The organism is Streptomyces sp. NBC_01445 (genome assembly GCF_035918235.1).
Taxonomy (GTDB): domain Bacteria; phylum Actinomycetota; class Actinomycetes; order Streptomycetales; family Streptomycetaceae; genus Streptomyces.
Window position 1 is genome coordinate 4929426 of record NZ_CP109485.1, and the last position, 114756, is coordinate 5044181.

Here is a 114756-nt window from a genome sequence, read left to right on the forward strand (position 1 = left end):
AGAGGGTCGAGGCCATCGCGCTCACGCTGCTCGAACGCGCCCTGCCCCCTCGGCCCCCGACGCCGCGCGTCGGGGCGACGCCCCCACGATCCTGCGCCACCTCCTGCTGCGCAGCGGCGTCCTGCGCAGCCCCGCCCCGCAGGTGGTCGCCTTCGCGCACCGGACGTTCCTCGACCACCTCGGCGCGCGCTACACGGTCGAGGAGGGCCACCTCGACGTCCTGCTCGGCCACGCCGGCGACACCCAGCGGGAGGACGTCGTGCGCATGGCGGTGGCCCACACCCGCACTCGCGAGCGGACGACGGTCCTACGTACGCGCACGAGGTGCGCCTCATCTCCTCCGAGGACGCGGCACCGGCCGCCCACGAGGTGTACGCCGACCACTTCCCTCAGGCCGACGTCACCGCCCACCGATGGGGTGGCTGACCCGTGGGCGCACGACAAAGGGGCTCCCCCAGGACCAAAGTCCTGGGGGAGCCCCTTGTCTCAGCGCATCCCCGAAGGGTTACGCCTCCTTGTTCAGATTCGGCCCGGCTCCGCCGGCCGCCTGCTCGATCGGCGGGACGTCCGGCAGCGTGGCCTTCTCCTCGCCGCGGAAGGTGAACGTCTTGGCGTCACCCTCGCCCTCCGTGTCGACGACCACGATGTGGCCCGGACGCAGCTCGCCGAAGAGGATCTTCTCGGAGAGCGAGTCCTCGACCTCGCGCTGGATCGTGCGACGCAGCGGACGCGCGCCGAGCACGGGGTCGTAACCCTTCTTGGCCAGGAGCTCCTTCGCGGACTGGCTGAGCTCGATGCCCATGTCCCGGTCCTTGAGGCGCTCGTCGACCTTGCCGATCATCAGGTCGACGATCTGGAGGATGTCGTCCTGGGTCAGCTGCGGGAAGACGACGACGTCGTCCACACGGTTGAGGAACTCGGGGCGGAAGTGCTGCTTGAGCTCGTCCGAGACCTTGTTCTTCATCCGCTCGTAGTTGGACTTCGTGTCACCCGTGGCCGCGAAGCCCAGGTTGAAGCCCTTCGAGATGTCCCGCGTGCCGAGGTTGGTCGTCATGATGATGACCGTGTTCTTGAAGTCCACGACCCGGCCCTGGGAGTCGGTCAGGCGACCGTCCTCCAGGATCTGGAGGAGCGAGTTGAAGATGTCCGGGTGGGCCTTCTCGACCTCGTCGAAGAGAACCACCGAGAACGGCTTGCGCCGCACCTTCTCCGTCAGCTGGCCGCCCTCTTCGTAGCCCACGTAACCGGGGGGCGAACCGAAGAGACGCGAGACCGTGTGCTTCTCGCTGAACTCCGACATGTCGAGGGAGATCAGCGCGTCCTCGTCACCGAAGAGGAACTCGGCGAGCGCCTTGGACAGCTCGGTCTTACCGACACCGGACGGGCCGGCGAAGATGAACGAGCCACCGGGGCGCTTCGGGTCCTTCAGACCGGCACGCGTACGGCGGATCGCCTTCGAGAGCGCCTTGACGGCGTCCTTCTGGCCGATGACGCGCTTGTGGAGCTCGTCCTCCATGCGCAGCAGACGCGAGGACTCCTCCTCGGTCAGCTTGAAGACGGGAATGCCGGTCGCGGTCGCGAGGACCTCGGCGATCAGATCGCCGTCGACCTCGGCGACGACGTCCATGTCGCCGGCCTTCCACTCCTTCTCGCGCTTGGCCTTCCCGGCGAGCAGCTGCTTCTCCTTGTCGCGGAGCGAAGCTGCCTTCTCGAAGTCCTGGGAGTCGATGGCCGACTCCTTGTCGCGGCGCACGCCCGCGATCTTCTCGTCGAACTCGCGGAGGTCCGGCGGCGCGGTCATCCGGCGGATGCGCATCCGGGAACCGGCCTCGTCGATCAGGTCGATCGCCTTGTCCGGCAGGAAGCGGTCAGAGATGTACCGGTCGGCCAGCGTCGCCGCCTGGACGAGGGCCTCGTCCGTGATGGAGACGCGGTGGTGTGCCTCGTAGCGGTCGCGCAGACCCTTGAGGATCTCGATCGTGTGCGGCAGCGACGGCTCCGCGACCTGGATGGGCTGGAAGCGGCGCTCGAGAGCGGCGTCCTTCTCCAGGTGCTTGCGGTACTCGTCGAGCGTGGTCGCACCGATGGTCTGCAGTTCACCGCGGGCCAGCATCGGCTTCAGGATCGAAGCGGCGTCGATGGCGCCCTCGGCGGCACCCGCACCGACCAGCGTGTGCAGCTCGTCGATGAACAGGATGATGTCGCCGCGGGTGCGGATCTCCTTGAGGACCTTCTTCAGGCGCTCCTCGAAGTCACCGCGGTAGCGGGAACCGGCGACCAGCGCGCCCAGGTCGAGGGTGTAGAGGTGCTTGTCCTTGAGGGTCTCGGGCACCTCGCCCTTGACGATGGCCTGCGCGAGGCCCTCGACGACGGCGGTCTTGCCGACGCCGGGCTCGCCGATGAGGACCGGGTTGTTCTTCGTGCGGCGGGACAGCACCTGCATGACCCGCTCGATCTCCTTCTCGCGCCCGATGACCGGGTCGAGCTTGGATTCGCGGGCGGCCTGCGTGAGGTTCCGGCCGAACTGGTCGAGGACCAGGGACGTGGAGGGGGTGCCCTCGGCAGGACCGCCACTGGCGCCGGCGGTCTCCTTGCCCTGGTAGCCGGAGAGCAGCTGGATGACCTGCTGCCGCACCCGGTTGAGATCGGCGCCCAGCTTGACCAGGACCTGGGCGGCGACGCCCTCGCCCTCGCGGATCAGGCCGAGCAGGATGTGCTCCGTGCCGATGTAGTTGTGGCCCAGCTGAAGGGCCTCGCGGAGCGACAGCTCCAGGACCTTCTTGGCACGGGGGGTGAAGGGGATGTGTCCGGACGGGGCCTGCTGGCCCTGGCCGATGATCTCCTCCACCTGCTGGCGGACCGCCTCGAGCGAAATCCCGAGGCTCTCCAGGGCCTTAGCGGCGACACCCTCACCCTCGTGGATCAGGCCCAGGAGGATGTGCTCGGTGCCGATGTAGTTGTGGTTGAGCATCCGGGCTTCTTCCTGAGCCAGGACGACAACCCGCCGCGCGCGGTCGGTGAACCTCTCGAACATCGTTAATCGCTCCTCAGAGCGGTCAGGCAGTAAGGGGACGCTCCCCTCCCTGTCCTTCCGCAGCTTAGTCCCGCAAGCGGGGACCGCTCATTCCAACTGCCGACACCCGTCGATGGCCTCCTGACCCGAACGCCGACAACTGCTCCAACACCGATGGTGCGAGACGATGTTCCCGCAGGCCAGGCAGTTACCCCCACCATCAGTACGCCGATGGCGAACGCAAGACGGCCCGAACCCACGTGTCGCCCCTCCTCACTAGGGATGTCTTACCCGCTAGCAGTGACAGTCCATGCGGCGCGCCCCGGTTCCCTCCGCTACGGGCGAACACCCTTGCGCCGCCGAACGCCTCCGCGCGCCCCCATTTGAGAAACTCTGTGCACTCATCCGACAACGCTGCGTAACTCGCGAGGGTTCCCGACGGTTGCTCCGGACATGGTCTCCATCGTGCCCACCGTGCCCCTGCCCCGTCGGTCGCTCGACGGGGGCGACCCGGTGCGGGAGTGGTACGAGAACGCGCTCGGCTGGGCCACCGCGCCGGGCCCCGAGGGCCTTCAGCTGCTGACGGGGCTGCGCTTCGACGTACTGGAGTTGCCCGCAGAGGCGGGACGTGCCGTGCTGCGGCGGCTGGACCCCGGGTGTCCGGTGGCCCTGCAAGGGGAGACGATGCGCCTGCTGGTGGCCGCGGGCAGCGCGGAGGAGCTGCCGGGGCTGCTCGACTGGCTGGAGTGGGGGGCACTGCCCCTCGATCTCACCGTGTCCGGTGTGGGCGGGCGGATCGACGCGCCCGCGCCCCCGGGAGTGCCGGACCCGCAGGAGGCCGCGGTCTGGGTGCGGCCCCCCGAGCCCGGATGCGACGTCGAGCCGACACTTCCGGCCCTGACGGCGCTTTCGGCCGTAGGGGGCGGTGGGGGCGCCCCCGGTCTCGTACGGCTGGTGGAAACGGCGGCGACTCAGTGCCACCGGATCCGGCTGCGACGTGCCTGCGCTCAGCCGTTGGCCTTCTCGTAGGCCTCACGGATGGACGCGGGGACACGGCCGCGGTCGTTGACCTCGTAACCGTTCTCCTTGGCCCAGGCACGGATCTGCGCCGTGTCCTGGCCGCCGGCGGCCACCGCGGCGCGCGCCTTGCCGCGTCCGCCGGCGGAACGGCCTCCGGTGCGACGACCACCCTTGAGGTACGGCTCAAGAAGTCCGCGGAGCTTGTCCGCGTTGGCGGTGGTGAGGTCGATCTCGTAAGTCTTGCCGTCCAACGCGAACGTCACGGTCTCGTCCGCCTCGCCACCGTCGAGGTCGTCGACAAGAAGGACCTGAACCTTCTGTGCCACCGGATTTCCTTTCATCGATATCTGTAGGGCCGGACTCCACGACCTCAGTCGTTGATTCGCCGTCCCCTTGTTATATGCAGTACGCAGTACGTCGGAAAGCAAACCGCTTTTGCTGGAAAAACACAAACCCCTGGGAGAGATCCAGGAGAGATCAAGCGCCGCGAGAAGCCCGGAAAGATGCGCGTTTCGGACATAGGGCACCTGGGCAGGCAGCTGCTGAGTAATACCGAGGGGGGCGATCACAGATGCAGAAGCATCCGGCTGTTGCCCAAGGTGTTCGGTTTCACTCGTTCGAGACCGAGGAACTCCGCGACACCCTCGTCATAGGAACGCAAGAGCTCGCTGTAGACATCGGTGTCGATGGTATCGACGGGTGCCTCTCCGATCTCCACGAAGCCGTGGTTCGCGAAGAACTCCACTTCGAAGGTGAGACAGAAAACCCGGCGAACACCGATCCAGCGCGCGGTCTGAAGCAACTTCTGGAGCAGCTGATGACCTACGCCCGCGCCCCTGACCACCGGATTCACGGCGAGGGTGCGGACTTCCGCGAGGTCTTCCCACATGACGTGCAGGGCGCCGCAGCCGACGACCTCCGCGTTGTCGTCACGTTCCGCGACCCAGAACTCCTGGATGTCCTCGTAAAGCGTCACGGTGGCTTTGTCGAGCAGGATCCCCTCGCGGCTGTACGCGTCGAGGAGTCGGCGCACGGACGGCACATCGGCCGTCCTCGCCCTGCGCACGGTGACTGCTTTTGCGGTGACTTCGGGGAGCTGTGCTGGCATGAGCGGACGCTATCGCCCGGCGTCCGGGTCCGGTTCCTCGGGTCCTTCAGTGCCTTCGGGTCCTTGAGGCCCCTCTGGCCCTTCAGATGCTTCAGGCCCTTCGGAGTCTTCAGATGCTTCGGGCTCTTGAGTCGTGAGGGTCTGCGCCTGGGGCCCCTGCACCATGCGCACCGCATCGCTCAGTGCTTGGCGTTGTTCCGGCGACATCATGCCGAAGAAGGCGACGAGAGCCGCCGCTGGGTTGTCACTCTGGGACCATGCGTCGTTCATCAGCGCGGCAGAGTAGGCGGCGCGAGTGGAGACGGCCTCATATCGATAGGCCCGGCCTTCCGCTTCGCGGCGCACCCAGCCCTTCTGGTGGAGATTGTCCAAAACGGTCATGACCGTGGTGTAGGCGATGGAACGGTCCTGCTGGAGGTCTTCCAGGACTTCGCGAACCGTCACGGGGCGGTTCCACTCCCACACCCGTGTCATCACTGCGTCTTCGAGTTCTCCCAATGGGCGTGGCACGAGCAGCACACTAGTGGCAGAAGTCGGGAATAGGGCGCCGGACGTGGCAAACGGCGCCTAATAACGGCAAAAAGGGCGCCCGGTGGGGCGCCCTTCTCAGATGTCGCTCGGCTGCGGGCCGGCCTGGCGCGCCGCCTCGGCGCGGGCGATCGCCGCGTCGACGGCCGCGTCTTCCTTGGCCTTCCTGTCGCCGCCCTGGGACTTCACGATCGTCACGATGAGACCGACGAAGAAGACGGCCATCACTACGGGGGGCACGAGCGCGGAGACGTAGTCCATGCCCCCAGAGTAGCTATCCGACAGCGAGCTCCTGCGGCGGGGCCGCGGGGGGCGCGGGGCGGCGCTTGGGCGGGAAGACCTCGGCCGGGGTGGGCATGGGGCGCGGCGGGGCCGGGGGGTTCGCCGGGGGCCTGGGGTCGGATGCCGGCTTCCCGGCGGCGGCGAGACCCCCGGGCAGGGCGAGCAGCCGGGTGCGGGAGGCCGGTACGCGGGGCTGCAGGACGCGCACTTCCCCGCGCACGGACGCCCGGCCCTCGAGCCTGGCCCGCACGTCGCGCTCGGTGAGCGTGCGGCAGCGTTCGAGGAGGGTGGCGGCGGAGGGGTTGCCGCGCAGGGCGCGCAGGGAGGCGAGGTCGTCGGCGCCGGGCTGGTAGCCCGCCGCGAGCGACTCGTCGAGCAGCTCCAGGTAGCCGGTGGCGGTGCCGGGCAGGGCGGCCCGGTAGCGGGCGAGGTCGGCCAGCAGGAAGGCGCGGATACGGGCGCCTTCGTCGGCTGCCTCGTCGACCGACTCGGCGAGCCGGAGGCAGTCCTGGATGTCCTCGGCGGAGACAGGACTCGGGTGAAGGGCAAGGGCAAGGGCGCGTCGGAGCACACGCAGCTCTTCAGCGCCGAACGCCATGCCGCCGCGGTTTCCGTAGGGCGTGGGCATGGGCCGACGATACGCAGCACAACGGACAAAATCCGTTTAACCGCCAATTTACGGCGTGGCTCCGGGTGCGGTCAGTCGACCCTGTGACACCCAGGTCACTCGGCCCGGCGCCGCGACATGGCGAACACGATCGCGCCCACGCCGAGCGCCGCGGCGGCGGCCGCCGCCAGCCACGGCAGGAACCCGGCACCCGTCGCCGCCATGGACCCGGACGTGCCCGAGGTCCCCGAGCCACCCGACGTCACGGAGACCGTGGCGGAAGCGGAGGGCGAGGGGGTCGCGGTGCCGCCCGAGGCCGACGGAGACGGCGACGGGGAGGAGGACGCCTCACCGACGGTGATCGCCGCCTCGTCGTTCGACTGGTCCGGGTCGTTCAGGACGATCCCGTCGCCGGGGCGCACGGTGACCGTGCCACGGGCGGCGCCGGCGGCGAGGTCCTTCTCGTAACTGACCTGGAAGCGGTACATCTGGCCGTCGCCGCTCTCCTCGGAGACGGTGTCCGGGCAGAGGTAGCGGCGGTGACCCGGCTCGAAGGGCGAGGTCTTGCCGCCGGTGTACGTGTAGCAGTCGCCGCTCGCCTGGTCGTCGGGCTCCTCGTCGACGCGCACGCTCTTGGCGACGACGCCCTTGGGGAGCGTCACCTCGGCGTAGGCCACGGGCTTGCTGTCGGGGTGGGCGACCACGGCGGGGCCCGCGTTGCGCAGGCCGAAGGCGAGCGGGTGGGTGGAGCCCTTCTTGCCGGGGACGAGGACGGCGCCGACCGCGAGGAAGTCCGCGGCGTTGTCGGCGTCGTACGTCACCCGGTGACTGTCGGCGAAGTCCGTGCCCGTGGCGGGGCTCAGGGTGAGCGCGGCGCCCTTGCCGGGGGTGCCGCCGGTGTCCGTACCGGAGGAGGCCGGGACGGCCTCGGCGGTGATGTCGGTCCAGGTGTGGAAGGCGTTCTTGCCGAGGGACCCTTCGAGCGGGTTGGAGAATCCAACCGTGGCACCCGGGGCGATCGCCGTCTTGAACACGCAGGTCACGTCGGCGTCGTCCCTGCCGAAGTCGCCCGGCAGGTAGAGGCAGTTGCTGTGCTTCCCCGCGAAGGTGACCCCCGGGCTGCCCGTGAGGCGGACAGTGATCTGTTCGGTGGGCAGGTCGCCGGTGTTGCGCAGGACCACGGGGTAGCCGACGGACTGGCCGGGCGTCAGGCCGGACCTGGCGGGCAGTGCGGAGACCTGGATCTTCGGGGAGCCGATGACGACCTTGGAGGTCTCGGTGTCGGGGGTCGCCTTGTCCGCCGTGACCTCGTAGCGCAGCGTTCCGGTGTCGCCGGGCTTCGTGCCGGCGACCGCGCTGAGCGTGAAGGGCTCGAACGGGCCGTGCAGATTGCCGTTGTCCAGGCAGGTGACGACGGCGCCGACCGCCGTGCACTGGTCGTTCTTGGCCTTGATCGTGGCGATGCCCTTGAGGCCGCTCGCGTCGATCACGAACTTGGCGTTCTCCGGCAGCGGGAGGCCTTCCACGCCGTCGTCGGCGAAGCTGTAGCCCGCGTCGGGCGCGATGGCCGTGCCCGACGCCGGGACGGCTATCTGCGCGGGTGCGGTGACGACCGCGTAGGACTGCGTGGGGGGCGTGGGGCCGTCAGCGGCCCGGGCCGTGGCACTCGTGAGGCCGACCCCGGTCAGCGCGATCGCCGCCGTCGCAGCCGCCAACTGTCTGCCCTTACGCCACATTTCGCCCCACGTCCCTCGCATGCCGACTCGTGCCCCGTCTCTGCGGAGACGAGCGAAGCGTACGAACGGTTGCACCCTTCGCGCACGCCTTGTCGAAAGTCCGTGCGCGAAGGGGCAGTTGGGGCGCAGCCGAAGGGGTGCGTCGCCGAAAGAGGCGTCAGGAGCGGGAGACGTTCCGCTCGTAGACCAGGCGCAGGCCGATCAGGGTGAGCCACGGCTCGTGCTCGTCGATCACCGCGGCCTCACCGAGCACCATGGGCGCAAGACCCCCGGTGGCGATGACGGTCACGTCGTCCGGGTCGTCGGCGAGTTCGCGCGCCATGCGGGTCACGACGCCGTCGACCTGGCCCGCGAAGCCGTACAGGATGCCGGACTGCATGGCCTCGACGGTGTTCTTGCCGATGACGCTGCGCGGACGGGCGATCTCGATCTTGCGGAGCTGGGCGCCCCTGACGCCCAGCGCCTCCACGGAGATCTCGATACCGGGGGCGATGACGCCGCCGGCGTACTCCCCGCGCGCGGAGACCGCGTCGAAGGTGGTCGCCGTGCCGAAGTCGACGACGATGGCGGGCCCCCCGTAGAGCTCGACCGCCGCCACCGCGTTGATGATGCGGTCGGCGCCGACCTCCTTGGGGTTGTCCATGAGGATCGGGACGCCGGTCTTGATGCCGGGTTCGACCAGGACGGCGGGGACGTCGCCGTAGTAGCGGCGGGTGACCTCGCGCAGTTCGTGCAGGACCGAGGGGACGGTCGAGCAGATGGCGATGCCGTCGATGCCGTCGCCGAGCTCGTCGCCGAGCAGCGGGTGCATGCCCATCAGGCCCTGGAGGAGCACGGCGAGTTCGTCGGCGGTGCGGCGGGCGTCGGTGGAGATGCGCCAGTGCTCGACGATCTCCTCCCCGTCGAACAGGCCGAGAACGGTGTGCGTGTTGCCTACGTCGATGGTGAGCAGCATGGCGACTACTCCGCCGCGCGCAGGTCGAGGCCGATGTCCAGGATCGGCGACGAGTGGGTCAGCGCGCCCACCGCGAGGAAGTCGACGCCCGTCGCGGCGTACTCGCGCGCGTTCGCCAGGGTCAGCCGGCCCGAGGACTCCAGGAGGGCGCGGCCGGCGACGATCGCGACGGCCTCCTGGGTCTCGGCCGGCGTGAAGTTGTCCAGGAGGATCAGGTCGGCGCCCGCCTCCACGACCTCGCGCAGCTGGTCCAGGGTGTCGACCTCGACCTCGACGGCGAGGCCCGGGAAGGACTCCCGTACGGCCTTGAAGGCCTGTGCGACGCCGCCGGCGGCGACCACGTGGTTGTCCTTGACCAGGGCCGCGTCCGAGAGCGACATGCGGTGGTTGACGCCGCCGCCCATGCGGACGGCGAACTTCTCCAGGGAGCGCAGGCCGGGCGTCGTCTTGCGGGTGTCGCGGACCTTCGCCGTGGTCCCCTCCAGCGCGTCCGCCCACGCGCGCGTGGCGGTCGCGATGCCGGACAGGCGGCACAGGATGTTGAGGGCGCTGCGCTCGGCGGTCAGCAGGTCGCGGGTGCGGGTGGTGACGCTGAGGAGCTTCTGCCCGGCGGTGATCCGGTCGCCGTCCTCTGCGTGCCGCTCGACCTCGAACTCGTCGGTGCAGACCACGGAGAGCACGGCCTCGGCGACGCGCAGGCCCGCCACGACGCCGTCCTCACGGGCGGTGAAGTCGGCAGTGGCGACGGCGTCCTCGGGGATGGTGGCGACCGTGGTGACGTCCACGCCGCCGTCCAGGTCCTCGGCGATGGCCATGTGCGCGATGTCCTCGACCTCCACGGGGTCGAGCCCCGCGTCGGCCAGGAGCTGGGCGAGGGCGGGGTCGAGGCCGCACTCCATCATGTCGGCGTCGGCTCCGCCGCAGCCGCAGCCGTCGCCGCAGCCGCCGCTCTCGGCGAGGGGGAGGTCGGGGGTGCTCACGTCTCTCACTGCTCCTGCTGGTGTGTACGGCACTCGGGGCGGGTCGGGGGGAATTCTGCGGTGGGCGTGGTGTGCGCGGCCAGCGTCCGGTCGGGATTCAGCCGTACGACGATGTGGCGGCGCCATGCCGCGTCATCGCGGTCGGCGTGGTCCTCGCGCCAATGGCAGCCGCGGGTCTCCTCGCGGCGGCGGGCCGCGGCGACGAGGACGCGGGCGACGCACAGGAGGTTGGTGGCCTCCCAGGTGTCGACGCCGGGCTCCGCGGTCTTGCCGTTCTCCGCGAGGGCGCCCGCCGCCTCGGCGTGGATGCGGCCGAGTCCCGCGGCGGCCTCGGCGAGGGAGTCGGCGGAGCGCAGCACGCCCGCGCCCTGCGTCATGACGCGCTGGATGGCGAACCGTGCCTCGGGCGGCATCAGGGGGTGGGTCGGGATCTCCGGGTGCGGCACAGGGGCCGGCACGCGCGCGTGGAGGCCGTTTTCCCGGTGGCTCGCGGCGATGTCGTCCGCGATGCGCTCGGCGTAGACCAGGCCCTCCAGGAGGGAGTTGGAGGCGAGCCGGTTCGCGCCGTGGACGCCGGTGCAGGCAACCTCTCCGCACGCGTACAGGCCGGGGACCGTCGTGCGGCCCTGGAGGTCCGTGCGGACGCCTCCGGAGGCGTAGTGGGCGGCGGGGGCCACGGGGATGGGCTCGGTGACCGGGTCGATGCCGTGGGCGCGGCAGGCGGCGAGGATCGTGGGGAACCGGTTCTCCCACATCTCGGCGCCGAAGTGCCGGGCGTCCAGGTACATGTGCTCGGCGCCCTGCTCCTGCATGCGGCGCGTGATGCCCTTGGCGACGATGTCGCGGGGCGCGAGCTCGGCCAGTTCGTGCTGGCCGACCATGAAGCGCACCCCGTCGGCGTCGACGAGGTGGGCGCCCTCGCCGCGTACGGCCTCGGAGACCAGAGGCTGCTGGCCCTCCGCGTCCGCGCCGAGGAAGAGCACCGTCGGGTGGAACTGCACGAATTCGAGGTCGGACACCTCGGCGCCCGCGCGCAGAGCGAGCGCGACACCGTCGCCGGTGGAGACGTGCGGGTTGGTGGTGGCCGAGAAGACCTGGCCCATGCCGCCCGTCGCGAGGACCACGGCGGGGGCGAGCGCCGCGCCGACGCCGTCGTGCTGGCCCTCCCCCATGACGTGCAGGGAGACACCCGCCGTGCGGCCGTCGGCGTCCGTGAGGAGGTCGAGGACCAGGGCGTTCTCCACGGTCCTGATGCCCCGCGCGCGCACCGCCTCGACGAGGGCGCGGGAGATCTCGGCGCCGGTGGCGTCGCCGCCCGCGTGCGCGATGCGGCGGCGGTGGTGGCCGCCCTCGCGGGTGAGCGCGAGGTCGCCGTCGGCCGACTCGTCGAAGTGCGCGCCGGTCGCGATGAGGCGGCGTACGGCGTCGGGGCCCTCCGTGACGAGGGTGCGGACCGCTTCCTCGTCGCACAGGCCCACGCCCGCGACGAGCGTGTCCTCGAGATGCTGCTCGGGGGTGTCACCGTCGCCGAGCGCCGCGGCGACGCCGCCCTGTGCCCAGCGCGTGGAGCCGTCGTCGAGACGGGCCTTGGTGACGACGACGGTCCGCAGTCCGGCCGCCTGGCAGCGCAGGGCCGCGGTGAGACCGGCGACGCCGGATCCGACGATCACGACATCGGCGGTGACGGACCAGCCGGGCGCGGGCGCGTGCAGGCGTATGCCGGTCGCCGTGCCGGTGACTGTGGTCCCTGTGGCACTCATACGGGAGCTCCGAAGGTCAGGGGGATGTTGTCGATCAGCCGCGTCGAGCCGACCCTGGCGGCGACGGCGAGCACGGCCTCTCCGATGTGGCCGCGCTGCACGTCCGTGAAGTCGGCCGGGTCGACGAGAGCGAGGTAGTCCAGCGTGAGCGGCGGCCGGACGCGGGCGGCCTCGTCGAGGACCTGGCGGGCCGCGGCGCGGACGGCTTCGGGGCCGCCGGGCGAGGCCTTCGCGACGGCGTGCGCGTCGGCGGCGGCACGGGCCTCGCCTATCGCGTTCAGGGCGTCGGCACGCGCGTGCGTGGAGGGCGCTTCGTGGGCACGCGCGCGCAGGGCCTCCTGGGCGGCGTGCCGGTCGCGGCCGGCGAAGAGCGCCTGGGAGAGGGCGACCGCGGTGCGCCGCTCGTCGGCGGAGAGGTAGCGGTTGCGGCTGGAGAGGGCCAGGCCGTCGTGCTCGCGCACGGTGGGCACGCCGACGATCTCCACGGCGAAGTTCAGGTCGCGCACCATGCGGCGGATCAGAGCGAGCTGCTGAGCGTCCTTCTGCCCGAACAGCGCGATGTCGGCCGCGGTCAGGTGGAGCAGCTTGGCGACGACGGTGAGCATGCCGTCGAAGTGGCCGGGCCGCGAGGCGCCTTCGAGGCGCTCCCCCATAGGGCCGGCGGTGACGCGGACCTGGGGTTCGCCGCCGGGGTAGACCTCGTCCGCGGAGGGCGCGAACACGATGTCGGCGCCCGCCTGTTCGGCGATCTTGACGTCGGAGTCGAGGGTGCGCGGATAGCGGTCGAGGTCCTCGCCCGCGCCGAACTGGAGCGGGTTCACGAAGACCGTCGTCACCACTTCGCCGTCGGCGCCGGCGAGCGAGCGCGCCGTGCGGATCAGCTCGGCGTGGCCGTCGTGCAGGGCCCCCATGGTCATGACGACGGCGCGGCGGCCCGCACGCGCGCGCGTGCGGAGTTCATCGGCGGTGTGCAGCACGGTGGTCATCGCTGGTCTCCCTCGGCGCCGTCGGCCAGAACCCCCAGGAGGTCCTCGGCGAGTTCGGGCTTGAGCAGGCCGTGTGCGAGGGCACGGTCGGCGGTGGCGCGGGCCATCGCCAGATATCCGGCGACGGTCTGGGGCGCGTGCTCGCGCAGTTCGGCGACATGGGCGGCGACCGTGCCCGCGTCCCCGCGCGCGACGGGCCCGGTGAGCGCGGCGTCACCGGACCTGAGGGCGTTGTCGAGGGCCGCGCCGAGCAGCGGGCCGAGCATCCGGTCGGGGGCCTCGACGCCCGCGTCCCGCAGCAGTTCCATGGACTCGGCGACCAGCGTGACCAGGTGGTTCGCGCCGAGGGCGAGCGCCGCGTGGTACAGCGGGCGCGACTCCTCACGGATCCACTCGGGCTCGCCGCCCATCTCGATGACGAGGGCCTCCGCTGCGAGCCGCAGCTCCTCGGGCGCGGTCACGCCGAAGGAGCAGCCGGCCAGCCGCTGTACGTCTACGGGGGTGCCGGTGAACGTCATCGCGGGGTGCAGCGCGAGCGGCAGGGCGCCGGCCCGCAGTGCGGGGTCGAGCACCTTGGTGCCGTAGCGCCCAGAGGTGTGCACGATCAGCTGTCCCGGGCGTACGGAACCAGTCTCGACGAGCCCTTCCACGAGGCCGGGCAGCGCGTCGTCGGGCACCGTGAGCAGCACGAGTTCGGCGCGCGCGAGGACCTCGGCGGGCGTCACGACGGGGACGTCGGGCAGCATGAGGCCGGCCCGGCGCACGGATCCCTCGGAGACCGCGGAGACGGCGACCGGGCGGTGTCCCGCGAGGGCCAGTGAGGCCGCGAGGGCGGGGCCGACACGGCCCGCGCCGACCACTCCGACGGTCAGCCGGGCGGGGCGGTCCCTGGGGTCGGTGGGTTCGGGTCGAGGAGGTGCGTTCACAGGACGACGGCCTTCCGTTCCAGTCCGCTCGGGGTACCGGACGATTTCTCGTCATGTTAACGCGATCTGCTCCGCGGGCTCCGTCCCGTCCACAGGCTGTGGGCAACCGCACGCGCGTACGACATGATCGGTGGATGACGGAGAGCGAAGAGCGGGACAACACCGCAGAGGACGACGCGACGAAAGCGCGGGCCCGCCGCGCCGCGGCTCTGCGGGGTGCCGAGCGGATCCTCGGCGTGCACGGCCTCGACGCCACCATCGGTGAGCGTCTGACGGCCCTCACGGAGGCTGCCTGGTCCGTCGCCGACCCCGGCCAGACCAGCGATCTGTACGGCGACGGCATCGTCGCCGACCTGGAGGAGCGCGTCGCGGGGCTCCTCGGCACGGAGGCGGCGGCCTACTTCCCCACCGGCACGATGGCGCAGCAGGTCGCGCTGCGCTGCTGGGCGGGCCGTACGGGCAACCCGACGGTCGCCCTGCACCCGATGGCACACCCGGAGCGGCACGAGCGCGGTGCCTTCGGCGCCCTGAGCGGCCTGCGCACCGTCCACCCGACGAGCGAGCCGCGGCTGCCGAACGCCGACGAGGTACGCGACTTCGCCGAGCCCTTCGGCGCGCTGATGCTCGAACTGCCGCTCCGGGACGCCGGCTATGTCCTGCCCACCTGGGACGAGCTGGTCGCCGTCACCGAGGCGGCCAGGGAACGGGACGCCGTCGTGCACTTCGACGGAGCGCGCCTGTGGGAGTGCACCACCCACTTCGGGCGCTCCCTGGCCGAGATCGCCGATCTCGCCGACAGCGTGTACGTGTCGTTCTACAAGACTCTCGGCGGCCTCAGCGGAGCGGCGCTCGCCGGGCCCCGGTCGTTCGTCGAAGAGGCGAAGACCTGGCGGCACCGCTACGGCGGCCAGCTCTTCCAGCAGTTCCCCGCGGTGCTCTCGGCCCTGGTCGGCCTGGAGCGGGAGCTGCCGCGCGTGCCCGACTACGTGGCCCACGCGCGCGTGGTCGCCGAGGCGCTGCGCGAAGGGTTCGCCGAGGCCGGGGTGCCGTGGGTGCGGGTGCACCCCGAGGTACCGCACACGCATGAGTTCCAGGTCTGGCTGCCGTACAGCTCCGAGCGGCTGGACGAGGCGTCGGTGACGCAGGCCGAACAGACCCGGACGTCGCTGTTCCGGCGCTGGTGGGAGCAGGGTCCTCCGGGGCTTTCGGTCACCGAGGTCACGGTCTCCGCGCGCGGGCTCGAGTGGACCGCCGACGACGTCCGCGCGGCCGTCGCGGACTTCGTGGCACGGATCCCCCCGGAGACCGCCGACGGGGACGCCTGAGCGGCGCCGCCCTACCTGCGTCCGGTCAGGGGCCGGCCGGGTCAGCAGCCCGCCGCGCGGCGCTGCGGGTGGATCAGGCGGGCCAGGGCCGCCCGGATCCGGCCGTGCGCCGGGCGGCCGGCGATGACCGCGCGGAAGCGGCGGTAGTCGCGCAGCTCGCGGACGGTGCTCCAGTCATGGACGCCCGGCGCCGGCGGGGCGGGCTCCCCGTGCAGGGAAGCGCGGTAGACATCCAGTGCGTACTGCTGATTGACGCTCATGACGTACCCCTCGCTGGTCTTCTCATTTTCACGCCATGACCAGAAATGCGGCTATTCAGAGAGCTTTATTTGTTTTGCAGGCCTTTATTGGCACTGCTTGACATTCATTGCTCTTTGCCGCTTCGGTCCGACCTGAAGAAGACTCCGCCCGGCGGCCCCGCCGGGTCACGTCGATTGACGGGAGACGTCAATCGAGAACTCGGTTGTCAGATCCTGCGTGCACCATGGGGTCATGAGCGTGAGCATCGACATCAGCGGGCTGGCCCCGGAGCGGATCAGCGTCGTGCCCTCGCCCCTGTCCGAGCTGGGCATGGCGCTGCACGCGCTGGCCGAGCCCGCGCACCACCCGGGGCTCCAGGGCTGGACGACGGCGGTGTCCGCGCGCCTCGACCCCGGCCTCGCGGACCGGCTGTGCGAGGCGGACTTCCTGTGGCGGACGACGTTCTCGGACGTGTTCGCGCCGTTCGCCGGGATCCCGGGCCGGGCCGCCCTGCCCGGCGCCACCCTCGCCGAGGAGCTCGACCTCCTCGACAAGCTGACCGATCGTCAGTTCGTGGACGCGGCACTGGAGTTCACCTGCCAGAACAGCTACGCGCTGCGCGAGGCCAACCCGCTGGAAGACCCGGACATGCACCGCCGCGCCCTGGACCTCGCGGCCACGCGCGGCCTGCCCCAGGTCCAGTTCACCCAGCGGCTCCTGGACGACCCGCCCGCGGTGCGCGCCTGGTTCCGAAGGCTCGTGGAGGACTGCGAGGAGGCGTTCTTCGCGGACATCTGGGCCCGCATCCACCACCAGCTGGCCGCCGACGCGCGGCACAAGACCGAGCTCCTGAGGCGCAAGGGCCTGGCCGAGGCGCTGACGGCGGTGTCGTCTGTCGTCACGCTCGACGAGCCGGCGAACCTGATCACGGTCGACAAGATCACCGTGGGCCGTACGACCACGGAGGACGGCGGCCTCGTTCTCGTGCCGACCAGCCTCGGCTGGCCGCACCTCATGGTGCTGCACCGCTTCGGATGGCAGCCCGCGATCACGTATCCCGTCGGCTCACCCGGCCTCACCACACCGGCCACCGTCGAGCAGCTCACGCGCCGGATGACGGCCCTCGCGCATCCCGTACGCATGCGCCTGTGCCGCCACCTCGCCCGCGGCGCGTACACGACGAGCGAGCTCTCCGACGCGCACGGGATGACGGCGCCGGAGATATCCCGGCATCTGACCGTGCTCAAGAAGGCGGGCCTGATCACCACGCGCCGCCGGGGCCGCTATGTCCAGCACCAGCTGGATCTGACGGCCGTCGCCCGCCTGGGCAGCGACTTCATCGAGGGCGTACTGCGCTAGGGGCTGTCGTTTGGATCAGGCCCGGCGCGCACGGACCGTCAGGCTGCCCCGCCGCCGGCCCGTACGAGCCCCGTCTCGTAGGCGAGTACGACGACCTGGACGCGGTCGCGCAGGTTCAGCTTGGTGAGGATGCGGCCCACGTGCGTCTTCACCGTCGCCTCCGACAGGACGAGCCGGGCGGCGATCTCGCCGTTCGACAGGCCCTGCGCGACGAGGATCATGACCTCGCGCTCGCGCTCGGTCAGCCGGGCGAGCTCGGCGAGCTGCGGCTCCTTCCCGGAGCTGGGCAGCATCGGCGCGAAGCGGTCGAGCAGCCGCCGCGTCGTCGACGGCGCGACCACCGCGTCGCCGCTGTGCACGGCCCGGATCGCGGCGAGCAGCTCGCCGGGCGGCACGTCCTTGAGCATGAACCCCGACGCCCCGGCCTTCAGCCCCGAGAAGGCGTACTCGTCGAGGTCGAACGTCGTCAGGATGAGCACCTTCGGCGGGTTGTCCTCCATGCAGATCCGCCGGGTCGTCTCCACGCCGTCCAGCTTCGGCATGCGGACGTCCATCAGGACCACGTCGACCGCCGTTCCGCGCAGCACCTCAAGGGCCTCGACCCCGTCGCCCGCCTCGGCGACGACCTCCATGTCCGGCTGGGCGGCGAGCACCATCCGGAAACCGGTGCGCAGCAGCACCTGGTCGTCGACGAGCATCACGCGGATCGCCATGAAGGGGGTCCCTTTCGGTACGGTACGAGGTCGGGTTCGGTACGTGTGCGGCGTCAGTGGGCGGGCTTGAGCGGCAGCAGCGCGCTGATCCGGAATCCGCCGCCGGGACGCGGTCCCGCGTCGAGCGTCCCGCCGACCATACCGACGCGCTCCCGCATGCCGATGAGCCCGTGCCCGCGGCCGTCGGCGCCCCCGTCCTCGTACAGCTCGTGCGGGGCGCCCTTGCCGTCGTCCTCGACGAGCAGGCCGAGGCCGTCGTCGAAGTAGACGAGCCGGACGCTCGCGCCCGCGTTCGCGCCGCCGTGCTTACGGGTGTTGGTGAGCGCCTCCTGCACGATGCGGTACGCGGTCAGCTCCACACCGCTGGGCAGCGGGCGCGGGGTGCCCTCGACCTTGAAGTCGACGGGCAGGCCCGCGGTGCGCACCTGCTCTATCAGCTCGTCGAGCTGCTCGACGTCGGGCTGCGGCACGTACTCGCCGCTCTCCTGGTGCTCACCGGTGCGCAGCACTCCGAGGAGGCGCCGCATCTCGGCGAGCGCCTGCCGGCCAGTCCCGGAGATCGTCTCCAGGGCCTTCCTGGCCTGCTCGGGAGCGGTGTCCATGACGTACGCGGCGCCGTCCGCCTGCACCACCATCACCGACACGTTGTGCGCGACGACGTCGTGCAGTTCGCGTGCGATCCGGGCCCGCTCGGCGGCGACCGCGACCTTCGACTGGGCCTCGCGCTCCGTCTCCAGACGGGCGGCGCGCTCCTCCAGCTGCGCCAGGTAGGCGCGGCGCGTGCGGACGGAGTCACCGAGCACCCAGGCGAGGGCGAACGGCACCATCTGGAAGATGGTGATCAGCACGTTGCCCGCGCTGCTCGTCTCGTGCATCGGCCAGCGCAGCTGCGAGAGCGGCGCCGCGCACAGGCCTCCGACGAGCGCGAATCTGGACGCCCAGCGGGGGCTGTCCGCCGCCACGGTGTAGATGATCACCAGCATCGCGAAGTCGGCCGGCTGCACGCGGACGTTCGCGACGAGCTGGAAGACGCCCACGACGGCGATGAGGATCAGCATCCGCTCGGGAACACGCCTGCGCAGGGCGACGGCCAGGCTCAGCGCCAGGACGACGGGGACGCCCAGGAGGCGGGCGTCGCCCTGCATGTCCTGCTGTCCCGCGACCAGACTCATGCCGGAGACCCCGAGGAGGACGACGGCCCAGAAGCTGTCGACCCACGTCGGGTGTCGGCGGAAGAAGTCGTAGAGGCGCTGCACGTAACCCAGCGTAAAGAAGCGTGCAGTGTGCAGGGGTCAACCGGAGGTTCGATCCGAGTGCCACCGGCGTACTCCCCAAGGTGGAGGCCGCCCCCTTCTCCGCGCCTAGCCTTTCCCTGTGACGAACGAGCAGTGGGGTGCGGGGCGCGGGTGGCGCGAGGCGACGGAGGAGGCGCTGTACGGGCCCTGCGGCTTCTATCGCAGGCCCGAGGGACCCGCGGGGCATTTCCGCACTTCGGTGCATGCGTCGCCGTTGTTCGCCGGGGCCGTCGCGCGGCTTCTGTGCCGGGTGGACGAGGTGCTCGGGGCCCCGCCGGAGCTCGCCTTCGTCGACATGGGCGCGGGCCGCGGCGAGCTGGTGACGGGCGTCCTGGGGGCGCTGCCCGCCGACGTGGCGGCCCGCACGCGCGCGTACGCGGTGGAGCGGGCGGAGCGTCCCGCCGGCCTCGACCACCGCATCGAGTGGTGCGCACACCCCCCGAAGGGGGTCACCGGACTCCTCTTCGCGAACGAGTGGCTCGACAACGTCCCCCTGGACGTCGTCGAGGCCGACGCCTCCGGAGAGGCGCGCCACGTCCTCGTACACCAGGACGGGACCGAGGAGCTCGGGGAGCCCATGGGCGACGGTCCGGAGGCGGACTGGCTGGCCCGGTGGTGGCCGCTCGCCGGTGAACCGGGGCTCCGCGCGGAGATCGGCCTCCCCAGGGACACCGCCTGGGCCGCGGCCGCGGGGACGCTGGAGCGCGGCGTGGCGGTCGCCGTCGACTACGCGCACTCCCGGGATGCCCGGCCGCCCTTCGGGACGCTCACGGGCTTCCGTGAGGGCCGTGAGACCCCGCCGGTGCCGGACGGCTCGTGCGACATCACGGCCCATGTGGCGCTCGACGCGTGCGCGCTCCCGGGCGCCCTGATCCTCACGCAGCGCGCGGCCCTGCACGCTCTCGGGGTGAGCGGTGGCCGTCCTCCGCTGTCGCTCGCCGCCGGCGATCCGGCGGCCTACGTGCGGGCCCTCTCCGGAGCCGGCGAGGCCGCCGAGCTGACCGCTGCGGGCGGGCTCGGCGACTTCGGGTGGCTGGTGCAGCCGGTGGGCGTACGGGCGCGGGACCTGCTACTTGTCGATGTCGCCGACGACGAAGAACAGTGACCCGAGGATCGCCACCATGTCCGAGACGAGCGTGCCGGGCAGCAGCTCGGTGAGCGCCTGGATGTTGTTGTACGAGGCGGACCGCAGCTTGAGCCGGTACGGCGTCTTCTCGCCCTTGCTGACCAGGTAGTAGCCGTTGATCCCCAGCGGGTTCTCGGTCCACGCGTACGTGTGTCCCTCGGGCGCCTTGAGTACCTTCGGGAGGCGCTGGTTGACGGGGCCGGGCGGCAGCTCGGCGAGCCGGTCCAGGCAGGCGTCGGCGAGGTCCAGGGCGTTGTGGGTCTGCTCCAGGAGGACCTCGAAGCGGGCCAGGCAGTCGCCCTCGCTGCGCGTGACGACCTTCAGGGTGTCCTGGAGCTCCCCGTACGCGAGGTACGGCTCGTCGCGGCGCAGGTCGAAGTCGACTCCGGAGGCGCGAGCGATCGGACCGCTCACTCCGTAGGAGTGCACCGCCTCCGGGGACAGCACGCCCACGTCGCGCGTGCGGCCGCGGAAGATCTCGTTGCCGAGGACCAGGTCGTCGTACACGCCCATGCGCGAGCGGACCGAGGCGACCGCCTCACGCGCGCGGGTGGTCCAGCCGGCCGGGACGTCCTCCTTGAGGCCGCCGACGCGGTTGAACATGTAGTGCATGCGGCCGCCGGACATCTCCTCCATGACGTTCTGGAGTTCCTCGCGCTCCCGGAAGGCATAGAACACCGGGGTGATTCCGCCCAGTTCGAGCGGGTACGAACCAAGGAACATCAAATGGTTGAGGACCCGGTTCAGCTCCGCGAGCAGGGTGCGCAGCCACACCGCGCGCTCAGGGACCTCCATGCCGAGCATCCGCTCGACGGCGAGGACGACCCCGAGTTCGCTCGAGAAGGCGGAGAGCCAGTCGTGGCGGTTGGCCAGCATCACGATCTGCCGGTAGTCGCGGGCCTCGAAGAGCTTCTCCGCGCCGCGGTGCATATAGCCGATGACCGGCTCGGCCTGCTGGATGCGCTCGCCGTCGAGGACGAGGCGCAGGCGCAGCACCCCGTGCGTGGACGGGTGCTGCGGGCCGATGTTGAGCACCATGTCGGTGGTCTCGGCCGCGCCGCCGATGCCGACCGTCGTCTCCGTCGTGGGCGTCATGGGAACAGTGTCTCGTACGTAGGGTGGGTGCATGGAAACGGGGACTGAGGGGACGGCGGTTCCGAAGGCGGGAGCCGGGGCGGAGGAGCCGGTGTGGACCGGGCTTCCCAGAGGTCTGCTGAAGGTGCGCAGGCTGCTGCTCGTGCTGTGGCTGGTGCCGCTGACGGTGGCGGTGGGGGTGCTGCTCGGGGTGTTCGCCGGCGGCGTGTGGGCGGCGTTCGCGCTGCTGCCGCTCGCCGGACTGCTGTGGGGATGGCCGATGCTCGGGCGCAACTGGCGTTCGTGGCGCTACGCCGAGCGCGCCGACGACCTGCTGATCAGCCGGGGCGTCCTGTGGCGTGAGGAAACGATCGTGCCGTACGGGCGCATGCAGCTCGTCGAGGTCACGTCCGGGCCGCTCGAGCGGAAGTTCGGACTCGCGAGCCTTCAGCTGCACACGGCGGCCGCGGCAACCGACGCCACGATCCCCGGCCTGACGCCCGCCGAGGCCGAGCGCCTGCGCGACCGGCTCACCGAACTCGGCGAGGCCCGATCGGCGGGGCTGTGACGGCCCCGGACGTCCACGCGGACGTGCGGGACCAGGACGCGACCGCCGAGGCGCCGGAGCGGCGCCTGCACCCGGTCACCCCGCTGCGCCGCGCCTGGGCGCCCGTCGCGATCGTCCTCGGCTGGGCGGTCCATGACCTGAACGAGGCGCAGCGCCGGCTCGCCCAGCTCACCGCGACCACCCTCCTCATCGGCATCGCCGTACTGATCCCGGCCGCCGCCCTCTACGGGTTCCTGACCTGGTGGTTCACGCACTTCTCCGTCACGGACACCGAACTGCGCATCCGTACGGGCCTGTTGTTCCGCCGCACCGCCCACATCCGGCTCGACCGGATCCAGGCCGTGGACGTCACCCAGCCGCTGCTCGCCCGCTTCGCGGGCGTCGCCAAGCTCAAACTGGACGTCGTCGGCGCGGACAAGAAGGACGAACTCGCCTATCTCGGTGAGCGGGAGGCCCGCGAGCTGCGCGCCGAACTGCTCGCCCGCGCCGCCGGGTTCGCGCCCGAGACCGTGCGGGACGTCGGCGAGGCACCCGCCGAGCAGATCCTGCACGTGCCGCCCCGCATGCTCGCCGTCGCGCTCCTGCTCACCGGCGGGCCCTGGGCGATGCTGCTCGCCGCGTTCGTCGTGCCGACCCTGCTGTGGTTCGCCACCCACAACCTGTGGACGGTGCTCGCGGTGGCCATCCCGCTCGTGGGCGGCGCGGGCACGAACAGCGTGGGCCGCTTCATCAAGGAGTACGACTGGACGGTGGGCGAGTCGCCGGACGGCCTGCGCATCGACCACGGTCTCCTCGACCGCGACCACGAGACGGTGCCGCCGGGGCGGGTGCAGACCGTTCGGATCGTGGAGCCCCTTCTGTGGCGGCGGCGCGGCTGGGTGCGTGTGGAGCTGGCCGTGGCCGGCTCGTCGAACTCCGTGCTCGTGCCGGTCGCGCCGCGCGAGGTCGCCCAGGGCGTGGTGGAGCGGGTGCTTCCGGGGGTGACGGTGCCCGGTGCGGAGGCGTTCACCCGGCCGCCGAAGCGCTCGGCGTGGTGCATGCCGGTGTGGTGGCGGGGCAACGGGCTCGCGACGACCGACGCCGTGTTCGCGTCCCGGCACGGACTGGTGCGGCGGCGGCTCGCGCTGGTGCCGCACGCGAAGGTGCAGAGTGTGCGGCTCACACAAGGGCCCTGGGAGCGGTTCCGGGGCGTGGCCGACGTCCATGTGGACACGGGCGCCGACAAGACGGTGACGGCCCGGCTGCGGGACGCCGGGGAGGCGGCGGAACTCCTGCGCTCCCAGGCCGACCGCTCACGCACGGGACGGAAGGTGGCACGACCGGACCGCTGGATGGCTTCGTGAGGGCGACGGCATGACGATGGGGCGGGCCTCGGTGTGTGACACACCGAGGCCCGCCCCGTTCACGTCGTACGTGCTGATGTCTCCGTCGCCGGAACCACGTCCCCGCCGCCGGAACTTACGCCCGCATCGCCGATCGCAGCTCCGCGACGTCGATCTGTTCCGTCTCGTCGTGCGCGGTCAGGTCGATGACCTGGCTGACGCCCTCGCCCGTGGTCGTGGCGTCGGCCTGCTTGAACTCGGCCTCCGCGTCCGCCTTGTGGAGCGCGAGCGCCTCCTCGCCGACGACGTCCGCGAGATCCGTGTTCTGCACGGCCTCCAGGGCCGCGGGCGCCACGCCCTTCGTACCGAAGAAGTCGAATCCGCCCTCGACCAGGGGCCGCCGCACCGCCGCGGGCGGCACGACCGCCGCCGCGGCCGGGACGGTGAAGTGACCGGGGACGCCGGACGGCAGGGCGGCCACGTGCTGGTGCTCCTGTGCTCGGGCCGCCTCGGGCTTCCCCTGCGGCTCACCGCCCTCGGGTACCTCGGCCTTCGGGCCTTCGCCCCGCGGAAGGTTCGCGGCGCGCGCCATGCGGTCGAGCGCGGCGTTGGCCCGCAGATAGAGCACCGGGGACGTCACCGGGGCGCCGGCCGACGTGGCGCGCTGCGCCGGGACCAGCTCGGCGCCGGGTGCCGGGGAGACGGCCGCGGGCAGCGCACGCGCCGGGGCCGAGGCCTCTATCGCGAGCTGCCTGCGGCCCTCCAGGGCGGTGGCCCGCTCCGTCTCCGCGGTCGCGTAGCGCCGCAGCAGAGCCGCGTGCTCGTTGCGCAGGGCCGCCAGCTCCGTGCGCTTGCCGCGCAGCTTCGCCTCCATCTTGAAGCGCAGCTCACGCGACTCCTCGAGGTCGGTCTCGAGTTCGGCGACCCGTTCGTCGTGGCGCCACTCGTCGCTCGCCCGCGCCCGGTTCAGCTCGGCGACGCGCTTGCCCGCGAGCCGGTCCCAGCGGCGCATGACGACCGCGCCCACCACGGCGGCGCAGGCGGCGGCACCGGCCAGAGCGCGCAGCACGAGGGGCTCCGCGGTCAGCCAGGCGCCGGCCGCGCAGACGAGCGGGACGCCTGCGATCGCCGAGGGGGGAAGCAGCCTGTGCAGGGGTGGGGAATGGCGGTGACGTCCACGTGGCATGGCCAGAAACTTACCGCGCGTAGGCGAATCGTGGTGCCCCGGCAGCCAAAATCCCGTGGTCTTCTGTCCGGTCACTCCCATATCACCCCTGCACTCGGCGCCTTTGCCGATCAGTTCCTCCGCGGACCGTTCAGTTCTTCAGGAGGCCCTTCGACTGGAGATACTCCTTGGCCACATCGGCTTCCTTCTGGCGCTCCGCGTCGACCTTCCGGTTGAGCTCGACGAGATCGTCGGTCGTCAGCGTCTTGGTCAGCTTCCCGAGTGCGGCGGCTATCTCCTTGTCGCCCGCGTCCTTGGTGTTCACGACCGGAACGATGTTGTCCGCGTTCTGGAGCTTCTTGTCGTCCTCCAGGAGCACCAGGCCGAAGTTCTTCAGCGTGGCGTCCGTGGTGGTCGTCAGGACCAGCTGGTCCTCACCGTTCTTGACGGCCTGCTTGGCCTGCGTGGTGCCGACGCCCTTGGGGTCGATCCCGCTGATCTTGATGCCGTACGTCTTCTCGAGACCCGGGGCGCAGAAGGGCCGCTTCTCGCATTCGTCACCGGCCGCGATCTTGACCTTCTGGCCGGACTTGCCGAGGTCCGAAAGGGTCTTGAGGCTGTGCTGCTTCGCGTAATCCGCGCTCACCGCGAAGGCGTTCTGGTCGACGGCCTCTCCGGCGTCCAGCACGGTCAGTCCCTCAGGCCCGGCGAGTCCGCGCAGCGCGGTGACCGTCGCATCAAGATCACTTGAGGCGACGGGCTTGGCGTCCGCGCCGTTCTTCTTGAGATTGAGGAATTCCGCGAGCGTCGCCGCGTATTCGGGAACGACATCGATCGCGCCCTTGGCGAGCTGGGGCTCGTAGATCTCGCGGTTCTCGACGGTCTTGACCGAGGCGGAGTATCCGGCGTCGGCGAGAACCTGCTTGTAGAGCTCCGCCATCACCTTCGACTCGGTGAACCCGGCGGCGCCGACGACGACCGTGCCCTTCTTGCCGCTCCCCGCCGAGTCGGAGCCGGCCTTGTCGCTCTTGCCGCCCTCCAGGCTGCCCCCGCCGCACGCGGTGAGTCCGGTGGTGAGCGCGCCGACGGCGACCGCCGCCACGGCGATCCGTCGCGTTCTGCTGTTCATCGTTGTCCACCCAATCGAAAGCCGGAATGATCGAAAAGCCGTAACGAGATATCAAGTTGGCGTCCCGCCCGCCGGGGCGCCCGTCGGGGTTCAGCCCGCCGCGCCGCACCCGCCGGGATTCAGCGCGCCGCGCCGGAGCGGCCCTTCATCGGATTCAGAACCCGCCCCGCGCCCGCCAGGACGCCCTCCACGAGCAGCGCGAGCAACGCGACCAGGACCGCGCCGGCGACCACCTGAGGGGTGTCCTGGAGGTTGAACCCGGCCGTGATGATCCGCCCGAGCCCGCCCTTGCCCGCCATCGCGGCGAGCGTCGCCGTGGCGATCACCTGCACCGCCGCCAGCCGGATCCCGGTCATGACCATCGGGTACGCCAGCGGGAGCTCGACGCGCCGGAACACCTGCCCCCCGCTCATCCCCATCCCCCGCGCCGCCTCCACGACGGCCCGGTCGACCTCGCGCATCCCGATGTAGGCGTTGGTCAGCAGCGGCGGCACCGCGAACAGCACGAGCGCGATGAACGTCGGCAGGTCCCCGTGCCGGCCCAGCGGCGTCAGCGTGAGCAGGACGAGCACCGCGAGCGTGGGCACCGCGCGGCCCGCGTTCGAGATGTTGACCGCGAGGCCGCCGCCCTTGCCGATGTGCCCGAGCCACAGCGCGAGCGGCAGGGCGATCAGGCAGGACACGGCCAGGGTGACACCACTGAAGTACAGATGCTCGGCCAGGCGGTGCCACACCCCCTTGTCGCCCTGCCAGTTGGACCCCGTCGTCAGCCAGTCGTAGGCCCCCGATATCGCACTCATGCCGCCTGCGCCGCCTTCTCCGTACGTCGCTCCGCATCGCCGGAGCCGCCACCCGGGCGGTCCGGACTGCCGGAGCGGTCCGTGCGTCTGCGTATGCGGGACGTCCCGGACGCGACGCGGGTCCAGGGGGTCAGCCACCGCTGAATACCGAGCAGCAGCAGATCGGCGGCCACGGCGAGAAGCACGCACAGCACGGACGCCGTGAGCACCTGGGCCTTGAAGTCGCTGTCGAGCCCGTCCATGATCAGCGTGCCCAGGCCGCCGTAGTCGACGATCGCGCCGACCGTCGTCAGCGCGACCGTGGAGACCGTGGCGATCCGCACGCCCGCGAGTATCGCCGGCAGGGCCAGCGGTAGTTCGACCTCCCACAGCAGCCGGACCGGCCCGTACCCCATGCCGCGGGCCGCTTCTCTCGCCTCGTCCGGCACGGCCTGGAGGCCCGCCAGAAAGTTCCGCACCAGGATCGTCAGTGTGTAGAGGACGAGTCCGGTGATCACGAGTGAGGCGGAGAGCCCGAACAGCGGGAGCAGCAGCGAGAACATGGCCAGCGACGGGATCGTGTAGAGAACCGTCGTCAGACCGAGCACCGGGCCCGCGAAGGCACGCCGGCGCCGGGCGAGGAGGGCCAGTGGGAAGGCGATCAGCACGCCGATCACGACGGAAGCGGCCGTGATGCCGATGTGCTGGACGACCGCGTCGACCAGCTCCTGTCTGCGGGTGCGCAGGTATTCCCCGCACACCCACTCATTGGCCACCATGCAATTGGGACTGCTCACCCGCCCCGCCTCCCCCGAATCCCCGTACATATGTCTGGAAACCGCTCGCGCGAACGCCTGATTCCGACTGCCGACGACCCTAGCCCCCACCACTGACAATCGCCGAGACCCCTCGTCACGACGCAACATGGCCTTCACACAGCGGCCGCCCACAGGCGGCGGCTGCCCGGCACAATGGGGACCCATGATCCGGTTCGAGCACGTCACCAAGCGCTACGCCGACGGGACAACGGCCGTCGACGACCTGTCCTTCGAGGTGAACGAGGGGGAACTCGTCACGCTCGTCGGCCCGTCGGGCTGCGGCAAGACCACCACGATGAAGATGGTCAACCGGCTCATCGAACCGAGCGAGGGTCGGATATTCCTTGACGGCGACGACATATCCGTCATCGACCCGGTCCAACTCCGGCGCCGCATCGGCTATGTGATCCAGCAGGTCGGCCTCTTCCCGCACAAGACGGTCCTCGACAACACGGCGACCGTCCCGCACCTCCTCGGCGTCAAGCGCGCCAAGGCCCGCGAACGCGCCGCCGAACTCCTCGACCTCGTCGGCCTCGACCCGCGCACCTTCGGCGACCGCTACCCCGACCAGCTCTCCGGCGGTCAGCGCCAACGCGTGGGGGTGGCGAGGGCGTTGGCGGCGGATCCGCCCGTACTCCTGATGGACGAGCCGTTCGGCGCGGTCGACCCCGTCGTGCGCGAACACCTGCAGAACGAGTTCCTGCGCCTCCAGCAGGCCGTGCGCAAGACGGTCCTGTTCGTCACGCACGACATCGAGGAGGCCGTCCGCCTCGGCGACCGGATCGCCGTGTACGGGCAGGGCAGGATCGAGCAGTTCGACACTCCGTCGACCGTCCTGGGCGCGCCCGCGAACGAGTACGTGGCCGACTTCGTCGGCGCGGACCGCGGCCTCAAGCGCCTGTCCGTCACGCCCATCGAGGAGAGCGACCTGGAACAGCCGCCGGTCGTGCATCTCGACGACCCGCTGCCGGCGAAGCTCGACGCCCCCTGGGCGGTGGTCCTCGACGGCGACAACAACCTGCACGGCTGGATCTCCGCGGAGCACGCGCGCGTGCAGAGCGGCACGGTCCGCGAGCACGCCCGCCGCATGGAGGCGTGGCTGCCCGTCGGCGCCTCCCTCAAGCAGGCTTTCGCCACGATGCTCCAGCACGACGCGGGCTGGATCGCCGTCATCGACGAGCACAGCGAGGGTCGCTTCCTCGGCGTCCTCACCCCGGCGCGGCTGCACGAGGCGCTGCGCCGCTCCACGGCGGCGGACGCCCGGGACATCCCGCGCGCGGAGGTCGAACTGGAGACGGTGACGGGGGCCTGAGAGCGCGTGGGCCCCGAAGCCCGAGGCCCCGATGCCGTCGGCGCCCCTACGCCGTGATGCGCGCGCTCAGCCACACCAGCGCGGCCGGGATCTCGCGGCGCCAGGTGTTGAAGTTGTGGCCGCCACTGTCCAGGACGATCGACGAGATCTCGGTGGGCGGCTTCACCTCGCGGATGAACCTCATCGTGTTCCCGTAGTTGCTCTCGCCGTGCTTGCTCGTGGTGACCAGCAACGACGTGGCGGGCGGCTTCCCGTGTCCCAGGGTCCACATCAGGTCGGCGCGCCGCTCCAGCGCCTCGTCGCCGTGGAACAGGTCGCCCGTGGTGGGGTCGGTCGGCGACTTGTAGTACGCGGACAGGCCCGCCCCCGCGCCGTAGACACGGGGGTGGTGGACGGCGAGCTTCAGGGCGCAGTAGCCGCCCGTGGAGTCGCCCACGATGCCCCAGCCGCCCGGCCTCTTGTTGACTCTGTAGTGCGCCGAGATGATCCGGGGCAGGTCCCGGGCGAAGAACGTCTCCGTCTGCGGGCCGTTCGGCACGTCCACACACTCCGTGTCCCGCGGCGGCGCCACGGTCGGGCGCATCATCACCAGGATCATCGGCCGCATGGCGCCCGCCCCGGCCTGCTCGTGGGCGATGGTCGGGTAGCGCAGTCCCTTGATGAGCGCCTCGGCGGTGCCGGGGTAGCCGGTCAGGACGACCGAGGCGGGGAAAGTACGGGTCTTGTGGCGGCCCTTGAAGTACTCGGGCGGCAGATAGACGTACGCGGAGGTGGCAATGTGCGAGCGCTTCCCGACGATGTCGACCTTCTGGATCTGGCCGCCGACTCTGGGCCGTGAGCCGCCCGGCACGTTCACGACCCGCGTGCCCAGCACCTGCAGTGGTCCCCGGGTGCCGACCGCTCCGAAGTCGGCCACCACGCCCTGGCCCTGCTCCCGCCCAAGAAGGTCGTCCCACGAGGCGTAGAACGCGAACGCCTGGTTGACAGCCAGTACGGCCGAGAGGAACAGCGCGAGCTGCGTCGCGAACAGCAGACCCACCCGCCCGGCGACGGATCCCCAGGTGCGGCGCGCCAGGTGTGGCCACAGCCAGACCGTCCCGGCGAAGAGGAGCACGGCCAGAAAGACCGCAAGCGCAAGGACCTTGCTGCTCGTAAGACCCATCGTGCTGTACCCGCCTGCGCTTTCTGGCTTACTGAACCTTTTCCGCCGGTTTACCTGGCCGAGTGAACCCGCCTCCCACAAGTCCCGTCCTAGAGGGCGCAATGTGACCGGATGCCGGAATTGACGCCGGCTTCGAGCCCTCTCGCGGAACTACGGGATGCGATGCCTGTCAGGATAGATGCCGATATGTCAGGTGAGGTTCCCGGCAGAACACGGCACCTTCGCCGGATACTGCGCGGCCCCCGGCCCGAGGCCGTCCCCGTCCTGATCGCCCGCGCCTGCGTCCTCGTCGGACTCCTCGACGTCGCGGCGGGCGTCTTCCCGCGGTTCCGGCACAGCCGCATGCACGCGCTGGCCGAGGTCCTGCCCGGCGCCCTCGGCCCGTTCGCGGCAGCGCTCGCCATCAGTACGGGTGTCCTGCTGCTCCTCCTCGCGCACGGGCTGCGCCGCCACAAGCGGCGGGCCTGGCGCGCGGCCGTGGTGCTCCTGCCGCTCGGCGCGCTCGCGCAGTTCGCGTACCGGCACTCCCTGTTCGGCGTGCTGATCCCGCTCGTGCTGCTCACGCTGCTGCTGCGCCACGGGAGTGAGTTCGCGGCGCTGCCCGACCCGCGCAGCCGCTGGCGGGCGCTCGCGAACTTCGTGCTCATGGGCGCCGGTTCCATCGTCATCGGCCTCGCCATCGTCAGCGCCCACCCCAAGAAGCTGGTGGGCGACCCGAGCCTGTCCGACCGTCTGGAACACGTCCTGTACGGCCTGTTCGGCATGGACGGACCCGTCGACTACGCGGGCCGCACCTCCTGGACCGTGGCGTGCTCGCTCGGCGCGCTCGGCCTGCTCACCGCGCTGACGACCATCTATCTGGCGTTCCGCCCCGAACACCCGGTCGCACGCCTCACCGCGGACGACGAGGCACGGCTGCGCACCCTCCTGGACAAGCACGGCGCCCGCGACTCCCTCGGCCATTTCGCGCTCCGCCGCGACAAGGGAGTCGTCTTCTCGCCCAGCGGCAAGGCGGCCGTCTGCTACCGCGTCGTGTCGGGCGTGATGCTCGCGAGCGGCGACCCCGTCGGGGACGTGGAGGCGTGGCCCGGAGCCATCGAACAGTTCATGGACGAGGCCAAGGCCCACTCATGGACCCCCGCCGTCATGGGCTGCTCCGAGACGGGCGGCGAGGTCTGGACCCGCGAGACCGGCCTCGGCGCGCTCGAACTGGGCGACGAGGCGGTGGTGGACACCGCGGATTTCTCCCTGGCCGGGCGTGCGATGCGCAACGTACGCCAGATGGTCAAGAGGATCGAGCGCAATGGCTACGAGACCCGGGTGCGGCGCATCCGTGACCTCGGCGACCAGGAACTGGAGCGGATCCGCCGCGCCGCCGACGACTGGCGCGGCACCGACACCGAACGCGGCTTCTCCATGGCGCTCGGCCGCATCGGCGACGCGGCGGACGGCGACTGCCTGGTCGCCACAGCCCACAAGGCCGACGACCCGGCCGGCCCGCACGGCGACCTGAAGGCCGTACTCCACTTCGTTCCCTGGGGCACCGACGGCGTCTCCCTCGACCTGATGCGCCGCGACCGCGCCGCCGACCCCGGCATGAACGAACTCCTCATCGTGGCCGCCCTCCAGGCCGCCCCGAAGCTCGGCATCACGCGGATCTCGCTGAACTTCGCGATGTTCCGCGCGGCCCTCGCGCGCGGCGACAAGATCGGCGCGGGCCCGGTCCTGCGGGCCTGGCGCGGACTGCTCGTCTTCCTGTCCCGCTGGTTCCAGATCGAGTCGCTGTACCGGTTCAACGCGAAGTTCCGGCCGCGCTGGGAACCCCGCTTCGTGGTCTACCGCTCCTCGCGCGACCTGCCCCGGATCGGCTTCGCCGCCATGCAGGCGGAGGGCTTCGTGAACCTGGCCATACCGCGCCTCCTGCGACGACGCAGGGCCGGGCCCCGGCCCTGCGCCCACGACGCCGGGCACGACGGCTCGCACGACGACTCGCACGACGGAGGCCGGCGCGGGGTGCGGGCCGTCTGAGGCCCGTCCGCACTCCGGCCGTGGCACGGCCACCGGGCCGCCGGGCCTAGGCTTGAAGGCATGAGCACGTCGCAGGGCCGTCGAGGCCACGTCACAGGCCTTCCCGAATGGGACCGCTGCGCGGTCATGGGAGTCGTCAATGTGACGCCCGATTCCTTCTCCGACGGCGGCCGCTGGTTCGACACGACGGCCGCCGTGAAACACGGCCTCGACCTGGTCGCACAGGGCGCCGACCTGATCGACGTCGGTGGCGAGTCGACCCGCCCCGGCGCCACCCGCGTCGACGAGGACGAGGAGCTCAAGCGCGTCATCCCCGTCGTGCGGGGCCTGTCCTCCGAGGGCGTCGCCGTGTCCGTGGACACGATGCGCGCCTCCGTGGCCGAGCGCTCCCTGGCGGCCGGTGCCTCTCTGGTCAACGACGTCAGCGGCGGCCTCGCCGACCCGGCGATGATCCCCGCCGTCGCCGCGGCGGGCGCCCCCTTCGTCGTCATGCACTGGCGCGGCTTCCTGGAGGGAGGCAACGTCAAGGGCACGTACGAGGACGTGGTCTCCGAAGTCGTCGCCGAGCTCCACGCGCGCGTGGAGGCCGTCATCGAGGGCGGCATCGCCCCTGAGCGCATCGTCGTCGACCCGGGCCTCGGCTTCTCCAAGGAGGCCTCCCACGACCTGAAGCTCCTGGCCCACCTGGAGGAGCTGCGCGCGCTCGGCCACCCCCTGCTGGTCGCCGCGTCCCGCAAGCGGTTCCTCGGCCACGTCCTGGCCGGCGAGCAGGGCGCCCCGCCCCCGGCGCGCGAGCGCGACGCCGCCACGGCCGCCGTCTCCGCCATCGCGGCCCACCAGGGCGCCTGGGCCGTCCGCGTCCACGAGGTCCGCGCGACGGCCGACGCGGTCCGTGTCGCCCGCGCCGTAGAGGGAGCCCAGTGACCCCACCGAGGGAGCCCGACGAGCCGCGCGGTGCGGCAGGCCGGCGCACCGACGCGGAGGCCGTGGACAGCGCCAACCGCGCCTTCTACGAGGCTCTGGAGCGAGCCGACTTCGAACTGCTGACGGCGCTCTGGCTCGCCCCCGAGGACGTCTCGTACAGCGAGGAGTCCGACGAGGCCGAGGACACGTCCATCAGCTGCGTGCACCCCGGCTGGCCCGTGCTCACCGGCCGCGGCGAGGTTCTGCGCTCGTACGCGCTGATCATGGCGAACACCGAGTACATCCAGTTCTTCCTCACGGATGTGCACATCAGCATCGTCGCCGACACCGCTCTGATCACCTGCACCGAGAACATCCTCAGCGGCGGCCCGGCCCCCGCGGAGGGCGACGAACTCGGCCCGCTCGTCGGCCAGCGCGTCGTCGCCACGAATGTGTTCCGTCGCACACGTGACGGCTGGAAACTGTGGTCGCACCACGCGTCGCCCGTACTGGCCGAGTCCGAGACCGAGGGCGACGACGGCGAGGAAAGCGACGAGACACCCTCCTGAGTGGCTCCTGACGGGGTAGGCGGGCCCACGTGGGCACCACGGGATTGCCGGAGCGCGCTGGTGGGTAGGGGCGGCTACCAGCGGTGGGCCGCCCTGTCCATAGCCCCCGCGGGCGAGCGCTGTCGGTGCCCGCAGGTAGATTCGATCGAGGCTGGTGTGCCGACCGCACTCGGTACGAACCCGCCGCTACCGACGATTGCAGGAGTGATTCGCGTGGATCGTGTCGCGCTGCGCGGCCTCAAGGCCCGCGGGCACCATGGCGTCTTCCCCAAGGAGCGCGAGGAAGGCCAGACCTTCATCGTGGACCTGGTGCTCGGACTGGACACACGCGCGGCCGCGGCCGACGACGACCTGGCGAAGACCGTGCACTACGGCATCGTGGCGGAGGAGGTCGTGGCCGTCGTCGAAGGCGATCCGGTCGATCTCATCGAGACGCTCGCCGAGCGCATCGCCGGGACGTGCCTGAAGCACGAAGGAGTCCTGGAGGTCGAGGTCTGCGTCCACAAGCCGGACGCCCCGATCACCGTCCCCTTCGACGATGTGACCGTCACCATCACCCGGAGCCGAGTATGACTGCATCTTTCACCGAGGGCCCCAGCGACCCGACCGTACAGCCGGTGCCCGCCTCCGTGGTGGAACAGGTGGACGCGGCCGACACCACACTCTCCAACCCCAAAAACGCGGTGATCGCCCTCGGCTCGAATCTGGGGAACCGCCTCGAGACGATCCAGGGCGCCATCGACGCCCTGGAGGACACCCCCGGCGTCCGCGTCAAGGCCGTCTCGCCCGTCTACGAGACCGAGCCGTGGGGCGTCGAGCCGGGCAGCCAGCCCGCGTATTTCAACGCGGTGATCGTGCTCCGCACGACCCTGCCCCCGTCCTCCCTCCTGGAGCGGGCGCACGCCGTCGAGGAGGCCTTCCACCGCGTCCGTGACGAGCGCTGGGGTGCCCGCACGATCGACGTCGACATCGTCACGTACGCCGACGTCGTCTCCGACGACCCGGTCCTCACGCTCCCTCACCCCCGCGCGCACCAGCGGGCCTTCGTCCTCGCCCCCTGGTTCGACGTGGAGCCCGAGGCGCAGCTGCCGGGCCACGGACCCGTGGCCGAGCTGCTCGCCGCGGTCACCCGCGAAGGCGTCGCGCCGCGCGCCGACCTGGAACTCCAGCTGCCCGAATAGTCGTTAGGGTCATGCGGGCACACGAAGACAGCGCGGGGACTGAGGGGCGACCACCGGAATGAAGCAACTGCGCATCAGGACGTTGGCCGGCCTCTTCCTGGTCGCCGGTGTACTGAGCTGGGCGGGCGCCCGCCTGTGGGACTCGATCGGCACGCTGCCGCGGGTCCCGCTGGCGGCGCCGATCGTCCTCGCCGTGATCGCCGTCATCCTGCTGGCGACCGCGCTCTCCATCCGGGCCCGGCTGCGCGCCCAGCGCGAGCGGAGCCCCGGCGCCAAGGGAGTCGACCCGCTGATGGCGGCCCGCGCCCTCGTCTTCGGCCAGGCCAGCGCGCTGGTGGCCGCGCTGGTCGCGGGGATGTACGGCGGCACGGGCGCGTTCCTGCTCGAACACCTCGATGTCCCGGCCCGCCGCGACCAGGCCATCTACGCCGGCTTCTCGGTCCTCACCGGCATCGCCGTGATAGCGGCCGCCCTCTTCCTGGAGCGCGTCTGCAAGCTCCCGGAGGACGACGACGAGGACCACGGCGGGGCCGCACCGGCGGCCTGACCGGCCCGGGGGCCGGCCGCGCGCCGGCCTGGGCTCAGCGCGCGATGATGAGGCTCATAGCCTCGTTGCGCGTCGCCGGGTCGCGCAGCTGGCCGCGCACCGCGGACGTGATGGTCTTCGCGCCCTGCTTGCGCACCCCGCGCATCGTCATGCACATGTGCTCGCACTCGACGACCACGATCACGCCGCGCGGCTCCAGGATCTCCATCAGGGAGTCGGCGATCTGCGTGGTCAGACGCTCCTGCACCTGCGGGCGCCGGGCGTAGACGTCCACGAGGCGTGCCAGCTTCGACAGGCCGGTGATCTTGCCGTCGGTCGACGGGATGTAGCCGACGTGGGCGACGCCGACGAACGGCACCAGATGGTGCTCACAGCTGCTCTGGACCTCGATGTCCTTCACCAGGACCATCTCGTCGTGACCGAGGTCGAACGTCGTCGTCAGAACGTCCTCGGGCTTCTGCCACAGGCCCCCGAATATCTCCTTGTACGCCCGCGCCACCCGCGCCGGCGTCTGCTTGAGGCCCTCGCGGTCCGGGTCCTCCCCGACCGCGATGAGCAGCTCACGCACGGCGTTCTCAGCCCGCTTCTCGTCGAACTCGCCGATCGGACCCTCGCCGTCCAGCGTCACCGGGTCGGTCATCTGTGCCTCTTCCTAGAACAAAGAACCGCGTCCCCCACACCGTAAGGCGTGGGGGACGCGGTTATCCATTCCGGGGTGATCAGGCCTCGGGGCTGTCCGTAGGAGCGATGTCCAGCCCGGACTCGACGCCCGTTGCCGCGCCGTTCGAACCGTTCGTCAGTGACAGCTCCCTGGGGGAGAGCACCGGCGGGCGGGTCGACGGAGTGCGGCGGGAGGAGCCGGTCCACGCGGGGCGGGCCGGGCGCTTCACGATCGGAGCGAAGATCTCGGCGATCTGCTCCTTGTTCAGCGTTTCCTTCTCCAGGAGCGCGAGGACCAGGTTGTCGAGAACGTCCCGGTTCTCGACGAGGATCTCCCAGGCCTCATTGTGCGCGGTCTCGATGAGCTTCTTGACCTCTTCGTCGACGAGCGCGGCGACCTCTTCCGAGTAGTCGCGCTGGTGCGCCATCTCCCGGCCGAGGAACGGCTCGGTGTTGTCGCCGCCGAACTTGATCGCGCCGAGCCGCTCGGTCATGCCGTACTGCGTGACCATGGCCCGCGCGGTCGCGGTCGCCTTCTCGATGTCGTTCGCCGCGCCCGTGGTCGGGTCGTGGAAGACCAGCTCCTCGGCCGCGCGCCCGCCCAGCATGTACGCGAGCTGGTCGAGCATCTCGTTACGCGTGGTGGAGTACTTGTCCTCGTCGGGCAGGACCATCGTGTAACCGAGGGCCCGTCCACGGGACAGGATCGTGATCTTGTGCACCGGGTCGGAGTTGGGCGAAGCCGCCGCGACCAGGGCGTGTCCGCCCTCGTGGTACGCGGTGATCTTCTTCTCCTTGTCGGACATGATCCGGGTCCGCTTCTGCGGGCCCGCCACCACGCGGTCGATCGCCTCGTCCAGCATCGAGTTGTCGACGAGCTTGAGGTCGCTGCGCGCCGTGAGGAGCGCCGCTTCGTTCAGCACGTTCGCCAGATCGGCGCCGGTGAAGCCCGGGGTACGCCGGGCGACGGCGGACAGATCGACATCGGGTGCGACCGGCTTGCCCTTCTGGTGAACCTTGAGGATCTCCAGACGGCCCTGCATGTCCGGGCGGTCGACCGCGATCTGCCGGTCGAAACGTCCCGGGCGCAGCAGCGCCGGGTCGAGGATGTCGGGCCGGTTCGTGGCGGCGATCAGGATGACGCCGCCCTTCACGTCGAAGCCGTCCATCTCGACGAGCAGCTGGTTGAGCGTCTGCTCGCGCTCGTCGTGACCGCCGCCGAGACCCGCACCGCGGTGCCGGCCGACGGCGTCGATCTCGTCGACGAAGACGATCGCCGGGGCGTTCGCCTTGGCCTGCTCGAACAGGTCACGGACTCGGGAGGCACCGACACCGACGAACATCTCGACGAAGTCGGAACCCGAGATCGAGTAGAAGGGGACCCCCGCCTCACCGGCGACGGCGCGCGCGAGCAGCGTCTTACCGGTTCCGGGCGGGCCGTAGAGCAGCACACCCTTGGGGATCTTGGCGCCGACGGCCTGGAACTTCGCCGGCTCCTGGAGGAACTCCTTGATCTCGTGGAGCTCCTCGACGGCCTCGTCCGAGCCCGCCACATCGGCGAACGTCGTCTTCGGGGTGTCCTTGGTGATGAGCTTCGCCTTGGACTTCCCGAACTGCATGACTCGGGAGCCGCCGCCCTGCATCTGATTCATCAGGAACAGGAAGACGACGACGATCAGGACGAAGGGGAGCAGGGAGAGCAGGATCCCCACGAAGGCGTTCTGCTTCGTCGGGGCGACGGTGTACCCGTCGGGGATCTGCTTGTCCTCGAACTTGGCCTGCAGATCCTTGGCCACATCGACGCCCTGGTCGCCGATGTAGCTCGCCTGGATCTTGCTGCTGCCCTGGACCTTCTGGCCGTTCTTGAGCTCGACCTTGATGTTGTTTTCGTCGCCGGTGGTCAGCTTGGCCGACTGCACCTTGTTGTCGTTGATGGCCTGAATGACCTGGCCGGTGTCCACCGTCTTGTAGCCACCGGACGAACCGACGACCTGCATCAACACGACCACGGCAAGGACGGCCAGCACGATCCACATGACCGGCCCACGGAAGTATCGCTTCACGTCCATCCATACGGAGCGATGACGCCCCGTCCCTCCTGCCATAGTGAGTTTGATAAAGGCTGTTTTGAAGACTGTTCTTCGGACGGTACCCCAGCATTGTCACCCGCAGCCGCAGGGGATGACTGGGAATCTCGCCCACGCATGCTCCAACGGCGGGAAACCCGCAGGGGTTCCCGACCGTCTCACATCGCTTCGGCGACGGTTCAGCCGCCGTAGACGTGCGGAGCCAGAGTGCCGACGAACGGCAGGTTCCGGTACTTCTCCGCGTAGTCCAGGCCGTACCCGACGACGAACTCGTTCGGGATCTCGAACCCGGTCCACTTCACGTCGATGGCCACCTTCGCCGCCTCCGGCTTGCGCAGCAGCGTGCAGACCTCGAGGCTCGCGGGCTCGCGGGTGCCGAGGTTGGTGAGCAGCCACGACAGCGTCAGCCCGGAGTCGATGATGTCCTCGACGATCAGGACGTGCCTGCCCTTGATGTCGGTGTCGAGGTCCTTGAGGATCCGCACGACGCCGGACGACTGGGTGCCCGCGCCGTACGAGGACACCGCCATCCAGTCCATCGTGACGGGGGTGGACAGCGCACGCGCCAGGTCCGCCATGACCATCACGGCGCCCTTGAGGACACCGACGATCAGCAGGTCCTTGCCCGCGTATTCCGCATCGATCTTCGCGGCCAGCTCAGCCAGCTTCGCGTCGATCTCTTCCTTGGTGATGAGCACCGACTGGAGGTCGGTGCCCATGTCTTTCGCGTCCACCCGCATCACTTTCGGTCGTCCCACCGGCCGCTCAAGGACTCTCGTCCCGCGTCAGCCTTGCCGGATGACCAGTCTGCCACCCTGCCGCTGAGCCACGACCTTGCCGGGGAGGTTGATCTCCCCCTGGCCGCGCCAGCCGGTGATCAGACGGTCGACCTCTTCGATGTGCCGGGCGAACAGAGCGCCCGCCGGAGCGCCGGCCTCGATGGCCGCTCGGCGCAGTACACGGCGGCGTACGGCGGGCGGCAGCGCGTAGAGCTTGGCGCACTCAAGGAGCCCTGCGGGGTCCCGCACCATGGATTCGGCCTGCGCGGCCCACGTGTCCAGGGCGTCGGCGTCGTCCCGGGACAACTGGGCCGTACGGGCGAGCGCCTCGACGACACCCTTGCCGAGCGCCTTCTCCAGGGCGGGCAGCCCCTCGTGGCGCAGCCGGGAGCGCGTGTACGCCGGATCGGTGTTGTGGGGGTCGTCCCAGACGGGCAGCGACTGGGCCATGCACGCCTTGCGGGCGGTCTGGCGGTCGAGGCGGAGGAAGGGCCTGCGGTAACGGCCGTCGACCCCCGAGGTCGCGGCCATTCCCGACAGGGAGCGGATACCGGAGCCGCGGGCGAGGCCGAGCAGGACCGTCTCTGCCTGGTCGTCGCGGGTGTGGCCGAGCAGGATCGCGGCGGCGCCGTGGTGGTCCGCGGCGGCGTCGAGCGCGGCGTATCTGGCGTCCCTCGCCGCGGCTTCGGGTCCGCCGTCGCGGCCGACGTGCACGGCCGCGGACTCGACGGGGTCGAGGCGCAGGGCGGTGAGCCGCGCGACGACTTCGGCGGCGCGGAGATCGGAGCCGGGCTGCAGACCGTGGTCGACGGTCACGCCACCGGCGCGGATGCCGAGCTTGGGGGCCTCGAAGGCGAGGGCGGAGGCGAGCGCCATGGAGTCGGCACCGCCGGAGCAGGCGACAAGCACCAGGGGCGGGGTGCGCGGGGCTTCTGGCGCCGGATGGGGGGCGCTGTGATCGTTGAGTACGTCGTGGAGTACGCGGCGGACCGCCAGGCGTATCGCCGCGACCGCAGGATGGGGACCCATGTCCGGTTCCCTTCATGAAGTTTTCGGTGGGGGTGTAGCTCGGACCAGTCACTCAACAGCGACTCGTCGATTTCAGTCACTCAGAGTGCGTCGATGGTGACAGAGCCGAGCCGTTCCCCGAGCATTGCACGCCTACCCACGCCCCACGGTCCCTCGGATGGGTGATTACGGGGGCGTTCTCCTGCCGTTGGCCGTATTTGTTTCACGACCCTGCCTTACGGTGCACCCTCGGACTTGCGGTGCACCCGCGCGACCCAGTCCGCCGGTTTGGCGATCTCCGCCTTGGTGGGGAGCGTGTTCGGCGATGTCCATACGCGATTGAATCCGTCCATACCCACCTCGTTCACCACGGCCCTGACGAATCGCTCGCCGTCGCGGTACTGGCGCAGCTTCGCGTCGAGGCCCAGGAGCTTGCGCAGCGCCAGGTCCAGGCGGGACGCGCCCTTCTGGCGGCGCTCCTTGAACTTCTCCCTGATCTCGCCCACCGACGGCACCACCGCGGGCCCGACCCCGTCCATCACGAAGTCCGCGTGCCCTTCGAGCAGTGACATCACGGCCGTGAGCCGGGCGAGGATCTCGCGCTGGGCCGGGGACTGCACGAGCTCGACCAGGGAACGGCCCCCGTCGTCGCCCTCGCCCTGCTCGCCCTCGGGGCGCGCGCCCGCCAGGGACTGGGCGGCCTCCCGGATGCGCTCCAGGAACGTCATGGGGTCGACATCGGTCTCGGCGAGGAATGACTGGATCTCGCCCTCGAGGTGGTCTCGCAGCCAGGGCACGGCCGTGAACTGCGTGCGGTGCGTCTCCTCGTGCAGGCACACCCAGAGCCGGAAGTCGTGCGGGTTCACATCGAGTTCGCGCTCCACGTGCACGATGTTCGGCGCGACGAGGAGCAGTCTTCCGCCGCCGTTCGGCGCGGCCGGCAGGTCTCGGGTGGCCGGGGCGAAGGTCTCGTACTGCCCGAGGACTCGGGAGGACATGAAGGACAGCAGCATCCCGAGCTCGACGCCCGTGACCTTGCCGCCTACGGCGCCGAGGACCGCTCCGCCGGGGCCGGAGCCGCGCCGCTCCTCCATCTTGTCCAGGAGGGGCTTGAGGAGTTCCCTGAACCCCGCCACGTTCGCCCGGACCCAGCCGGGGCGGTCGACGACGAGGACGGGAGTGTCGTGCGCCTCCTCGGTGGCCATCCGCGTGAACCCGCGGACATGTTCCTCGGAGGCCTTGGCGTGGCGGCGCAGCTCCGCGACGATCGCCCGCGCCTCGTCCCGGCTCACCTCCGGGCCCGGCCGCACGAGTCGGGTCGCGGTCGCCACCGCGAGGTTCCAGTCGACCATCCCAGAAGCGCCACCGATGCTCGTCATGCGTCAACCGTACGTGCTCGGGTCCTGGTGCACAGGGGCTTGGCCCCGGACGGCGCCCGGGTTGTGCCCCCTAGGGGACGCGGCCGGGGCGGGTCAGCGGCAGCCGCAGTTCGCGACCGTCGACGCGAGCCGGTCCAGGGCCGCCTGGGCCTGTCCCGGGTTCACCGTGCCGTCCGTCATGAACGCGAAGACCAGGAGCCGCCCGTCCGCGTCGACGACCGTGCCGGCCAGCGTGTTCACCCCGGTCAGCGTGCCGGTCTTGGCCCGTACGAGGCCGATGCCCGCCGCGTCGGCCTCGTCGGTGTACCGCTTGCTCAGCGTGCCCGTGAAGCCGGCGACGGGCAGTCCGGTGAGGACGGGACGCAGCCCCGGGCGCTCGCGCTCGACGGCGTGCGCGAGAACCTGGGTGAGCAGGTCGGCGGAGACCTTGTCGGCGCGGTCGAGACCGCTGCCGTCCGCGAAGTGGCTTCCGGAGAGCGGGATTCGGAGCTTCTCCAGCTCCTTGCGGATCCCCTCGCCCCCGCCCTCGAAGCTCGCGGCCTCGTCCGTGGCGAGGGCCACCTGGCGGGCCAGGGCCTCCGCGATGTCGTTGTCACTGTGCGTCAGCATGCGCTCGACCAGGGCCGATACGGGCGGCGACGACACCTTGGCCAGCTTCTCGGCGTCGCCCGAGGCATGGCGGGGGCCCGGCTCGCCCTTCGTCCTGATGCCGCGGTCGTGCAGCAGATCCGCGAACTTCCGCGCGGTGGCCGCCGCGGGGTCTGACTCACGGGGAGCCGGACCGCTCGACGAGTCGTCCGTGCGCGCCTCGTCGGCCATGAGGGCGCTGACCGGCGCGATGTTCTCGTTCGGCCCGATGGGGTGCAGGAGCGGCCCCGAGTAGAGCGAGGTGTCGTAGGAGAGGGTGATCTCGTCCGTGTCCCGGCTCTTGAGCTCCTTGGCGGTGGCGTCGGCGAGGGCGCGCAGGCTCGCGTTCGGTCCGGCGTCCTTGCGGGCGGTGAGCGTGGGGTCGCCGCCGCCGACGAGGACGACCTCGTGCGCCTTCGAGCCGGGCTCGATCACGGTCTTCGTGTCGATGCGGTGGTCGGACCCCGGCATCGACAGGGCGGCGACGGCCGTGGCGAGCTTCGTGGTCGAGGCGGGAGTCAGTGCGTCGCCGGAGCTCTTGCCGTACAGCCGCTGACCGGTGGCCGCGTCGACGACGGCCGCCGTGCGCCGCTTGCCGAGGGCCGGGTCGTTCAGGAGCGGGTCGAGCACGTCGGCGAGCGCGCCCTTCGTGGGACCGGGGACCGAGCCGCCCGGCGCCGCGAGCACCGCACGGGCGCTCGGGGCCGCGTCCGGTTCCTCGGAGCCCCCGTCGCGGCCGTCGCGGCCGTGATCTGCGCCACCCCCGGCCTCCTGGGAGGCAGCCCGGCGCGCCTCCGCCGTACGCTGACCGCTGGAGTCCCACGGACCGGCCGAGGCCACCGCCACGGCCGAGAGCGCCAGGCCCAGGGTGGCAGCGCCCGCTGTGAGCTGCCAGGTCTTGACCTTCGTGAGCACCTTCACTGCCTGTGAAACTGCCTGCGAAGCCTTGAGCTCGGGCACCACGGACCAGCCCCTTTCGCGATCACACACATGCGTGAGGGACACTTAATCACCAGTCGTATGTGTTGATCATGGAGGAGCCACCGGTGGAGTTCGACGTCACGATCGAGATTCCGAAGGGTTCGCGGAACAAGTACGAGGTGGACCACGAGACCGGTCGGATCCGCCTGGACCGTCGACTCTTCACCTCGACCAGTTACCCGGCCGACTACGGATTCGTCGAGAACACGCTCGGTGAGGACGGGGACCCGCTGGACGCGCTGGTCATCCTGGAGGAGCCGACCTTCCCCGGCTGCCTCATCAAGTGCCGCGCCATCGGCATGTTCCGTATGACGGACGAGGCCGGCGGCGACGACAAGCTGCTGTGCGTCCCCGCCTCGGACCCCCGCGTGGAGCACCTGCGGGACATCCACCACGTGTCCGAGTTCGACCGCCTGGAGATCCAGCACTTCTTCGAGGTCTACAAGGACCTGGAGCCCGGCAAGTCCGTCGAGGGCGCCGACTGGGTCGGCCGCACCGAGGCCGAGGCCGAGATCGAGCGGTCCTACAAGCGCTTCAAGGACGAGGGCGGTCACTGACCTCCCCCGCCACGCACGGGCCGTCCGACTCCTCCGGGGGTGGGGCGGCCCGTTCGCGTGTCTGTGCTCATACTGAGGCGTACCGGGAGGTGCGCAAGCGTCATACGAAGGGCGAGTTGGTGACGGAGCGGGAGCCGGAGGCGGCCGAAGACCGCAAACCGCAGTCGGACGAGGCACGCAGCGCCTTCACCCCGCCGCAGGGAGTGGTGCCGCAGACCCCGGTGCCCGAGCAGGACGAGTCGCAGACGACGTCCGAGTTCGCGCTCCCGGACGGGTTCAGCACCCCGGCAGCCGCGCCCGCCGACACCAGCGGTTCGGCCTTCACTCCCCCGCAGACCTACAGCTCCCGGCACGCGCCCCCCGCGTTCACCCCCGCGCACGGCATCCCCATGGTCAAGCTGACCAAGGAGGCGCCCTGGCAGGACCGGATGCGCACGATGCTGCGCATGCCGGTCGCCGAGCGTCCGGCGGCCGAGCCCGTGCAGAAGCACGACGACGAGGGGCCGGCCGTTCCGCGCGTCCTCGACCTGACCCTGCGTATCGGCGAGCTGCTCCTCGCGGGCGGTGAGGGCGCCGAGGACGTGGAGGCGGCGATGTTCGCCGTGTGCCGCTCCTACGGCCTCGACCGGTGCGAACCGACGGTGACGTTCACGCTGTTGTCGATCTCGTACCAGCCGTCCCTGATCGACGACCCGGTGACCTCCTCGCGCACCGTGCGCCGGCGCGGCACCGACTACACGCGCCTCGCGGCCGTGTTCCAGCTGGTGTACGACATCAGCGACGCGGAGGTCGACGTCTCCCTGGAGGAGGCCTACCGGCGCCTCGCCGAGATCCGCCGCAACCGCCACCCCTACCCGGGCTGGGTGCTCTCCACGGCGACCGGGCTCCTCGCGGGCGGCGCCTCGATTCTCGTCGGCGGTGACCTGATCGTCTTCGTCGCGGCGGCGCTCGGCGCGATCCTCGGCGACCGGCTGGCCTGGCTGTGCGCCGGGCGCGGGCTGCCGGAGTTCTACCAGTTCACCGTCGCCGCGATGCCGCCCGCCGCCATAGGGATCCTGCTGACCCTCGCGCACAACCTCGTGGACGTACGCGCCTCCGCGGTGATCACCGGTGGGCTGTTCGCGCTGCTGCCGGGGCGGGCCCTCGTGGCGGGCGTGCAGGACGGCCTGACCGGCTACTACATCACCGCGGCCGCGCGCCTGCTCGAAGTCATGTACTTCTTCGTCGGCATCGTCGTCGGCGTCCTGGTCGTGCTCTACCTCGGCGTCCAGCTGCACGCGCAGCTGAACCCGGAGGCGGCCCTCCAGGTCATCGACCGCCCTTACTGGCAGATCGCCGCCTCGATGGCGCTGTCCCTCGCGTTCGCCGTCCTGCTCCAGCAGGAACGCTCCACCGTGCTCGCGGTGACGCTGAACGGCGGTGTGGCGTGGGTCGTGTACGGGGCCATGCACGTCGTCGGCGGGATCTCGCCGGTCGCCTCGACGGCGGCGGCGGCCGGGCTCGTCGGCCTGTTCGGGCAGCTCTTCTCGCGGTACCGGTTCGCGTCCGCGCTGCCGTACGTGACGGCGGCGATCGGGCCGCTGCTGCCGGGTTCCGCGACGTACTTCGGGCTGCTGGCCATCGCGCAGAACGACGTGGACGCGGGCCTGGTGTCGCTCACGAAGGCGGCGGCTCTCGCCATGGCCATCGCGATCGGGGTGAACCTCGGGTCCGAGATCGCGCGGCTGTTCCTGCGCTCGCCCGGCGCGGAAGGGCGCCGGGCGGCGAAGCGGACCCGAGGCTTCTAGGACCCCGCAAAAGGGGCCGTGGCGCTCTAGCGCTTCGCGTGGCGGCCGCGCTGGCCCGGCGCCGGCGTCTGCGGCTGGGGCGTCGCCGCCGCGGCCTTCTTCGACTTGCTGCGCGCCCGCAGGAACTCGATCGCGATGGGGACCACCGAGATCAGGACGATCAGGATCAGGATCGCCTCGATGTTCTTGTGGACGAACTCGATGTTGCCCAGCCAGGAGCCGAGGAGCGTGACGCCCGCGCCCCAGAGCACGCCGCCGATGATGTTGAACGTGATGAACGAGCGGTACTTCATGCCGCTGACGCCCGCGATGATCGGCGTGAACGTACGCACGATGGGCACGAAGCGCGCCAGGACCAGGGACTTCGGGCCGTACTTCTCGAAGAACTCGTGCGCCTTGACCACGTTCTCCTGCTTGAAGAGGCGGGAGTCCGGGCGGTTGAACAGCGAGGGGCCGACCTTCTTGCCGAAGAGGTAACCCGCCTGGTCACCGAGGATCGCGGCGACGCAGATCAGGCCGACGGCGCCCCACAGGGGGAAGTCCAGCGTGCCGGCGGTGATCAGCAGTCCGCACGTGAACAGCAGGGAGTCGCCCGGCAGGAAGAAGCCGATGAGCAGGCCGGACTCCGCGAACACGATCAGGAGCAGGCCCCAGATGCCGAACGTGTTGAGCAGGTGGTCCGGGTCCAGCCAGCTTGGTCCGAGAGCAAGCGTCGTCACGGTTCCGGACTCCTGAGGGGTGGTGAAGCAAGGGCAATGGCGGTGCAAAGTTATCAACGCCGGATGACGGCACCAGGTTCCAGCGGCCCTCTCAGGATGCACTGTGCGTCAACTGTGGCAAACCTGTGTGTATGGGTATCGAAGACTACGGCGGCGGCCAGAATCCGCAGACGGATGTGCTCGTCGTCACCACGAACGACGTGCCCGGCTACCGGGTGGAGAAGGTGATCGGCGAGGTCTTCGGCCTCACGGTCCGCTCCAGGCACCTCGGCAGCCAGATCGGCGCCGGCCTCAAATCGATGATCGGCGGTGAGCTGAAGGGCCTCACCAAGACGCTGGTGGAGACCCGTAACCAGGCGATGGAGCGGCTCGTCGAGCAGGCCCGCTCCCGCGGCGCCAACGGGGTGCTGATGTTCCGCTTCGACGTCACGGAGGCGGCGGACGTGGGCACCGAGGTGTGTGCGTACGGCACGGCCGTGGTGATCGCACCCCTGTAGCGCCGGTCAGACGTTGCGGACGGCGTTGGCGAGGATCGCGTCGCGCAGGTGCTCGGCGAGGCCGGGGCGCATGGACTCGTAGAACTCCTTGAAGCGTTCGTCCGCCACGTACATCTCGCCGAGACCGCAGTGAATCTCGAAGCCGCACTCGTAGAACCACTTGGTGATGTGCTGCCGGTGTTCCTCGGCCATGTCCATGGCCCGCTCGCCGGTCGCGGGCTCGCCGGCCGCCATCAGGGCGTCGTAGCGCTCGCCCCAGTCGGCGACCTCGGCCTGCATCCGCTTCCAGTCGTCCTTGGTGTAGCGGGCGGCGCGGCGCTGCGACTCGGCGTACGTGTCCGTGCCGCCCCAGCGCTCCTCCGCCTCCTGCGCGTACCGCTCCGGGTCCTTGTCCCCGAAGACCTCGAACTTCTCCTCGGGCGTGAGGTTGATGCCCATCCTGCGTGCCTCCATGGCGTGTTCCACGGCCTCGGCCATCTTCTGGAGCTCCCCGATCCGGGCGGTCAGCAGTTCGTGCTGGCGGCGCAGATGCGCGCGCGGGTCCGCGTCCGGGTCGTCGAGAAGGGCCGCGACCTCGTCGAGGGGGAAGCCGAGCTCCCGGTAGAACAGGATCTGCTGCAGCCGGTCCAGGTCGGCGTCGCTGTAGCGCCGGTGGCCCGCGTGGCTGCGCCCGACCGGCGCGAGCAGACCGATCTCGTCGTAGTGGTGCAGCGTGCGCACGGTGACGCCGGCGAACCCGGCGACCTGCCCCACGGAGTAGCTCACGGCTCCCGCCCCCTCCCTGTCGTTGTCGGTACGGGTCCCAGCGTGCGGCCTCACGTCACGTGAGGTGCAAGCGGGAATTTCTCCGGGTGTTATGCCGCTTTCATACGCTTATGGTGTGCCGGTGAGCACCGACGCGCAGGCCGAGCCCCAGGAGACCACCCCGGCACGGACGTTGCTGCCGCTGGTCGTCCCCGCGCTCGTCGTGGGCGTCGTGTGCAGCCTGCTGTTCCTCGGCGTGAGCTGGCTCGCCGAGCAGCTCCAGCACGTGCTGTGGGAGGACCTGCCCGACGCGCTCGGCATCGGCGGGTACTCCTCGGCCTGGATGATCGTCATGCTGACCACGACCGGCATCCTCGTAGGCATCGTCGTGTGGAAGGCGCCCGGTCACGCGGGGCCCGACCCGGCCACCGTCGGGCTCGAGAGCGATCCGCTGCCGCCATACGTGCTGCCCGGGCTGCTCGTCGCGACCGCGCTGATGCTGGCCGGCGGGCCCAGCCTCGGCCCGGAGAACCCGATCATCGCGGCCAACATCGGCCTCGCGTTCTGGCTCGGCTCGAAAGCCCTGCCCGCCATGCCCGCCGTCCTGTGGGGCACCCTGGCCGAGGCGGCCACGCTCGGCGCGCTGTTCGGCACACCCGTCGCCGCCGCCCTCGTCATCTCCGAGGCCCTCGCGGGCAAGCCGATCAAGGGCTCTCTGTGGGACGCCCTGTTCGCGCCGCTCACCGCGGCGGCCACCGGCGCGCTGACCACGGCCCTCATCGGACATCCCAGCTTCGACCTCGGCCTGCCCGCCTTCCCCCGGCCGGACTGGGGCGACCTCCTCTCCGTCCTGGTGGTCGCCTCCGCGGCCGCGGTCCTCGGCATGGCGGCCGTCTACGCCTTCCCTTACACGCACGCCGCGTTCGGACGCCTCAAGCACCCCATGCTGATGCTGCCCGTCGGCGGGCTCGTGCTCGGTCTGCTCGGCGCGCTCGGCGGCCATCTCACGCTCTTCAAGGGCCTCAATGAGGTCGCCGCGCTGGCCCAGGACCCCGAGGGCTGGTCGGCCGGGCAGTTCGCCCTGATGACGGTGGTGAAGCTGGCGGCCCTGCTGATCGCCGCCTCCTGCGGCTTCCGCGGCGGCCGGATCTTCCCCGCGGTCTTCATCGGGACGGCCTTCGGCCTCCTCGCCCACGCACTCGTGCCGGGCGTGCACCCCGCCGTCGGCGTCTCGGCGGGCGTCCTCGGCATCCTGCTCGCCATCACACGGCAGGGCTGGGTCAGCCTGTTCGTCGCGGCCATCCTCGTCGCGTCCCCGCCGATCCTCGTCCTGCTGTGCATCGCCTCGCTGCCGGCCTGGCTCCTGGTCACCGGACGCCCCCAGATGCAGCTCCACGACGACGGCACGGCCCTGCGCTGAGAGCGGGCCGCCCCCCGCCCGTCCGCCGATCCGTCGCCGGGCGGTACGCCCCACTCCTCCGTATCCTCGCGATGAGGCCACGACCGCGTATCGAGGGAGTCCGCGACAATGCCGCTGCACCACGGTCCCCAACCGCACGACGAGAGCCCGATGGCCGTCAACCCCTTCTACGGCGAGGCCAATCCGGTCGGCGGCATGACCGACGCCCCGCCCAAGCACCGGCTGCCCGACGACCCCATGCCACCCTCCACGGCGTACCAGCTGGTCCACGACGAGCTGATGCTCGACGGCAACGCACGGCTCAACCTCGCCACGTTCGTCACCACCTGGATGGAACCGCAGGCCGACGTCCTGATGGCCGAGTGCCGAGACAAGAACATGATCGACAAGGACGAGTACCCGCGCACCGCGGAGCTGGAGCGGCGCTGCGTGTCGATGCTCGCCCACCTGTGGAACGCACCCGACCCGGACGGCGCCGTCGGCTGTTCGACCACCGGGTCGAGCGAGGCGTGCATGCTCGCCGGGATGGCCCTCAAGCGCCGCTGGATGAAGCGGAACGCCGACCGCTACCCGTCCAAGCAGGCCCGCCCGAATCTCGTCATGGGCATCAACGTGCAGGTCTGCTGGGAGAAGTTCTGCAACTTCTGGGAGGTCGAGGCGCGCCAGGTCCCCATGGAGGGCGACCGTTTCCACCTCGACCCGCAGGCCGCCGCCGAGCTGTGCGACGAGAACACCATCGGTGTCGTCGGCATCCTCGGCTCGACGTTCGACGGCTCGTACGAGCCGATCGAGGAGCTGTGCGCCGCACTCGACACCCTCCAGGAGAAGACCGGCCTCGACATCCCCGTCCATGTCGACGGCGCCTCCGGGGGCATGATCGCGCCCTTCATCGACCCCGAACTGGTCTGGGACTTCCGCCTGCCGCGGGTGTCGTCCATCAACGCCTCGGGCCACAAGTACGGCCTCGTCTACCCGGGCGTCGGCTGGGCCCTGTGGCGTACGGCGGACGACCTGCCGGAGGAACTGATCTTCCGGGTCAACTACCTGGGCGGCGACATGCCGACCTTCGCCCTGAACTTCTCCCGGCCCGGCGCCCAGGTCGTCGCGCAGTACTACACGTTCCTGCGCCTGGGCCGCGAGGGCTACCGCGCCGTGCAGCAGTCGACGCGGGACGTCGCCCGCGACATCGCCGAACGCATCGAGACCCTCGGCGACTTCCAGCTCATCACGCGCGGCGACCAACTGCCCGTCGTCGCCTTCACGACAGCATCCGACGTGAAGGCGTACGACGTCTTCGACGTGTCGCGCCGCCTGCGCGAATTCGGCTGGCTCGTACCCGCGTACACCTTCCCCGCGCACCGCCAGGACCTGGCCGTGCTGCGGCTGGTGTGCCGCAACGGCTTCTCTGCCGACCTGGCGGCGCTCTTCTTCGCCGACCTCGGGCGGCTGCTGCCCGAACTGCGCCAGCAGCGGCACCCGTTGACCAGCGACAGGGATGCGGCGACCAGCTTCCACCACTGAGCGCAGCGGTGCTCACGGGCCCTGCTTGCTGATCCCTATTTACTGAGTGCCGCGAACTTCCGTACCGCCAGCGGGAAGAACACCGCGAGCAGCGCGAGCGGCCACAGCACCGCCGCCCACAGGTGCCCCGGCTCCCCGCCGGGCCCGCCGAACAGGTCCCGTACGGCAGTCGCCGTGTGCGACATCGGGTTCCACTCGACGACCGTGCCCAGCCAGCCGGGCATCGAGCCGGGCTCGGCGAGCGCGTTCGACAGGAATCCGACCGGCCAGACGAGGATCTGCACGGCCTGCACCAGCTCCGGCTTCCCCGCCACCATCGCCAGGTGGATGCCGATCCACAGCATCGCGAACCGGAAGAGGAGCAGCAGCCCGAGCGCGCCCAGGAACGTCCCGGCCGAGCCCTGCGGGCGCCAGCCGATCACGTGACCGACGCCGGTCATCACGAGAAGCGCGGCGGCCGACTGGAGCATGTCGGCGGCCGAACGTCCCACCAGCACGGCGCCGTTGACCATCGGCATCGACCTGAACCGGTCGATCACTCCCTTGTTGAGATCCTGCGTCACCGCCAGCATCGTCGCCTCGAGCCCGAACGCCATGGTCAGCGCGAGCATGCCCGGCACCAGATAGTCGACGTACTCGCCCTCGACCCCCTTGCCGCCGCCGATCAGGAAGCCGAACATCAGCAGCAGCATCACCGGGAAGGCCAGCCCGACCACGATCTGCGTGGGCTGCCGCGCCCAGTGCGCCAGCTCGCGCCGCGTCATGGTCCACGAATCGGCGACGGCCCAGCTCATCGGCGTACTCATGCCTTCACCTCCGGCCGGTCCGATACGTGTCCACGTTCCGCTGCATCCGTCTGTCCCGACCGTCCCGATCCCGTCAGATGCAGGAACACCTCGTCCAGGGTCGGTCTGCGCACCGCGATGTCCTCCGCCTCCACACCCGCGTCCTGGAGCGCCCGCACGACCTCCGTGAGCGCGGCCATCCGGTCGGCGACCGGCGCGCTGACCAGCCGGCGGTCCGCGTCGACCGTGGCACCGTCCGGCAACAGCCTTGCCGCTACGTCCAGCTGGGACCCGTCCCGCACGACGACGTCGATCCGGTCACCACCGAGCCGGGCCTTGAGCTCGTCGGCGGTGCCCCCGGCGACGACCCGGCCCCGGTCCACGACCGAGATGCGGTCGGCGAGCTGGTCGGCCTCCTCCAGATACTGCGTCGTCAGCAGCACCGTCGTACCGCCCCCGACGAGGGAGCGCACCGCGCCCCACACCTCGGCGCGCCCGCGCGGATCGAGGCCCGTCGTCGGCTCGTCCAGGAAGAGCACCTCCGGGTCCGTGATGAGCGAGGCGGCCAGGTCCAGGCGGCGCCGCATGCCGCCGCTGTACTGCCTGACCGCCTTGCGCCCGGTCCCGGCGAGCCCGAAGCGCTCAAGGAGTTCGCCGGCTCGCACCCGCGCGCGCCGGGCGCCCAGATGGTGGAGGCGTCCGAACATCTCCAGGTTCTGCCACCCGCCGAGCTCCTCGTCCACCGCCGCGTGCTGGCCGAGGAGCCCGATGCGGCGGCGCACCTCGCCCGCCTGCCGCCGCACGTCGTAACCCGCCACCTCGACCCGGCCCTCGTCGGCCCGCAGCAGCGTCGTCATGGTGCGGACGGCCGTCGTCTTGCCCGCGCCGTTCGGCCCGAGCAGCCCGTGCACGGTGCCGCGGGCGACCGCGAGGTCGAGCCCGTCCAGCGCCCATCTGTCCCCGTACCTCTTCCGTGCGCCCTCGACGATGATCGCGTCGGTCATCCGGCTCCTCTCACCGAGAATCTCGGTACTCAAATTTGACTACGACGCGAAAGGTAGCCCCACCTCCGACCATTAGTCAAACTTGATTAATGAAAATTGACGACGCCCGGCGATGACTGGCGATGACTAACGAGGGTCCTCGGGGTGTGCCTCGCCCGTGGCGTAGGGGTTCTCCTGCCCCTCGGCGAGCACCCCTACAAAAGGCTCGCCCTCGCCCGCGAACGTGTACGCGCCGCCCTCGATCCGGCCGATCAGGCCGCGCGTCCACTCCGCGCCCGCGTCGGCCGAGTGCACCCAGAAATTCATGATCTCGCCGATGTGCCCGAGCCGTTCGGGCCCGTCCTCGGGCGAGTAGTACTCGGTGACCGCGCGCCGCCACTCCTCGATGCCATCCACGCGCCGCCGCAGCAACTCCACCGCCTCCTGCCGCGGCAGATCGACGATGAAGCCGAGCGCGGCCGAGAGGATGTCCGGCTTCTGGTCGTACGCCACGAGCGCCTCACGCAGCAGCGTACGGAACTCCTCGGTGCCCTTGTCCGTGATCTCGTACTCGGTACGCGGCGGGCCGCCGGCCGTGGACGGCGCGATCTCGTGCGCGACGAGGAGTCCCTGCTTCGCCATCTGCTTGAGCGCGTGATAGATCGACCCGGGCTTGGCGTTCGACCACTCGTGCGCGCCCCAGTACTCGAGGTCGTTGCGCACCTGGTAGCCGTGCGCGCGGCCGTGCTGGCGTACGGCCCCGAGGACCAGGAGACGGATCGCTGACATGGGCCCCAGCGTAGGACGTCACTCCTGAGCCATCGCGGCCAGCTCGTACGCCGCCTTCCCGTCGAGGGACTCGCGGATGATGTCCGCATGCCCCGCATGCCGGGCCGCCTCCCGGATCGGATGGAGCAGCATCCATCGCATGGACGCCTCGCCCTCGTGCGGGGACCAGTCATGGCGGGGCAGCGGGAACGTGTCGTCGAGGCTCGGCACCGACCGGATGAACTCCTCGGCGGCCAGCGCCACCTTGTCCCAGTAGGCGAGCGCCGACTCGACACTCTCGTCGCCCACGAGCCGGGAGCTGTCGGCCCGGTTCGCCTCGGTGCGCTGCGTGTCGGGCGCGACCTGCCGGGCCCGCGCCACCCAGCCCTGCACGGTCTCGGCGACGCGCTTGATCAGCCCGGACAGCGACAGCGCGCTGGCGCTCGGGGTCGTCGCGGCCTGCTCGTCACTCAGCCCGAGCACGGCCCGGCGGATGGCGCCGCGCTGTTCGGCGAGGCAGATCAGGAGGGGGCAATACCCGGACCCGGGAACGTATCGCGTAGGGATTTGCCTACGTTTGACGCGTAGGGAAATCCCTACCTATAGTCCGGGCATGACCAGCCACACGAACATCACGCACGCCTCTTTCATCACACTCCCCGTCTCCGACCAGGACCGCGCGCTGCGGTTCTACGTCGACGTACTCGGCTTTGAAGTCACCGTCGACCGCGAGATGCCGCCGGGCCGCTGGCTCCAGGTCGCACCGGCCGGGGCGCAGACCGTCTTCACGCTGTCCGGCCCGGGCATGGGGGATTTCACGCCGGGTTCGGCGCGGGGGATCATGTTGGTGACGACCGACGTCGACGCCGACTGCGCGCGGCTCACCGCCGCCGGAGCCGAGGTCACCGGCCCCGACGACGTGCCGTGGGGACGCATGGCCGCCGTCAGCGACCCGGACGGCAACTCGCTGATGCTCATCACGGAGAAGGAAGGCTTCTGACGCCGATGACGACGACGAGCGCGACCGACACCGCCGGCCAGGACCGGCTGTTCGCCGCGCTCGCCAACGGGACACGGCGCGAGGTGCTCCGCCTCCTCAGGGACGAGGGCCCGCAGCCCGTCCAGGCCCTGGCCGACCACTTCGCGATGCGCCGCCCGAGCCTCTCGGAGCACCTCAAGGTGCTGCGCGAGGCCGGCCTCGTATCGGAGGAACGAGCGGGACGGCAGCGCATCTACCGGCTCGAGGCCACCCCCCTGGCCGAGGTGCAGGACTGGCTCCATCCGTACGAGCGGTTCTGGCGCGGCCGCCTGCAGGGGCTCGCCGAACTCCTCGACCGCATGCCCGACGATGACGAGTCATGAGCCTGACGAGCATCACGGTCGACCAGTTCTTCCCCCACCCGCCCGCCAAGGTCTGGCGCGCCCTCACCGAACCCGAGCTGATCACCCAGTGGCTGATGACGGGCAGTGAGGACTTCCGCCTCGAGGTGGGCCACCGGTACGTGATGACGACCGTGCCGCGCCCCAACACCGGCTTCTCCGGCACCGTCGACGTCGAGGTCCTCGCGTACGAGGAGGAGCGGATGCTCAGCGTCCGGTGGCAGGACCGGGATCCGGCCAATTCTGCGGACTGGACCATTACGTGGAACCTGGAGCCAGAAGGCCGTGGCACGCGTCTCTTCCTAGTGCACGACGGATTCGATCCGGACGATCCGGCACAGATGATGGCGCGGAAGATCATGGATGGGGGCTGGCGTTCGCATGTCATGCGGGCGCTGGGGCAGACGCTCGAAGAGCTGTAACCGTGGGAACACCCCCCGTGCACGTGCATCTGCCCATGCATCGGCATGTGAACGCAGCTATGATCCAGGACAGTTGACCACTACACCTGACTCACTGGCCACATGAGCCTCATAGGCCACAGCACGACCGGGGAGCGACTGTGCACCACGTGTACAACGGCATGGCGGCCACGGAGCTTCACGGTGTGGTCTGGCAGAAGAGCAGGCACAGCAACTCGCAGGGCTCCTGCGTGGAGTTCGCGAAATTGCCGGGGGGGCGAGTGGCGATGCGCAACTCGAACTTCCCGGAGGGCCCGGCACTCGTCTACACGCCCGCCGAGATCGAGGCGATGCTGCTGGGCGCCAAGGACGGGGAGTTCGACCATCTGATAGCCGACGGATGACCGGCAACCGGTGACAGCTCGCAACTGACGGCTGACAGGTGACAGGTGACAGGTGACAGGTGACAGGTGACAACTGACGGATAACGACAAACGTCAGCCGTCAGATAACAGTGGCCAGTTGTCAGTAACGAGTCGTCAGTTACCGGTAGCCAGTGACCAGTTGCCCGCCCGCCGTCACAGCCGGAACAGCGCCCACACCACTTTCCCGTTCAGCGTGCCGGCCAGCGGATGCCAGCCCCAGCTGTCGCTGAACGAGTCGACGAGGAACAGGCCACGGCCCGATTCGGCGTTGAAGTCGTCGTCCGTCTCGCGGGCGACGGGGCTCTCGTCGCTGGGGTCGCGCACCGCGCACACCAGGCGTGAGGTCCAGCGCAACAGGTGCAGTCGCACCGGCGGGTCCTGTGAGCGCGGGGTGTCCGCGGGCAGCCCGTGCCGCAGGGCATTTGTGACGAGTTCGGAGACGACGAGGCAGACGTCGTCGAATCTCTCGGCCACGTCCCAGCCGTCGAGCGTCCCGCGCGTGAAGTTACGGGCGCTGCCCACCGCTTCGTACCGTGCGGGAAGTGCGCAGGAGGCGGAGCTGGAGACGCCTGAAGGGTCGAGTGGCGGAAGCCCCTGCCTTAACGGCTCGAGCATGGCCGGTCCATTCGTCCCCATGCGAGGCACTCCCGGGATTCGCGGTACATAGCGATTGGAGCGGTGGTGCGTGGCCATCGTTCCGAATGCGTACAGCAGATGCAAGGGCAGATGCACGTGCACGCGCCTGGCCTGTCCCCTCACGTACCACTTGTTGCTCATTTCTTCCCACGACTTCTTGTGGAGACCTTTCGCAACCTTTCCGTTTCTGTAACCGAACGAGTACAGGCCGGAGCGTTTTAATGGCAGACTTCGGCTGCTGGAGCGATCGGGAGGGTGGAGCGACGTGAGTGCGGGAGAGTCGAGCGGCTCAGTGGTGCGACGCATCCTGCTGGGCTCGCAACTGAGGCGCCTGCGCGAATCGCGTGGCATCACCCGGGAAGCGGCCGGCTACTCGATCCGCGCATCCGAATCCAAGATCAGCCGCATGGAGTTGGGACGGGTGAGCTTCAAGGCCAGGGACGTCGAGGACCTGCTGACCCTGTACGGCGTCGCCGACGAGGCGGAGCGCGGCGCGCTCCTCTCCCTCGTCAAGGAGGCCAACGTCGCGGGCTGGTGGCATACGTACTCGGACGTCCTGCCCGGCTGGTTCCCCACGTATGTCGGCCTGGAGGGCGCCGCGTCGCTCATCCGCGCCTACGAGGTGCAGTTCGTGCACGGGCTGCTTCAGACCGAGGGGTACGCGCACGCGGTCGTCGCCCGGGGCATGAAGGACGCACCGAAGGCGGACATCGACCGGCGCGTGGCGTTGCGCCTCGAGCGGCAGAAGCTCCTCGTCTCCGAGCGCGCCCCCGAGTTCCACGTGGTGCTCGACGAAGCGGCGCTGCAACGCCCGTACGGAGGACGGAAAGTGATGCGGGGTCAGCTCCAGCATCTGATCGACGTCTCCGAGCGGCCCAACGTCACGCTCCAGGTCATGCCGTTCGGCTTCGGTGGCCACTCGGGTGAGACCGGTGCCTTCGCGATGCTCAGCTTCCCGGAGTCCGACCTCTCCGACATCGTCTACATGGAGCAGCTCACCAGCGCCCTCTACCTCGACAAGCGCGAGGACGTCACGCAGTACGCGCGGTCGATGAAGCAGCTCCAGTCGGAGTGCCCGACGCCGCAGGAGAGCGTGGACATCATCCGGGGGCTGCTGACCAAGAACGGCTGACCGGGACCGGTTGACCGGGACTGGCCGAGAAGCGCTGCTTCTGTCGCGTCCTACGACCGATGACGATCGGGTGGACGCCCTGACCGGGCCACAACTCGACTGGTACAGACGTAAGATGACGAGCCATTAGGTGTCTGCCGGCAGCAGCAAGGGATCTCATGTCCTACTTCACCGAACTGGCCCAGCAATACATCGACGGTTCATGGCGTCCCGGCCGCGGGGCGTGGGACATCATCGACTTCAACCCGTACAACGGTGACAAGCTGGCCTCCATCACCGTGGCGTCGGCCGACGAGGTCGACGAGGCCTACCGCGCGGCCGAGCGGGCGCAGAAGAGCTGGGCCGACACCAACGCGTACACGCGCCGCCTCGTCTTCGAGCGGGCGCTGCGCCTGGTCGAGGAGCGCGAGGACGAGATATCCGACGCGATCGTCGACGAACTCGGCGGTACGCGGCTCAAGGCCGGGTTCGAGCTGCATCTCGCCAAGGAGTTCCTGCGCGAGTCGATCCAGCTGGCGCTGCGCCCCCAGGGGCGGGTCATCCCGTCGCCCGTCGACGGCAAGGAGAACCGGCTCTACCGCGTTCCCGTCGGGGTCGTGGGCGTCATCAGCCCCTTCAACTTCCCGTTCCTGCTGTCGCTGAAGTCGGTCGCGCCCGCGCTGGCCCTCGGCAACGGCGTGGTGCTCAAGCCGCACCAGAACACCCCGATCTGCGGTGGCTCCCTGGTCGCGAAGATCTTCGAGGACGCGGGCCTGCCGGCCGGTCTGCTCAACGTGGTCATCACCGACATCGCCGAGATAGGCGACGCGCTCCTCACCCACCCCGTACCGAAGGTCATCTCCTTCACCGGCTCCGACGCGGTGGGCCAGCACGTCGCGACGGTGTGCGCCTCCCAGTTCAAGCACGCCGTCCTGGAGCTGGGCGGCAACAGCGCGCTGACCGTGCTCGACGACGCGGACATCGACTACGCGGTCGACGCGGCGGTCTTCAGCCGGTACGTGCACCAGGGCCAGGTCTGCATGGCCGCCAACCGAATCCTGGTCGACCGCAAGGTGGAGAAGGAGTTCACCGAGAAGTTCGTCGCCAAGGTCAGGTCCCTCAAGGTGGGCGACCCCCGCGACCCGTCGACCGTCATCGGGCCGGTCATCAACTCCACACAGGCGGAGGCCGTTTCGGGTGTCGTCGACCAGGCGCTCGCGGAGGGCGCGACCGCACTGCTGCACGGCAAGGCCGTCGGCAATCTGGTCGAGCCGAGCGTCCTGACGGGCCTGCCGGCCGACTCCCCGGTGCTGCGGCAGGAGATCTTCGGGCCGGTCGCGCTCCTCATCCCGTTCGACGGGGACGAGGAGGCGGTGGCGGTCGCGAACGACACCCCGTACGGGCTGAGCGGGGCCGTCCACACGCGGGACGTGGAGCGGGGCGTCGCGTTCGCACGGCGCATCGACACCGGGATGATCCACGTCAACGACGGGACGGTGCACGACGAGCCGCTCGTCGCGTTCGGCGGCGAGAAGCGCTCCGGGCTCGGCCGGCTGAACGGCGAGGCGACGGTCGAGGCGTTCACCACCCAGAAGTGGATCTCCGTGCAGCACGGCCGGAGTCAGTTCCCCTTCTGACGCCCGCCCGCTCCGGCGGTTCGGTCAGCGTGTGGCGTACGGCAGCAGTGCCATCTCGCGGGCGTTCTTGATCGCCGCGGCGATCTGGCGCTGCTGCTGTGCCGTGACCCGGGTGACGCGACGGCCGCGGATCTTGCCGCGGTCGGAGAGGAACTTCCGCAGCAGGTCCGTGTCCTTGTAGTCGATGTACGTGATCTTCGCCTGGTCCAGAGGATTGGGGCGGGACTTGGCCGGCTTGCGGTCAGGCCTGCCGACGGGGTCGCGGGCAGGGTTGCGCGGGGGCATTCAGATCTCCAGGAGGGTGTCGAAGGCGCGGGGCAGGCCCTTCCAGGACTCGCGGCCCGCGCCGTACTCGGCGTCGGTGAGCAGGCAGGACTCGAGGATCTCGGCGAGGCCGTCACGGTCGAGTCCGGGTGACGTGAAGACGAGGTGCTGGCAGCAGTCGCCGTGCTGCGGGTGCCAGTCCAGGGCGGCGGCCGCGCGGCGGACCGACGGGGCCATGTCCCAGGCGGCGTCCGGCAGGGACACCAGCCAGGGCCCCGCGCTCTCGACGCACAGCGTGCCGCCCGCCGCGTCCCAGTGCAGGAGCGTGTCGGGGCGGTCGGCGAGCCAGAACCGGCCGCGGCTGCGGGCCGCCGCGCAGGTCAGATCCTCCAGGGCCGCGTAGAGCCGCTCCGGGTGGAACGGCCGGTCGCGGTGCCAGACGAGCGTGGAGACACCCGCCTCGTCCGCGTCCGCGGGCAGCAGCGCGCACGCCGGATGCTGGGCCGCCGCTGCCGCCTCCACGTCGAATCCGCCGAGCGCGGCGGCCGCCAACTCGCCGTGGCCGATCGGGACTTGGCGGGCTGTCGGGTGGAGCTGGGCGAGCAGGGCCCGGTCCGCGTCGTCGGCCTCGGGGGAATCCACGAGGGCGAGCACGGGAGCGTATTCGAGCTGTCTGGCCCAGGTGTCGGCGATGGTGCGCTGGTCGGTGGCGGCCGTCGCGAGTCCGGCGTCCATGAGGTCGTCGCCGTTCCCGAGGTACGGCAGCAGGAGCGCGGGGTCCACGCCGGTGATGACGCCGGTGACGGAGAGCTCGGGCCCGCCGTGCGCGGCGATGACCTCGACCATCGCCTTGGGCTCGACGGAGTCCCACAGTTCGACGATCGCGATGGAGGTTCCCCTTGCCCGAGCGGAGCCGAGAGCTTGGATGGGGGTCCCCCCTGCCCGAGCGGAGCCGAGAGCTTGGATGGGGGTCCCCCCTGCCCGAGCGGAGCCGAGAGCTTGGGGGAGGGTGAGCCCGGCGTCCGCGAGCCACTCCAGTTCGGGGACGAGGTCCTCGCGCAGGGCGCAGCACGCGCAGTCGTTGACGAGGGGCGCCTCGCCGGTGCCGAGGACTCCGGTGGCGTCGCGCAGGGTCCGTACGACTGTGCCCTGTACGGCAGTTGAGAGGTCGTGGTGGAGCGCGACGCTGCCCGGGACCGTGACGAGCAGTTCCTCGACGGCGGCCCGGCGCGCTTCCGCGTGCAGGCCGCCGACGATCACTACGGGCAGCCGGGTCACCGGCCGCCCCTCTTCCCGAAGCGCCGCTCGAAGCGCTCCACGCGGCCGGCGGTGTCGAGGACGCGCGCGTTGCCCGTGTAGAAGGGGTGGCTCACGTTCGAGATCTCGACGTCGATGACGGGGTAGGTCCGGCCGTCCTCCCACTCGACGGTCTTGTCGCTGGTGGCGGTGGACCGGGTGAGGAAGGCGTGGTTCGCGGCGCGGTCGCGGAAGACGACCGGGCCGTAGTTGGGGTGGATGTCCTTGCGCACGGGGCTCAGCGCTCCTCTCGGAAGTCGACGTGACGGCGTGCGACCGGGTCGTACTTGCGCAGGGTCACGCGGTCGGGGTCGTTACGGCGGTTCTTGCGGGTCACGTAGGTGTGGCCCGTACCCGCGGTGGACCTGAGCTTGATCACTGGGCGGAGTTCGTTGCGTGCCATGTGGGTAGTATATGAAAATGAATCCCGTTTCCAAAACGATCCGGGTCACAGGGCCAGGGGGCCGCGCGACCTTCGGGTCACGGCTCCGGGTCACGGGGCCACAGCCAACGAGAGAGGTACGTCGTTCTGTCCGCGCACTGCATGCTGACCGGGGCCGCCCCCGGCTTCGGCAACCGCATCTCCCACTCCCACCGGCGCACGTCACGCCGCTTCGACCCGAACGTCCAGCGCAAGCGCTACTGGCTGCCGAGCGAGGGCAGACACGTGCAGCTGCGGCTGAGTGCCAGGGCGATCAGGACCGTCGACGCGATCGGCGTCGAGGCCGCCGTCGCCAGAATTCGTGCCCGTGGAGTGAGGATCTGATGGCCGAGAAGAGCAAGATCGCGAAGAACGAGAAGCGCCGGAGGGTCGTCGCCCGATACGCCGCGCGCCGGGCCGAGCTCAACGAGATCGTGCGCCGGCTGTCGTCCACCGACGCGGAACGGGCAGCCGCACAAAGGGAGTTGGCACGTCAGCCGCGGGACGCGAGCGCCACACGCGTACGCAACCGCGACAGCGTCGACGGCCGGCCGCGCGGATATCTGCGCGCCTTCGGCCTCTCCAGGGTGAACCTGCGCGAGCAGGCGCATGCGGGCTTCCTGCCCGGGGTGCGGAAGTCTTCCTGGTGACGTGAGGGGCGGCTGGTAGCTTGCTGCGGGCCGGGCCACGTACCGGCAGTCACATCCGCAACGTAGGGGGATCTTGTGCTGAAGCGCGTACGGATCGGTGCCGCCGCGGCGGGAGTCGCCGTGGCGCTCGTGATCACCGGATGCAGCAGCGACAGCGGTGACGGGGGCGACGGCGGCAAGTCCAAGGAGACGCCGCAGGCCTCGGCCACGGCGTCCACGGGCGGCGACACGAGTGGTTCCGGCTCCGGCGGGAAGTCCGGGAGTCTTCAGGGCAGTTGGGTCACCACGTCCCAGGGCAAGAGCGTCGCCCTGCTCATCAGCGGCAAGAAGGTGGCTCTGGTCGGCGAGCACGTGTGCAGCGGGACCGCCGGCGACGAGATGGGCATGCAGATGCTCACCCTGAAGTGCGCCGACGGGAACACCGACCGGAACATGGGGCAGGTCAAGTCCGTCGACGCCACGACCCTGAAGGTGTCGTGGGAAGGCTTCGGGGACGACACGTTCCGCAAGACGGACAACGGGAAGCTGCCGTCGGGGTTCCCGACGATGGGGCTGCCTACGTCCTGACGCGGGCGGGTTCCCTCGCTCCCTCGCGGCTGCCTCGTGAGCCGCTCTCCCGTCATCGGGCCGCTCGATCCTCCGGACCGGGCGGCCCTTCGGGTTTCTGATCCTCGGGATTCCCGTCCTCGGGTTTCCGGTCCTCGGGTTTCCGGTCCTCGGGCGACGGGTCGGGTTTCAGGGTGATCGGGGGTACGTCGGTGTCGAGTGCGTCGGAGAGTTCCTCCAGGGCCTCGAGGAGCAGGCTCGCGCCCCGGCGTACGACCCGGTCCGGTACGCCCTCGCCGTCCCAGTCCGCGAGAGCGTCCCGTACCGCCTGCCACTGCGGCACCCGGCGCTCGCGCACCGCACGCGCGCCGTCCTCCGTGGCGGTGTGCAGCGCCTTCGCGAGGCGGGCGGCCGCCGGGACCGGGGTCGCGTCACGTTCGGGGAGGTGCGCCTCCATCAGCATCTCGACCCGGCCGATGTGCCGCAGGGCGTGTTCGGCGTCGTCAGCCGCCGCGCGGGAGAGGCCGCGGTGGCGCACCGGTTCGGTCCGCGCCCTGGCCGCGGCCTCCTGCCAGGCGAGTTCGGCCGTGCGGGCGGCGAGCAGGGCCTCGCGCACATCGGGCAGGTTCCCGCCGCCGGGCTCCGCGTAGCGGCCGATCACGGCGGCGCCGTACCGGCCGAGGGCGAGCAGCCAGTCCGCGAGGCGTGTGCGCAGGCGGGGCGTCTCCCAGGCCGGGTACACCGCGTACGCCAGCATCGCGAGGAGGCCGCCGACGAGCGTGAGGACGACCCGCTCGGGGACCGTCTGGTCCCACGCCTCGCCGCCCATTCCGAGCAGGAACACGACGTACGCGGCGATGCAGGCCTGCGCGGCGAGCTGGCCCGTGCGCATCACGAGGTACATCAGGCCCGCGCAGATGACGGCGAGCGTCGCGGAGAGGGCGGTGTCCGGGTGAACGACCTGGACGAGCCCGGTGGCAAGGGCGACTCCGATGAGCGTGCCGCCGAAACGGGCCACCGCGCGCGAGTACGTCTGTGAGAAGTCGGGGCGCATGACCATGACGGCGGCCATCGGCGCCCAGTAACCGTGGCCGAAGGGGAGGGCGGTGCCGATGAGGTAGCCGACCGCGGCGACGGCCGACACCCGGATGGCGTGCCGGAGAATCGGCGACCCGCGATGCAGCTCCTTGCGCATCGCTCCGGCCGCGATGGGGAGCAGCCGCACGAGGGTGGGGCGGGCGAGCTGGGGCTTCTCGTTGCGGGGCTCGGGATGCTGGGTGTCCGTCCGGGCGCCGGCGGTCTCCAGTACGTCCCTCAGGAGCGAGCCGAGGCGCGCCGCCACGCGCTTCGCCGGGCCGGAGAGGATCGCCCCCGTGTCGGGGGTCTTGAACATGGCGACCGCCGCCGGGGGCACCTTGACCGGGGCCCCGTGGCGGATCGCCCGCGCCGCCGCGTCCAGCATCGAGCCCGCCGCGCCCAGGAGTTCCCGCACGCGCTCGCGTTCGGGCCCCTCGTCCGGGACGCCGACGGCCGGGTCCGCGAGGGAGGCGAGGACCGGGCGGATGCGTTCGGCGATGCCGCGGGCGCCGCGCAGCTGGGCCGGGCGGGTGCGGGCCTGGCGCGGGGTGAGCGCGGCGGCGCTGCGCGCCAGCATCAGCGGTTCCCCGTCGAACGGGGCGACCGGGTCGTGGCGCAGCCGGCGCGCATAGTCGGCCTCGGCGGCGAGCGCGTCGGCCAGGGCGTCGCGGTGCGCGCCCCATCTGCGTACCGGGAAGAGGATCACGAGGGCGGCCTGGACGAGACCGCCGAAGACCATCATCGCGGCGTGCCCGGCGGCGGCCGCGACCGAGGTCGGCAGGGTGATCGTGACCAGCATCATCGCGACGTTCGACGACGCGATGATGCCGATCGTCGGGCCCGCCGCCCAGGCGAGGCCCGCCAGGAACGTCCACAGGACGAGGAGCGCGAGGAAGAGGACGAGGTGGCCGCCGGTGAGGTAGCCGAGGAACGTCGAGACGCCGAGGCTCGCGCCGGAGGCGACGGCCAGCTCGGGGCGGGGGCGCCAGCTGCGCTGGAACGTGGCGATCGCCGCCTGGAACGCGCCGAACGCGGAGCTCGCCGCGACCGCGGGGCCGAAGAACGTGAGGCTGATCGTGATCACGATGGCCAGACCGGCGGCGCCGCGCAGCGCGATCAGGGGTTCCAGGCGTTTCCGCTCGACACTCAGGCCCGAGCGGGTGGTGTCCTTCAGCGCCCGGAACCAGCTCACTCCGTCAGGATACGGGCGAGTCGGGCATATGGGTTGGGGTGGTTCGGTTCGGGGGTTGGTTCGGGGGTTGGTTCGGGGGTTGGTTCGGGGGTTGGTTCGGGGGTTGGTTCGGGGGTTGGTTCACCGGCGTGTGCCGCCGCCGCGCACCTCGGCGCGGTCCGAGACGCGGGCGCGGTCGGCGGCGGCCACGCCCTCCGCCCAGCCGGCGCCGTCGCTGACGCCCCGGACCCGGGTCGTCACGGTCTGCGGGAACATGTCGTCGGTCCGGCCGGCCACCGCGACATCGCGCGCCGCCAGGACCGGCAGCAGCCCGCCCTCCCGGCTCTGGCCGGTCACCTCCTCCGCCACGGCCGCGAGCCGGTCGCCGATGCGGTGCGCGTACGCGGCGAGGAAGGCCTGCCGGAAGGTCTTGGTCCGCTTGCGTCCCCCGGCGCGCTGCTCGGCCTCGGCCCGCGTCATCGCCGCCGTGCCCTGCACCAGCAGCGACGTATGGAGCAGCTCCACCGCCTCCAGGTCGGACTCGAAGCCGACGACCGTGGAGAACCCGAAGCCGCTGTTCCACACCGCGCGGCAGCGGTTCGCCGACGCGACCGCGTCCAGGAGAGCCGCCCTCGCCGTCTCGTACGGGGCTTCCACGCCGATCCGGCACGCGACGGGCGTGTCCTTCGCGTGCGTACGGGCCGCGAGAAGCGCCGCGTCGACGCTGTGCCTGGTCATCAGTTCCTGCGCCTTCGCCGCCAGGGCCTCGGCCTCCGGCGGGTAGCCGGTCGCCTCGGCCTTGGCGAGCAGCGCGCGGATCCGGGCGAGCTCGCGCGGCTCCCCCGCGACGGGCCGCGCCACGGACTCGCCGGGCACGGGCCCCACAGCCTCTATCGGCGGGAGGCGCAGGAGGAGTCTGTACAGCTCCAGGACGGCCGTGGCGTACGAGAAGCGGTCGAGGCGGGGGCCCCGCGTTCCGGGGCCCGATGCCTGCCCCGGGTCCTGCGGGAGCTCGGCGAGCTGTGCGTCCCAGCGCGCGGGCAGGTACTCGTAACGCGCGGTCTCGGCGCGGATCAGGCGGGCCGCGATGTATCCGTGCGGACTCTCTTCGAGGTCACGTACGACGACGCGCATGACGTCGGCGGGCTGCCAGCCGCGCTCCCAGGACCGGCGCACGAACTCCTGCCCGCGCAAGGCGAGTTGGGTGTCGGCGGACGGGTCGGCGGCGAGCAGGGACGCACCGGTGTCGAGCCCGGCCTCCGCGCCCTCCCCGTACAGGGCGGCGGCGAAGGCCTGCTCGACCGTGGTCCGCGTCGTACGTTCCGTCATGCGGGGGCGCCGTCTCCTTGCCTGTCTGGTCCACGGGTCCGCTGTGCGGCCTGTCGTGTCTTCTCTTCCATGGTCTCAGGCGCGTACGGGGGTAGGGCCGGCCATACCCCCGGGACGCCCCCCAGTGGTCGTGTTCCCGGGGCGCCGCGGCGGTTGGGTTGAGGCATGACCACACCTGCCGTGCGCCTCACCGCCGTACGCCGCGAGTACCGCGGCGTCACCGCCCTCGACGGGGTCGACCTCGACTTCCACGCCGGGACCTTCACCGCCGTGATGGGGCCCTCGGGCTCCGGGAAGTCGACGCTCCTCCAGTGCGCCGCGGGCCTGGACCGTCCGACGTCGGGCACCGTCACCGTCGCCGGGACCGACCTCACCGGACTCGGCGAACGGGCACTCACGCTCCTGCGCCGGGACCGGATCGGTTTCGTGTTCCAGTCCTTCAATCTACTGCCGGCGCTCACCGCCGCGCAGAACGTGGCGCTCCCCCTGCGGCTCGCCGGGCGGCGGCCCTCGCGCGCGGAGGTGCGCGAGGCGCTGGGCCGCGTGGGCCTCGCCGAGCGCGCGGGGCACCGCCCTTCACAGCTCTCCGGCGGCCAGCAGCAGCGGGTGGCCCTGGCCCGCGCCCTGATCACCCGGCCGGCCGTCCTCTTCGGCGACGAGCCGACGGGCGCCCTCGACACGACAACCGGACGTCAAGTCCTCACCTTGCTACGGGAGCTGGTCGACCGGGAGGGTCAGACGACGGTGATGGTGACCCACGATCCGGTGGCCGCTGCCCGCGCGGACCGGGTGGTGTTCCTGGTCGACGGGAGGGTCGTGGACGAGCTTCTGGCGCCGGACGCGGCGACGGTTGCTGCACGGATGACGGGACTGGAGGGGCTTGAGGGGCTGGAAGGACCGGAAGGGCTTGAGGGGCGTGCAGGGCTTGAAGGGGGTGCGGGGCTTGGAGGGGGTGCGGGGCTTGGAGGGGATGCGGGGCTTGGAGGGGGTGCGGGGCTTGGAGGGGGTGCGGGCGGCACGTCCACCGGCATTCGTTCCGTGTCCGCCGGTAACACCGACAACGCGTCGCTCGGCAAGGAGGTAGACGCATGCTGACCACGCTCACCTCCGCCTGGGCGAATCTGCGGACGCGCCGGCATCTCTTCGCGGGGGCGTTCGTCGCCGTCGCGCTCGGGGTGGCCCTGGTCGCGAGCATGGGGCTGGGGCTCGCGGCGGCCGCCGACCCGCCTCCGGGCAAGCCGCAGCGGTTCGCCGCGCAGCCTGTCGTGGTCATGCCGCACGACTCTCTGACCGTAGAGGTCGACCGGGGCCCGAACCGCGCCCGTGACACGAAGAAGATTCCCTATCCACAGCCTGTGGACAAAGAATTGCTTGGCGAGCTCGCCGATTTGGGCACCGTTCACCGTGATCATCTCGCGCCGGACGCGGTCGGCGTGGACGCCTCGGCCGCCGCCGTACGCGAGGTGGTCGGCGACCGGGCGCAGGTCCTGACCGGCGCGGCACGGCGCCTGGCCGACCCGGGCGCGGAGCGCGACGCGCAGGCGGTCGTGGCGGTGCGGGCGATGCTGGGCACGGCCGGCGGGGTCTCCGCGTTCGTCGCCGTCTTCGTCACGGCGTCGACGTTCGCGTTCGTCGTCGCCCTGCGCAGACGGGAGTTCGGGCTCCTGCGGCTTGCGGGCGCCACGCCGGGACGCGTACGGCGGCAGCTCGTCACCGAGGCCGTCGCGGTCGGGGTCGCGGCGAGCGCCACCGGCTGCGCCCTCGGCTCCTGGGGTGCCCCACTGCTCGCCCGGGCGCTGATCGACAACGGAATCGCGCCCACGTGGTTCACCGTGAGCGGCAGCGGCACGGCGCTCTGGACTTCCTGGACCTCATGGTCCTACTGGGCCTCATGGCCGTTCCAACTCGCCTTCTGGACCGGCCTGTTCGTGGCGATCGCGGGGGCATGGGCCGCGTCGCGGCGCGCCGGACGCATCGGCCCGGTGGAAGCGCTTCGGGACGCCGACGTGGACGCGGACGTCATGCCGTGGAGCCGCCGGATCGTCGGCGCCGCACTCCTGTCCCTGGGACTCGGCCTGACGGTCCACACCCTCTGGACCGACCCGTCGGCGCTCCTGAAGCGCAAGACGTACACCACCCAGCCGATGATCCTCATCACGGCGGCGGCCGCGCTCGCCCCGCTCCTTGTGCGTCCGGTGCTGCGGCTGGTCCGGCTGCCCGGAGCGGTCGGGCTCCTCGTCCGCGAGAACGCCGCCGCCTCCGTCCGCCACACCGCCGCGGTCGCCGCACCCGTCCTGATAACAGTGGCGCTCGCGGGCTCCCTGATGGGCTCGGCGGAATCGGTGAGCGCGGCGAAGGCGCAGGAGGCGAGCGAACAGATGCACGCCCAACTCATCTCCACGGGGCATGAGTTGAGCCTTGCACGGCGGCCGGTTCCGGGCGTGGCCGCCGTGTCCCCGTCCGCCTCCACCGCGGTCTTCGTACGGGAGGAGGGCACCGCCCTCGTCCGCTCCGAGGCGCGAGCCGTGAGTGACCCCGCGGCCCTCGCCGCGACGAGCCGCCTCCCCGTCGTCGCCGGAGACATACGCCGCCTCGACGACCGCTCCATCGTCGTCAACGAGGAGTGGGAACACCACCGCGTCGGCGACCGCCTGACCGTCTGGCTCGGCGACGGCCGCCGCACCACGCTCCGCATCGCCGCCGTCCTGGCGCGCGGCACCGGCGACAACGGCGCGTACGTCACCATGGCCAACGCGGGCGCGGCCCCGGTCGACCGGATCGACGTCCGCCTGACGCCGGGCGCCTCACCCGCCACCGCGGCGGGCGCCCTACGAGCGGCCACGTCCGGACACGACGTGCGCGTACGCACCGCAGCCGCCTGGCTCGACGCCACCCACCCCCGGGTCAAACCCCAGACCCGGCAAGGGATGCTGCTCCTCCTGGGCATCGCCCTCACCTATACGACGATCTCGCTGGCCGGAACGCAGTTGATGGCCGCGTCCGTACGGGACGGGGAGCTGCGGGCCCTGCGCCGGGCGGGGGCCACGCGAGTCCAGGTCAGGTGGATGCTCGCCGGCGAGGCACTGGTCACGGTCGCGGCCGGCACGGCCCTCGGACTGGCCGTCACCGCGCTCAACCTGGGAGGACTCGCGGCCGCGCTCGACCTGCTCGCGCCCGGGTCCGGTGCGGGGGCGGGGGCAGGGCTTGGGACTGGGCTCGCGAATGGGCTCGGGAATGGGCCTGGGGTCGTTGTGCCGTGGGGCGTCGTCGGTTCGGCCGTGGGCGTGTGTGCGGTGGTCGCTGTGGGGGCGGGGGTGCTGGGCGCGGGATGGGGGCGCCGGAATGGTGTGCGCGGGTGAGAGCGCTCGGGTGAGAGCGCTCGGGTGACGAGGCGGCGGGTGCCGGGCGCAGCGGATGCCGGGCGCGGCGCAGGCCGGGCGCAGCGCAGGCCGGGCGCAGCGCAGGCCGGGCGCAGCGCAGGCCGGGCGCAGCGCAGGCCGGGCGCAGCGCAGGCCGCCCTTGTCACGCCGCCGCGTGGAACTTGGCCGCAGCCTCACCCCCTGGACCCCACCTCCAGCTTCGACAGGATGTTCGCCACATGGAACTCCACCGTGGACTCGCTGATGTGCAGGTCCTGCGCGATCACCCGGTTGCGGTGACCCCGGGCGAGGTGGGAGAGGACCTCCAGCTCACGGCGGCCGAGGTCGGCCAGGGGGCGGGCGGCCTCGGCGCGGGGCACGGTGAGGGGAACCGTCGTCGCCGTGACCCTCGTACCCCAGCCCGGCACCGCGTCCACGTCGAGCCGGCCGCCAAGCACATCGAGGCGTGCGCCGACCCGACGCGTGGCTCCCTCGGAATCCACGAACGTCTCGGGTGGTTGTGCCATGGCGAGCGCGGCGGTCGAGGGTGCGCCTGCCGGCCCGATGGGATGGGCCATGGCTTCGAGCGTACGACTCGGGCCTGCGCCGGTAGGCCGGTCCTTCGGACAGACAGAACTGTTCGAAGGGCGGGGCGGCCCGCCCCCGGCGACGATCGACTCTGAAGAACGTAACTCTGCAGAACGCAAGAGAACGTACGAGATCGCCAGGGAACACCGGAGGACACCGGCAGAACCAGCCCCGCACCAGCCCCGCCCGGTTCGAAGAAGCAGTGAAGCGAGAGGAAGACACCGGCATGGAAGCCATCGTTTTCGAGGAGTTCGGCGGACCCGAGGTACTGCGCTTCAAGGGCGACATCGAGGAACCGCACGCGGGTCCCGGCCAGGTCCGGGTGAAAGTCGCGGCCGTCGGGGTCAACCCCATCGAGTACAAGATCAGGAACGGCTGGATGGAGCAGGCTTTCCCGACCTCCCTGCCGGCCGTGCCCGGCAATGAGTTCGCCGGAACCGTCGACGAGCTCGGCGAGGGCGTCACCGGCCTCTCGGTCGGCGACGAAGTCCTCGGCTGGAGCGAGACCGGCGCGTACGCCGCCTATGCCCTGGCCCAGGCCTCCGCCGTCACCCCGCGGCCCACCGGACTCGAACCCGCCGCGGCGGCCACCCTCCCCATCGCCGGCGAAACGGCCCAGCGCGTACTCGACCTGCTCGGCGTACGCAGCGGCGAGACGCTGCTGATCCACGGCGCCGCGGGCGCGGTCGGCTCGATGGGCGTGCAGCTGGCCGTGGCCCTCGGCGCGACGGTGATCGGCACGGCCTCCCCCGCCAATCACGAGTATCTGCGCTCCATCGGCGCCGTCCCCGTCGCATACGGGGACGGGCTTGTGGAGCGGGTGCGCGCGGTGGCCCCGCAAGGCGTGGACGCGGTGTTCGACGCGGCGGGCAAGGGCGCGCTGGCGGACTCGGTCGAACTCCGCGGAGGCACGCCGGACCGGGTCGTCACCATCGCCGACCCCGACGCCGCCAAGTACGACGTGACCTTCGCGTCCGGCGGCACCGACCGTGCCAAGGCCCGCGAGGGCCTCACCCACCAGGCCGCACTCGCCGCGGACGGCAAACTCCACATCTCGATCGCCGGCACGTTCCCCCTCCGCGACGCGGCCAAGGCACAGACCCTGAGCGAGACCGGCCACGTGCGGGGCAAGCTGGTGCTGCTGGTGGGCTGAGGAGACAGGTGGTCCTGGTGATCCTCGTGGGGTGATCCGGCGCGGGCCCAGGGCACGCAGGGTCGCCGGCACGCGCCGCCCACGAGGACCCCGCCTCCGCCAGCCATGACGCCACCCGCCCCTGCGGATGCCGACTCCGCCGGACACTGCGACGCTCGAGGGATGAGAGTGGCGCTTGCACAGACCGACTGTGTGCTCGGCGACGTGGACGCGAATCTGACCGTCGCCCGGGAGCAGACCGAGCAGGCGGCGGCCCAGGGCGCCGACCTCGTGGTCTTCCCCGAGCTGAGCCTGCACGGCTATCACCTCGGCGCCCTGCGCCAGGACGTCTCCCTCCCGGTGACGGACCCGCGTCTGACCGCCCTCTCGACACTCGGCGCGGATGTCGTGATCGGCCTGCACGAACACACCAGCCTGCGCGCCTACAACACCTCCGCCTACTACGCAGGTGGCCAACTCCTCCATTCCCACCGCAAGTTGTACCTGCCGAACTACCTGGCCTGGGAAGAGCGCAAGCACGTCAGCCCCGGCCAGCAACTGCGCGCGTACGACCTGCCGCACGGCCACGGCCGCGCCGCGACCCTCGTCTGCAACGACGCCTGGCAGCCGGTCCTCCCGTGGCTCGCCGTGCAGGACGGCGCCGAGGTCGTCATCGTCCCCGCGAACAGCGCGGCGACACTCGACCCGGAGGCCATGGACACGGGCCTGTACTGGGACACGCTCCTCGCCTACACCGCGAAGATGCTCCAGTGCTGGGTCGTCTTCGTGAACCGCGTCGGCAATGAACATGGCGCCTCCTTCTGGGGTGGCTCCCGCGTGGTCGACCCACGCGGGACGGTCGTGGCCCAGGCCCCCAAGTGGGAACCGAGCTTGGTGACCATCGACATCGACCTCCACGAGGCCCGCCGGCAACGCAGGGTCGTTCCTCTGGTCGCGGAGGCCCGCCTCGGCCTGATCGACCGCGAGGTCCGCCGCCTGATCGACGAGGGCGGCGACAGCTGACGGGAATCCCGGCCCAGCCCCACGCCTGGGCGGGCGCCCGCCGTCACCTCTGCGAGCACCACCACCGCCCCGCCGATCCCGACGCACGCGGCGCTGTCAGTGCCGGGTGTAAAACTCACCGACATGACCGAGAAGTGGGCCATCGCGGCCACCGAGGACGGCGGAGCCCAGCTCGCGCCGCTCGGTGCCGACGGCGCACCCGCCGCCCCGGTCCGCCACGAGCCCAGCCTCGCGGAAGCAGTCCGCTCCCGCCCCGACGTCACGCGCTGGATCTGGCGATCGACAGCGGCCGTCTATCCCCGCCTGCTCGCCGCGGGCGTCCGCGTGCCACGCTGCTACGACATCGAGGACGCCGAGACTCTCCTCCTCGGCCACGCCGGCCGCTTCGGGGAACCCCGCTCCGCGGCCGCCGCCCTGGCCAGGATCCACGGCACGGCCGTCCCCCCGGACCCCCCTCAACGAGCCGCGACCCCCGGCTCCCAGTCCTCCCTCTTCGAACCACAACCCGTCCATGTCCCCCTCGAAGACCTCATAGAGGTGTACGCCGATCAGCAGCGCCGCCACGACGCCACCGCCCACCCGGGCCGGATGCGGCTGCTCACCGCCGCCGAGTCCGCGGCCATGCTCGTGGCAGCCGAGATGAACGCGGCGGGCCTCCCCTGGAGCGCCGACGTGCACCGCTCCGTACTGCACGAGCTGCTCGGCGAGCGCTACGCGGGCGGCGGCGAACCGCGCCGCCTCGCCGAACTGGCCGACGAAGTGTCCGAGGCGTTCGGCCGACGCGTGCGCCCCGATCTGCCCGCCGACGTGGTGAAGGCGTTCGCCCAGGCCGGCGTCAAGATCACGTCCACGCGCCGCTGGGAGATCGAGTCGATCGACCATCCGGCCGTGCGGCCCCTGATCGAGTACAAGAAGCTGTACCGGATCTACACCGCACACGGCTGGTCCTGGCTCCAGGACTGGGTCCGCGACGGCCGCTTCCGCCCCGAGTACCTGCCCGGAGGCACCGTCACGGGACGCTGGGTCACCAATGGCGGTGGCGCACTCCAGATCCCCAAGGTCATCCGCCGTGCCGTCGTCGCCGACCCGGGCTGGCGCCTCGTCGTCGCCGACGCCGACCAGATGGAACCCCGCGTCCTCGCCGCCATCTCCCGCGACCCCGGCCTGATGGAGGTAGCCGGGCGAGAGACCGACCTCTATCAATCCGTCTCCGACCGGGCCTTCTCCGGCGACCGCGCCAAGGCAAAACTGGCGGTGCTCGGCGCGGTGTACGGCCAGACGTCCGGCGACGGCCTCAAGAACCTCGCCGCCCTCCGCCGCCGCTTCCCGCAAGCCGTCGCCTACGTCGACGACGCCGCCCGCGCGGGCGAGGAGGGCCGCCTCGTACGGACCTGGCTCGGCCGCACCTGCCCACCGGTCGCCGGCGCCGGCGACCAGGACGAGGCAGGCATCCCCCAGGACGGCCCGACGCCCGAACAGGCATCGGGAGACACCGAGTTCACCCCCGGCTACGCCTCCTCGAACGCCCGCGCCCGCGGCCGCTTCGCCCGCAACTTCGTCGTCCAGGGCAGCGCCGCCGACTGGGCCGACCTGATGCTCGCCGCCCTGCGCCAGTCCTGCACCGGGATGGCGGCGGAACTGGTCTTCTTCCAGCACGACGAGGTGATCGTGCACTGCCCGGAAGAGGAAGCGGAAGCAGTGACCGCGGCGATCCGCGTAGCCGCAGAACTGGCCGGCCACCTCACATTCGGCGACACCCCGGTCCACTTCCCTTTCACCACCGCAGTGGTGAAGTGCTACGCCGACGCGAAGTGACGTCCTTCCACAAGGCCACTCACGACACCCCGGAGCGCACAGCCCGGCGGCCACCGATCACCAATCACTGACCAGCACATACTGCTCACCGGTCGGCGGTCGCCGAGCACGAAGGGCCAAGGGCCAAGGGCCAAGCCCCGAGAGTGTCCCTTGTCGCCGCCCTACCCCTGCCACTTCTCACTCGTGGCTATCGCCTTGAGCTGCGTCATGGTCAGCGCGGGCGTCGCCCTCGTGGCCGCGGTGTTCTGCGTGCCTGAGTTGAACGCCGATATCGCCACGCGGAACCCGTCCTTGCGGATCGTGTCCACGGTCCACATCACCACGCCCTGGCCTCCCTTCTCGCCGGGCCCTTGATGCGTGACGACCTTCGTGCCGTCCGGCAGGGTCTGCGCGCCTGAGCCGAAGAGCTCGCCCTCCACATCCGACATGTTGGGCTGCACATTGATCTGGACGAGGCTCGCCCCCTTGCCGTCGTTCACCACCACGTACGCGAAGCCGTCGTCGCCCTGACGGGTCGTCACCTTGGCACTCTTCGGCAGCAGCGAGGTGAGGTTCTCGAGGATGGTGTCGCCGCTCACGGCCTGCGAGACCGGCTGCTGCACAGGCTCGTCCTGCGGCTTCGGCAGCGCCCGCAGTATCGGACGCCACTCCTTCGAGGTCACCAACGCCTTCAACTGTGCGATGCTGAGCGGAGGTTCGGCCCGAGAGACGGGTTCCCCCTTCTCCGCCGGCGCATTCCATTCGCTGGCATCGACGGTGAAGCCCTCCGACGTCACCACGTACGCGTGCCACCACTTGGTGTCCGCGCGCTTGTCCGGATACTCGTAGCCCTGCAAGAGCAGCAGCCTGGAGCCGTCGGTCAGCGTCTTGCTCGAGCAGGAGTCGTACGGCGTGTAGACCTTCTCGGGGCAGGCGAGCTGTTCCGCGACCCTCGTGCTCTCAGGGTCGACCCGGCCCAGACTCAGCCCGATGGCCGCCTTGCCCTTGCCGTCGTCGAAGACGACCGAGGCCAGTGGCCCGAGCTCGTCCTCCGTACCGCGGCCCGACTCACCGCTGAACTTGCCGTCGGGCAACAGACCTTCGAAGGTCTTGATCAGATGACTGGCCGAGAACTGTGGCCCTTCAACCGGCGCGCTCGTCTTCCCGTCAGCCGTGCTGCCCGGCTTGGGCTGCGCGGCCACCGGGCTGCCGTGCCCGGCCTCGGCCCCGAAGGCCCCGGCGGCGTACGACGCGCCGAATCCGACCGCGGCGAGCGCGGCGAAGCTCCCGGTGACGGTCGCGGCCCGCCTGCGCCGCAACCTGCGCCGGCCACGTGCCACGCCACCGTCGACCAGCGGCCCACCCGCGGCGTTGAACGTCTCACCGGTTATCCGCAGGGCCTCCCCGAGACCACCCACGAAAGCTTCCTGGTCACGGTCTTCGTCTGTTCCTGACATGCCGAACCACCACTCCTCACACAAGATCGAGTCAAGCTCATTACGCGGCGAACTCGGCCACGCTGCCGCCCAGTTGCTCCCGCAGCCGCGCCAGCGCCCGCGTGCTCCGCGTACGCACCGCCGCCGAGCTGACGTTCAGAATCTCCGCGGTCTCCATCACGGACCGGTCCTCCCAGTACCGCAGCACGATCACTGCCCGGTCCTTCGGCGGCAGCTGTCGCAACGCGTCGAGAAGAGTGATCCGCAGCGAGGCGTCACCCGGCGTACTGTCCGAGCTCTCCGGAAGCTCATCGCTGGGCCGCTCCTGCGCGGAACGCCGCCGCTGGTGCGCGAGGAAGGCACGTATGAGGACGGTCTGGGCGTACGCCGCCGGGTTCCCGACCCGTGACGACCGCCCCCACACCACATACATCCGCCCCAGCGTCTCCTGCACCAGATCCTCGGCGAAGTGCGTATCGCCACTGGTCAACACATGCCGAACGGAACAGGTGTCCTGTCCGAGCCTCCGCGAACTCCCGGAACCCGCTCTCCTTGGACAGCCTCATCAGGCGCCCTCCCCCTCATCGCCCCACACCTTTTAGATGCGGTGAGGCGGACGGCATGTTTCAGCGACGCCGCGTTCCAATCGAGATCTTGCGGCGCGCACTCTACGATCCGCCGCACGATACGACGCGGCCCGGCCCAGTCGCCCACCTCAAGCCGAGGCGGGCCCGCCGGACCAGGCCGCGTAATCAACTGTCAACTACCCGGGTCGTGATCGACCGGGTTTGCTGCTCGAGTCATCACTGGCTGTGATGGGTTCGGCTGCGTCCAGTACTCACGCGATGAGGGTGAGTTCAGGGGCCGTCGACTGGGCCCCGCAGACCCACGCCATCCAGCCGCGTTGGCGGATGTTGTGGGACGCGTTGTGGTCTGCATGCTCAACGAAGCCGCAGACCCGGCACGAGAAGACGGCCTGGGCGGGCCGGTTGCCGCGTTCGGTGTGATGACACTGCGAGCATTCCTGGCTGGTGTAGGCCGGATCGACGTGCACGACCGGCACCCCGGCCCGCTTCGCCTTGTAGGCGATGAACGAGCCGAGCTGGGCGAAGGGCCAGGAGTGGAGCGTGGTGCGTTGGGGCTTTCTCAGCCGTGCCCGCTCGCGAATGCCCGTGAGTATCTCGAGGGCGATACCGCGACCGGTGCGTTCAGCCTCCGCCACGATCCGCTTGCTGATCTTGTGGTTGATGTCCTTGGCACGCCGGGCTTCCTTGCCCGCATGCTTCTTCGCCCGCCGCTTGGCGGACTTGGTGTTCTTCTTCTGTAGCTTGGAACGCAGCTTGCGATCCTGTTCCCGCTTGCGGTTGATCCGCCTGCCGCAGTGTCGCTCGCCGTCGGAAGTGGCCGCGATGTTCACGATCCCCAGGTCGACGCCGAGGAACCCGGCAGGGTGGGTGTTCGGGGCGGCTTCGGGGATCTCGCACGTCGCGATCAGGAACCACTTCCCGCCCTGGCACACCAGGTCGGATTCACCCTTGCGGTGTGCAGCCAGGACCTCCAGCTGCCCGGCCTGCCCGGTGAACCGCACGCCCTTGAGCCGGCCCGCGGTGGTCCAGATCGATACCGTGTGTGCCTGGTGCTGCCAGGACAGCATCCGGTCGTCGTACGGCTGCGCCGCTTGGGGCCGGAAGACGACTGGCTTGCCCGAGGCCCGGGCGTGCCGCCTGGAACCGGGCGGTCCGTAGCGGCCGTTACGCAGGTTCGCCTTCAAGGTGGTGTAGGCATCGCAGGTCTTCTTGATCGCGTGCTGGGCGGCCTGCGCGCCAAGTCCCCACCGCTCCCGGATCTCGGCATAGGTGTGCTTGCGCAGCTCCAGTGGACGTCGCGCGTCGTTCTCGAAGGCGACGGACGCGGCCCAGGTGGCGGCCTCGTTGCAGGCGTGCAGGGTCGCCTCAAGTGCCGCCGCCTGTACAGGCGTCGGCAGCAGCTTCACCCGCACCACCAGCTTCACGAGCAGCGAACCTATACACCCGGACGAAGACCCACCACACGTTCGCCCCACCTCACCCGAACGAGCGACACCCGCCCAGGCCCTGCCCGCGCACATCGCCGTGGCCCCGCTCCGCCGGAACGCCCCGGGCCGCTCCGCGGTCGTCATGGCCTGCGGCACGTCACGGCGGCGCTCCGCGTCGCACCCCGTGGATGCGATTCCTCCCGGGCGTGAACGCCCGGGGCTCCTCGCAAGAATCCGCTGAACTCGCGTAATGGAGCCAGGGAATCGCCTATCGCCTATCGCCTATGGACGAAGCGCGCAGTGGTGGAGCGGCACAGCCCCCTGCCCTACCAACTCGCGCCCGCCGGCTGCCGGGTGGTCACGTTGAACCGGTTGAAGAGATTGGTGACGCCGATCATGAGTATCAGCGCCGCGAGCCCGCGCTCGTCGTAGTGACGGGCGACCTCGTCCCAGACCGCGTCCGGCACCGGGTCCGTGGAGTCGGCAAGCCGGGTCACCGCCTCGGCGAGGGCCAGCGCGGCCCGCTCGGCGTCAGTGAAGTACGGCGCCTCACGCCAGGCGGCGACGGCGAACAGCCGGTCATCACTCTCCCCGCCCTTACGCGCACTGCGCACGCCGGCGTCGACGCAGTAGCTGCACCCATTGATCTGACTGGCCCGCAGATGCACCAGTTCGAGCGTGCTCCCGGGAACACCGCCCTCACGGGTGGCCTTCAGAAGCGCCAGCACGGGCTGCATAGCCCCGGGAATGAGCTGGGCCGGGCTCTCCATACGCGCCTGAATGGTCATGTCTTGTCCTCCGTCAGCTCTGTCTCTCTGCCTTCAATGAACTGACGGACCCCGACGCAGGAGTGTGACGACCTGAACGAAGATCTTCGCCATGCCAAGCAACGAGGCCCACCAACGCCGTGGGGCCTCATCTCCACAGCCCGCCCCACGTGAGCGACACACAGCAAAGGCCAGGGAAGATGCCTCTGTGACCCCCGACCTCGTCCTGTGCGGGCTCGCCGCCAATACCGCCCTGCCCAACGACCTCATCGATCAGCTGATCGACCAGCTGACCGCTGCCGCCCGCAACACCTCCGCCGGCGGCACCCCCAGGGCCCACGTCAGCGGCCCCGCCGGCGCGCTCGCCGGCGACTCACTCAGCGACCTCGTCAATGAGCTCGCCGACCGCCCCGACCTCACCCACGCGCAGGCCGCCGCCCTGGCCTCCCTCGACGAGTACGCCGCGGTGCGGCTGGCATACGCGGGCCTTCTGGCCGCTGACGACATCGACCCTGTGGCCCGGCCGCTCGCCGCGCTCGCTCTGCTGGACGAAGGTGCCGGTCGCGAGACATGGGTCCGTGCCTTCGCAACCGATCCCGACGTCATGCACCGGGAAAAGCTGGCGGCATGCCCCGATCTGCCGGCGGACGTGACGGAGGCGCTCGCCAGCGACCCCGACATACGCGTCGTCGCTGAACTCGCGTCACGGACAACGCCCGCCATGGCCACCCGACTTGCACGGCATCCGCACGCCGACGTGCGCCGCGCGGTCGCTGCGAACGAACGGACACCCCCCGCCGTACTGGCGGCACTCATCACGGAAGGCGTGCTCCCTCCCGCGCAGGCGTGCGTCGTCTGCGACAGCAAAACGACGCCCTTCGTGCACGATCCGCAGTGCCCGATCCCCGACTGCACGCTGCCGCCAGACGCCTCGTGCGACGGCGTCATCCACGCATCCACCGTGCACGCGATGCAGTGTCTTGCGCTGCAGAACCCGGCCACGCCCGCCGAAGCCGCCGCGGCCTTCGCGAACCACCCATCAGCCGTGCTCCGCTGGACGCTCGCCTCCCGCCCCGGGCTGCCCCCGGAAACGTACGCCCGGCTCGCCCAAGACCCCGTCCCCGGCATCCGGGCCGACCTCGCCGTGAATCCATCGATCGGCGAACCGCTGATGCGCGAACTGGCCACCGACCCCGGCCACGACGTTCAACGCAGACTCGCGCACAACGCGGGCGTGCCGCTGGACATCCTCATCTCCCTGGCAGGCACCACGAAGACGGGATCCGTACTGCTGCCCCGTATCGCCGTCGCCTCGCTCGCGGAGGTCGAGGAACTGGCCGCGTCGCCGTATCCGGCCGTACGCATGCTGCTCGCCGCGCGACGCGATCTACCGAACGGGATCCGGGATGCCCTGGCCGCTGATCCCGACGCGAAAGTCCTCAAGGCCGTCGCCCCTCATCCGGGCCTCTCCGAAGTGCAGCTGCGCGCCATGGTGGACCGGCACGGGGCCCGGGTCATCGCCAGGGTGGCGACCAACCCCGGCGCGACACCATCGCTCCTGGCCTATCTGGCACACCAGGTCGAGCACCGCTCACCCGCGCAGAAGCTGCTCCGCGAGATAGCCCGCCACCGCAACGCCACCGCCCCGGCGCTGTTGGCCTGCCTGTCGGACGTCCGGGCGAGACCTCTGGCCGCTGCCCACCGGGCTCTGCCTCCGGCGGTCATCGCCGAACTCCTTGCAGACGACGACCCACACGTCGCGGCGGCCGCAGCCGCCAATCCGTCACTGCCGCCCGGGCTGATGTGGACCCTGCTCAACGGCCGCTGACCCCGGGCGAGACGTACCGGCCGGCGCCGGATTCGCCATCAGCAGGACAAGAACCCGAGCACGTCCCCCAGAACAAGCAAAAGCCCCAGATCACGGCGAGTGAGTTCTGGGGCTTCTACAGAGCCGCCTTCGGGATTCGAACCCGAGACCTACGCATTACGAGTGCGTTGCTCTGGCCATCTGAGCTAAGGCGGCGCGCCGTCTGCACCATGGTGCGGTCAGCAACGTCGCCAAGTCTACACAGTTTTCGGGGGTGCTCTGCACACCCCCTGCGGAGGCCCCAGGACGAGTGTCCCGGGGCGTCGGAAAGTACCCTCGCACCCCTTATGAGCAGCGCTTTCCGTCCTTGGGCGGGGTGCCGTCCACGAGGTACGCGTTGATCGCGGAGTCGATGCAGTCGCTGCCGCGGCCGTACGCCGTGTGGCCGTCGCCCTCGTAGGTGAGGAGCGTGCCGGAGTCGAGCTGGCCGGCGAGGGCCTGTGCCCAGCGGTATGGGGTGGCCGGGTCGCGGGTCGTGCCGACGACGACGATCGGGGCGGCGCCCTTCGCCTCGATGCGGTGAGCCTCGCCGGTCGCCTTCACCGGCCAGTACGTGCAGTTCAGTGCCGCCCATGCGAGGCCGTCGCCGAAGACCGGGGACGCCTTCTCGAAGGACGGCAGGGCGGACTTCAGGTCATCGGGGCTCTTGAAGGACGGCGGCAGGTCGAGGCAGTTCACGGCCGCGTTGGCCGCCATCAGGTTCTCGTACGTGCCGTTGCTGTCGCGCTCGTAGTAGCTGTCGGAGAGGGCGAGCAGGCCCGCCCCGTCCTTGTTCTTGATCGCAGAGCTGAGCGCGGAGCGCAGCTGCGCCCACTGCCCCTCGTCGTACATTGCCGCGATCACGCCGGTCGTGGCGAGGGCCTCGCCGAGCTTGCGGCCCGAGGGGTCACCGGTGGGGATGGGGGTGCGGTCAAGGTCGGCGAAGAAGGCCTTGAGGCGCTTGCCCGCGTCGGCGACACTCCCGGTGCCCAGGGGGCAGTCGGAGCGCCGTACGCAGTCCTTCGCGAACGACTGGAACGCCGTCTCGAAGCCGGCCGTCTGGTCGCGGTTCATATCCTGCGCCGACAGGGACGGGTCCATCGCGCCGTCCAGGACGAGGCGGCCGACCCGCTCCGGATAGAGCCCCGCGTAGGTCGCCCCGAGGAATGTGCCGTACGAGGCCCCGACATAGTTGAGCTTGTCGTCGCCGAGCGCCGCGCGCAGGATGTCCATGTCGCGGGCCGCCTCGACCGTGGAGACGTGGGGCAGCACCTCGCCGGACTTCGTCTCGCAGCCGGCCGCGTACTTCGTGAAGGCCGCCGACAGTTCGTTCTTTTCCGCCTGGTCGTCGGGCGTGACGTCGGTCTGCGTGTACGCGTCCATCTGCTTGCCGTCGAGGCACTTGACCGGTTCGCTGCGGGCGACGCCGCGCGGGTCGACCGCGACCATGTCGTAGCGGGCGCGGACCGCCGCCGGGTAGCCGAGGGCGGCGTACGACTGGAGGTAGCCGATCGCCGAGCCGCCGGGCCCGCCGGGGTTGACCAGGAGCGAGCCGAGGCGCTTGCCCGGGCCGGTGGCCTTCTTGCGGGCCACCGCCAGCTTGACGTCACCGGCGTCCGGCTTCTCGTAGTTCAGCGGCGCCTTCATAGTGGTGCATTCGAAGCCAGGGACGCCGCACTCGCGCCAGGTCAGCGACTGCCCGTAGTAGGCCGACAGGTTGGCGGGGGTCGCCCTGGGCAGCGCGGCCAGCGAGACGTCCGCCGTCCGTGTGCTTCCCGAACTCCCTGGTGAGCAGGCGGACATGAGGAGTCCGGCGGCGGCGAGCAGGGTTCCACAGGCCCGGAGGCCTCGGACAGGGGAATGGTGACGCCTGAAGTACATCAGCCGAGCCTAACCGTCCGCGTTCGGCCAGTCGCGGTGTGTGGCCGCCGCGCCCCGTACGAGTTAATCGAATTAATAGAAGGTGTGTCAGCCCGCCCGCAGCGCCATCGTCATCGCCTCCACCGCGAGCAGCGGCGCCACGTTGCGGTCGAGCGCGTCACGGCATGCGGCGATCGCCTCGATGCGGCGGAGCGTGGCCTCGGGCGAGGCCGCGCGGGCGAGCCGCTCCAGGGTGTCCTGCGCCTCGGTGTTCGCGAGGGCCACGCGGGAGCCGAGCTGCAGGGCGAGTACATCGCGGTAGAAGCCCGTGAGGTCAGTGAGGGCCAGGTCGAGGCTGTCGCGCTGTGTACGCGTTCTACGGCGCTTCTGGCGGTCCTCCAGCTCCTTCATGGCACCGGCCGTGCCGCGCGGCATCCGGCCGCCGCTCTGCCCGCCGAGCGCCGCCTTCAGCTCCTCGGTCTCCTTGGTGTCGACCTCCTCGGCGAGCTGTTTGGTGTCCTCCGCCGCGGTGTCGATCAGCTCCTGGGCGGCCTTGAGGCACCCGCCGATGTCGTCGACACGCAGGGGCAGCCTCAGCACCGCCGCTCTGCGCGCCCGCGCGCGCGGGTCTGTGGCGAGGCGCCGCGCGCGGTCGATGTGGCCCTGCGTGGCGCGGGCCGCCTCGGCGGCGACGTCCGGCTCGATGCCGTCGCGTCGTACGAGCATGTCGGCCACCGCCTCGACCGCGGGCGTACGCAGCGTCAGGTGGCGGCAGCGGGAGCGGATCGTGGGCAGCACGTCTTCCAGGGAGGGCGCGCACAGCAGCCAGACGGTCCGCGGGGCGGGCTCCTCGACGGCCTTCAGAAGTACGTTCCCCGCGCCCTCCGTGAGGCGGTCCGCGTCCTCCAGGACGATGACCTGCCACCGGCCCACCGCAGGCGAGAGCTGTGCTCTGCGGACAAGCTCGCGGGTCTCCTTCACGCCGATGGAGAGCAGATCCGTACGGACGATCTGCACATCGGCATGCGTGCCCACGAGGCTGGTGTGACAGCCGTCGCAGAATCCGCAGCCGGGGGCTCCGCCCAGCGCCCGGTCCGGGCTGACGCACTGGAGCGCGGCGGCGAACGCGCGCGCCGCGGTCGCCCGCCCCGCTCCGGGCGGACCGGTGAAGAGCCAGGCGTGCGTCATCCTGGAGGCCTCGGGCGGCGGAGCGTTCGTCGCGTTGGCCGTGACGAGCGCGTCGGCGTCCCGCGCGGCGGCGTCGAGCTGTGCGGCCACGCGCTCCTGACCCACCAGGTCGTCCCATACGGGCATGGACTACCGCCTCACCGTCGAACTCCGGCACTTCGCTCTACCGGATTCATTGTGCGGGACGCCACTGACAACGCCGTCCGGCGACCGAGCCACTGGTCGATCCAGCCCTCGGTCGCCGGACGGCAACAGCTTCCGCGCGGTCGGCTCAGCGCCGGCCCCGGCGCCTGCCGCCCGCTCCTTCGTCGCTCTCACCGGCGTCGTCGTGCCCGCCGAGCAACTCGTCCGCCAGCGACGGCAGGTCGTCCAGCGGGGTCTCTTCCGCCCAGTCGGGCCTCGGCCGCTGTCGCGGTCGGCCGTCCTCGTCGACCTGGGGCAGTTCACGCGTACGGTCGTTCGACCCAGCACCGGCACCCGCTGACGGAGCCGACGCCTGGCGCTCATCACGGAAGTACCCCGGCGGAACCCGATCCGCCGGCCCACCGCCGGCAGCACCGGCACCGCCACCCACGGAGTCATCACGCACCGGCGGCAGCACCGCCGTCTCGTCGGCGGCCCCGCCCTGGTGCTGCGCGGGACGCGGCGGCACCGGCAGCTGAGTCGTCTCGTCGTTGTCCCCGCCCTGCCAAGCCCCACGCCCAGCCCTGGCGGCAGCGGTAGGACCGGCGTCAGAACCAGCCCCACCAGTCCCGGGATCCATACCGGCATCCCCGACCGGCGGCAGCACGGCCGACTCATCGGCCGCCCCGCCCGTGGGCTTCACCACAGGTGTGGGAACGGTGGTCTCGTTGTCGGCCACCGGATGCCCGGCAGCACTCGCGGACCCAGCCCCCGCCCCAGCGGCAGAGGCAGACGAGGCAGAGGCGGACTCGGCCGCCGCAGAAGCAGCCGCCGCAGATGCCGCCGCGAGCCGCCGTGCCTCCTCCGCCCGCAGCAGCGCCTCCTCCGCCTTGCGCTGCTTCTCCAGGCGCCGTTCCTCGGCCTCCGCGCGCAGGCGCGCCTCTTCCTCCGCCTGCCGGCGGCGGCGCTCCTCCTCGGCGGCCCGGGTCTGTTCCTCGGCGAGGAGCCTGGCGCGCTCCTCCTCGGCACGGCGCCGCGACTCCTCGGCGCGCTGCCGGGCCTCTTCGGCCTGGCGCTCGGCCTCGCGCCGCTGCGCCTCCTCCAGCTCGCGCTGCTTGCGCTCCTCCTCCTCGGCGCGCAGCTTGGCGAGCTGTTCCAGCCGCTCGCGCTCGACGCGCTCCTCCTCGGCCTTGCGGGCGGCCTCGGCCTCGGCCTTCCTGCGGGCCTCCTCCACGGCGGCCTTACGGGCCTCTTCCTGGGCCTTCACCTCGGCCTCGGAGAGCGGCAGCACCATGTCGAGCCGGTGCCGGACCACGGTCGTGACGGCTTCCGGCTCCTGGGCCGCGTCGACGACGAGGTAGCGGCCGGGGTCGGCGGCGGCGAGCGTGAGGAAACCTGAGCGCACGCGCGCGTGGAACTCGGCCGGCTCCGATTCGAGCCGGTCGGGCGCCTCTGTGAACCGCTCGCGGGCCGCCTGCGGGTCGACGTCGAGCAGGACGGTCAGATGCGGTACGAGTCCGCCGGTCGCCCAGCGGTTGATGCGGGCGACCTCGGTCGGCGACAGGTCGCGGCCGGCGCCCTGGTAGGCGACGGACGAGTCGATGTAGCGGTCGGAGATGACGACGGCGCCGCGTTCGAGGGCGGGCCGTACGACGGTGTCCACGTGCTCCGCACGGTCGGCGGCGTACAGGAGGGCCTCGGCGCGGTGCGAGAGGCCTGCCGATGACACGTCGAGGAGGATCGAGCGCAGCCGCTTGCCGACCGGGGTCGCGCCGGGCTCGCGCGTGACGACGACCTCGTGCCCCTTGCCGCGGATCCACTCGGCGAGCGCCTCGGCCTGGGTCGACTTCCCGGCGCCGTCGCCGCCCTCCAGGGCGATGAAGAAGCCGGTGGTTGCGGGGGCCTGCGCCGGGTCGTTCCCACCGAGCAGCGCGTCGCGCAGGTCGTGCCGCAGGGGCACTCCGCTGCGGTCGTCGGCCTTGGCGAGTACGAGGGCGGCCACGGGCAGCAGCAGGGCACCGACGAGCATCAGCGTGAAGGCGGCGCCGCCGTGCGCGAACACGAACTTGCCGTTGACCAGCCGGTGCGGGCCGATCGCGGCCGCGAGCAGGGGCGCCGCTACGGCGGCGACCGCGATGGACACCCGTACGACCGCCTGGAGGTGCTCGGTCGTGCGGGCTCGCCGGTAGTCCTCGGACTCCTGGTCGAGGAGCGTGTGCCCGGTGTTGGCAGCGATGCCCGCGGTGACGCCGGCGAGGGTGACGATCAGCAGCACGCTCGTGACGTCCGGGACCAGGCCCGCGGCGAGCAGGGCGATGCCGGTCAGGGCGATCGCGAGCGCGAGGAGCCTGCGGCGCGACAGCGACGGCAGCACGGAGGGCGCCGAGCGGATGCCGATGACAGTGCCGCCGGTGAGGCCGAGCACGAGCAGCCCGAAGGTCACCGGTCCACCGGACAGGTCCTTGGCGTGCAGCACGGAGACGGCGACGGCCGCCGAGATCGCGGCGGCGACGGCGGCGCAGGCGAGGACGAGGAGCGGGATGGCGCCCGTGCGGCCCTTGTCGACGCCGCTGCCGGTCTTGGGGCGGCGCATGCCCTCGAGCGGCGACCGCGCGCGCTGGGTCTGTGTGTCGGGCAGTTCGAGGAAGAAGACGACGGACAGCGAGGCGGCGAACAGGCCGGCCGCCACGTAGGAGGCGAGTGCGGCCTGGTGCAGGCCGAACCAGTCGACCCCGGCCCCGATCAGATTCCCCACGAGGGTGACGGCGACGAGCGCGGCGGCCGCGACGGGCAGCGCCACGAATCCGGTGCGCAGGGAGAGGCGCCGCAGCGCGTCCATGTGGTCGGGCAGCGGGCGTACGGCCGCGCCTTCGAGGGGCGGCGCGGGCAGCAGCGCGGGCGCCGCGCTCTCGCGCGACACGGTCCAGAAGCGCTCGGCGACGCCGACGACGAAGGCGGTGACGAGCAGGACCGCCAGCGCGTTGTCCGGGGTCCAGTCGATCCACAGGGGCGCGACGATGAGGAGCGCGGCCCGCACGCCGTCCGCGCCGACCATGGTCCAGCGCCGGTCCAGGGGACCGTCCGTGGAGGTCAGCGAGGTGAGCGGGCCGAGGAGTACGGCCCCGAAGAGCAGCGTCGACAGGACGCGCGCGCCGAACACGGCGGCGACGGCGAAGGCCACGCCCCGGTACCCGCCCCCGAACGAGCCCTCGGAGACTGCTGTCTGAAGGGCCAGCACCACGAGCACGAGGAGCCCGAGTGCGTCACCGATGCCGCCCACGAGCTGGGCGCTCCACAGTCGTTTCAGCTGCGGCACGCGCAGCAGGGCGCGGACGGCGCGCTCCCGGGAATCTGCGACCAGGGCGTCGTCGGGGGCCGGATTCTGGGCCGTTGGCTGCTCGGCTCGCATCATTCGTCCAGCCTATCCGGACCCACTGACTCCCCGAGGGTCCACCCGAACATACGGCCGCTGGGGCACTCGCCCCGGCGGCCGTACGACATTCACGCGCGCGTGCACACTGCCGTGTGCACGCTCCTCCGTAGAAGGACCTCAGTAGAGGACCACCGAAGGATGACTACTCCTCCGTAGAGGTCGACTTCGAAGCCGTCGCCTTCTTGGCCGTCGTCTTCTTCGCGGCGGTCGTCTTCTTGGCAGCCGTCGTCTTCGAAGCGGCGGTCTTCTTGGCAGCCGTCTTCTTGGCGGGCGCCTTCTTCGCCGGAGCCTTCTTCGCGGCCTTCTTGGCCGTCTTCTTGGCGGGGCCCTTCGCCCGCTTCTCGGCGAGCAGTTCGTAGCCGCGCTCGGGCGTGATCTCCTCGACCGAGTCGGACGACCTGAGCGTCGCGTTCGTCTCGCCGTCCGTGACGTACGCGCCGAAGCGGCCGTCCTTGACGACGACGGGCTTCCCGCTGACCGGGTCCTCGCCGAGCTCCTTCAGCGGCGGCTTGGCGGCCGCGCGCCCGCGCTGCTTGGGCTGCGCGTAAATCGCGAGAGCCTCTTCCAGCGTGATGGCGAAGAGCTGCTCCTCGGTCTCCAGGGAGCGCGAGTCGGTGCCCTTCTTCAGGTACGGCCCGTACCGCCCGTTCTGCGCGGTGATCTCGACGCCCTCGGCGTCGGCGCCGACCACGCGCGGCAGGGACATCAGCTTGAGGGCGTCGTCCAGGGTGACCGTGTCGATGGACATCGACTTGAAGAGCGACGCCGTACGCGGCTTGACCGCGTTCTTGCCGGTCTTCGGGGTGCCCTCGGGGAGCACCTCGGTGACGTACGGACCGTAGCGTCCGTCCTTCGCGATGATCTGGTTCCCGGAGACGGGGTCGGCGCCGAGCTCGAAGTCGCCGCTCGGCTTGGCGAGCAGCTCCTCCGCGTGCTCGACGGTGAGCTCGTCCGGAGCGAGGTCCTCCGGCACGTCCGCGCGCTGGTGGTTCTCGGAGTCGCGCTCGCCGCGCTCGACGTACGGGCCGTAGCGGCCGACGCGCAGGACGATGCCTTCGCCGACGGGGAACGACGACACCTCGCGGGCGTCGATCGCGCCCAGGTCGGTGACGAGCTCCTTGAGGCCGCCGAGGTGGTCGCCGTCGCCGTTGCCCGCTTCGGCGGCGCCTCCGGAGCCCTCGCCCTCACCGAAGTAGAAGCGCCGCAGCCACGGCACTGCCTGGGCCTCACCGCGGGCGATGCGGTCGAGGTCGTCCTCCATCCGGGCGGTGAAGTCGTAGTCGACGAGCCGCCCGAAGTGCTTCTCCAGGAGGTTGACCACGGCGAAGGACAGGAAGGAGGGCACAAGAGCCGTCCCCTTCTTGAACACATAGCCGCGGTCGAGAATGGTCCCGATGATCGACGCGTACGTCGACGGGCGGCCGATCTCGCGCTCTTCGAGCTCCTTGACCAGGCTGGCCTCGGTGTAGCGGGCCGGCGGCTTGGTCGCGTGACCGTCGACCGTCATCTCCTCGGCGGACAGCGCGTCTCCCTCGGAGACCTGCGGCAGCCGGCGCTCACGGTCGTCGAGCTCGGCGTTCGGGTCGTCCGCGCCCTCGACATAGGCCTTGAGGAAGCCGTGGAAGGTGATCGTCTTGCCGGAGGCGGAGAACTCGGCGTTACGGCCGTCGGCGGAGGTGCCGCCGATCTTGACCGTGACGGAGTTACCGACCGCGTCCTTCATCTGGGAGGCCACGGTCCGCTTCCAGATCAGCTCGTAGAGCCGGAACTGGTCGCCGGTCAGGCCGGTCTCGGCGGGCGTGCGGAAACGATCACCCGACGGACGGATCGCCTCGTGCGCCTCCTGCGCGTTCTTGACCTTGCCGGCGTACGTGCGCGGCTTGTCCGGCAGGTAGTCGGCGCCGTACAGCTGCGTGACCTGCGCACGGGCGGCCGAGACCGCCGTGTCGGACAGGGTCGTGGAGTCCGTACGCATATAGGTGATGAAGCCGTTCTCGTACAGCTTCTGGGCCACCTGCATCGTGGCCTTCGCGCCGAAGCCGAGCTTGCGGCTCGCCTCCTGCTGGAGCGTCGTCGTGCGGAACGGGGCGTACGGCGAGCGGCGGTACGGCTTCGACTCGACGGACCGTACGGCGAAGTTCGTGTTCTCCAGGGCGGCGGCGAGCGCGCGGGCGTTCGTCTCGTCCAGGGCCAGCACGTTCGCCGACTTCAGCCGGCCGACCGAGTCAAAGTCGCGGCCCTGCGCGATGCGCTTGCCGTCGACCGCGCTCAGGCGGGCCACGAGGTTCGACGGGTCGCTGGCGTCGCCGGAGCGGCCGGTCGCGAAGGTGCCGGTCAGGTCCCAGTACTCGGCGGAGCGGAAGGCGATGCGCTCGCGCTCCCGCTCGACGACGAGGCGGGTGGCCACCGACTGGACACGGCCCGCCGACAGCTTCGGCATGACCTTCTTCCACAGGACCGGCGAGACCTCGTAGCCGTAGAGGCGGTCGAGGATGCGGCGGGTCTCCTGGGCGTCGACCATGCGCTGGTTGAGCTCGCGCGGGTTGGCGACGGCGCTGCGGATCGCGTCCTTGGTGATCTCGTGGAAGACCATGCGGTGGACGGGGACCTTGGGCTTCAGGACCTCGAGGAGGTGCCACGCGATGGCTTCGCCCTCGCGGTCCTCATCGGTGGCGAGGAAGAGTTCGTCGGAGTCCTTCAGCAGGTCCTTGAGCTTCTTGACCTGGGCCTTCTTGTCAGCATTGACCACATAGATCGGCTGGAAGTCGTGTTCGACGTCCACACCGAGCCGGCGCACCTCGCCGGTGTACTTCTCGGGCACCTCGGCGGCGCCGCTCGGGAGGTCGCGGATGTGCCCGACGCTCGCTTCGACGACGTATCCAGGGCCGAGGTAGCCCTTGATCGTCTTCGCCTTGGCAGGCGACTCGACGATGACGAGTCGGCGGCCGCCGTGTGCGGTCTCGCTGGTCGGGGACAACTTCGCTCTTCTCTCCGGTCGGCACTGGGGATCCCCCGCGCCCTCGGGACATGGGGGTCGGCACTGCGGTACGTGCGGTGTCGCTGCGGAGTGTGACGGTACCTCCCGCCCCCGTGTCAAACGGGAAAAGCCCGCAACGGCCACTCGAACGGTAACCCGACTACCGACGATCCTGCCGCCCGGAGTGCCCACAGGGTGTCCGGGACGTCCACCGGGCCCTCACTCGGGACACCCCCTGCGGGACGCCGCTCAGAACCGGCCGAAGCACCACACCCCGAGTACCAGGGAGGCCACTGCGGCCAGGGTGGCGAGGGTCGCCGATGCGACGGGGTTCACACCGTCGGCGACGGGTGCGCGGTGCATGACACGCACCCCGGTCCACAGCAGCAGTCCTGCCCCGAACAGCGTGAACACGGTCCCGGCGAAGATCGCTGGTCCGCTCTCCATAGCTTTTCCTCCCGGTGCTGGGTCCCCAGGCCGGTGAGGCTGACACGCGTGGGAGACGACAGGACGAACCCCGGGTGAACGACCGCCGCGCATGCCTTTGGCAACGATGTCGCGGGGCACCACCGGAGATCTTTTGAGGCCTCTCGGAAGATCTTCGGAGTCCTACCTGAGATCTTCCGAGAGACCTCCCGAGATCTTCGGGGGAGAAAAGCGGAATCGCCTCAGCCCCGCGCGTCAGACCTGAGCCGGCTCCAGGAACCCCTGCTCGACGAGCATCCTGATCTGCGCGGGTGTGCGGTCCCGCAGCAAGACCGGGTCCTCCCCGACCAGTTGCGCGATGGCGTCGAGGATCCGGCCGGCGCTGAGCGTGCCGTCGCAGACGCCTGCGAACCCGGCGCCGATCGTGTCCACCTTCGTGGCCCGGCGCATCCCGCGGTGCTGGCGCAGCACCACATGCTCCGGGTCCTCGGCCCCCGGCAGCCCGACCTGCTCCTGCACGACCTCGCCCGCGAGCTTGAAGTGGGCGCCGAGCAGGGCGGCGTCGTCGTGCGTGCGCAGATAGTCGAGGCGCTCGAAGTGCGCCCGCACCGTGTCCCCGAGGGGTTGTTCGACGGAGTGCGGCCACTCCTCCACCGTGACGGACGGCTCGACGCCCTCCGGCGCCTTGCGCAGCGTGATCCAGCCGAATCCGACGCCACGCACCTTTCGTGCCTCGAACTCGTCGAGCCACGCGTCGTACAGCGCCGCGTACTCCGCCGGATCCGTGCGGTGATCGCCGGCGTCCCGCAGCCACAACTCGGCGTACTGCGTGATGTCCTGCACCTCGCGCTGCACGACCCATGCGTCGCACCCGCGCGGCACCCAGGACCGGAGCCGGTCGGTCCACTCCTCCCCGTCGATGTGCTGCCAGTTGGCGAGAAACTGCGCGTACCCGCCCTCGTTCAGTCGTGCCCCCGCCTCCTGAACGAGCGTGCGGCACAGATCGTCCCCGGCCATCCCGCCGTCCCGATACGTCAGCCGCGCACCCGGCGAGATGACGAAGGGCGGATTCGACACGATCAGGTCGTACGTCTCGTCGCCCACGGGCTCGAACAGCGAGCCTTCGTGCAGGTCCGCGGGGCCCGCGCCGGAGAGGGCGAGGGTCAGCGCCGTCATGTGGAGGGCGCGGGGGTTGAGGTCGGTGGCGACGACACGCGTGGCGTGCCGGGTGGCGTGCAGGGCCTGGATCCCGGAGCCCGTACCGAGGTCGAGGGCGCTCTCCACGGGCGTACGCACGGTGATTCCGGACAGCGTCGTGGACGCGCCGCCGACGCCCAGGACGACGCCCTCGGCGCGGCTGCCGATGCCTCCGGCGCCGCCGACGGCGCACCCGAGGTCGGACACGATGAACCAGTCCTCGCCGTCGGGCCCTCCGTACGGCCGTACGTCGACGGCCGCGGCGACCTCGTCATCGCCGGCGCGCGTCAGCCACCCGGTCTCCAGGCACTCCTCGACGGGCAGAACGGCCGCCACGCGCGCGTACTCCGCGGGCTGCTGCAACAGGAACAGCCGTACGAGCGTCTCCAGCGGGCTGTCCCCGCGGGTCGCCCGCAGGGCGGGGACGGTCTCGCTCCGCGCGAGCGCCGTGTAGGCCGGCGCCCCGAGCAGCTCGAGCAGGCCGTCGGCGGTGAACTCGGCCCCCAGCAGGGACTCACGCAGCCGGGCGGCGACATCGTCACGGTCAGTGGACGGCAACTTGGACAGACTGGAGCTACTCACGCCCCCATTGTCACCCCGGACCCCGGATGGCCACCCACATACGACGTGTCCCCGGGCACCGCGTGAAGACGGCACCGGGGACACGAGCAAAAAACGTCAGCGCACTGAGGCAGCCCGCGTGGAGCAGGCTCGCGTGGAGCAGGCTTCCGGAGCGGGTTCACCCGGAGCCGGCTCCCGATGCCGGCCCACCCGGGCCGGCATCCGGAATCAGCTCACCTGCGTCAGCTCTTGGAGGGAGCCGGGGAAGCGGACGCGCTCTTGCAGCTGTCCTGCTTCGCCATCGCCTTGCCGACGTCGCCCTCCTCCAGCTTCTTGAGCGCGTCGCTCCCGCTCTGGCTCAGCTTGTCGAGCTCGCCCGCGATGCCCTTGAGGCCGTCGGCGAACTTCGCCTGGTCCTTGGTGTCGAGCTTGTCGACCTGCTTCTTCAGATCCGCGTACGAGGCCGAGATCCCGTTGAGCTCCTTGACCGCGTCCTTCTGCTTCTTGTCGCCGCCGTCGACCGGCGGGGCGCCCGCGTTGTCCACGGCCGAACCGATCGCCTTGTAGGCGTCGGACATGTCCTGGAAGGCCTGCGAGTCGGTGCTCTGGACGTCTGCGGGCTTGCTGTTGTCCGACGTCTCCTTCTGGATCGCGGCGTTGGCGTTCTCGATCTTCTTGGCCTGCGGCTGGACCGCGTCACAGACCGTCTTGGCCCAGGAGTCCAGCTTCTCGTTGCCGTCGTCGCTGCTGCATCCCGACAGCGCAAGCACCAGTACCGCACCGCTGGACAGTGCGGCTGCAAGCTTCTTGTTCACCGGATTGGTCCCTTCCATGGCTCTCGGCCCCGGAACATACACGCCAAGTGGGCGACAATCGCATGCCGGACGTCCGCTATGGATGCTTTATCGGCTTTTTGCAGCCATTTGCACCAAGAGAGATAAGCCTCACTGAAGGGCCGTCACCTGACACGGGCGGGCGGGCAGCGCGTCAATACGCGCTGCCCGCCCGCCCGTTGAGCTTGCGGCCGTACCTGACCAGGTGAAACCCAAGGTCAGGAAACCACCGCCGGGTCCGCCGGCTGCTTCGGTACGTGGTCGGAGTTGTCGTCGTCGCCGACCGTGATGCCGCGCCTCTTGGAGACATAAACGGAACCGACGATCACGCCGATCGACAGCACGGCGACGACGATCCGTACGCCCAGGCTCGCGTCCGCCCCGTAGCTGAACTTGACGACCGCGGGCGCGATGAGGAGCGCCACCAGGTTCATCACCTTCAGCAGCGGGTTGATCGCGGGCCCGGCCGTGTCCTTGAACGGGTCGCCGACCGTGTCGCCGATGACGGTCGCGGCGTGGGCCTCACTGCCCTTGCCGCCGAAGTGCCCGTCTTCGACGAGCTTCTTCGCGTTGTCCCACGCGCCACCGGAGTTGGCGAGGAAGACCGCCATCAGCGTCCCGGTGCCGATCGCGCCGGCAAGGAACGAACCGAGGGCACCGACGCCGAGCGTGAAGCCGATCGCGATGGGCGCGAGAACGGCGAGTAGACCCGGCGTGGCCAACTCCCGCAGCGCGTCCTTCGTACAGATGTCGACGACGCGCCCGTACTCCGGCGTCTCCGTGTAGTCCATGATCCCGGGGTGTTCGCGGAACTGCCGCCGCACCTCGTAGACCACGGCACCCGCGGACCGCGACACCGCGTTGATCGCGAGCCCGGAGAAGAGGAACACGACCGCCGCGCCGGCGATCAGGCCCACCAGGTTGTTGGGCTGCGAGATGTCCATCACGAGGTTCATCGGGCCGCCGTCGCCGACCTTCTCGCCGACGTCCTGGGCGGCGGAGACGATCGCGTCACGGTAGGACCCGAAGAGCGCCGAGGCCGCCAGTACAGCCGTGGCGATGGCGATTCCCTTGGTGATGGCCTTGGTCGTGTTGCCCACGGCGTCCAGGTCGGTGAGGACCTGCGCACCCGATCCCGTCACATCGCCGGACATCTCGGCGATGCCCTGCGCGTTGTCGGAGACGGGCCCGAAGGTGTCCATGGCGACGATGACGCCGACCGTGGTCAGCAGGCCCGTGCCCGCGAGGGCGACGGCGAACAGCGCCAGCATGATCGACGTGCCGCCGAGCAGGAACGCCCCGTACACGCCGAGACCGATCAACAGGGCGGTGTAGACGGCCGATTCGAGGCCGACGGAGATTCCGGCGAGCACGACGGTGGCGGGTCCGGTGAGCGACGACTTGCCGATGTCGCGCACCGGGCGCCGGCTGGTCTCGGTGAAGTAGCCCGTGAGCTGCTGGATCAGCGCGGCAAGCACGATGCCGATCGCCACGGCGACGAGGGCCAGGATCCGCGGATCGCCGTCCTTCACCTTGATCGCCGCGTCGGTGATGCCGTTGAGCTCGGCATACGTCCCCGGCAAATAGGTGTAGACGGCTACGGCCACAAGGGCGAGCGAGATGACCGCGGAGATGAAGAACCCGCGGTTGATGGCACTCATGCCGCTGCGGTCGGACCGGCGCGGCGCTACGGCGAAGATGCCGATCATCGCCGTCACTACGCCGATCGCGGGAACGATCAGCGGGAAGGCGAGCCCGGAGTCGCCGAAGGCCACCTTGCCGAGGATCAGCGCGGCGACCAGCGTGACGGCGTACGACTCGAAGAGGTCGGCGGCCATACCGGCGCAGTCGCCGACGTTGTCGCCCACGTTGTCGGCGATGGTCGCGGCATTACGCGGATCATCCTCCGGAATGCCCTTTTCGACCTTGCCGACCAGGTCGGCGCCGACGTCGGCGGCCTTGGTGAAGATGCCGCCTCCGACACGCATGAACATCGCGATGAGCGCCGCACCGAGGCCAAATCCTTCGAGGACCTTGGGCGCGTCGGCCGCGTAGACCAGCACGACACAGGAGGCGCCGAGCAGGCCCAGCCCCACCGTGAACATGCCGACTACGCCACCCGTGCGAAAAGCGATCTTCATGGCCTTGTGCGAGACAACGGTGAGATCCTTTTCCGGCTCGCCTTCCGCCGGGGTGGCCTCCCTGGCCGCGGCGGCGACGCGCACATTGCTGCGCACCGCCAGCCACATTCCGATGTATCCGGTGGTGGCCGAGAACACCGCGCCGATCAAGAAGAAGATCGAGCGCCCGGCTCGCTGATTCCAATCGTCCGCGGGCAGCAGCATGAGCAGGAAGAACACCACGACGGCGAATACCGCGAGGGTCCGCAGCTGCCGCCCGAGATAGGCATTCGCGCCTTCCTGGACCGCTGCCGCGATCTTCTTCATGCTGTCGGTGCCCTCGCCTGCCGCCAGCACCTGGCGTACGAGCACTGCGGCCACCACGAGGGCGGCGAGCGCGACGATGCCGATCACCATGACGATGAGCCGGTTGTCGTCGGTCAGGACCGCGGCTGCGAAGGTTGAGGGGTGGTCAAACGCTTGAGGGGTAGAAAGCCCCGCCATTCGTCCTCCTTGACGCTTGGGCTGAGCTCAAGATGTGGACGGATTGTAGGGAGCGGCGCCTGATCAAAACAGTGCGCGAGAAACGGAATTTGCCATCCGTTACTACCCGGCAAATGATCGTCCAACACGATGGGCGCACAAGAAGCAGTAATGCCCTGAAAGCATTGAGGCTTGATCCAATTATGATCGACGATCTAGGGAATGCAAATAGGCCCTGCTCACCGGGGTGAAGGCAGGGCCTGGAACCAGAAACGATCACATGGGGGCAGCGTCGAGCGGAGCCACGGACGGGCGAATCAGGGGGCGTTGCGTGGACGCCGGGTGGACCGCGTCAAGACGGAAGAGTCGCCGGCGTGGTCGGCCAAGTCATCCGAATGAGTCCACCGGACTCGTCCGCAGTGACCTCCACATCGTCGACAAGGCCACTGATGACGGCGAGGCCCATGTCGTCCTCGCCCTCCGCCGCCAGATCGTCCGCCCCGCCGGGCGCGCCGGACGACTGCTCGCCGGGAACGCTCCGCGGAGCCTCGTCCCCGACCTCGATGGAGAACTGCTTCTCCTCCTCAGTGAGAAGGACCCGAACGGGTGCAGTGATACCGCTGCTCCGGTGAAGACCGACGGCGCGGCTGCAGGCCTCGCCGACAGCGAGCCTGACCTCGTCGAGCACGGCCTCGTCCACTCCGGCCCTGCGCGCCACCGCGGCCGCCACCAGACGGGCGGTCCTGACATGCTCGGGCTGCGCACTGAATCGGAGTTCGACGGTGGCCATGCATCCCCCTCGGATGTACGGGCGTGCTCTGAAGGGACCGGGCCATCGGCCCGGCCCCCACTTCCGCTCAGCCACCGGCCTGTGGGCCGGTGACCGATCAGTCGGTAGCCGCTACGGCTTCCTCGACCGAGGTGTGAATGGGGAACACCTTGGTCAGGCCGGTGATACGGAAGATCTTGAGAATGCGCTCCTGGTTACAGACCAGTCGCAGCGAGCCCTCATGGGCCCGCACTCGCTTCAGACCGCCCACCAGTACGCCGAGCCCGGTGGAGTCGAGGAAATCGACTCCCTCCATGTCGACGACAAGGTGGAAGCTGCCGTCGTTCACCAGCTCGACCAGCTGCTCTCGCAGCTTGGGCGCGGTATATACATCGATTTCGCCACCGACCTCGACGACCGTACGATCGCCGACGGTACGGGTCGACAGGGACAGGTCCACGGATCCTCCAGCACCTTGCTATCGAGCGGTCGTCCCTCGGGACACCTCGGCAGAGCCCCCGGGACGGATCGCCAGCCGCGATGGCATTCAATCACTTACCGGCAGGCGTGCACGACGCCTTAGGAGCATTGTCCGTCACGCCAGTGACACACTCGGTGCCGATGGCCAAGAATCACCGCCCCGGACAACCCGCGGCGGACACCGCTTCCCGCCCCTCTCCAGGGGCGATTCTCGACCGGCTCGCCTCGGGTCCGAGCCGGGCTTCGCGCATCACTCATACGGAGCACTTGCCCCCTCGACCGGGTCGTCATGCCGTATGGCCCGACCGCATCCGATCCGAGGTCCTCGCCGCCGTCCAGTCGGCCGGAATCGAGCACCCCTGGGCCCATCAGGCACTCGCCGCCGAGCACGCGATGGACGGCGAGTCGGTCGTCGTCTCCACCGGAACTGCCTCCGGAAAGTCCCTGGCGTACCTCGTCCCGGTGCTCTCCCGGCTCCTCGACGGCTCCGAGGCCCCGAACGGGCGTGGCGCGACCGCGCTCTACCTCGCGCCGACGAAAGCACTCGCCGCGGACCAGTGCAGATCGGTGAAGGAACTTTCACAACCGCTCGGCACGGCGATCCGCCCCGCGGTCTACGACGGCGACACCCCCGTCGAGGAACGCGAGTGGGTACGGCAGTACGCCAACTACGTCCTGACCAACCCCGACATGCTGCACCGCGGGATATTGCCCTCGCACCCCCGCTGGTCCTCCTTCCTCAAGTCGCTCAAGTACGTCGTCATCGACGAGTGCCACACCTACCGCGGCGTCTTCGGGTCCCACGTCGCCCAGGTCCTGCGCCGTCTGCGCCGCCTGTGCGCCCGCTACGGCTCGGAACCCGTGTTCCTGCTGGCGTCCGCCACCGCCGCCGACCCGGCCGTCGCTGCCGAGCGCCTAACGGGTCTCCCGGTCGTCGAGATCGCCGACGACGCCTCGCCCCGCGGAGAGCTCGTCTTCGCCCTCTGGGAACCCCCTCTCACCGAGCTCCACGGCGAGAAGGGCGCCCCCGTCCGTCGCACCGCCACCGCCGAGACGGCGGACCTGCTGACGGACCTGACCCTGCAGGGCGTCCACTCCGTCGCCTTCGTACGCTCCCGGCGCGGCGCCGAGCTGATCTCGGTGATCGCCCAGGAACGCCTCGCCGAGATCGACCGCTCCCTCGCCCGCCGCGTCGCCGCCTACCGCGGCGGCTACCTGCCCGAAGAACGCCGCGCCCTCGAACGCGCCCTGCACTCCGGCGAACTCCTCGGCCTGGCCGCCACCACCGCCCTCGAACTCGGCATCGACGTCTCGGGGTTGGACGCCGTCGTCATCGCCGGCTATCCGGGCACCAGGGCGTCGCTGTGGCAGCAGGCGGGCCGCGCGGGACGGTCGGGGCAGGGCGCGCTCGCCGTCCTCGTCGCCCGCGACGACCCCCTGGACACGTATCTCGTCCACCACCCCGAAGCCCTCTTCGACCAGCCGGTGGAGTCCACGGTCCTGGACCCCGACAACCCGTACGTCCTCGCCCCCCATCTGTGCGCGGCCGCCGCCGAACTCCCACTCACCGACGACGACTTGCCCCTGTTCGGCCCGACCACCGCCGAGCTGCTCCCCCAGCTGGAGGACGCGAAGCTGCTGCGCCGCCGCACCAAGGCCTGGCACTGGACCCGCCGCGAACGCGCCGCCGATCTGACGGACATCCGCGGCGACGGCGGCAGCCCCGTACAGATCGTCGAGGCCGGTACGGGACGCCTCCTGGGCACCGTGGACGCCGGCTCGGCGCACACGACCGTCCACGACGGCGCGGTCCACCTCCACCAGGGCCGCACCTACCTCGTGAAGCACCTGGACCTGGAGGACTCGGTCGCCCTCGTCGAGGAGGCCAACCCGACCTACTCGACCACCGCCCGCGACACCACCGCCATCTCCGTACTGGAGACGGACATCGAAGTCCCTTGGGGTGATGGCCGGTTGTGCTACGGCTCTGTCGAAGTAACCAACCAGGTCGTCTCCTTCCTGCGCCGCCGTCTCATCACCGGCGAAGTCCTCGGCGAGACCAAACTCGACCTCCCTCCCCGCACCCTCCGCACCCGCGCCGTGTGGTGGACGGTGACGGAGGACCAACTCGACGCGGCCCGCGTGAACCCAGAGATCCTCGGCGGCGCGCTACACGCCGCCGAACACGCCTCCATCGGCATGCTGCCGCTGTTCGCCACCTGCGACCGCTGGGACATCGGCGGCGTCTCCATCCCCCTCCACCCCGACACCCTGCTGCCCACGGTCTTCGTGTACGACGGCCATCCCGGCGGGGCGGGATTCGCGGAGCGCGCGTTCCACACGGCCCGCGAGTGGCTCACCGCCACCCTCGAAGCAATCGCCTCCTGCGAGTGCGAGGCGGGCTGCCCGTCCTGCATCCAGTCCCCCAAGTGCGGCAACGGCAACGACCCTCTCCACAAACGCGGCGCAGTACGGCTGCTGAAGGTCCTGCTCAGGGACGCCCCTCCGACGATGCCTTCGACGGCACCTCCGGCACCGGCATCGGCACCGGTCTCGGCAGGTACGCGGACGTCTTCGGCGCGGGCTTCGTCCGAGGGGCGGCCGACATCTCAGGGTCAGGAACCCGGTCCGGCGGCTGACTGACCGACTGATCCTGCGAAGCCCATCACTCGGGATCAAAGGGACCAGCCGGATCCACGGAACCAGCAGAGATGGTCGGATCCGCGAGTCCTACCGGATCAGTCGGGACCCCAGAGGCGGCGGATCCGCCGGACCTGCCGGGTCGGCCGGGACCCCAGGTGTCACTGGCCCCGCAGGACCAGCCCGGGCCCTGCCCTCCGTGGTCAGCGGCGCGGTGCCAGCCGCTGCGGTGACGTCAGACACCTCCCCGTACACCGCGCACCGCACGAGCCGTGCGTCCTGTGCCACCGCCACCCGAAGCGCGGCCTGTACCTGCCCGCTGGCCAGCGACTCCGAGCAGCGCAATCCCGATGCCGATCCTGATGCCGACCGGACTGCGCGGGACGACTGACCAGCGGCACTGACGACACCACGCTCGGGCTCGGGTGGGCGTACCTGGCGTGCCGGGCGGAGTCGGCAGCATCTGTCCCTCTTCCCGCCGCGGCCCGTCTCATCGGGCCGCGAGCGCGGAGGCCCCCGGCCGACGCGCAACAAGACAGAACGCGGCTCCGAACCCCGAGCACGCACGCGCCCGCCTAGCCCTGCCATCTGCTCTTTTTCTTCTTTTCCTTCCTTCCCCACCTGCTGCCAGGCCGGAGTGTGCGCGAGAGGGGTTGTCGGCAAGACCGGTACGCCCGTACCAGTGGCCCTGACCTGCGGTTTTCCTGTTTCAAGCGAAGGAAGGTGCACTAGGGGCTTTGAGCCCCGTTTTGCGGGTGACTTTGCTAGTGCTTTTGAGGGTGAGTTTGTCGGCAGCGCACGTGCGGCGGCCGCGGTGCCCGGCAGGTTGTCACAGGTGTCTGGCGTCCCTCACCCGGTCACTACGGCTCCCGGCGGCTCACGTCCGTCCGCAGCGACCCGCTCACTCATCGTCGCCGTCGTCGAATCGCGCTCTCCGTGAACTGCGCGCCGCGGCGGTCGGCGTCCTCGGGCTTGGACTGGTCGTCGAGGCGGGCAGGGGTACAGCGGCTGAGGTAGCGATTCCACCAGGCAAGGCGGTCAGCGGAATTCCGGGGAAAGAGGGCAGTGAGGGCTGCAGAGCCGGCCGCGGTGAGGCCCGTGGCCGCGAGTGCCGCCCTCCAGGGCCCGCTGGTGGCGGTGGCGAGCGCGGCGATCGCAGTCCGTCACAGCCGACTGGTACGCCCACTGGTACGCGTCTCGCTGCACCGCGCCGCCGGGCGCCACTGCGCACCGGTTGCGCAGTCGCCTGTCGCCGCCTGCGCAACGACTCGCGGATGGTTGCGCAGCACGACCCGATCGTCCACTGCGCAGCGGGGACCCCAGAGTGCGCAGTCAGGGGGCACTGCGACTGCGCAGTGGAGGTTGCGCAGCACCGTGGGTTCTCATTCGCGACAACTGCGCACTCCGCGCACCGGTACGCGTTTGGTTTTCCAACGCGTACCGGCCGCTTCGACGGTTTCCGCGTCACCCGGCTTCGAGGGCGCCGCGGCGACTTGCCGCGCCCGGTGCCATCCGGCGACCGGTACGCGTTTTGCGGGGGCGGAGAAGCGCGTACCGGTCTGCAGAACACCCAGGTCAATGCCCTGTTAGACGCCCCTACGGTCAGCAGGACGCAAGAGGTCGCTCAGGTACTGGTACTCGTTTTGCCGTGCCGCTCTGGCCGTCCGGTACGCATTTTGGCGGGCGCCGCAAGGGCGTTCGGGCCTCTCGCAGTCGACCGGTACGGATTGCGCAGCACCCGGTGCGCAACGCGCCTCAGTTGGCAGTGCGCAGTCGGAGTCGAGGCCGGGCGGGCCTGCTGCGCAACTCCCGGGACCGCATTGCGCAGCGAGCTCGAACACTCGCGCACTGCACCTCGAGTACGGGTTCCGTAGGGTGCTGCGCAGCTGTGGGCCGAACCCGGCACCGGCACCGGTCACTGCGCACCGGGGCGTGAGGAGGCTGCGCACCACACTGGGCAGCCGCTGAGAATGGGGGTGCGCAGTCGGCCGCCGGACACTGTGCAGCCCCATAGCTGGACACGTTGGGTGAAGATGTGAGCGTTCATGCAATTCCCCCTCAGCGGCGCCTTCAGCTCCGCGTACTTCCCCAGTTGGTTGCGGCTGGTGACGGGCCGCCCGACTGCTGTGTGTGGGGCTGACAGCGCCCTCAAGAGTGCCTTCGGCGGCGCTCCGCGCTGGCATTCGCCACCTTGCCCCCCCGACCAGCCGTAATGATCGTCGGCTATCGAGCGGCCCGAGAACCCTGGCGTCCCTGGGAGCAAGGAACGCCTCCGAAGTCCGCATGGAGACGAAGGAATCGACTCCGCGATGCCCCTGGCCCGTTCCGTGCCGTTCCAGCTGGGGAACTACGTGAACGTCCGCAGAAGGCTCGCCGGGTCTGTCGAGGATCGGTTGCGCTGGGGCGGGCGCCACAAGACGGGTGTGCCGAAACGCGTACCGGTTTGCGTACCGCTCCAACGTGACCAACTCGCAACCGCAGACCCCAGAATCCGGTACGCAAACCGGTACGCCCTGCTGGGTTGGCTCATGGCATCCCTCCCGTCTTTACCGTTAACGCTGTCCGGACGGACTGTCCGCGCCTGGCCGCCTGTCCGCAGACAGCAGAGAGAGCCCCCAGTGACCGCCCGTCCGCAGGCTGCCCGCTGGGGGCTCTTCGTGTGTCCGCGCGCTGTCCGCGTCAGTCGTTAACGGTGTCCGCCGTCTGATCCGCCGGGGCGTCCGGCATCCCGCCCTGGGCCAGTACGGACGGCCGTTCGGCGAGTGCTGACGGGTCGCCGCAGAGGGCCAGCAGGAGCGCGTCCAGGCGCGCAATGCGGGCCTTCAGCCGGGGGTTACCGCTGTCGCGCCGGAGGGCCTCCCACAGGTCCTTTGACTGGCACTGGATCTCCAGGACTTCCTGGTTGAAGAGCCTGCACCTCTGCGGCTTCCAGGGCTTCAGTGATTGTCATTGCGGATCATCCCCCGGTGGGCTTCGCCGATCTCTCTGGCCTCACTACCCCAAAGGACTTCTCCGGCGGGGACGATCGTCTCCGGTGAGTCGCTCCAAGCGGAGGTCTGACACCAGGACCGTGGGGATGCGTCGACACGGTCAACAGCCCAGGTCCCGGGCTAGTTGGCGTCCCTCTCCGCTGACTTCAGGACGAAGGTCCCCATGCCCTTCTCGGAGCGCGTCAGCCCCTCCGCCCGCACGGCTTCCATGGCCCGTTGCGCGGTGCTATTGACCACGTCGAACTCAGCGGCAAGGGCCACGATGCTTGGCACCTTGCTACCTGGCGGATACGTGCCGTTGGTAATGCGCTCAATGATCACGGCGGCAATCTGAGGCCACATGGCGCGCGTCCGGTCAATCTCCATGCAGTACACCTCAGTGCACTTCACAGCTTCCGGCATCTTGAGCGCACTGAGGTATACCGAAGTACACTGATCCTGAAACGGAAGGACCCCGGCGGATGCGGTGAACATCCCCGGGGCGAGGGCCCGACTGCAAGGAGTCGAACCATGGATGAGTCTACTAACCCCCGGTACGTAGGAACCGACCCCGCAACGGGGAAGGAGTGCTTCGTCATCAGCCCCCGTGGCGGAATGCTCAGCGCCGTTGCGGACATTGCCGGACTTGAGGCGGCGACCACATTGCTGGCAGTCGTGAAAAGTGTGTTGGAGGCCGGGGAAGCCATCAGCGAGGCGGAGCTGGCAGCGTTCCTGGGCCCGATGGCCGATGCGCTGGCCGAAGTGATCACCATTGCGGCGCACCGAATCCCTGAGAATGAGGTCACGCACGCTGCGGCAGAACGCCTGATGCGGCGCATGTGACACATCATCAGGAAAAGCAGGAAGCCCCCTAACGGCCCGGGGAGGTACCCAGGTTGTAGGGGGCTTCGTTGCGCTCAGTCTCCGAACCAGGGCGCTAGCTTGCTTCCCTGCGCTCCGGCACCTCGTGATGGACCTCGGACCGCGCGCCGTCCGCGGCGCACAGCCGCAGCAGGTCGTCCAGCAGATCCACGTCCTCCGTCACGATCAGCGGTGTCCGCCGCCGCCCGTCGGCGACCGGCGCCCGGTCGCATGTGATGGCTCCCGCCACGATTTCCGCCCCCTCGCTCGCTGTCCCGCTCGCACCTGCGAGCGGGCCACTCCCCTCGCGCAGCGCAGGCCGGCCGACAGCCCTGCCGACTGCCCGACCGGCGAACGGAACCGGTAATGAACACCGGTCCCGACTTCGCGAGTGGAATCACCGTGCAGCGATCCCAGAAATCGTGTGGATCTTGGTTAATTACTGTGGACAAGAGAGAGCTTGTGAATATCCCCATCACCCATACCGGTGACATCACTTGTGCCATCTAGGGCGACCCCTCAACTACCCTCTCCAGGCCTTCCACAGAGCAGCCCCTCGACTACACTCAGTGACGGAGATCGGACGCGAAGAGCCGCGATCCAGCGGCTCGGCGCAGGGCGGCAACAGGGTGGAGAACGCAAAAGTCCGGACCCAAAGTGGGTCCGGACATGCGACGACCCCCGCCGGGGGGGAGAGCGGGGGTCGTCCCCACGGTCCGACTCGGGGGGGGAGGAGCCAGACCGGGTTAGCACGGTCGCGAACGATCCGTGACTTCCATGGTGTACCCGAGAGCCTTCTCAGGCAAACCCACGCGCCAAAGCTTACGCCGAATGGTGGGCGCCTATGCTCGGGCTCGTGGAAAACCACTCCTTGACGCACTCGATGCCTCGCACTGCCGCGTTCTTTGACCTGGACAAGACGGTCATTGCGAAGTCGAGCACGCTCACCTTCAGCAAGTCGTTCTACCAAGGCGGGCTGATCAACCGCAGGGCGGTGCTGCGGACCGCGTACGCGCAGTTCGTGTTCCTCGCCGGCGGCGCCGACCACGACCAGATGGAGCGGATGCGCGAATACCTCTCGGCTCTCTGCCGCGGGTGGAACGTGCAGCAGGTGAAGGAGATCGTCGCCGAGACGCTCCACGACCTGATCGACCCGATCATCTACGACGAGGCCGCGTCGCTCATCGAGGAGCACCACACCGCCGGGCGCGACGTGGTGATTGTCTCCACGTCCGGCGCGGAGGTCGTCGAGCCGATCGGTGAACTCCTCGGCGCGGACCGCGTGGTGGCCACGCGCATGGTCGTCGGTGACGACGGCTGCTTCACGGGTGAGGTGGAGTACTACGCGTACGGGCCGACGAAGGCGGAGGCGATCGAGGAGCTCGCGCGGTCCGAGGGGTACGACCTCTCGCGCTGCTACGCGTACAGCGACTCGGCGACCGATGTGCCGATGCTGAAGTCCGTCGGCCACCCCTTCGCGGTCAATCCGGACCGGGCGCTGCGCCGTGAGGCCATCGCGCGAGAGTGGCCGATTCTCGACTTCAACCGGCCCGTACGGCTCAAGCAGCGACTGCCCTCTCTGTCCGCACCGTCGCGGCCGGCCCTCGTCGCTGCCGCCGCCGTCGGCGCCGCTGCGGCGACCGCGGGCCTGGTCTGGTACGCCAGCCGCCGACGCGCCACGGCCAGCTGACCGGCCCCTTTATGCGGGCCCGCCACACGGCCGCGGAACAAGCCGTCACCCGGCCGCCCGTTTCACCCCTAATTGAACCTAAAAGTAAAGAAGTACGGCCAGGGGTTTCGCTTCCCCCACTCCTGGAGTACAAATGAGGCAACGGCCCGCGAGACCAAGGGACATCCGAGAGGATCACCTTTAAACGCAACCAAGGCCCCACGGACCGAGCATGAACGCCAGGCACCCACGCGACGTCGACCCGTCGATTACGGGCCAGCCGCACCAGGCCACGGGCTAAGTTCCCGACCTGATGGGCAATATTCGAGGACGCTTGGTAACCAGGTGAACATGCCAGCGGCGGTACGAGGACTCGTACCGCCGCAACCCTGTTCAGGGACTTTCCGGGAACCCGTTACGGCGCCTATGCCGCTCCGCGCTGGAGCGCCTCGCACACCGCCGTCGACTCTCTGACGCCGAGCTCCACGGACCGCCCGCAGTGCGCGATCCACGCGGCAACCCCTTCCGGGGTGCCCGACACATAGCCCTCGAGTGCGGCCAGATAGTCGGCGCGACCCTGCTCCGCATGCCCCACCTCGGCCGGACAGATCGACTTCGGGTCGAGACCGCTGCCCACCAGGACGATGCGCTCGGCCGCGCGCGCGACCAGCCCGTTGTGCGACCCGAAGGGCCGCAGTGCGAGCAGTTCGCCGTGCACGACGGCCGCGGTGACCAGGGCCGGAGCCGAGCCACCCGCGATGATCAGCCCCGAGAGCCCTTCGAGCCGGCCCGCCACTTCCTGCGCGTCCGGCAGCGGCAGCTCGACCAGCGGCTCGTCGACCGGCTCGCCACCCTGCCGGGGGCGCCCCACCGTGTCGCCGTTGTCGGCGGCCGCCACGAGGTGCAGACGCGCGAGCACCCGCAGTGGGGACTGCCGCCAGATCGACAGGAGCTGGCCCGCCTCCGCCGTCAGCCGCAGGGCGGCGCCCACGGTGCGCGCCTCCTCGTCCCCGCCCGCGCCACTGAAGTCGGAGCGCCTGCGCACCTCTTCGAGCGGCCAGTCGGCACCGGACAGCGCCGCGCTGCCGCGCGCGCCGCGCAGCGCGGCTTCGGAGGTGACGGCATGGCTGCGACGCCGCATGACCCGATGACCGTAGACCCGGTCCACGGCCTTGCGCACGGAGTCCACGGAGTCGGCCACGCCCGGAAGGGCCCCGAGGGCGGCAAGGGGGTCGGCTGTCGTACTCATGGGTACGACCCTACGCAGTCCAGGGCCCCGCCCCACGAAGGAGTGGTCTTCTTCACGCAGGACGGACACGAACAGCGACCGCACCACTACCCTTGGTGAACATGAAGATCGCTTTCGTGGGGAAGGGCGGCAGCGGGAAGACCACGCTGTCCTCGCTCTTCGTCCGTCACCTCGCCGCCATGGGCGCCCCGGTCATCGCGGTGGACGCCGACATCAACCAGCACCTGGGGCCCGCGCTGGGGCTCGACGACGACCAGGCGGCCGAACTGCCCGCCATGGGCGCACGCCTCCCCCTCATCAAGGACTACCTGCGCGGCTCGAATCCACGGATCGCCTCCGCGGACACGATGATCAAGACGACCCCGCCCGGCGAGGGCTCGCGCCTTCTGCGGGTACGTGAGAACAACCCGGTGTACGACGCGTGTGCCCGACCCGTGGAACTCGACGGCGGGGCCGTGCGTTTGATGGTCACGGGCCCCTTCACCGAAGCCGACCTCGGTGTCTCCTGCTACCACTCCAAGACCGGAGCGGTGGAACTGTGTCTGAACCATCTCGTCGACGGCCGCGACGAGTACGTCGTCGTCGACATGACCGCAGGCTCGGACTCCTTCGCCTCCGGCATGTTCACCCGCTTCGACATGACGTTCCTCGTCGCCGAGCCGACGCGCAAGGGGGTCTCGGTCTACCGCCAGTACAAGGAGTACGCACGGGACTTCGGCATCACGCTGAAGGTCGTGGGGAACAAGGTGCAGGGCCAGGACGACCTCGACTTCCTCCGCGCACAGGTGGGAGACGACCTGCTCGTCACCGTCGGGCACTCCGACTGGGTACGCGCCATGGAGAAGGGCCGCCCTCCCCGGTTCGACCTCCTGGAGGAGCCCAACGCGGCCGCCCTGCGCACGCTCCGGTCCGCCGCGGACGCGGCCTACGCGGGCCGCGACTGGGAGCGCTACACACGCCAGATGGTCCACTTCCACCTGAAGAACGCGCAGAGTTGGGGCAACGCGAAGACGGGCGCCGACCTGGCGGCCCAGGTCGACCCCGCCTTCGTCCTCCAGGAGAGCGTGGCCGCCACCGCCTGACCGGCACGGCCACACCCGACAGTGCTCGGCTACCGCTTCACCGCCGGCGCTCCCGGTACCCCCTTGGGTGCCGGGGCGGGCTGGTCGACATGAAGGACGCCCAGCCCTGCTTGGGGACCTGGCCGACGCCCAGCTTGGTGAGCCGGTCCAGGGCCTTCAGGTCCTGGGCGTCCAGCCAGTCGGCGAGCTGGCGGAAGGAGACGCAGCGCACCTCGGGCTTGTTGCGCACGGCGTGGACGGTCTCGTCGACGGCGCGCATGTAGTTGCCGCCGTTCCAGGACTCGAAGTGGTTGCCGATGACCAGCGGCGCGCGGTTGCCTTTGTAGGCGCGGTCGAAGCCCTGGAGGAGGCTGTCGCGCATCTCGTCACCCCAGAACTCCTGCTTGTCGGCGTCGCCCTGGGTCGCGGTGCCCGACTGGAAGGACTTGGCCTGGCGGACCTCGCCCTTCCGTCATCCACCGACCACTCGCCGACGCCGCCGCCCTTGCCGCAGAAGTGGCCGTTGGAGTGCGTGCCGATCTCGTTGCCCTCGAGCCAGGCGCCGCGGAGCTGGTCCACGGTGTCCTTGATCCCCTGCTCGTCATTGAAGCCGACCTCCGAGCTGCCCGGTGAGTGCTGCGGCGGCCGGTAGAGGTCGCACTTCTCCTCCGGGAGCATGTACACGCCGCTGAGGAAGTACGTCATCGTCGCGTTGTTCTCCCTGGCGACCTTGCGGAAGTGCGAGAACAGCTTCCGGCTGTCCTCCCCGCGCCGCCCCAGGAGAACACCACGAACTGCGGCAGCTTCTGGCCGGCCTTCAGGCGCTTGGCCTTCGGCAGATGCGGCTGACCTCCGGTGAAGGCGGTCGAGCCGTCCCCGATCAGCCGAATCGCGCTTCCCGGCGCGGGGGCGGTCTCCTTCGGGCCGGGAGCGCCCTCCTGGGGACCGGTCGCCTGGTTGTCACCGATCGCGCAGCCGGACAGGACTGCTGCACGCGCCGCGACGGCAGTGAAGTTCGCGGCGAGCTTCCTGGTGGCGGCCACGTCCACCCGCCTTCTTCCTTGGGTCTCTTCGGCTCGGATCTCTTCACGTCAGGGCGGGACCAATGTGGTGAGATGCCGCATTTATCGACGACGCCGCCAACGTCGCACGAGGCCCAGGGAAGGATTAATACGACAAGCCGAAGAAGGCGCCCATTCACCCACTGGGGTGAACCAATGCCCCATTTGACCCGAAAACCCGTCCACAACCTTTACTCTGCATTACGATCCATTTACCGAGAGTTGATTCATCCCGCCGCTGCACGCCGTGATCCACGGCCGCGACCCTGCCCCGCCACAGACGGGGCCCCTCGTTCCGCGACCGCGCTGCCCCGGAGGAGACGGGAAACATGTCAGCCTGCGTCCCCACACGCCCTGCCGATCCGACACGGACCGACGAAACCAGCCGCACCCATCCACCCCACAGCCCGCCGCCGAAGCCGCCCCGCCGCTTCCGCGTCTCGGGCGCCGACCTGTCCGCGTCCGCGGCGGTCTTCCTGATCGCCCTGCCGCTGTCCCTCGGAATCGCCCTCGCCACCGGGGCCCCGCTCCAGGCGGGACTCGTGGCCGCCGCCGTCGGCGGACTCGTGGCTGGCCGCCTCGGCGGCTCCCCGCTGCAGGTCAGCGGCCCGGCCGCCGGCCTCACCGTCGTCACCGCCGACCTCATCCACCGCTACGGCTGGCGGACGACCTGCGCGATCACCGTCATCGCCGGAATCGCCCAACTCGGCCTCGGCTGCCTGCGCGTGGCCCGCAGCGCGCTCGCCGTGTCCCCCGCCGTCGTCCACGGCATGCTCGCCGGAATCGGCGTCACCATCGCGGTCGCCCAGGTGCACATCGTGCTCGGCGGCATCCCCCAGAGCGCCGTCCTCGGCAATCTCCGTGCGCTGCCCGCCCAGTTGACCCACGTGGACCTGGCCGCACTGGGCCTGAGCCTCCTGACGCTCGCGGTCCTGTTCGCCTGGCCCCGGATCCCCGGACGTGCCGGGCGGGCTCTGCGCCGGGTGCCCGCCGCGCTCGTCGCCGTCGCCTGCGCCACGGCCACCGCCGCGTTCGCCGGGATCACCGTGACCAAGGTCGACCTGCCGTCCTGGAGCAGCCACGCCCTCGCCGGCCTGCCCGAAGGGCCCGTACTGGGCCTCGTGGCGGCCGTCCTGACCGTGACGCTCGTGTGCAGCGTGCAGTCGCTGCTCGGCGCCGTCGCCGTGGACAAACTCGCATCCTCGAAGCCCGCCCTGCGGCCGGCGGCCCGCCGCTCCGACCTCGACCGGGAACTGCTCGGCCAGGGGGCGGCCAACATCGTCTCCGGCACCCTCGGCGGACTCCCCGTCGCCGGGGTCGCGGTCCGCAGCGCCGCGAATGTGAACGCGGGCGGTGAGAGCAGGAACTCCGCGATGCTGCACGGCGTTTGGGTAGTAGTGGCCGCGCTCCTGATGGTCCCGGCGCTCGAGCTGATCCCCCTCGCCTCGCTCGCCGCCCTGGTCATGGCCGTCGGCATCCAGATGGTGTCCCTGCACCACATCCGGACGGTCACACGCCACCGCGAGGTCCTCGTCTACGCCGTGACGACGCTCGGTGTGGTCGTCCTCGGTGTACTCGAGGGTGTCGCCCTCGGCATCGCGGTCGCCGTCGCGGTTGCCCTGCACCGGCTCGCCCGCACACGGATCACCCACACCGTGGACGGAACAGACAGAGCAGGCGCTGCGGGCGCCGAAGGCCGAGGCGGGACGCATCACGTGCGAGTGCGCGGGCAGCTGACGTTCCTCGCCGTGCCCCGGCTCAGCCGCGTACTGCACCAGGTACCCCAAGGGGCCTGCTGCGTCGTGGAGTTGGACGGGTCCTTCATGGACCACGCCGCGTTCGAGTCCCTGCAGGACTGGCAGAAGTCGCATGTCGCGCAGGGCGGGAAGGTCGAGGTGACCGGGCGGGCGGGGACCCGTATCGCCGAGCCCGCGTCGGCGTCGCACTCCTGCTGCCGGCCGTGGACGCCTTGGCGCAACCACCACTGCGACCGCCCGCAGACCGAGACCGCCGCTCCCCCGACCGGCGGTGGCGGGTATCAACTGGCCAGCGGCATCAGCGCGTTCCAGCGGGACACGGCGCCGCATGTGCGGGACGAGCTCGCCCGGCTCGCCCGTGAGGGGCAGCGGCCCACCCAGCTGTTCCTGACCTGCGCCGACTCCCGGCTCGTGACGTCGATGATCACCTCAAGCGGCCCCGGCGACCTCTTCGTCGTCAGGAACGTGGGGAATCTGGTGCCGCTGCCGGGCGCCGAGAGCGGTGACGACTCGGTCGCCGCGGCCATCGAGTACGCCGTCGACGTACTGAAGGTGCAGTCGATCACCGTGTGCGGGCACTCCGGCTGCGGTGCTATGCAGGCGCTGCTCAACAGTCCGCCCGAGGGCGGCGCGCAGACACCCCTGAAGCGGTGGCTGCGGCACGGCCTGCCGAGCCTGGCCCGCATGGCGGCCGCGAACCAGCCCTGGGCGCGGCTCGCGGGGCGCGCCCCCGCCGACTCGGTCGAGCAGCTCTGCCTGACCAATGTCGTCCAGCAGTTGGAGCATCTGCGGGCGCACGAGTCGGTGGCCCGCCGCCTCCAGGAGGGCTCGCTCGAACTGCACGGGATGTACTTCCACGTGGGCGAGGCGCAGGCCTATCTGCTCACCGAGCGGCCCGACGAGGTGTTCGACCAGGTGGCGCCGGAGGGCGAACTGCGCCCTGCCTGAACCCGTCCGTGAGAGCGTGCGTGCCGATGAGTGACGCCATCGGCACGCACGCGTAGAGCCCAACAGGTCTAAACCATTATTCGGACCCCCCTTGTCACCGAGGGGGGCCGTCTGATGAGCTGTGGTCTGGGACACAACGGACACCCTGGGAAAGGGAGATGTCGTGAGCAACGAAAGCCTGGCCAACCTTCTTAAGGAAGAGCGAAGGTTTGCGCCGCCGGCCGACCTGGCGGCCGCCGCCAACGTCACCGCGGAGGCGTACGAACAGGCCAAGGCTGACAGGCTCGGCTTCTGGGCCGAGCAGGCCCGCCGGCTGACCTGGGCCACCGAGCCGACCGAAACCCTCGACTGGTCGAACCCGCCGTTCGCCAAGTGGTTCGCCGACGGGAAACTGAACGTCGCGTACAACTGCGTGGACCGCCACGTCGAGGCCGGGAACGGCGACCGGGTCGCCATCCACTTCGAGGGTGAGCCGGGCGACAGCCGGGCCATCACCTACGCGGAGCTCAAGGACGAGGTCAGCCGCGCGGCCAACGCGCTGACCGAGCTGGGCGTGCAGAAGGGCGACCGCGTCGCCGTCTACCTGCCGATGATCCCCGAGGCCGTCGTCGCGATGCTGGCGTGCGCGCGCATCGGTGCCGCGCACTCGGTCGTCTTCGGTGGATTCTCGGCCGACGCCATCGCGGCCCGCATCCGGGACGCCGACGCCAAGGTCGTCATCACGGCCGACGGCGGCTACCGGCGTGGCAAGCCGTCCGCTCTCAAGCCCGCCGTCGACGACGCCGTCAGCCGCGTCGACGGGGTCGAGAAGGTCCTCGTCGTCCAGCGCACCAAGCAGGACGTCGCCTGGACCGAGGGCCGCGACGTGTGGTGGCACGAGATCACGCAGAAGCAGTCGGCGGAGCACACGCCCGAGGCGTTCGACGCCGAGCAGCCGCTGTTCATCCTCTACACGTCCGGCACCACAGGTAAGCCCAAGGGCATCCTGCACACCTCCGGCGGCTACCTCACGCAGGCCTCGTACACCCACCATGCGGTGTTCGACCTCAAGCCGGAGACCGACGTCTACTGGTGCACGGCCGACATCGGATGGGTCACCGGGCACTCGTACATCACCTACGGCCCGCTCTCGAACGGCGCGACGCAGGTCATCTACGAGGGCACCCCGGACACCCCGCACCAGGGCCGCTTCTGGGAGATCGTGCAGAAGTACGGGGTGACGATCCTGTACACGGCGCCGACGGCGATCCGCACGTTCATGAAGTGGGGGGACGACATCCCCGCCAAGTTCGACCTGAGCAGTCTGCGGGTCCTCGGTTCGGTCGGCGAGCCGATCAACCCCGAGGCCTGGATGTGGTACCGGAAGAACATCGGCGGCGACAAGTGCCCCATCGTGGACACCTGGTGGCAGACCGAGACCGGCGCGATGATGATCTCGCCGCTGCCCGGCGTCACCGAGACCAAGCCGGGCTCCGCCCAGCGTGCCCTACCCGGCATCTCGGCGACGGTGGTGGACGACGAGGCTCGCGAAGTGCCCAACGGGGGCGGCGGTTACCTCGTCCTGACCGAGCCGTGGCCGTCGATGCTGCGCACGATCTGGGGCGACGACCAGCGGTTCATCGACACGTACTGGTCCCGTTTCGAGGGCAAGTACTTCGCCGGTGACGGCGCCAAGAAGGACGAGGACGGCGACATCTGGCTGCTCGGCCGGGTGGACGACGTGATGCTGGTATCCGGCCACAACATCTCGACCACCGAGGTCGAGTCGGCGCTCGTCTCGCACCCCTCCGTCGCCGAGGCGGCGGTCGTGGGCGCGGCCGACGAGACGACGGGTCAGGCCATCGTGGCCTTCGTGATCCTGCGCGGCACGGCGTCCGCCGACGACGAGGGCCTCGTCGCCGACCTGCGCAACCACGTGGGCGCGACACTCGGCCCGATCGCCAAGCCGAAGCGGGTCCTGCCCGTGGCCGAGCTGCCCAAGACCCGCTCCGGGAAGATCATGCGGCGCCTGCTGCGTGACGTCGCGGAGAACAGGGAGCTGGGAGACGTCACGACCCTGACGGACTCGTCCGTCATGGACCTCATCCAGACCAGGCTCCCGGCCGCGTCGAGCGAGGACTGACCGCACCGCACACCACGAAATGGGCACCCGGCGCCGAACGCGCCGGGTGCCCATTTCGTGCGTAAAGTGACGATCACCAGGTATGGCCCGCGTACACCCGGTAGGGTGAAACCTCAGGTGTGCCGGGAAGTCTGGTCGGCAACGCCGTCGACGACCCCTCGTCGGCGCGTTCGCGGAAGCCGAACCCGACCGGAGGTCTTCACCCGTGGCCGCGCCCGCCCCCAGCAAGAACAGCCGTAAGGTCCTCGGCCGGCTCTCCCTTCCCGAGCGTACGTTCGTGGCGGACGCCCTGCGTGCCGAGACCGTCGGCGGAGTACTGCTCCTCGTCGCCGCGATCGCCGCCCTCGTCTGGGCCAACACCCCGCTCAGCGACAGCTACGAGGCCGTGCGCGACTTCCACATCGGCCCCTCCGCGCTCGGCCTCCACCTGTCGCTTGAGCACTGGGCCGCCGACGGACTGCTCGCCGTGTTCTTCTTCGTCGCCGGCATCGAGCTCAAGCGCGAACTCGTCGCCGGTGACCTGCGCGACCCCAAGGCGGCCATGCTGCCCGTCGCCGCCGCGCTCTGCGGCATGGCGATCCCCGCGCTCGTCTACTTCCTGGTCAACGTCACGGGCGGCGGCTCGCTCGACGGCTGGGCCGTGCCGACCGCCACCGACATCGCGTTCGCGCTGGCCGTACTCGCCGTCATCGGCACCTCGCTGCCGTCCTCGCTGCGCGCGTTCCTGCTCACGCTCGCCGTCGTCGACGACCTCTTCGCGATCCTGATCATCGCTGTCTTCTTCACCAGCGACATCAACTTCGCGGCCCTCGCGGGCGCCGTCGTCGGCCTCGCCGTCTTCTGGCTGCTCCTGCGCAAGGGCGTACGCGGCTGGTACATCTACGTGCCGCTGGCCCTCGTCATCTGGGGCCTGATGTACAACAGCGGCATCCACTCCACCATCGCCGGTGTCGCCATGGGGCTCATGCTGCGCTGCACCCGGCAGGACGGCGAGGAGCACTCCCCCGGCGAGCACATCGAGCACCTGGTGCGCCCCTTCTCGGCGGGGCTCGCCGTGCCGATGTTCGCCCTTCTCAGCGCGGGCGTCGCCGTGTCGGGCAGTGCCCTGACCGACGTGTTCACCAAGCCGGAGACGCTCGGTGTGGTGCTCGGGCTCGTCGTCGGCAAGGCCGTCGGCATCTTCGGCGGCACCTGGCTGACGGCTCGTTTCACCCGAGCCTCGCTCTCCGACGAACTCGCCTGGCCCGACGTGTTCGCGGTCGCGTCCCTCGCCGGCATCGGCTTCACCGTCTCGCTCCTCATCGGCGAACTCGCCTTCGCCGGGAACCCGTTGCTGACCGACGAGATCAAGGCCGCCGTCCTGATGGGTTCCCTCATCGCGGCGGTCCTGTCGAGCGTCCTGCTCAAGCTCCGGAACGCCAAGTACCGCGCGGTCTGCGCCGATGAGGAGCGCGACGACGACCTCGACGGCATCCCCGACATCTACGAGGAGGACAAGCCGGAGTACCACTTGCGGATGGCGGAGATCTACGAGAAGAAGGCCGCCGAACACCGCAGGCTTGCCGAAGTGACGGGCGGGGCAAGCGACGGGAGCAGTCGTCCGGCATGATCTGACAGCAGGTCTGCTACAGATGCCCGTAAAGAGAAGAGGGAGTACGCGATGAGCGCACCCGACGGCACACCGGTCGGCGCCGAACGCAGCATCGGCCAGCTGGTCGCCACGGCCACGACCGAGATGTCCGCGCTGGTGCACGACGAGATCGCCCTGGCGAAGGCCCAGCTCAAGCAGGACGTCAAGCGCGGCGCGGTCGGCGGCGGCGCCCTGGCGGCAGCCGGCGTGGTCCTGCTCTTCTCCCTGCCCATGCTGAGCTTCGCGCTCGCCTACGGGATCCAGGCCTGGACCGGCGGGCACAACGGCGAGGGCGGCTGGAACCTCGGCTGGTGCTTCCTGCTGTCCTTCGCGGCGAACGTGCTGGTGGCCGGCCTGCTCGCGCTGATCGGCGTCGTCTTCGCGAAGAAGGCCAAGAAGGGCAAGGGCCCGCAGAAGGTCGCCGCCTCGGTCAAGGAGACGGCAGGCGTACTGGGGAACGCCAAACCGCACCCCCGTCAGGTGGTCCCGGCGAACCGAGTCGGCGACACGGTCGAGGCTGTGGCACGCTCGTCTTCATGACGGACCCCGCCACCCCTTCGGCCCAGCCCGCCTCGGTCGTACGCATCGGCGTCCCGGGCGGCGGCGAGCTGACCCACCGGGACGTCGCCGCCAACGGCGCGCGCTTCCACATCGCCGAGATGGGCGACGGGCCACTGGTCCTGCTCCTGCACGGCTTCCCCCAGTTCTGGTGGACGTGGCGGCACCAGATGGTGGCGCTCGCCGACGCAGGGTTCCGGGCCGTGGCCATGGACCTGCGCGGCGTCGGCGGCAGCGACCGCACCCCCCGCGGCTACGACCCGGCGAACCTCGCCCTCGACATCACGGGCGTCGTACGGTCCCTCGGCGAGCCCGACGCGGCGCTCGTGGGGCACGACCTGGGCGGCTATCTCGCGTGGACCGCGGCCGTCATGCGGCCCAAGCTGGTGCGCCGGCTCGTGGTCTCCTCGATGCCGCACCCCCGGCGCTGGCGCTCGGCGATGCTGTCCGACGTCAAGCAGACCGCCGCGGGCTCGTACGTCTGGGGCTTCCAGCGGCCGTGGGTGCCGGAGCGTCAGCTCGTCGCGGACGACGGCGCCCTGGTCGGGCGGCTGATCCGGGACTGGTCCGGGCCGCGTCTCCCCGACGACGAGGCCGTGGACGTGTACCGGCGCGCCATGTGCATCCCGTCCACGGCACATTGCTCGGTCGAGCCGTACCGCTGGATGGTGCGGTCGATGGCCCGTCCGGACGGCATCCAGTTCAACCGGCGCATGAAGCGTCCGGTGCGGGTGCCGACGCTGCATCTGCACGGCTCGCTCGACCCCGTGATGCGTACGCGCAGCGCGGCGGGCTCCGGCGAGTACGTCGAAGCGCCGTACCGCTGGCGGCTGTTCGACGGTCTGGGGCACTTCCCGCACGAGGAGGACCCGGTCGCGTTCTCCAGCGAACTGGTCAGCTGGCTGAAGGACCCCGAGCCCGACCGGTGACGGCCGCGCGGCCGCCCTCGCACGATCGGGTGACGCGTTCGAGCCATGTCCGGGAACAACTGTCCCTCGAACTGCCAATTGCCTGGCGCATAGGCCAATTGGGGGGCGTGCGCGCGATTACCGACCTTGGGGCACGGGCACACGTCGGGGTATGGGCTGGACGCACGACTACAGTGACGCAGCACGCAACCGCCGCTCAGCCACGGTGCTGAGCCGTCACCCGGGGGGTGGCCCGCAGGAATCGGGCCATGACCAAACCCCTCCGGGAATCAACATTCCCCGCATCCTGCGCCGCCGGGCCCGCTGGGTCTCGGCCCGGCTGCGGCACACACGCGACTGACGCGTCACCGGCCCGGCCTTCACCGCCTCCCGAACCTCACAGGGCGCAGTTGTCGCTGCCCACCTGCTGGTTGGCCGTGCGGCCGCGGTCGATGTCCTGGCTGATCTCGTCTCGGGTGAGCGCGTACCCGGTCTGGGCGCTGTCGAGTGACTTCGCGAAGACCACGCCGTACACCTTGCCCTCGGGCGTGAGCAGCGGGCCGCCGGAGTTGCCCTGGCGGACGGTCGCGTAGAGCGAGTACACATCGCGTTGCACGGTGCCGCGGTGGTAGATGTCCGGGCCGTTGGCCGTGATGCGGCCGCGCACGCGCGCGGGGCGGACGTCGTACGCGCCGTTCTCCGGGAAGCCGGCGACGATCGCGCCTGCGCCGCGCTCGGCGTCCGTGGACGTG

The 114756-nt window shown here is 70.5% G+C and carries 100 protein-coding genes, 1 tRNA gene and 4 pseudogenes (2 of these 105 running past the window's edge); 43 read left to right on the forward strand and 62 right to left on the reverse strand.

Features of this window, described 5'->3' with window-relative positions; all coding sequences use genetic code 11:
* Together OG574_RS22480 and OG574_RS22485 are read right to left on the reverse strand one after the other, a co-directional pair.
* Positions 1-280, reverse strand: the 5' portion of a protein-coding gene (locus OG574_RS22480) for a hypothetical protein (RefSeq protein ID WP_326774674.1). Its footprint begins 29 nt before the window's first position; the window shows 280 of its 309 coding nt (coding positions 1-280); the start codon lies at positions 278-280; its stop codon lies beyond the left edge, outside the window.
* Between the two features lie 225 nt (positions 281-505).
* Positions 506-3034: an ATP-dependent Clp protease ATP-binding subunit gene (locus OG574_RS22485; RefSeq protein ID WP_326774675.1), complete on the reverse strand. Its 2529-nt coding sequence runs from the start codon at positions 3032-3034 to the stop codon at positions 506-508.
* 432 nt (positions 3035-3466) lie between these two features.
* Here OG574_RS22485 and OG574_RS22490 point away from each other — a divergent pair, with 432 nt between their 5' ends.
* A complete protein-coding gene (locus OG574_RS22490; RefSeq protein WP_326774676.1) occupies positions 3467-4042 on the forward strand; it encodes an SCO3374 family protein in 576 nt (191 codons plus the stop codon).
* On the opposite strand, the gene OG574_RS22495 is transcribed toward OG574_RS22490, so the two are convergent.
* From OG574_RS22495 to OG574_RS22545, 11 genes are all read right to left on the reverse strand, one after another.
* On the reverse strand, positions 4021-4359 hold the full coding sequence (locus OG574_RS22495) for a histone-like nucleoid-structuring protein Lsr2 (RefSeq protein ID WP_326774677.1): 339 nt from the start codon (positions 4357-4359) through the stop codon (positions 4021-4023). The two genes, OG574_RS22490 and OG574_RS22495, sit on opposite strands and share 22 nt — an antisense overlap.
* A 239-nt stretch (positions 4360-4598) precedes the next feature.
* Positions 4599-5141 carry an amino-acid N-acetyltransferase gene (locus tag OG574_RS22500; protein ID WP_326711808.1) on the reverse strand — a complete coding sequence of 181 codons (543 nt, stop codon included), beginning with the start codon at positions 5139-5141 and terminating at the stop codon, positions 4599-4601.
* Positions 5142-5150: 9 nt separating this feature from the next.
* Positions 5151-5651, reverse strand: coding sequence for a BlaI/MecI/CopY family transcriptional regulator (locus OG574_RS22505; protein ID WP_326774678.1), 501 nt, complete (start codon positions 5649-5651; stop codon positions 5151-5153).
* Positions 5652-5747: 96 nt separating this feature from the next.
* Positions 5748-5930 carry a hypothetical protein gene (locus OG574_RS22510; RefSeq protein WP_100597734.1) on the reverse strand — a complete coding sequence of 61 codons (183 nt, stop codon included), beginning with the start codon at positions 5928-5930 and terminating at the stop codon, positions 5748-5750.
* A gap of 13 nt (positions 5931-5943) precedes the next feature.
* Positions 5944-6579: a hypothetical protein gene (locus tag OG574_RS22515; RefSeq protein WP_326774679.1), complete on the reverse strand. Its 636-nt coding sequence runs from the start codon at positions 6577-6579 to the stop codon at positions 5944-5946.
* Between the two features lie 95 nt (positions 6580-6674).
* On the reverse strand, positions 6675-8273 hold the full coding sequence (locus tag OG574_RS22520; RefSeq protein ID WP_326774680.1) for a hypothetical protein: 1599 nt from the start codon (positions 8271-8273) through the stop codon (positions 6675-6677).
* A gap of 178 nt (positions 8274-8451) precedes the next feature.
* Complete coding sequence (locus OG574_RS22525) at positions 8452-9249, reverse strand: type III pantothenate kinase (RefSeq protein ID WP_100597731.1); 798 nt, start codon at positions 9247-9249, stop codon at positions 8452-8454.
* A 5-nt stretch (positions 9250-9254) separates the two neighbouring features.
* The gene (gene nadC, locus OG574_RS22530) at positions 9255-10229 is read right to left on the reverse strand and encodes a carboxylating nicotinate-nucleotide diphosphorylase (protein WP_326774681.1); all 975 of its coding nucleotides are present in this window, start codon (positions 10227-10229) and stop codon (positions 9255-9257) included.
* A gap of 5 nt (positions 10230-10234) precedes the next feature.
* Positions 10235-11989: an L-aspartate oxidase gene (locus tag OG574_RS22535; protein ID WP_326774682.1), complete on the reverse strand. Its 1755-nt coding sequence runs from the start codon at positions 11987-11989 to the stop codon at positions 10235-10237.
* Positions 11986-12975, reverse strand: a complete 990-nt coding sequence (panC, locus tag OG574_RS22540) for a pantoate--beta-alanine ligase (RefSeq protein ID WP_326774683.1) — start codon at positions 12973-12975, stop codon at positions 11986-11988. The genes OG574_RS22535 and panC overlap by 4 nt, the downstream gene beginning before the upstream one ends.
* On the reverse strand, positions 12972-13901 hold the full coding sequence (locus OG574_RS22545) for a Rossmann-like and DUF2520 domain-containing protein (RefSeq protein ID WP_326774684.1): 930 nt from the start codon (positions 13899-13901) through the stop codon (positions 12972-12974). Before OG574_RS22545 ends, panC begins: the two co-directional genes overlap by 4 nt.
* A gap of 134 nt (positions 13902-14035) precedes the next feature.
* Between OG574_RS22545 and OG574_RS22550 the strand changes: the two genes are divergently transcribed.
* The gene (locus tag OG574_RS22550) at positions 14036-15226 is read left to right on the forward strand and encodes a threonine aldolase family protein (protein WP_326774685.1); all 1191 of its coding nucleotides are present in this window, start codon (positions 14036-14038) and stop codon (positions 15224-15226) included.
* Positions 15227-15267: 41 nt separating this feature from the next.
* Here the strand turns inward: OG574_RS22550 and OG574_RS22555 are convergent, their stop codons facing one another.
* Complete coding sequence (locus tag OG574_RS22555; RefSeq protein ID WP_326774686.1) at positions 15268-15486, reverse strand: hypothetical protein; 219 nt, start codon at positions 15484-15486, stop codon at positions 15268-15270.
* A 232-nt stretch (positions 15487-15718) separates the two neighbouring features.
* Between OG574_RS22555 and OG574_RS22560 the strand changes: the two genes are divergently transcribed.
* Positions 15719-16825: a DUF5937 family protein gene (locus tag OG574_RS22560; RefSeq protein ID WP_326774687.1), complete on the forward strand. Its 1107-nt coding sequence runs from the start codon at positions 15719-15721 to the stop codon at positions 16823-16825.
* Positions 16826-16863: 38 nt separating this feature from the next.
* On the opposite strand, the gene OG574_RS22565 is transcribed toward OG574_RS22560, so the two are convergent.
* A complete protein-coding gene (locus OG574_RS22565; protein ID WP_326774688.1) occupies positions 16864-17538 on the reverse strand; it encodes a response regulator transcription factor in 675 nt (224 codons plus the stop codon).
* Positions 17539-17591: 53 nt separating this feature from the next.
* A complete protein-coding gene (locus OG574_RS22570) occupies positions 17592-18794 on the reverse strand; it encodes a sensor histidine kinase (RefSeq protein WP_326774689.1) in 1203 nt (400 codons plus the stop codon).
* 118 nt (positions 18795-18912) lie between these two features.
* Here OG574_RS22570 and OG574_RS22575 point away from each other — a divergent pair, with 118 nt between their 5' ends.
* Positions 18913-19938 carry an SAM-dependent methyltransferase gene (locus OG574_RS22575; RefSeq protein ID WP_326774690.1) on the forward strand — a complete coding sequence of 342 codons (1026 nt, stop codon included), beginning with the start codon at positions 18913-18915 and terminating at the stop codon, positions 19936-19938.
* Here the strand turns inward: OG574_RS22575 and OG574_RS22580 are convergent.
* A complete protein-coding gene (locus OG574_RS22580) occupies positions 19903-21054 on the reverse strand; it encodes an NADH-quinone oxidoreductase subunit D (RefSeq protein ID WP_100597721.1) in 1152 nt (383 codons plus the stop codon). The two genes, OG574_RS22575 and OG574_RS22580, sit on opposite strands and share 36 nt — an antisense overlap.
* 31 nt (positions 21055-21085) lie before the next feature.
* Here OG574_RS22580 and OG574_RS22585 point away from each other — a divergent pair, with 31 nt between their 5' ends.
* On the forward strand, positions 21086-21601 hold the full coding sequence (locus OG574_RS22585; protein ID WP_326774691.1) for a PH domain-containing protein: 516 nt from the start codon (positions 21086-21088) through the stop codon (positions 21599-21601).
* Positions 21598-22944, forward strand: a complete 1347-nt coding sequence (locus OG574_RS22590; RefSeq protein ID WP_326774692.1) for a PH domain-containing protein — start codon at positions 21598-21600, stop codon at positions 22942-22944. Before OG574_RS22585 ends, OG574_RS22590 begins: the two co-directional genes overlap by 4 nt.
* A 115-nt stretch (positions 22945-23059) precedes the next feature.
* Here the strand turns inward: OG574_RS22590 and OG574_RS22595 are convergent, their stop codons facing one another.
* From OG574_RS22595 to OG574_RS22610, 4 genes are all read right to left on the reverse strand, one after another.
* Positions 23060-24109: a hypothetical protein gene (locus OG574_RS22595; RefSeq protein WP_326774693.1), complete on the reverse strand. Its 1050-nt coding sequence runs from the start codon at positions 24107-24109 to the stop codon at positions 23060-23062.
* 130 nt (positions 24110-24239) lie between these two features.
* On the reverse strand, positions 24240-25217 hold the full coding sequence (locus OG574_RS22600; protein ID WP_326774694.1) for an ABC transporter substrate-binding protein: 978 nt from the start codon (positions 25215-25217) through the stop codon (positions 24240-24242).
* A gap of 119 nt (positions 25218-25336) precedes the next feature.
* Complete coding sequence (locus tag OG574_RS22605; RefSeq protein ID WP_326774695.1) at positions 25337-26017, reverse strand: ABC transporter permease; 681 nt, start codon at positions 26015-26017, stop codon at positions 25337-25339.
* Positions 26014-26793, reverse strand: a complete 780-nt coding sequence (locus tag OG574_RS22610; RefSeq protein WP_326774696.1) for an ABC transporter permease — start codon at positions 26791-26793, stop codon at positions 26014-26016. The genes OG574_RS22605 and OG574_RS22610 overlap by 4 nt, the downstream gene beginning before the upstream one ends.
* A gap of 184 nt (positions 26794-26977) precedes the next feature.
* Between OG574_RS22610 and OG574_RS22615 the strand changes: the two genes are divergently transcribed.
* Complete coding sequence (locus OG574_RS22615; protein WP_326774697.1) at positions 26978-28126, forward strand: ABC transporter ATP-binding protein; 1149 nt, start codon at positions 26978-26980, stop codon at positions 28124-28126.
* A gap of 46 nt (positions 28127-28172) precedes the next feature.
* Here the strand turns inward: OG574_RS22615 and OG574_RS22620 are convergent, their stop codons facing one another.
* Positions 28173-29288, reverse strand: coding sequence for an alpha/beta hydrolase (locus tag OG574_RS22620; RefSeq protein WP_326774698.1), 1116 nt, complete (start codon positions 29286-29288; stop codon positions 28173-28175).
* 186 nt (positions 29289-29474) lie between these two features.
* Between OG574_RS22620 and OG574_RS22625 the strand changes: the two genes are divergently transcribed.
* The 6 genes from OG574_RS22625 to OG574_RS22650 all read left to right on the forward strand — a co-directional run bounded on the left by OG574_RS22625 (position 29475) and on the right by OG574_RS22650 (position 34516).
* A complete protein-coding gene (locus tag OG574_RS22625; protein ID WP_326774699.1) occupies positions 29475-31316 on the forward strand; it encodes a phosphatidylglycerol lysyltransferase domain-containing protein in 1842 nt (613 codons plus the stop codon).
* Between the two features lie 60 nt (positions 31317-31376).
* Complete coding sequence (folP, locus tag OG574_RS22630) at positions 31377-32240, forward strand: dihydropteroate synthase (protein ID WP_100597711.1); 864 nt, start codon at positions 31377-31379, stop codon at positions 32238-32240.
* Entirely contained in the window at positions 32237-32788 is a 552-nt protein-coding gene (locus tag OG574_RS22635) for a nuclear transport factor 2 family protein (protein ID WP_326774700.1), read from the forward strand. The genes folP and OG574_RS22635 overlap by 4 nt, the downstream gene beginning before the upstream one ends.
* Before the next feature lie 213 nt (positions 32789-33001).
* A complete protein-coding gene (gene folB, locus OG574_RS22640) occupies positions 33002-33361 on the forward strand; it encodes a dihydroneopterin aldolase (protein ID WP_116511517.1) in 360 nt (119 codons plus the stop codon).
* A complete protein-coding gene (folK, locus tag OG574_RS22645; RefSeq protein ID WP_100597708.1) occupies positions 33358-33969 on the forward strand; it encodes a 2-amino-4-hydroxy-6-hydroxymethyldihydropteridine diphosphokinase in 612 nt (203 codons plus the stop codon). Before folB ends, folK begins: the two co-directional genes overlap by 4 nt.
* 58 nt (positions 33970-34027) lie before the next feature.
* Positions 34028-34516 carry a DUF3180 domain-containing protein gene (locus OG574_RS22650; protein ID WP_100597707.1) on the forward strand — a complete coding sequence of 163 codons (489 nt, stop codon included), beginning with the start codon at positions 34028-34030 and terminating at the stop codon, positions 34514-34516.
* 34 nt (positions 34517-34550) lie between these two features.
* Here the strand turns inward: OG574_RS22650 and folE are convergent, their stop codons facing one another.
* The 6 genes from folE to dacB all read right to left on the reverse strand — a co-directional run bounded on the left by folE (position 34551) and on the right by dacB (position 42016).
* On the reverse strand, positions 34551-35156 hold the full coding sequence (gene folE, locus OG574_RS22655) for a GTP cyclohydrolase I FolE (protein WP_100597706.1): 606 nt from the start codon (positions 35154-35156) through the stop codon (positions 34551-34553).
* 79 nt (positions 35157-35235) lie between these two features.
* Positions 35236-37245: an ATP-dependent zinc metalloprotease FtsH gene (ftsH, locus tag OG574_RS22660; RefSeq protein WP_326774701.1), complete on the reverse strand. Its 2010-nt coding sequence runs from the start codon at positions 37243-37245 to the stop codon at positions 35236-35238.
* Positions 37246-37442: 197 nt separating this feature from the next.
* A complete protein-coding gene (gene hpt, locus OG574_RS22665; protein WP_100597704.1) occupies positions 37443-38003 on the reverse strand; it encodes a hypoxanthine phosphoribosyltransferase in 561 nt (186 codons plus the stop codon).
* A gap of 45 nt (positions 38004-38048) precedes the next feature.
* Positions 38049-39071 (reverse strand): tRNA lysidine(34) synthetase TilS, encoded by a 1023-nt coding sequence (gene tilS / locus OG574_RS22670; protein ID WP_326774702.1) that lies wholly within the window; start codon positions 39069-39071, stop codon positions 38049-38051.
* A gap of 215 nt (positions 39072-39286) precedes the next feature.
* A complete protein-coding gene (locus tag OG574_RS22675) occupies positions 39287-40429 on the reverse strand; it encodes a zinc-dependent metalloprotease (protein ID WP_326774703.1) in 1143 nt (380 codons plus the stop codon).
* Positions 40430-40522: 93 nt separating this feature from the next.
* A complete protein-coding gene (gene dacB, locus OG574_RS22680) occupies positions 40523-42016 on the reverse strand; it encodes a D-alanyl-D-alanine carboxypeptidase/D-alanyl-D-alanine endopeptidase (RefSeq protein ID WP_442816932.1) in 1494 nt (497 codons plus the stop codon).
* 86 nt (positions 42017-42102) lie between these two features.
* Here dacB and OG574_RS22685 point away from each other — a divergent pair, with 86 nt between their 5' ends.
* Entirely contained in the window at positions 42103-42594 is a 492-nt protein-coding gene (locus tag OG574_RS22685; RefSeq protein WP_100597700.1) for an inorganic diphosphatase, read from the forward strand.
* Positions 42595-42683: 89 nt separating this feature from the next.
* Positions 42684-44381, forward strand: a complete 1698-nt coding sequence (locus OG574_RS22690; protein WP_326774705.1) for a threonine/serine ThrE exporter family protein — start codon at positions 42684-42686, stop codon at positions 44379-44381.
* Between the two features lie 56 nt (positions 44382-44437).
* Here OG574_RS22690 and OG574_RS22695 read toward each other — a convergent pair.
* Positions 44438-45100, reverse strand: a pseudogene (locus tag OG574_RS22695) (DedA family protein); the annotation flags it as partial.
* 131 nt (positions 45101-45231) lie between these two features.
* Here OG574_RS22695 and OG574_RS22700 point away from each other — a divergent pair.
* Positions 45232-45597 (forward strand): YbjQ family protein, encoded by a 366-nt coding sequence (locus tag OG574_RS22700; RefSeq protein ID WP_266672924.1) that lies wholly within the window; start codon positions 45232-45234, stop codon positions 45595-45597.
* 6 nt (positions 45598-45603) lie between these two features.
* On the opposite strand, the gene OG574_RS22705 is transcribed toward OG574_RS22700, so the two are convergent.
* Entirely contained in the window at positions 45604-46362 is a 759-nt protein-coding gene (locus OG574_RS22705; protein ID WP_326774706.1) for a MerR family transcriptional regulator, read from the reverse strand.
* Between the two features lie 121 nt (positions 46363-46483).
* On the opposite strand from OG574_RS22705, the gene OG574_RS22710 reads away from it, so the two are divergent.
* Positions 46484-47761, forward strand: a complete 1278-nt coding sequence (locus OG574_RS22710; RefSeq protein WP_326774707.1) for an ion channel protein — start codon at positions 46484-46486, stop codon at positions 47759-47761.
* A gap of 108 nt (positions 47762-47869) precedes the next feature.
* Positions 47870-49282, forward strand: a complete 1413-nt coding sequence (locus OG574_RS22715; protein ID WP_326774708.1) for a glutamate decarboxylase — start codon at positions 47870-47872, stop codon at positions 49280-49282.
* Positions 49283-49317: 35 nt separating this feature from the next.
* On the opposite strand, the gene OG574_RS22720 is transcribed toward OG574_RS22715, so the two are convergent.
* The 4 genes from OG574_RS22720 to OG574_RS22735 all read right to left on the reverse strand — a co-directional run bounded on the left by OG574_RS22720 (position 49318) and on the right by OG574_RS22735 (position 52301).
* Entirely contained in the window at positions 49318-50088 is a 771-nt protein-coding gene (locus OG574_RS22720; protein ID WP_326774709.1) for an ABC transporter permease, read from the reverse strand.
* Positions 50085-51071, reverse strand: a complete 987-nt coding sequence (locus OG574_RS22725) for an ATP-binding cassette domain-containing protein (RefSeq protein ID WP_326774710.1) — start codon at positions 51069-51071, stop codon at positions 50085-50087. The genes OG574_RS22720 and OG574_RS22725 overlap by 4 nt, the downstream gene beginning before the upstream one ends.
* Positions 51072-51197: 126 nt before the next feature.
* Complete coding sequence (locus OG574_RS22730) at positions 51198-51839, reverse strand: PadR family transcriptional regulator (protein ID WP_326774711.1); 642 nt, start codon at positions 51837-51839, stop codon at positions 51198-51200.
* Positions 51840-51857: 18 nt separating this feature from the next.
* The gene (locus OG574_RS22735; protein ID WP_442816842.1) at positions 51858-52301 is read right to left on the reverse strand and encodes a mycothiol transferase; all 444 of its coding nucleotides are present in this window, start codon (positions 52299-52301) and stop codon (positions 51858-51860) included.
* Positions 52302-52431: 130 nt separating this feature from the next.
* Here OG574_RS22735 and OG574_RS22740 point away from each other — a divergent pair, with 130 nt between their 5' ends.
* The 4 genes from OG574_RS22740 to OG574_RS22755 all read left to right on the forward strand — a co-directional run bounded on the left by OG574_RS22740 (position 52432) and on the right by OG574_RS22755 (position 54003).
* Entirely contained in the window at positions 52432-52818 is a 387-nt protein-coding gene (locus tag OG574_RS22740) for a glyoxalase superfamily protein (RefSeq protein ID WP_326774712.1), read from the forward strand.
* A gap of 5 nt (positions 52819-52823) precedes the next feature.
* On the forward strand, positions 52824-53180 hold the full coding sequence (locus OG574_RS22745) for an ArsR/SmtB family transcription factor (RefSeq protein WP_326774713.1): 357 nt from the start codon (positions 52824-52826) through the stop codon (positions 53178-53180).
* Entirely contained in the window at positions 53177-53620 is a 444-nt protein-coding gene (locus tag OG574_RS22750; RefSeq protein ID WP_326774714.1) for an SRPBCC family protein, read from the forward strand. Before OG574_RS22745 ends, OG574_RS22750 begins: the two co-directional genes overlap by 4 nt.
* Positions 53621-53760: 140 nt before the next feature.
* Complete coding sequence (locus tag OG574_RS22755) at positions 53761-54003, forward strand: DUF397 domain-containing protein (RefSeq protein ID WP_326774715.1); 243 nt, start codon at positions 53761-53763, stop codon at positions 54001-54003.
* Between the two features lie 174 nt (positions 54004-54177).
* Here OG574_RS22755 and OG574_RS22760 read toward each other — a convergent pair whose 3' ends face one another.
* Positions 54178-54660 (reverse strand): ATP-binding protein, encoded by a 483-nt coding sequence (locus OG574_RS22760; protein WP_326774716.1) that lies wholly within the window; start codon positions 54658-54660, stop codon positions 54178-54180.
* A 265-nt stretch (positions 54661-54925) separates the two neighbouring features.
* Here OG574_RS22760 and OG574_RS22765 point away from each other — a divergent pair, with 265 nt between their 5' ends.
* Positions 54926-55792: a helix-turn-helix domain-containing protein gene (locus OG574_RS22765; RefSeq protein ID WP_326774717.1), complete on the forward strand. Its 867-nt coding sequence runs from the start codon at positions 54926-54928 to the stop codon at positions 55790-55792.
* A 158-nt stretch (positions 55793-55950) separates the two neighbouring features.
* Complete coding sequence (locus OG574_RS22770) at positions 55951-57408, forward strand: aldehyde dehydrogenase family protein (RefSeq protein ID WP_326774718.1); 1458 nt, start codon at positions 55951-55953, stop codon at positions 57406-57408.
* 24 nt (positions 57409-57432) lie between these two features.
* On the opposite strand, the gene rpsR is transcribed toward OG574_RS22770, so the two are convergent.
* Genes rpsR through rpmG form a run of 4 tightly spaced genes read right to left on the reverse strand, consistent with a single transcriptional unit; the run spans position 57433 to position 59371 of the window.
* Positions 57433-57693 carry a 30S ribosomal protein S18 gene (rpsR, locus tag OG574_RS22775; protein ID WP_326774719.1) on the reverse strand — a complete coding sequence of 87 codons (261 nt, stop codon included), beginning with the start codon at positions 57691-57693 and terminating at the stop codon, positions 57433-57435.
* The gene (locus tag OG574_RS22780) at positions 57694-58950 is read right to left on the reverse strand and encodes a CobW family GTP-binding protein (RefSeq protein WP_326774720.1); all 1257 of its coding nucleotides are present in this window, start codon (positions 58948-58950) and stop codon (positions 57694-57696) included.
* Positions 58947-59201 carry a type B 50S ribosomal protein L31 gene (locus OG574_RS22785; protein WP_326774721.1) on the reverse strand — a complete coding sequence of 85 codons (255 nt, stop codon included), beginning with the start codon at positions 59199-59201 and terminating at the stop codon, positions 58947-58949. Before OG574_RS22785 ends, OG574_RS22780 begins: the two co-directional genes overlap by 4 nt.
* Positions 59202-59206: 5 nt before the next feature.
* The gene (gene rpmG, locus OG574_RS22790; RefSeq protein ID WP_100597680.1) at positions 59207-59371 is read right to left on the reverse strand and encodes a 50S ribosomal protein L33; all 165 of its coding nucleotides are present in this window, start codon (positions 59369-59371) and stop codon (positions 59207-59209) included.
* 126 nt (positions 59372-59497) lie between these two features.
* Here rpmG and rpmB point away from each other — a divergent pair, with 126 nt between their 5' ends.
* From rpmB to OG574_RS22805, 3 genes are all read left to right on the forward strand, one after another.
* A complete protein-coding gene (gene rpmB / locus OG574_RS22795) occupies positions 59498-59734 on the forward strand; it encodes a 50S ribosomal protein L28 (RefSeq protein ID WP_100597679.1) in 237 nt (78 codons plus the stop codon).
* Entirely contained in the window at positions 59734-60039 is a 306-nt protein-coding gene (rpsN, locus tag OG574_RS22800; protein WP_326774722.1) for a 30S ribosomal protein S14, read from the forward strand. Before rpmB ends, rpsN begins: the two co-directional genes overlap by 1 nt.
* Positions 60040-60114: 75 nt before the next feature.
* A complete protein-coding gene (locus tag OG574_RS22805) occupies positions 60115-60606 on the forward strand; it encodes a hypothetical protein (protein ID WP_326774723.1) in 492 nt (163 codons plus the stop codon).
* A 52-nt stretch (positions 60607-60658) separates the two neighbouring features.
* Here OG574_RS22805 and OG574_RS22810 read toward each other — a convergent pair whose 3' ends face one another.
* Together OG574_RS22810 and OG574_RS22815 are read right to left on the reverse strand one after the other, a co-directional pair.
* On the reverse strand, positions 60659-62854 hold the full coding sequence (locus tag OG574_RS22810) for an FUSC family protein (protein WP_326774724.1): 2196 nt from the start codon (positions 62852-62854) through the stop codon (positions 60659-60661).
* 120 nt (positions 62855-62974) lie between these two features.
* Positions 62975-64162 carry a DUF2786 domain-containing protein gene (locus OG574_RS22815; protein WP_326774725.1) on the reverse strand — a complete coding sequence of 396 codons (1188 nt, stop codon included), beginning with the start codon at positions 64160-64162 and terminating at the stop codon, positions 62975-62977.
* Positions 64163-64327: 165 nt separating this feature from the next.
* Between OG574_RS22815 and OG574_RS22820 the strand changes: the two genes are divergently transcribed.
* Positions 64328-65257, forward strand: coding sequence for an ABC transporter ATP-binding protein (locus tag OG574_RS22820; RefSeq protein ID WP_442816843.1), 930 nt, complete (start codon positions 64328-64330; stop codon positions 65255-65257).
* Positions 65251-67521: an ABC transporter permease gene (locus OG574_RS22825; RefSeq protein ID WP_326774726.1), complete on the forward strand. Its 2271-nt coding sequence runs from the start codon at positions 65251-65253 to the stop codon at positions 67519-67521. The genes OG574_RS22820 and OG574_RS22825 overlap by 7 nt, the downstream gene beginning before the upstream one ends.
* Before the next feature lie 194 nt (positions 67522-67715).
* Here OG574_RS22825 and OG574_RS22830 read toward each other — a convergent pair whose 3' ends face one another.
* A complete protein-coding gene (locus OG574_RS22830; protein ID WP_326774727.1) occupies positions 67716-68099 on the reverse strand; it encodes a response regulator transcription factor in 384 nt (127 codons plus the stop codon).
* 236 nt (positions 68100-68335) lie between these two features.
* Between OG574_RS22830 and OG574_RS22835 the strand changes: the two genes are divergently transcribed.
* The 3 genes from OG574_RS22835 (at position 68336) to OG574_RS22845 (ending at position 72079) form a co-directional block, all read left to right on the forward strand.
* The gene (locus tag OG574_RS22835) at positions 68336-69262 is read left to right on the forward strand and encodes an NADP-dependent oxidoreductase (RefSeq protein WP_326774728.1); all 927 of its coding nucleotides are present in this window, start codon (positions 68336-68338) and stop codon (positions 69260-69262) included.
* A gap of 162 nt (positions 69263-69424) precedes the next feature.
* Positions 69425-70264 (forward strand): nitrilase-related carbon-nitrogen hydrolase, encoded by an 840-nt coding sequence (locus OG574_RS22840; protein WP_326774729.1) that lies wholly within the window; start codon positions 69425-69427, stop codon positions 70262-70264.
* Between the two features lie 123 nt (positions 70265-70387).
* The gene (locus tag OG574_RS22845) at positions 70388-72079 is read left to right on the forward strand and encodes a bifunctional 3'-5' exonuclease/DNA polymerase (protein ID WP_326774730.1); all 1692 of its coding nucleotides are present in this window, start codon (positions 70388-70390) and stop codon (positions 72077-72079) included.
* A 161-nt stretch (positions 72080-72240) separates the two neighbouring features.
* On the opposite strand, the gene OG574_RS22850 is transcribed toward OG574_RS22845, so the two are convergent.
* The 4 genes and pseudogenes from OG574_RS22850 to OG574_RS22865 form a co-directional block, all read right to left on the reverse strand.
* Positions 72241-73515: a hypothetical protein gene (locus OG574_RS22850; RefSeq protein ID WP_326774731.1), complete on the reverse strand. Its 1275-nt coding sequence runs from the start codon at positions 73513-73515 to the stop codon at positions 72241-72243.
* 40 nt (positions 73516-73555) lie between these two features.
* Positions 73556-74060 (reverse strand): annotated as a pseudogene (locus tag OG574_RS22855) (SigE family RNA polymerase sigma factor).
* Positions 74061-74332: 272 nt separating this feature from the next.
* Positions 74333-75505, reverse strand: coding sequence for an RNA-guided endonuclease InsQ/TnpB family protein (locus OG574_RS22860; RefSeq protein ID WP_326774732.1), 1173 nt, complete (start codon positions 75503-75505; stop codon positions 74333-74335).
* Positions 75506-75834: 329 nt separating this feature from the next.
* On the reverse strand, positions 75835-76296 hold the full coding sequence (locus OG574_RS22865; RefSeq protein ID WP_326774733.1) for a carboxymuconolactone decarboxylase family protein: 462 nt from the start codon (positions 76294-76296) through the stop codon (positions 75835-75837).
* Between the two features lie 187 nt (positions 76297-76483).
* Between OG574_RS22865 and OG574_RS22870 the strand changes: the two genes are divergently transcribed.
* Positions 76484-78103, forward strand: coding sequence for a hypothetical protein (locus tag OG574_RS22870; protein WP_326774734.1), 1620 nt, complete (start codon positions 76484-76486; stop codon positions 78101-78103).
* A 121-nt stretch (positions 78104-78224) separates the two neighbouring features.
* On the opposite strand, the gene OG574_RS22875 is transcribed toward OG574_RS22870, so the two are convergent.
* The 11 genes from OG574_RS22875 to bldG form a co-directional block, all read right to left on the reverse strand.
* A tRNA-Thr gene (locus OG574_RS22875) sits at positions 78225-78298 on the reverse strand.
* 129 nt (positions 78299-78427) lie between these two features.
* Positions 78428-80002 carry an alpha/beta hydrolase gene (locus OG574_RS22880; protein WP_326774735.1) on the reverse strand — a complete coding sequence of 525 codons (1575 nt, stop codon included), beginning with the start codon at positions 80000-80002 and terminating at the stop codon, positions 78428-78430.
* An 87-nt stretch (positions 80003-80089) separates the two neighbouring features.
* Positions 80090-81295 (reverse strand): DNA polymerase III subunit delta', encoded by a 1206-nt coding sequence (locus OG574_RS22885; protein ID WP_326774736.1) that lies wholly within the window; start codon positions 81293-81295, stop codon positions 80090-80092.
* A gap of 145 nt (positions 81296-81440) precedes the next feature.
* Entirely contained in the window at positions 81441-84704 is a 3264-nt protein-coding gene (gene tmk, locus OG574_RS22890) for a dTMP kinase (protein WP_326774737.1), read from the reverse strand.
* Between the two features lie 163 nt (positions 84705-84867).
* Complete coding sequence (topA, locus tag OG574_RS22895; protein ID WP_326774738.1) at positions 84868-87702, reverse strand: type I DNA topoisomerase; 2835 nt, start codon at positions 87700-87702, stop codon at positions 84868-84870.
* Positions 87703-87951: 249 nt separating this feature from the next.
* Positions 87952-88149 (reverse strand): hypothetical protein, encoded by a 198-nt coding sequence (locus tag OG574_RS22900; protein ID WP_100597665.1) that lies wholly within the window; start codon positions 88147-88149, stop codon positions 87952-87954.
* A 234-nt stretch (positions 88150-88383) separates the two neighbouring features.
* Positions 88384-89907: a class I SAM-dependent methyltransferase gene (locus OG574_RS22905; protein ID WP_326774739.1), complete on the reverse strand. Its 1524-nt coding sequence runs from the start codon at positions 89905-89907 to the stop codon at positions 88384-88386.
* 221 nt (positions 89908-90128) lie between these two features.
* Positions 90129-90719: a small secreted protein gene (locus tag OG574_RS22910; protein WP_100597663.1), complete on the reverse strand. Its 591-nt coding sequence runs from the start codon at positions 90717-90719 to the stop codon at positions 90129-90131.
* Between the two features lie 218 nt (positions 90720-90937).
* The gene (locus OG574_RS22915) at positions 90938-93343 is read right to left on the reverse strand and encodes a sodium-translocating pyrophosphatase (RefSeq protein ID WP_326774740.1); all 2406 of its coding nucleotides are present in this window, start codon (positions 93341-93343) and stop codon (positions 90938-90940) included.
* Positions 93344-93674: 331 nt separating this feature from the next.
* Positions 93675-94112, reverse strand: a complete 438-nt coding sequence (locus tag OG574_RS22920; protein ID WP_326774741.1) for an ATP-binding protein — start codon at positions 94110-94112, stop codon at positions 93675-93677.
* Positions 94113-94209: 97 nt separating this feature from the next.
* Complete coding sequence (bldG, locus tag OG574_RS22925) at positions 94210-94551, reverse strand: anti-sigma factor antagonist BldG (protein ID WP_003975386.1); 342 nt, start codon at positions 94549-94551, stop codon at positions 94210-94212.
* Positions 94552-94631: 80 nt separating this feature from the next.
* Between bldG and OG574_RS22930 the strand changes: the two genes are divergently transcribed.
* Positions 94632-97214 (forward strand): DEAD/DEAH box helicase, encoded by a 2583-nt coding sequence (locus tag OG574_RS22930; RefSeq protein WP_326774742.1) that lies wholly within the window; start codon positions 94632-94634, stop codon positions 97212-97214.
* A 3107-nt stretch (positions 97215-100321) separates the two neighbouring features.
* Here OG574_RS22930 and OG574_RS22935 read toward each other — a convergent pair.
* The gene (locus OG574_RS22935) at positions 100322-100567 is read right to left on the reverse strand and encodes a winged helix-turn-helix domain-containing protein (protein ID WP_326774743.1); all 246 of its coding nucleotides are present in this window, start codon (positions 100565-100567) and stop codon (positions 100322-100324) included.
* 144 nt (positions 100568-100711) lie between these two features.
* Between OG574_RS22935 and OG574_RS22940 the strand changes: the two genes are divergently transcribed.
* Complete coding sequence (locus OG574_RS22940) at positions 100712-101023, forward strand: hypothetical protein (RefSeq protein WP_326774744.1); 312 nt, start codon at positions 100712-100714, stop codon at positions 101021-101023.
* Between the two features lie 106 nt (positions 101024-101129).
* Here OG574_RS22940 and OG574_RS22945 read toward each other — a convergent pair.
* Positions 101130-101291 (reverse strand): annotated as a pseudogene (locus OG574_RS22945) (septum site-determining protein Ssd); the annotation flags it as partial.
* A gap of 594 nt (positions 101292-101885) precedes the next feature.
* On the opposite strand from OG574_RS22945, the gene OG574_RS22950 reads away from it, so the two are divergent.
* Positions 101886-102731 (forward strand): HAD family hydrolase, encoded by an 846-nt coding sequence (locus tag OG574_RS22950; protein WP_326774745.1) that lies wholly within the window; start codon positions 101886-101888, stop codon positions 102729-102731.
* Positions 102732-103134: 403 nt separating this feature from the next.
* On the opposite strand, the gene OG574_RS22955 is transcribed toward OG574_RS22950, so the two are convergent.
* Positions 103135-103959 (reverse strand): oxidoreductase, encoded by an 825-nt coding sequence (locus tag OG574_RS22955; protein ID WP_100596317.1) that lies wholly within the window; start codon positions 103957-103959, stop codon positions 103135-103137.
* Positions 103960-104060: 101 nt separating this feature from the next.
* Here OG574_RS22955 and OG574_RS22960 point away from each other — a divergent pair, with 101 nt between their 5' ends.
* Entirely contained in the window at positions 104061-105041 is a 981-nt protein-coding gene (locus tag OG574_RS22960) for an ATP-binding protein (protein WP_199841924.1), read from the forward strand.
* Positions 105042-105070: 29 nt separating this feature from the next.
* Here the strand turns inward: OG574_RS22960 and OG574_RS22965 are convergent.
* Positions 105071-106063, reverse strand: a pseudogene (locus OG574_RS22965) (hypothetical protein).
* Between the two features lie 347 nt (positions 106064-106410).
* On the opposite strand from OG574_RS22965, the gene OG574_RS22970 reads away from it, so the two are divergent.
* The 6 genes from OG574_RS22970 (at position 106411) to OG574_RS22995 (ending at position 114365) form a co-directional block, all read left to right on the forward strand.
* Positions 106411-108786, forward strand: coding sequence for a bifunctional SulP family inorganic anion transporter/carbonic anhydrase (locus tag OG574_RS22970; protein WP_326774746.1), 2376 nt, complete (start codon positions 106411-106413; stop codon positions 108784-108786).
* Positions 108787-108907: 121 nt separating this feature from the next.
* Positions 108908-110908, forward strand: a complete 2001-nt coding sequence (gene acs / locus OG574_RS22975; protein ID WP_326774747.1) for an acetate--CoA ligase — start codon at positions 108908-108910, stop codon at positions 110906-110908.
* A gap of 205 nt (positions 110909-111113) precedes the next feature.
* Positions 111114-112517, forward strand: a complete 1404-nt coding sequence (gene nhaA / locus OG574_RS22980) for a Na+/H+ antiporter NhaA (RefSeq protein ID WP_326774748.1) — start codon at positions 111114-111116, stop codon at positions 112515-112517.
* Positions 112518-112568: 51 nt separating this feature from the next.
* Positions 112569-113078 carry a phage holin family protein gene (locus OG574_RS22985; RefSeq protein WP_100596322.1) on the forward strand — a complete coding sequence of 170 codons (510 nt, stop codon included), beginning with the start codon at positions 112569-112571 and terminating at the stop codon, positions 113076-113078.
* Positions 113075-114025, forward strand: a complete 951-nt coding sequence (locus tag OG574_RS22990; RefSeq protein WP_100596323.1) for an alpha/beta fold hydrolase — start codon at positions 113075-113077, stop codon at positions 114023-114025. The genes OG574_RS22985 and OG574_RS22990 overlap by 4 nt, the downstream gene beginning before the upstream one ends.
* 151 nt (positions 114026-114176) lie before the next feature.
* Positions 114177-114365 (forward strand): hypothetical protein, encoded by a 189-nt coding sequence (locus OG574_RS22995; RefSeq protein WP_116511639.1) that lies wholly within the window; start codon positions 114177-114179, stop codon positions 114363-114365.
* 36 nt (positions 114366-114401) lie between these two features.
* Here the strand turns inward: OG574_RS22995 and OG574_RS23000 are convergent, their stop codons facing one another.
* Positions 114402-114756 carry the 3' end of a MarP family serine protease gene (locus OG574_RS23000; protein WP_100596517.1) on the reverse strand. 845 nt of this gene lie beyond the right edge of the window, so only the last 355 of its 1200 coding nucleotides appear in the window; the start codon falls outside the window, past its right edge — the gene reads right to left on this strand; it ends in the stop codon at positions 114402-114404.

Coding starts and splice junctions, on each gene's coding strand:
- OG574_RS22485 (WP_326774675.1), bottom strand. CDS start 3,034: ATGTTCGAGAGGTTCACCGACCGCGCGCGGCGGGTTGTCGTCCTGGCT.
- OG574_RS22490 (WP_326774676.1), top strand. CDS start 3,467: ATGGTCTCCATCGTGCCCACCGTGCCCCTGCCCCGTCGGTCGCTCGAC.
- OG574_RS22500 (WP_326711808.1), bottom strand. CDS start 5,141: ATGCCAGCACAGCTCCCCGAAGTCACCGCAAAAGCAGTCACCGTGCGC.
- OG574_RS22510 (WP_100597734.1), bottom strand. CDS start 5,930: ATGGACTACGTCTCCGCGCTCGTGCCCCCCGTAGTGATGGCCGTCTTC.
- OG574_RS22515 (WP_326774679.1), bottom strand. CDS start 6,579: ATGCCCACGCCCTACGGAAACCGCGGCGGCATGGCGTTCGGCGCTGAA.
- OG574_RS22525 (WP_100597731.1), bottom strand. CDS start 9,249: ATGCTGCTCACCATCGACGTAGGCAACACGCACACCGTTCTCGGCCTG.
- OG574_RS22535 (WP_326774682.1), bottom strand. CDS start 11,989: ATGAGTGCCACAGGGACCACAGTCACCGGCACGGCGACCGGCATACGC.
- panC (WP_326774683.1), bottom strand. CDS start 12,975: ATGACCACCGTGCTGCACACCGCCGATGAACTCCGCACGCGCGCGCGT.
- OG574_RS22550 (WP_326774685.1), top strand. CDS start 14,036: ATGACGGAGAGCGAAGAGCGGGACAACACCGCAGAGGACGACGCGACG.
- OG574_RS22555 (WP_326774686.1), bottom strand. CDS start 15,486: ATGAGCGTCAATCAGCAGTACGCACTGGATGTCTACCGCGCTTCCCTG.
- OG574_RS22560 (WP_326774687.1), top strand. CDS start 15,719: ATGAGCGTGAGCATCGACATCAGCGGGCTGGCCCCGGAGCGGATCAGC.
- OG574_RS22565 (WP_326774688.1), bottom strand. CDS start 17,538: ATGGCGATCCGCGTGATGCTCGTCGACGACCAGGTGCTGCTGCGCACC.
- OG574_RS22580 (WP_100597721.1), bottom strand. CDS start 21,054: ATGACGCCCACGACGGAGACGACGGTCGGCATCGGCGGCGCGGCCGAG.
- OG574_RS22585 (WP_326774691.1), top strand. CDS start 21,086: ATGGAAACGGGGACTGAGGGGACGGCGGTTCCGAAGGCGGGAGCCGGG.
- OG574_RS22595 (WP_326774693.1), bottom strand. CDS start 24,109: ATGCCACGTGGACGTCACCGCCATTCCCCACCCCTGCACAGGCTGCTT.
- OG574_RS22600 (WP_326774694.1), bottom strand. CDS start 25,217: ATGAACAGCAGAACGCGACGGATCGCCGTGGCGGCGGTCGCCGTCGGC.
- OG574_RS22605 (WP_326774695.1), bottom strand. CDS start 26,017: ATGAGTGCGATATCGGGGGCCTACGACTGGCTGACGACGGGGTCCAAC.
- OG574_RS22615 (WP_326774697.1), top strand. CDS start 26,978: ATGATCCGGTTCGAGCACGTCACCAAGCGCTACGCCGACGGGACAACG.
- OG574_RS22620 (WP_326774698.1), bottom strand. CDS start 29,288: ATGGGTCTTACGAGCAGCAAGGTCCTTGCGCTTGCGGTCTTTCTGGCC.
- OG574_RS22625 (WP_326774699.1), top strand. CDS start 29,475: ATGTCAGGTGAGGTTCCCGGCAGAACACGGCACCTTCGCCGGATACTG.
- folP (WP_100597711.1), top strand. CDS start 31,377: ATGAGCACGTCGCAGGGCCGTCGAGGCCACGTCACAGGCCTTCCCGAA.
- folK (WP_100597708.1), top strand. CDS start 33,358: ATGACTGCATCTTTCACCGAGGGCCCCAGCGACCCGACCGTACAGCCG.
- OG574_RS22650 (WP_100597707.1), top strand. CDS start 34,028: ATGAAGCAACTGCGCATCAGGACGTTGGCCGGCCTCTTCCTGGTCGCC.
- folE (WP_100597706.1), bottom strand. CDS start 35,156: ATGACCGACCCGGTGACGCTGGACGGCGAGGGTCCGATCGGCGAGTTC.
- ftsH (WP_326774701.1), bottom strand. CDS start 37,245: ATGGACGTGAAGCGATACTTCCGTGGGCCGGTCATGTGGATCGTGCTG.
- hpt (WP_100597704.1), bottom strand. CDS start 38,003: ATGCGGGTGGACGCGAAAGACATGGGCACCGACCTCCAGTCGGTGCTC.
- tilS (WP_326774702.1), bottom strand. CDS start 39,071: ATGGGTCCCCATCCTGCGGTCGCGGCGATACGCCTGGCGGTCCGCCGC.
- OG574_RS22675 (WP_326774703.1), bottom strand. CDS start 40,429: ATGACGAGCATCGGTGGCGCTTCTGGGATGGTCGACTGGAACCTCGCG.
- OG574_RS22700 (WP_266672924.1), top strand. CDS start 45,232: ATGGGTATCGAAGACTACGGCGGCGGCCAGAATCCGCAGACGGATGTG.
- OG574_RS22715 (WP_326774708.1), top strand. CDS start 47,870: ATGCCGCTGCACCACGGTCCCCAACCGCACGACGAGAGCCCGATGGCC.
- OG574_RS22720 (WP_326774709.1), bottom strand. CDS start 50,088: ATGAGTACGCCGATGAGCTGGGCCGTCGCCGATTCGTGGACCATGACG.
- OG574_RS22725 (WP_326774710.1), bottom strand. CDS start 51,071: ATGACCGACGCGATCATCGTCGAGGGCGCACGGAAGAGGTACGGGGAC.
- OG574_RS22730 (WP_326774711.1), bottom strand. CDS start 51,839: ATGTCAGCGATCCGTCTCCTGGTCCTCGGGGCCGTACGCCAGCACGGC.
- OG574_RS22740 (WP_326774712.1), top strand. CDS start 52,432: ATGACCAGCCACACGAACATCACGCACGCCTCTTTCATCACACTCCCC.
- OG574_RS22745 (WP_326774713.1), top strand. CDS start 52,824: ATGACGACGACGAGCGCGACCGACACCGCCGGCCAGGACCGGCTGTTC.
- OG574_RS22750 (WP_326774714.1), top strand. CDS start 53,177: ATGAGCCTGACGAGCATCACGGTCGACCAGTTCTTCCCCCACCCGCCC.
- OG574_RS22760 (WP_326774716.1), bottom strand. CDS start 54,660: ATGGGGACGAATGGACCGGCCATGCTCGAGCCGTTAAGGCAGGGGCTT.
- OG574_RS22770 (WP_326774718.1), top strand. CDS start 55,951: ATGTCCTACTTCACCGAACTGGCCCAGCAATACATCGACGGTTCATGG.
- rpsR (WP_326774719.1), bottom strand. CDS start 57,693: ATGCCCCCGCGCAACCCTGCCCGCGACCCCGTCGGCAGGCCTGACCGC.
- rpmG (WP_100597680.1), bottom strand. CDS start 59,371: ATGGCACGCAACGAACTCCGCCCAGTGATCAAGCTCAGGTCCACCGCG.
- rpsN (WP_326774722.1), top strand. CDS start 59,734: ATGGCCGAGAAGAGCAAGATCGCGAAGAACGAGAAGCGCCGGAGGGTC.
- OG574_RS22815 (WP_326774725.1), bottom strand. CDS start 64,162: ATGACGGAACGTACGACGCGGACCACGGTCGAGCAGGCCTTCGCCGCC.
- OG574_RS22820 (WP_442816843.1), top strand. CDS start 64,328: ATGACCACACCTGCCGTGCGCCTCACCGCCGTACGCCGCGAGTACCGC.
- OG574_RS22825 (WP_326774726.1), top strand. CDS start 65,251: ATGCTGACCACGCTCACCTCCGCCTGGGCGAATCTGCGGACGCGCCGG.
- OG574_RS22830 (WP_326774727.1), bottom strand. CDS start 68,099: ATGGCCCATCCCATCGGGCCGGCAGGCGCACCCTCGACCGCCGCGCTC.
- OG574_RS22835 (WP_326774728.1), top strand. CDS start 68,336: ATGGAAGCCATCGTTTTCGAGGAGTTCGGCGGACCCGAGGTACTGCGC.
- OG574_RS22840 (WP_326774729.1), top strand. CDS start 69,425: ATGAGAGTGGCGCTTGCACAGACCGACTGTGTGCTCGGCGACGTGGAC.
- OG574_RS22845 (WP_326774730.1), top strand. CDS start 70,388: ATGACCGAGAAGTGGGCCATCGCGGCCACCGAGGACGGCGGAGCCCAG.
- OG574_RS22850 (WP_326774731.1), bottom strand. CDS start 73,515: ATGTCAGGAACAGACGAAGACCGTGACCAGGAAGCTTTCGTGGGTGGT.
- OG574_RS22865 (WP_326774733.1), bottom strand. CDS start 76,296: ATGACCATTCAGGCGCGTATGGAGAGCCCGGCCCAGCTCATTCCCGGG.
- OG574_RS22880 (WP_326774735.1), bottom strand. CDS start 80,002: ATGTACTTCAGGCGTCACCATTCCCCTGTCCGAGGCCTCCGGGCCTGT.
- OG574_RS22885 (WP_326774736.1), bottom strand. CDS start 81,295: ATGCCCGTATGGGACGACCTGGTGGGTCAGGAGCGCGTGGCCGCACAG.
- tmk (WP_326774737.1), bottom strand. CDS start 84,704: ATGATGCGAGCCGAGCAGCCAACGGCCCAGAATCCGGCCCCCGACGAC.
- OG574_RS22900 (WP_100597665.1), bottom strand. CDS start 88,149: ATGGAGAGCGGACCAGCGATCTTCGCCGGGACCGTGTTCACGCTGTTC.
- OG574_RS22910 (WP_100597663.1), bottom strand. CDS start 90,719: ATGGAAGGGACCAATCCGGTGAACAAGAAGCTTGCAGCCGCACTGTCC.
- OG574_RS22915 (WP_326774740.1), bottom strand. CDS start 93,343: ATGGCGGGGCTTTCTACCCCTCAAGCGTTTGACCACCCCTCAACCTTC.
- OG574_RS22920 (WP_326774741.1), bottom strand. CDS start 94,112: ATGGCCACCGTCGAACTCCGATTCAGTGCGCAGCCCGAGCATGTCAGG.
- OG574_RS22930 (WP_326774742.1), top strand. CDS start 94,632: ATGGCATTCAATCACTTACCGGCAGGCGTGCACGACGCCTTAGGAGCA.
- OG574_RS22935 (WP_326774743.1), bottom strand. CDS start 100,567: ATGGAGATTGACCGGACGCGCGCCATGTGGCCTCAGATTGCCGCCGTG.
- OG574_RS22940 (WP_326774744.1), top strand. CDS start 100,712: ATGGATGAGTCTACTAACCCCCGGTACGTAGGAACCGACCCCGCAACG.
- OG574_RS22950 (WP_326774745.1), top strand. CDS start 101,886: ATGCTCGGGCTCGTGGAAAACCACTCCTTGACGCACTCGATGCCTCGC.
- OG574_RS22955 (WP_100596317.1), bottom strand. CDS start 103,959: ATGAGTACGACAGCCGACCCCCTTGCCGCCCTCGGGGCCCTTCCGGGC.
- OG574_RS22960 (WP_199841924.1), top strand. CDS start 104,061: ATGAAGATCGCTTTCGTGGGGAAGGGCGGCAGCGGGAAGACCACGCTG.
- OG574_RS22970 (WP_326774746.1), top strand. CDS start 106,411: ATGTCAGCCTGCGTCCCCACACGCCCTGCCGATCCGACACGGACCGAC.
- OG574_RS22985 (WP_100596322.1), top strand. CDS start 112,569: ATGAGCGCACCCGACGGCACACCGGTCGGCGCCGAACGCAGCATCGGC.
- OG574_RS22990 (WP_100596323.1), top strand. CDS start 113,075: ATGACGGACCCCGCCACCCCTTCGGCCCAGCCCGCCTCGGTCGTACGC.
- OG574_RS22995 (WP_116511639.1), top strand. CDS start 114,177: ATGGGCTGGACGCACGACTACAGTGACGCAGCACGCAACCGCCGCTCA.